The following is a 113,409-nucleotide window of genomic DNA, read 5'->3' as shown; positions in this document are numbered from 1 at the left end:
CTTCGAAGTGCGCTGCCTCATGACCGGGCTCGGCAAGGGCGAAGACCCCGTCACCGGCAGCGCGAACGCCGCCATCGCCATGCTGCTCGAACAGCAGAACCGGCGTCCGGGCACACGCTATACGGTGCGTCAAGGCACGGCGCTCGGCCGCGACGGGCGCGTGCGCGTCGACTATGACGATGCGGCGAAAAAGATCTGGATTGGCGGCCACTCGGTGACAGTCGTCGACGGGACCTGCCGGCTCGGCTAAGCGCCCGCAGCAGCACCGCCGCTTCATGCAAGGTGCATCGACCACGATGCACCGCCTCGCAGCTATGCACCGCACATGGGCATTGCACGCGCGTTGAGGCGACCCTCGCGTATACCCGGGGGACCACAGCTTCCTTAATCATTCCCCAACCAGTAATATCGAAATATCGGACGCACGACGCGTCCGGCGTGCATTGCGCGCGCGCAATGCACGTATTCCCCCAGCCATCCGCTATTCATGCCGCCGACTCAACCGAGCGCATCCTTGCCGTTCCGGCCGCCGCATCCGCGGTGTGAGCTCCCGCGCCTACGGCGGCCGCGATGAGCACCACGCGGGGTCCGTTCTCGCGCGATTCGAGCCTGCGCAACGCGCCTGGCCCGGCCTACACGCGTCCGCGCGCGCTGCTCGCCATTCCGCTGCTCGGCGTGCTGGTGCTCGTGCTGCTGTGGGCGGTCATCTTCACGCGTCTGTCGGTCGAGAAGGAAGCGACCATGCGCGAGGCCACGGCCTCGGCGGCGATCCTCTCGGCGGCGCTCGAACAGCACACCGTCAAGGCGATCCACCAGGTCGACCAGATCACGCGCTTCGTGAAGTACGAGTTCGAAAAGTCGCCGGGCCGCTTCGATCTCGGCAGCACGGTCGAGAAGGGTGTGGTGCAGAGCGACTCGCTCGTGCAGGTGTCGATCATCGACGAGCACGGCACGCTCGTCGCCAACACGGCCGACCCGAATCCCAAGCCCATCGACCTCTCGGACCGCGAGCACTTCAAGGTGCACGAGCACGAGAACGACGACCAGCTCTATATCAGCAAGCCGGTGCTCGGCCGCGTGTCCGGCCACTGGACCCTGCAGATGACGCGCCGCCTCAATCATCCGGACGGCTCGTTCGCGGGCGTCGTCGTGGTTTCTGAGGACCCGAGCTACTTCACGAGCGACTTCTACAACAACGCCGCGATCGGCCGCGACGGCGTGATCGCCGTGATCTCGGACAGCGGCGCCGTGCTCGCGCGCCGCACGGGCAGCGCCGAGCGCGCGAACGGCACGTTCTCCGCGAGCGGCGTGTATCCCATTTCCGAGCATGTGTCGGGCACCTACGCCGACCCGATCGATCACGTCACGCGCATCGTCTCGTACCGCCATATCGATGGCTATCCGCTCGCCGTGCTGGTCGGTCTCTCGCAGGCCGAGGAATTCGCCGACTACAACCACACGCGCGACGTCTACCTGATGATGGCGACGTTCATCTCGCTCGCCATGCTCTCGTTCTTCGCCGTCGCCACGGGACTGATCGGCAAGCTGCTCGGGCGCGAGCGCGAGATGTCGCAGCTCGTGCAGTACGACCTCCTCACGGGCCTGCCCAACCGCTACGCGACGCTGCAGCGTCTGCGCCATGAAGTCTCGCAGCCGGGCAACCTCGGGCGGCTCGCCATCCTCTTCATCGACCTCGACAACTTCAAGACGGTCAACGACACGCTCGGCCACAACGCCGGCGACATCGTGTTGCAGATGAGCGCCGCGCGCCTCGCCGACGCCGTGGGCGGCGCGGGCACGCTCGCGCGCATCGGCGGCGACGAGTTCGTCGTGATCGTGAAGGGCGACGACATCGAAAAGCGCGCCATCGCGCTCGCCGAAGCCACCAACGCCGCGTTCACACATCCGTTCGACGTGCGCGGCAGCGCCTTCGTACTGCACGCGAGCACGGGCATCGCGCTCTTCGCGGTCGCGCACGAAAGCGAAATCGATCTGCTCAAGAAGGCCGATCTCGCGATGTACGCCGCGAAGGAGGCCGGACGCAACTGCTTTCGCTTCTACTCGCCGCAGCTCGCCCACCGCGCCGACCACCTGATGAAGTGGGAGCAGCAGCTGCGCGTGGCGCTCGCCGAGGACCAGCTCTTTCTCGCCTATCAGCCGAAGATCGATCTGCGCCGGCGCTGCATCACGGGCTTCGAGGCGCTCGTGCGCTGGAACCATCCGCAATACGGGCTGATTCCCGCGGGCGAATTCATTCCCGTGGCCGAATCCACGGGCCTCATCGTGCCGGTAGGCGACTTCGTGATCCGCACCGCGTGCGCGCAGCTCGCGCAGTGGCAGCAGCAGGGCTACGAGTCGCTCACGCTCGCCATCAACATCTCGGCGGTGCAGTTCTGGCGCGGCGACCTGTACGAGACCGTGGCGCGCGCCATCGAGGAAACCGGCATTGCCGCGCACCGGCTCGAACTCGAGATCACCGAAACCGCGATGATGGAGTACCCGGAGCTGGTATCGGAGAAGATCTTCGCGCTCAAGCGCCTTGGCGTGCGCGTCGCGCTCGACGACTTCGGCACCGGTTATTCGTCGCTCTCCTACCTGAACCGCTTCGCCGTCGACACGCTCAAGGTCGACCGCTCGTTCGTGCAGGCCATCCCCGCGGACCGCAGCGTGTGCGTGATGGTCTCGGCGATCGTCAATCTCGCGCGCTCGCTCGGGCTCACGGTGGTCGTCGAGGGCACCGAAACCGAGGAGCAGATCGCGTGGCTCTCCGCGCTCGGCCCGATCGAGGCGCAGGGCTTCCTGTTCTCGCGCCCCGTGCCCGTGGAAGGCGTGGCCGCGCTGATCGAGCGCTTCGGCGTGTGCAGCGCGACGCAGCCGGCGGGCACGCAAGCCGCACGCGAAGATCGCCGCAACGAGCGCCTGAGCGACGCGCCGCAATCGCGCTGACGCCTCGCTATCGCGCGAGTTGCGCATTAGCCACGCGTTTTCCAGTGAGTTGCGCGAACCGCGTGCCTTCGCGCACAGACCCGCACGGACTTTCGCACGCATGATGCAGCCATGCAAATCCGCACCGACGAAGCGATCGCGGCGCCAATCCGCGACCACCACGAACCGCTTCTCACGCTCTTTCGCGTCGTGCTGACCGTCTCCGCGGTCTCATGGGGCGGCCTCGCGCTCATGGCGCAACTCGAGCAGCACTACGTCGAGCGCGAAGCGCGTCTCACGCAAACCGCGTTCTCGGATCTGGTCGCACTCGCCTGGATGGTGCCGGGGCCGGTGGGCTGCAACGTCGCGGTGCAACTCGGCCATGCGCTGCGCGGACGCGCGGGCGCCTGGGTCGCGGGCGTGGCGAGCGTGCTGCCCTTCTTCGCGCTGATGACGCTGTTCGCCATTTTCTACCGCACGCCGCTCGTGCATGCGGTCGCCTCGCGCACGCTGCTCGACCATTTCAGCGTGGTGCTCGCGATGCTGATCGGCGTGACCTGGTATCGGCAAACGCGTGCGCTCGTGCGCGGCCCGCTCGAATGGGGCGTGGCGCTCGCGGCCTGCGCCGCTCTCGCGCTCGCGGCGAGCGGCGCGGCCTACGTGGCGATTCTGCTCGTTGCGTTTGCCGCGGGCTGGCTCGCGAGCCCGGTGCGTTCGCAGCGACTCGAGTTGCGCGTGACGCGGCGCGACGTGCAGTTGCTCGCCGCGCTGGCCGCATTGATCGTCGTGTTCGCGCTGCCGCTGCCGCATGCGCTCGACTCTGCGCTGCTCTGGCCGCGTCTCGCGGGTGCGGGCATGACGCTGTTCGGCGGCGGCTTTTCGGCGCTGCCCGTGTTGAAAACGCTGTTCGTCACGCCCGCGGTCGGCATCACCAACGACGACTTCACGCTGGCGTTCACGCTCTCGCCGCTTTCGCCGGGGCCGCTCCTGAACGTGGTGCCCTTCTTCGGCTATCTCGTCGATGGCTGGGTGGGCGCGCTCGTCGCCACGCTCGCGCTGTTCGTGCCGTCGGGCTGCCTCGTCGTGCTCGCGCGGCGGCACCTTCACCGCATGAAGGCGAACCCGCGCTTCGAGCACGCCATGCGCGTGCTGCGCGCCGCGACCACCGCGTTCCTCGCGATCGCCGTCTGGCACATCGCGCGGCACGTGCCGCTGCACCTGTCTTATCTGCTGACGGCCGTCTTCTCGGCGATGTGCTTCGGCAAGCTCAAGCTCCCCGCCTACGCGGTCTACGCGACGGTAGGACTCGCGTGCGGGGCTTGGCTGCTGCTGGCCTGAAGCGCGCGTTCACGCACGGATCAGCGCGCTGACGTAAAACCGCCGAAGAACGCGCGCGCGTTGTCTTCGAGGCTGTCGAGGTGATAGCCGCCTTCCTGCACGATCACCGAAGGCAGACCGAGCCCACCGATCGCCGTGCCGAGCCGGCCGAAACCTTCGGTCGTTACGGCGACTTTCGACTGCGGATCGTCCTTGTAGATGTCGAAGCCGAGCGCCAGCACGAGCGCGTCCGGCTCGAAGCGCCTGAGCACGCGCAGCGCCGCTTCCACGCGCTCGAAGAAGTCGGCTTCCGATGCGCCATGCGGCATCGGCAGATTGACGTTGTAGCCCTCGCCCGCACCGTTGCCGCGCTCGTCCTCGTAGCCCGCCACCACGGGATAAAAGTTGGTCGGATCGCCGTGGATCGAGACGTAGAGCACGTCGCTGCGGCCGTAGAAAATCTCCTGGACGCCCTGGCCGTGGTGCATGTCGGTGTCGAGGATCGCCACGCGCGCGAAGCGGCTGCGCAGCGACTGCGCCGCGATGGCCGCGTTGTTGAGATAGCAGAAACCGCCTGCCGCGTCCGCGCGCGCATGATGGCCGGGCGGACGCGAGAGCGCGTACGACTCGCGCGCGCCTTCGTTCACGCACGCGGCGGCCGCCAGCGCGCTTTGCGCCGACCAGTAGGCCGCGCGCCAGGTGTTCGCACCGATGGGGCAACTGCCGTCCGCGAGATAGCGCGCCGCCTGCGCGAGCACGCCGCGCAGCGGATTCGGCTCGCGCACGTAGATGTTCGACATCACCTCTTCGCCCCAATCTTCGGGCACACGCTTCCATTCGGTGTGCGCTTCCTCGAGAAAGCGCAGATAGTTCATCTCGTGCACGGCGGCGATGGGCGCGGTGCCGAAGTCGGCGGGCGCCTGCACGTCGAAGCCGAGCGAGCGCGCCGCGGCAACCAGATGCCCGGCGCGCTGCGGCACTTCCTGCGCCTCACGCAACTGGCCGCGCGAGAAATAGGCGCGCGGATGGTGCAGCAGCTGATCGGGGTGAAACCAGGTCTTCATGTTCAGTTCTCCTTCTATTTCTTTTGCGCGTCGGCGGCAACAATCAAGCGCACGCCTGCGCGCGCCGCGACGGCATTGAGCAGCACGTTCGCGCCGGCGGTGACGTCTTCCGGCAAGGCGTCCTCGGCTTCGTTGTGCGAGAGGCCGTCCACGCAGGGAATGAACACCATCGCGGTCGGACAGTAGCGCGCGAGGTGGATCGCGTCGTGGCCCGCACCGCTCACGATACGCTCGTGTGGATAACCGAAGCGCGCCGTTGCCTGCGCGACCAGTTCGACACACTGCGCGTCGAACGGCGTGGCGGGGCTAGTCCAGCAATGCGCGATCTGCACGCCGAGGCCGCGCTGTGCGGCCACGTCCGCGCATAGCTTGCGCAAGTCGCGCTCCATCGCGTCGAGTTGCGCATCGTCGGGATGGCGCAGATCGACGGTGAACGTCAGGTTCGCCGCGATCGTGTTGCGCGACGCGTTCGCGATCTGCGCCTGGCCGATCGTCACCAGACCGAGCGGTGCGTAGCGCGCCATGGTGCGTTCGATCTCGAGCGACATCTGCGCCGCGCCGAACCACGCATCCTTGCGGTAGCGCATTGGCGTCGTGCCCGCGTGCGCAGCCACGCCCGTTACGTTCACGTCGAACCAGCGGATCGCCTGGCCGCCCGTCACGATGCCGATGGTCGTCTTGTTCGCCTCCAGAATCGGGCCCTGCTCGATATGGGCTTCGAAGTACGCGTCGACGGCCACGCCTTGCACGGCACGCGGGCCGCGCGCGCCACAGGCGTCGAGCGCGGCGCCGAGCGTCACGCCGTCGGCGTCCGTGCGCGCGAGTGCGTCCGCCAGCGTCATCGCGCCCGCGAACACCGCCGAGCCCAGCATCGCCGGCGTGAAGCGCGCGCCCTCCTCGTTGGTCCACGAGCAAATCTCGATGGGTTTCACGGTGCGTGCGCCCGCGTCGTTGAGCGCGCGCACGACTTCGAGCGCCGCGAGCACGCCGTAGACGCCGTCGAAGCGGCCGCCTTCGGGCTGCGTGTCGAGGTGGCTGCCCATCAGCACCGGCGCCGCCTGCGCATCGTCGCCTTCGCGGCGCGCGAACAGGTTGCCCACTTCGTCGGTCCACACCGTCATGCCCGCCTCGCGGCACCAGCGCGCGAACAGCTCGCGCCCGCGCCGGTCTTCTTCGGTGAGCGCAAGGCGGCGCACGCCGCCGCCCGCCGTCGCGCCGATGCGCGCCATCTCCATGAGGCTCGCCCACAGGCGCGGGCCGTCGATCTGCAAAAGGTCTTTCATCGGTCCATCCATTTCAGTCGAACTATTCGAACACCTGAACAACATCAGCGCGTGCTCAGCGCCTCGGCGGGCGCCTCGTCAAGCGCATGCTGGTGGCGGCGCGCGTCGAGCGCGACGATGCACAGCAGCGAGACGCCCGCGAGGCACGTATAGAACACGGCGAGCGGCCACCACTGCCCCACATAGCGGTGCGCGAGCCACGTGCCGACGAGCGGCGTGAGGCCGCCCGCGATCGCGCCGCACACCTGGTAGGAGAGCGAAATCGCGGAGTAGCGCACGCGCGTGGGGAACACGCCGGAAACGAAGCCTGCGATCACCGAATAGAAACTCGCCATGCAGACCACGGCGATCGCGATGCCGATCACCATCGGCACGACCTTGCCGGTTTGCACGAGCACGAACATCGGATACGGCGAGAGCATCGCCGCGAGCGCCGCGCACTTGAGGAAGCGCGCGCCGCCCATGCGTTCGGCGAGCCACGCGGCGAGCGGCTGCACGAGGAACTGGATGATCGCGACCGCGAACAGGCAGTCGAGAATCAGCGAGCGCGTGATGCCGACGTACTGCGTGGTGTAGGCGATCATGAACGTGTTGGTGAAGTACACGCCCGCAATGCCGATGGTATTCGCGCCGATGCACAGCAGCACGAGGCCCCACGCCGAGCGGAACACTTCGGCGACGGGCAGCTTGAGCGTGCGGCGCTGGTCCTTGAGCTTCTCGAACTCGGGCGACTCGTTCACGCCGAGCCGGATCATGATGCCGACCACGAGCAGCACCGCCGAAACGAGGAACGGCAGACGCCAGCCCCACGAGAGAAAATCGGCCTTGTCGAGCGACGTGACCGAGCGGAACGCGAGCAGCGAAAGAATCAGGCCGGCCGGCGAGCCCAGTTGCGCGAACGAGGCGAAGAACGTGCGGCGGCCTTCGGGCGCATGCTCGCCCGCCATCAGCACCGCGCCGCCCCACTCGCCGCCCACGGCGATGCCCTGCACCACGCGCAGCAGCACCAGCAGCACCGGCGCGAGCATTCCCACGCTCGCATACGAAGGCAACAAGCCGACGCAAACCGTCGCGACGCCCATCATCATCAGCGTGGTCATGAGCGCCTTCTTGCGGCCGATGCGGTCGCCGAGATGGCCGAAGATCAGGCCGCCAAGCGGACGCGCGAAGAACCCGACGGCGAAGGTCGCAAACGACGCCATCGTGCTCACGAAGCGGTCCTCAGAAGGGAAATACAGCTCGCCGAACACGAGCGCGGCGGCCGTGGCGTAGATGTAGAAGTCGTACCACTCGATCATCGTGCCGATGAACGCCGCGGCGGCGGCGCGCACCGGTTGCCGGGTGCTGGGTTGTGGGTTGGCCATGCGTTGGTCTCCTTCAGGCTTCAGGCGCGTTTGGGATGCGTTTGTGTTGCATGCACGCTTTATCGCCAGCCACAAATCATTAGTCAAATTTCGCGTTATTATTCCGTGCATAAATTTTACTAATACCCTTGGCGCACCCGTGCGCCGGAAGACCGTCCATGCGCGCCGACACCACCCGCTTTCTCAACGACCGTCTCGACTGGAACCTGCTGCGCACCTACCTCGCGATCATGCAGGAGCGCAGCGTGAGCCGCGCCGCCGCCCGGCTCTATGTCACGCAGCCGGCCGTGAGCCAGGCGCTCAAGCGCCTCGAAGACGCGCTCGGCCGCAAGCTCATCGAGCGCCGGGGCGCGCAGTTCGTGCCGACGGAGGCGGGCGAAGAGGTCTATCGCATCGCGAGCGACATCTACGGCACGATTTCCCAGCTCGAAACCGGCCTCGACGAGCGCACCGCCGACATCACCGGCTCGATCCGCCTGCTCACGGTGAGCCGCATCGAGTCGCGCGTGTACGACGAATTTCTTGCGGAATTCCACACGGCCTACCCGCGCATCGACTTGCAGATCGAAGTGATGCGCTCGTCGGACATCATCTCGTCGCTGCTGCAGAAAACAGCGACCGCGGGCCTGAGCCTGTGCCGCACCCCCATCGACAAGCTGGACATGCGCTGCTTCCTGCGCCAGCGCTACGCGATGTTCTGCGGCCGGCATCACCGGCTCTTCGGGCTTTCCCAGCTGACGATGGACGACCTGCTCGCGGAGAACTTCGTCTCCTTCACGAGCGATCAGATTGGCGACAGCCTGTCGCCGCTCACGGTGTTTCGCGACCAGCGCGGCTTCACGGGGCGGATCGTGGCGTCGTCACCGAGTCTGGACGAGGTGCGGCGGCTGATCTTTGCGGGCTACGGCATTGGCTGCCTGCCCGAGCATACGGTGCGGGACGATCTGGCGCGGCAGCGCCTGTGGCGGCTGCCGCCGGAGGAAGGGCTCGTGGACGTCGATATCCACTTGCTGTGGCATCGCGAACGCAAGCGCAATGCGGCCGAAGAAGCGTTCTTCGACGCGATGGAGCGCTGCATGCAGCGTCATGCGCTCGCGGAGCGCCTGTAGTGCGTCAAGCGCAGACCGCGAACGTTGCAGGAGAAACGATTAGAACCCGCGCGCGAGCACGGCAACGCCGATCGTCACGATACCGAGCACGAGATTGATGACGACGAGCCGGCGCACGGTGCCCACGGCGCGCGCGCCGTCGGGCCACTTCTGCGCCTGCACGGCGCGGCGGATGCGCGGAAACACGGCGAAGCGGATGTGGCCGAAGATCAGCATCATCAGCACACCCATGCCCGCCATCGCATGCAGTTGCCAGGTGGCGTGCTCGCCGCCGAACTGCATGAGCAGGAAGCCGCCGGTCAGCAGGATCACGATGACCGAGACGCCCACCCAGTTGAAGAAGCGGCCGAACACCGATTCGATGAGCGGCAGGCGCAGCTGCGGCGAGAGGTCCTCGAGCGCCGGGCGCAGACAGAAGTGCGCGAAGACCATGCCGCCCACCCAGACGGCGACGCCCAGCAGATGCAGAAAGAGCGCGACTGCGATCGCGTGGCCCATGCTTGATTTCCCTCGTAACGTGTCATTATCGGCGGCATGTCGACGGGAGTGAGTGCAACGCACTCCCGTCCCATGCCTTTGCGCGGCATTATTCCATGCCGCGCCGCAATTCGCGCCGGATATGTGTCGACCGGAGTTAGCGTTTTAGCGCTTACTCCGGTCCCACGCAGAGCGCTCCCGCCCCATGCAGAGCCCCGCTGTTTTACTGCGGCAACACCGGACGCATGCCCGTCACGACCTTGAGCTTCGAGTCAGGCGCGCGGCCCTTGCGTGCGCGCTTGCCGATCTGGGGCGACAGCACCGCGCCCGCCATCAGGTCCTCAGCCGCCTTGCCGCCGCGGCCCGTGCCCACGAGCACGACGCCCGCCGCGCTGATCGCCAGCGCCTGCACGAGCTTCTCGTTGTCGTCGAGCTGCATGAGCGTGACACCACGCCCGCCGCCCGAGAGCGTCTTCATCTCGTCGAGGCCGAACACCAGCAAACGGCCGCTCGACGACAGACACGCCACCTGCAGCGCATTGGGCAGCATCGGCATCGGCGCGAGCGGCACGCAGCCCTCGTCGATCGTCATGAACGCCTTGCCCGCCTTCACGCGGCTCACCATGTCGCCGATCTTCGCGATGAAGCCGAAGCCGTTGCTCGACGCCAGCAGCAATGGCTGTTCCGCGTTCGCCGCGAAGTAATGCAGCAGATGCGTGCCCGCTTCGAGTTCGATGAGCGACGTGACCGGCACGCCGTCACCGCGGCCGCCGGGCAGATTCGCAATCGACACCGAATAGACGCGGCCGTTGCTGCCCCACGCGATGAGCGTGTCGGGCGTGCGGCACTGGAACGCCGCGTAGAGGCCATCGCCGGCCTTGAACGTGAAGCCTTGCGTATCGAGCCCGTGGCCCTTGAGCGCACGCACCCAGCCCTTCTGCGAGACGACCACCGTGACCGGCTCGTCCACCACGCGCGCTTCGAAGCTCGCCCGCTTTTCCTGCTGAATGAGCGTGCGGCGATCGTCGCCGTACTGCTTCGCGTCGGATTCGATTTCCTTCACGATGAGGCGCTTCATCGACGCATCGTTCGCGAGCAGTTCTTCGAGCTTCGCCTTCTCTTCGCGCAGTTCCGCGAGTTCCTTCTCGATCTTGATCTTCTCGAGCCGCGCCAACTGACGCAGACGGATTTCGAGAATGTCCTCGGCCTGGCGCTCGGAAAGCCCGAATGCGCTCATCAGCGCGCTCTTGGGCTCGTCCGACTCGCGGATGATGCGGATCACCTCGTCGATATTGAGGAAGACGATCATCCGCCCTTCGAGGATATGGATGCGGTCGTCGACCTTCGTCAGGCGATGCTGCGTGCGGCGCGTGACCGTAGCGAAGCGGAAGCCAATCCACTCGCCGAGAATCTCGCTGATGCCCTTCTGGCGCGGACGGCCATCGGCGCCGATCATCACGAGATTCAGCGACGCGTTCGATTCGAGACTCGTGTTCGCGAGCAGCGAATTCACGAACTCTGCCTGGTCGATGCGGCTCGTCTTCGGCTCGAACACGAGGCGCACGGGCGCGTCCTTGCCCGACTCGTCGCGCACGGCGTCGAGCAGCGCGAGCATGGTCTGCTTGCTCTGCAACTGCTCGGGCGTGAGCGTCTTCTTGCCGAGCTTGAGCTTCGGGTTCGTCAGTTCCTCGATCTCTTCGAGCACCTTCTGGCCCGACGTGTTCGGCGGCAGCTCGGTCACCACGAGTTGCCACTGGCCGCGCGCGAGGTCCTCGATCTTCCAGCGCGCGCGCACCTTGAGGCTGCCGCGGCCCGACTCGTATGCCGCCGCAATTTCCGCGTCGCTCGAAATGATCTGGCCGCCGCCCGGGAAATCGGGCCCCGGCAGTTTCTCCATGATTTCCGCATGCGAAAGCTTCGGGTTGCGAATCATCGCCACCGCCGCCGACGCCACTTCGCGCAGGTTATGCGACGGAATTTCGGTGGCGAGACCCACCGCGATGCCCGACGCGCCGTTGAGCAGCAGCATGGGCAGACGCGCGGGCAGCGTCTTCGGCTCCTGGAACGAGCCGTCGTAGTTCGGCATGAAATCGACGGTGCCCATGTCGATTTCGTCGAGCAGCAGCTTGGCGATAGGCGTCAGGCGCGCTTCGGTGTAGCGCATGGCCGCCGCGCCGTCGCCGTCGCGCGAGCCGAAATTGCCCTGGCCGTCGATGAGCGGGTAGCGCATCGAGAAGTCCTGGGCGAGACGCACGAGCGCGTCGTAGGCCGACTGGTCGCCGTGCGGGTGGTACTTGCCGAGCACGTCGCCCACCACGCGCGCCGACTTCACGGGCTTGGCGTTGTCGCCCAGGCCCATTTCGTTCATCGCGAAGAGAATGCGCCGCTGCACCGGCTTCTGGCCGTCGCAGACATCGGGCAGCGCGCGGCCCTTCACCACGCTCACCGCGTAGTCGAGGTAGGCGCGTTCCGCGTAGTGGCCGAGCGTGAGCGTGTCGCCGTTCGGGGCGTCCGTCACTTCAGCAAAGAGATCGTCCATGTTTCAATCAGTCCGTAATCGTGTGTGCGCCTGCGCGTATCAGATATCCGCTTCGACTTCGTTGCCCTTCTCTTCGAGCCACGAACGGCGCGAGGCCGCTTCGCCCTTGCCCATGAGCATCGTCATGCGCGCGACCGTGGACTCGTAGTCGAGGTCGCCGAGCGCGATGGGCGAGAGGCGCCGCGTGTCGGGGTTCATCGTCGTGTCCCAGAGCTGCTCGGCGCTCATTTCGCCCAGACCCTTGAAGCGGCTGATGGTCCATTGCGTGTCGCGCACGCCGTCCTTGCGCAGCTTGTCGAGGATCGCCTCGAGTTCGCCTTCGTCGAGCGCATAGAGCTTCTGCGCGGGCTTCTTGCCGCGCGCGGGTGCATCGACGCGGAACAGCGGCGGGCGCGCCACGCACACGTGGCCACGCTCGATGAGCTGCGGGAAATGCTTGAAGAAGAGCGTGAGCAGCAGCACCTGGATGTGCGAGCCGTCGACGTCGGCGTCGGACAGAATGCAGATCTTGCCGTAGCGCAGATTCGACAGATCGACCGTCTCGTCGGGGCTGTGCGGATCGACGCCGATCGCCACCGAAATGTCGTGCACCTCGTTGTTCGCAAAGAGCCGGTCGCGCTCGGTCTCCCACGTGTTGAGCACCTTGCCGCGCAGCGGCAGGATGGCCTGGTACTCCTTGTCGCGCCCCATCTTGGCAGAGCCGCCGGCCGAGTCGCCCTCCACGAGGAAGAGTTCGTTGCGCGCGATATCGGTCGATTCGCAGTCGGTGAGCTTGCCAGGCAGCACGGCCACGCCCGAGCTCTTGCGCTTCTCGACCTTCTGGCCCGCGCGCGTGCGCGCCTGCGCCTGCTTGATGACGAGATCGGCGAGCTTCTTGCCGTGCTCGACGTGCTGGTTGAGCCACAGCTCCAATGCCGGACGCGAGAACGACGAAACGAGCTTGACGGCGTCGCGGCTGTTCAGGCGCTCCTTGATCTGCCCCTGGAACTGCGGGTCGAGCACCTTGGCCGAGAGCACGAACGAGACGCGCGCAAAGACGTCTTCGGGCAGCAGCTTCACGCCTTTCGGCTGAAGATTGTGCAGTTCGACGAAGCTCTTTACGGCCTGGAACAGACCGTCGCGCAGGCCGCTTTCGTGCGTGCCGCCCGCGGGCGTCGGGATCAGGTTCACGTACGACTCGCGCGTGAGCGAGCCTTCCTCGCTCCACGCCACGACCCAGGCGGCGCCCTCGCCTTCGGCGAAGGTGTCGTCGGTGGTGCGCGCGTCGGCGTAGCGCTCGCCTTCGAACAGCGGGATCAGCAGGTCGGCGCCGCCCATGCCTTCGAGCAGATAGCCGCGCAGGCCGTCTTCATACTTCCAGCTCTGGCGCTCGCCGGTCTTCTCGATGACGAGTTCGACCTCGACGCCCGGCAGCAGCACGGCCTTCGAGCGCAGCAGACGCTGCAGTTCGCCGAGCGGCAGATTGGGCGAGTCGAAATACTTCGGATCGGCCCACGCGGTCACGCGCGTGCCGCTCTTCTTGTCGTCGCGCGCGGCGTTGCGCGTGGTGAGCTGCCTCGTGACGTTGCCGTCCGAGAAGCCGATTTCGGCGACCTTGCCGTCGCGCCAGACGGTCACGTCGAGGCGCGTGGAAAGCGCATTGGTGACCGAAACGCCCACGCCGTGCAGGCCGCCCGAGAACGTATAGGCGCCGCCGGCGGCCTTGTCGAACTTGCCGCCCGCGTGCAGGCGGGTGAAGACGATCTCGACGACGGGCACCTTCTCGTCGGGGTGCAGGCCGAACGGAATGCCGCGGCCGTCGTCCTCGACGGAGACGGAATGGTCGGCGTGCAGCGTCACGGTGATGCGACGGCCGTAGCCGCCGAGCGCTTCGTCCGAGGCGTTGTCGATAACTTCCTGGATGATGTGCAGCGGATTCTCGGTGCGCGTATACATGCCCGGCCGCTGCCGGACGGGCTCGAGGCCCTTGAGCACCTTGATCGACGCTTCGCTATAGCCAGTGTTTCCAGCGTTGGACTTCTTCGTTGACATGGTGATCCACAGGGGGTTGTCCGCGCGCTTGTCCACAGGTCCTGTGGACATCTGCGGGGAAAACGCGTTGAGCGTTCAAAAAAACCGATACGAAACAACGGGGTGAACCGGCTGCGCGCCGCGGTGGCAGGTGCGCTCGCGGCGGCGCGGTGGTTCGCGCAGTTGTTCGAATTCGCGAGGTATTGTACTGATTTGGGCTCGCACGGCAATTTGCTTGGGGGTTGGCCGTTCGGCGAAGGGTCGAACGGATGCGGGAGTCGCGTAGAATGAGCCGCGGCGGCACGGGCAGTGCCGACGCGATTTCATCGGGCCTGTTGCTCTGTTTGGGAGTGTGGAACTGCCATGAGACCATCCGAAGCGCTGCGCGCGCACCGCGCCGAGATCCGCGCGATCGTCGCAAGCCATCACGCGACGAATGCGCGCGTGTTCGGCTCGTCGGCGCGCGAAGAGGACGACGAGGACAGCGATCTCGATCTGCTCGTCGATCCGACGCCGGAGACTTCGCTGTTCGATCTTGCGCAAATCCAGTTGCGGCTCGAAGCACTCCTGGGCGTACGAGTGGACGTACTCACGCCAAAAGCGCTGCCCGAGACGTTCCGCGCTCGCGTAGTCGCCGAATCGGTGCCGATATGAGAAAAAAAGATCTGCGGACGCCGGATTACCTGCAGCATATTCTTGACGCGATCGAACGGATTCGCAGCTACACCGCGCCACTTTCACGTGAAAGCTTCGAGGCGACACCGATGGCTGTCGATGCCGTCGTACGTAACATCACGATCATTGGCGAAGCCGCGCGTAATATCACGCGTCACGATCCAGACTTTGCTGCCGCGCATCCAGAAATACCGTGGGAGGCCATGTACGGCATGCGCAACCAGGTGATGCACGGGTACTTTGTCGTAGACATCGACATTGTCTGGAGCACCGTGCAATCGTATTTGCCCGAGCTGGAACGCGAGCTTTCGCGGCTGAAGCGCTCGTAAAAAAGCGGCCTTCATCAGGCCGCTTTCTCTCGCATCACTTGCGCTTGCTCTCGAGCTCTTCCCACCGCTCCAGCGCGACGAGCAACTCCTCGTCGATCGCCGCATAGCGCTCGGTGAGCCGCGTGCCTTCGGCCGCGTCCTTCGCGAAGATCGACCCGTCCTCGATCTTCGCGCCGATCGTCTTCTGCTCCGTCTCCAGCGCCTCGATGCGCTTGGGCAGTTCCTCCAGCTCGCGCTGCTCCTTGAACGAAAGCTTCACAGTGCGCTGCGCATTGCGGCCCGCCGCGCTCTCCTTGGGAGCGGCAGCCGCAGGCGCCGCTTCTTTCGGCGCGCGCGCCTCGGCAATCTCTTGCGCACGCGTACTCTGCGTCTGCCAGTCCGTGAAGCCGCCCACGTATTCGCGCCAGCGCCCTTCGCCCTCGGACGCGATCACCGAAGTCACCACGTTGTCGAGGAACGCGCGGTCGTGCGAGACGAGCAGCACGGTGCCGTCGTAGTCGGTGAGCAACTCTTCGAGCAGTTCGAGCGTCGGGATGTCGAGGTCGTTGGTCGGTTCGTCGAGCACCAGCACGTTCGCGGGCCGCGCGAACAGACGCGCGAGCAGCAGGCGGTTACGCTCGCCGCCCGAAAGCGATTTCACGGGCGAGCGCGCCCGCTCGGGTGCGAACAGGAAGTCGCCGAGATAGCTCATCACGTGCTTCTTCGCGCCGTTGATCTCGACCCAGTCGCTGCCGGGGCTGATGGTATCGGCGAGGCTCTTTTCCATGTCGAGCTGCGCGCGCATCTGGTCGAAGTACGCGACCTGCAGGTTGGTGCCCACGCGCACCGTGCCTTCGTCGGGCTTCAGCTCGCCGAGAATCAGCTTCAGCAGCGTGGTCTTGCCCGCGCCGTTCGGACCGACGAAACCGATCTTGTCGCCGCGCATGACCGTCGACGAGAAGTTGTCGACGATCGTGCGGCCGCCATAGCGCTTGGTCACGTCCGTGAGTTCGGCGACGATCTTGCCGGACTTCTCGCCCTGCGCGACGTCGAGCTTCACGTTGCCCTGGACGTTGCGGCGCTCGGCGCGGTCGTTGCGCATCTGCACGAGGCGCGCGATGCGCCCCACGCTGCGCGTGCGCCGCGCTTCCACGCCCTTGCGGATCCACACTTCTTCCTGCGCGAGCAGCTTGTCGAACTTCTCGTTCTCCACGCGCTCGACTTCGAGCTGCTGCGCCTTGCGCTCCTGATACTGCGAGAAGTTGCCCGGATACGAGAGCAGCTTGCCGCGATCGAGTTCGACGATGCGTGTGGCCACGCGGTCGAGAAACGCGCGGTCGTGGGTGATGAAGAGCAGGCTCGAACGCTGCGCCACGAGCAGTTCTTCCAGCCAGCGGATGCCGTCGAAGTCGAGGTGGTTGGTCGGTTCGTCGAGCAGCAGGATATCGGGCTGCACGACGAGCGCGCGCGCAAGCGCCACGCGCTTTTGCATGCCGCCCGAGAGCGCGCCCACGCGGGCGTCGCCTTCGAGGCCGATCTGCGCGAGCGTCGTGGAAACGCGCGTGCGCCAGCTCCATGCGTCGGCGTGATCGAGCGACGATTGCAGCGTGTTCATGCGCGCGAGCAGCGCGTCGTGTTCGGCACCTTCGGGCGTGTCCGCGAGCTGGTGCGCGACCGTGTCGTATTCGTCGAGCAGCGCGCGCACGTCGGCAAGTCCCGAGGCGACGGTGTCGAACACCGTGGCGTCGGCGTCGAAGTCGGGCTCCTGCGGCACGTAGACGGTCGAAAGCTCCTGCTGGCGCGTGACGAGGCCGTCGTCGGGCCTGGCGAGGTCGGCGACGATCGTGAGCAGCGACGACTTGCCCGCGCCGTTGCGGCCGATCAGCCCGACGCGCTCGCCGGCTTCGAGCGAAAAGTCCGCATGGTCGAGCAGCGCGACGTGGCCGAACGCCAGTTGCGCGCCTGTGATGGTGTAAAGCGACATGGATGGAAAGCGATGCGTGCGGTGGACCTGAAGGGGGCATTGTACCGGGCCGCGGAGGTCGGGCCGCGGAGGTCGGGCCGCGGAGGTCGGGCCGCGCAGGCCGGGCCTCCGCGTTTAGCTTCCCTTTAACGCGGCGGCACGCGAGCCGTTTTCCGGTAACATCGCGGGTCGCCCGCGCCGCCCGCCTTATAGATAAAGGGCCGCATGACGAGCCGCGCATCGAATCGACTAAACGAAGGACACGCTGTGAGCGAAGTAATCGAGTACAAGAGCTGGGTCTGCCTGATCTGCGGCTGGATCTACAACGAGGAAGAAGGCCTGCCCGACGAAGGCATCGCCGCCGGCACGCGCTTTGCGGAGATTCCCGACGACTGGCGCTGCCCGCTGTGCGACGTGGGCAAGGCGGAATTCGCCGTCGTCGAGTTCTGATTGCGACGACTCTGCCAAAGCCGCTGAGGCGTCATTTTCGCGCCCGAACGCGTTTGCTATACTCTTGGCCCTGCGCCGCGATATCGCTCGGACCCGCAAGGCCGAACTGCTTCGCACGCCGCTCCGCGCCATGACGGGTCACTTGGGAAACATGGCGATCGAACGGAGCCATGCTCGACCTCGCGCTCCCTGTAGTTCAATGGATAGAACAAGTGCCTCCTAAGCGCTAGATGCAGGTTCGATTCCTGCCAGGGGGACCAGCCGCCCGGCCACCACGCCGGGCCGCGCAGGCCGGGCCGCGAAGTCCGCAACCGGTTCGCAGATCCCCGTCCCGTCTCTATCGCGCACTCGCGCACCCTCTTTCCCGAGCAGGTTTTCCATGGACATCAACAAGCAAGTCGCCGCCCTCACCGCCTCCGAACTGCAGACGGCAGGAGCCAGCCAGGCCACCGCCATTGCCGTGAGCGTGCTGCTGCGCCACCTCAATTCGCCCGAACTCGCCCGCCAGCTGGGCGCGGCGTTCGAAAACCACCAGGCCGTGATGCTGCAGACGCCCTGGCCCGAGCAGATGCTGAACTCGTTCGAAGCGACGCGGCGTTTCTTCGAAAGCGCGGCGCAAGTGCAAGGCGCGACGCCGCCCGCGGCCGAATAAACGGAATCCGACCGGCTATTAGGGGTAAATACCGAGTTAAATACCCCTAAAGTAGGGAAAAATAGTGCCGTAAAGGCCTTTATGGACTCCACGCGTCCCCTCCCCGCCGGTCATATGATGTCGACCCTCATCGATCAGGATATCGCGCACATTCGTCGCGTGATGCCGCTGTCACTCGCCGGCGACTTCGGCGGGCCGATTCTCCCCGCGCTCTACTGGCGCCAGCGCCTGCACCGTCTGCTCGACACCGGTCACGTGAACAAGGGGCAGCTGTGTGAAATCGACAGCCTGCTGCTGATCCTCGACCTGCACGAGCTGAACGTCGCCTCGGCCTCCGCGCCTCTGGCGAAGCAGGCAAACGCCGGCCCGCAACACTCCTGACTCCCCTGAATTCGACGCTCGCGCGTGCAGGCATTCGCCCGCGCGGCGCTCGTCTGCGCACGCACCTCGGGAATTCCTGGTGCCGCGGGTCGACCATCGGTCATAATGTCCGCAAAAATACCCTAACGAGGACTCCGTGCTCACGGCCGAACCGAGAGACCTGCTCCAGCAGGCACGCAAGCGTTTCACGCAACAGCAGATCGCCACGCACGTCGGCCGCGACGTGAAGACCGTGCGGCGCTGGGAAAAGGGCGAGACGCCCTGCCCCGCGATGCTCGAAGCCGCACTGCGCGAGCTGCTGCAAGGCGGCGCTCACGCCCATGGCGCGACGGCGCGCTTTCGCTTCATCGACCTGTTCGCCGGCATCGGCGGCATCCGCAAGGGGTTCGAGGCACACGGCGGCGAATGCGTTTTCACGAGCGAGTGGAACCCGTTCTCGCGCAAAACCTATCTGGAAAACTACGGCGAAGATCATCCGTTCATCGGCGACATTACGGCCGTGGAGGCCGCCGACGTGCCCGATCACGACGTCCTGCTCGCGGGCTTTCCGTGCCAGCCATTCTCGATCGCGGGCGTGAGCAAGAAGAATGCGCTTGGCCGTCCGCACGGCTTTGCCTGCACCACGCAGGGCACGTTGTTCTTCGACGTCGCGCGCATCATCGCCGAGAAGCGGCCCGCCGCATTCCTGCTCGAGAACGTGAAGAACCTGGTCTCGCACGACCGCGGCCGCACGTTCGACGTGATCCTCCAGGTGCTGCGCGACGAACTCGGCTACGATGTGCACTACCGCGTGATAGACGGCAGCCATTTCACGCCGCAGCATCGCGAACGCATCATCATCGTCGGTTTTCGCGAGCCGGCGGCGTTCTCGTGGGACGCGCTCGCGCTGCCGGAAGAAGGCCCGCGGCTCGCCTCGATCCTGCACCGCACCGACGGCTGCGAGCCGCTGCTGCCGTGGGACGGCGAGCGCTTCTTCGATCACGGCGCGCGCCGCGTGCAGCCGAAGTACACGCTCACGCCGGGGCTCTGGGCCTATCTGCAGCAATACGCCGAAAAGCATCGCGCGGCCGGCAACGGCTTCGGCTACGGCCTCGCGTTTGCCGACAGCGTCACGCGCACGCTTTCTGCGCGCTACCACAAGGACGGCTCGGAGATCCTCGTCTATCAAGGCGAAGGATTGCGCCCGCGCCGCCTCACGCCACGCGAGTGCGCGCGGCTGATGGGCCTGCCCGACACCTTCCGCATTCCGGTGAGCGACACCCAGGCGTACCGCCAGTTCGGCAACAGCGTGGTGATGCCGGTGATGCGCGAAGTCGCGCGCACGATGATGCCGCACCTCGATGCGCTGCTGTCCAGACAGCACGCAGCACCGCGTGCAGACGCGCCGACGGTTCCCGAGGTTGCGCACACAACGCGCACCACGCGTACGGCACGCACGTCGCGCACCGCACGCAACGCGGCGACGGCCACGGCCACGGCGGGAGGCCGCTGACCCGCGCGCGCCGCGGCCAACCGAAGCGAGGCGACAGACGATGGTCGACGTCGTCGATACCGCGACCCGCAGCCGGATGATGTCCGGCATCCGCGGACGCAACACGAAGCCCGAGAAGCTGATCCGCAGTCTGCTGCACCGGCGCGGCTTCCGCTTTCGCCTGAACGTGCGCGAGCTTCCGGGCCGGCCCGACATCGTGCTGCCGCGCCGGCGCGCCGTCGTGTTCGTGCACGGCTGCTTCTGGCACGGCCACAACTGCGCCCTCTTCAAGTGGCCGCAAACGCGCCCCGAGTTCTGGCGCGAGAAGATCGCGCGCAACCGTCTGAACGACGCCAGGGCGCTCGCCGCGCTCGCCGCCCAGGGCTGGCGCGTGGCGGTGATCTGGGAATGCGCGTTGCGTGGCGCGCAGCACGATCCGCAGGCGGTCGTCGAGCGGCTGGCCGCGTGGCTCGAAGACGAGTCGTCGGCCTGGTTCGAGGCGCGCTCGTAACGCGCCCTCGCCAGGCATCACGCGAAGCGTGACCGCAAGCCGATGCGCCGCGCATCTCACGCTGCGAAGCTGGCGCTGCCTGCAGAGCCCGCAGTGATAAACTCGATCGAGCGGCTGCGCACCCACCTTCACGCGTCACACGTGTTGGCGCGACCGTCCCACGACCCCAAGCGAAGGAGACACCCGATGGCTGATTTCCGACTTTGGTCCGATGACTTTCCCAGCAACGGTTTCATGCCGAAGGCGCAGGAGTTCGACGACCGGGCCTTCGGTGTCGACGGCGACAACGTCTCGCCCGCGCTGCAGTGGGACGATCCACCCGCCGACACGCAAAGCTTCGCGCTCACCGTCTACGATCCGGATGCGCCCACGGGCAGCGGCTTCTGGCACTGGGTCGTGGTGAACATTTCGCCCGACGTGCGCTCGCTCGCCCGCAATGCAGGCAAGGCCGACGGCAGCCTGCTGCCGCAGGGCGCGGTGCAGGTGCGCAACGACTACGGCACGGTCGGCTTCGGCGGCGCAGCGCCCCCGCGCGGCGACAAACCCCATCGCTACATCTTCCGCGTGCATGCGCTCAAGGCGGCGCAACTGCCCGTCACGCCGGAAACGACGAACGCGGTGGCGCGCTTCATGACGCATCTGAACGAGGTGGATTCGACCACCTACGTCGGGCTCTATGAACTGAAATAAGCCGCCAGAGCACACCAGAAAACAACATCCAGCCGGCGGCGCACGTCCATCGCGCGCCGCCTCTCCCGTCGATGCCAACGCTTTCCGAACTCTCCGCCGCTTCCACCGCCGACATCGAAAACGGCCTGCCCTTTCCACAGCGTTACTACGCGATCCTCGTGGTCGCGCTCGGCATCACACTCGCCGTGCTCGACGGCGCGATCGCCAACGTCGCGTTGCCGACCATTGCGCGGCACCTCCATGCGAGCGCGGCAAGCTCGATCTGGATCGTCAACGCGTATCAGCTTTCGGTGACCATCTCGCTCTTGCCGCTCGCCTCGCTCGGCGACCGCATCGGCTACAAGCGCGTGTATCTGGCCGGCATGGTGCTGTTCACCGTCGCGTCGCTCGGCTGCGCGCTGGCGACCACGCTGCCCGAACTCGCGTTCGCACGCACGGTGCAGGGCTTCGGCGGCGCGGGGATCATGAGCGTGAACACCGCGCTCGTGCGCATGATCTATCCGCGCGCGCAGCTCGGTCGCGGCGTCGCCATCAACGCGATGGTCGTCGCGATCGCCTCCGCGGTCGGTCCGACGCTGGCCTCGGGCGTGCTCGCCATCGCGACGTGGCCCTGGCTCTTCGCGATCAACGTGCCGATCGGCATCGCCGCGCTCGTGCTGGGCCTGCGCGCGCTGCCCGTGAACGAGCGGCATCCCGCGCCCTACGACTACTTGAGCGCCGTGCTCAACGCCATCGTGTTCGGCCTCCTGATCTTTGCCGTCGACGGCCTCGGCCACGGCGAGAGCAATCGCCTCGTCGCGCTCGAATTCGTGCTCGCGATCGTGATCGGCTGGTTCTTCGTGCGCCGCCAGCTCACGCAGGCCGCGCCGCTGTTGCCCGTCGATCTGCTCGCCAACCCCGTGTTCGCGCTGTCGATCAGCACCTCGGTCTGCTCGTTCTGCGCGCAAATGCTCGCGTTCGTCGCGCTGCCCTTCATGCTGCAGGAGACCTTCGGTTTCTCGCAGGTCGACACGGGCCTCCTCATGACGCCCTGGCCGCTCGTCATCGTCGGCGCCGCGCCGCTCTCGGGCGCGCTCTCCGACCGCTATCCGGCGGGCATGCTCGGCGGCATCGGACTCGCGCTGTTCGCGCTCGGCCTGCTCTCGCTCGCCACGCTCGGCGCGCATCCGGCGGTGTTCGATATCTGCTGGCGCATGGCCTTGTGCGGCGCGGGCTTCGGCGTGTTCCAGTCGCCCAACAACCGGCAAATCCTCTCCTCCGCGCCGCGCGAGCGCAGCGGCGGCGCGAGCGGCATGCTCGGCACCGCGCGCCTCACCGGGCAGACGCTCGGCGCGGCGCTCGTGGCGCTGATCTTCGGCGTTGCGCCGCAGCACGGGCCGACCACGGCGCTGTACGTGGCGACGGCCTTCGCCGCCGTCGCGGCGGTGGTGAGCCTGCTGCGCCTGATGCCGGGCACCGCGGCGCGTACGCCGGGCTAACAGCGGCCTAACCCTGCGCGCGCACAGGCACTAACATGGATTCAGGGCGAGCCGCATTCGCGGCCGCGCCCGGCGAGTCAACCTGCCGGACCCGGCAAAGGGGGCTTCCCATGTCACTGATCGTCGCTGGTCGGTTCACGACCTTTCCCGCTGCCGAAGCCGCCGCCGAAAAGCTGTACGCGGGCGGCTTCCTCGAAGAAGACGTCAACCTGTTCTTCGTCAATCCGCGCGGCCAGCATGCGCGCCATAGCGTCCAGGGGACGGCCATGGGCGCGCCGCCCACGGTCGCCGCCGTGCACCCGCATCACACCCGCAATATCACCGCAGGCGCCGTGGCGGGCGCCGTGGTGGGCGTGGTGATTTTCAGCGCGTTCTCGGCTGCGCTGCCATCGGTCGTGATCGCGGCCGGCGTGGGCGCCTGGATCGGGGCGCGCATCGGCGCGAGTGTGGGCGCGAAAGCCGCTGCGCAGCAAATGTCGATGCACCACGAGCGGGTGCATCGCGAAACGCGCAGCGACGGCGTGCTGCTCTCGGTGCACGTCTGCTACGAGAACCAGGATCTCGCCGCGCAGTTGCTGCGCGACGGCGGCGCCGCCGAGATCGAATGCGCCTCGGGCCAATGGCACGACGGACACTGGGCCGATTTCGATCCGACCCGTGCGCCGATGCCGTTTGCCGCGCCGAGCGGCCAGCGGGTCTGAGCGCACGCCGCGACGCGTATCGCCGGGTAGCGATTACGCGGACGCAAAAAAACGCGGCGGGCCGAAGGCCGCCGCGCGAATCCGTTTGCGCCGAGAATGGTTAGTCGGCCAGGGGCGGCATGCATCCCGCTGCGCCCCTAACCGCCGATGCCTCGCTACGCGCGCGCCGCACGCTGCGCCTGTTCGGGCGCGCTCGCTTGCACGGGAGCTTTCCCCGCCGGCGCGGCATTGCGCGCCCTGGCCGTGACCGAAGCGGCCGTCGCGACGCTGCGCAGGTCGGCGAGGAACGTATCGCGCCACACCGAAAGATTGTTCTCGCGCAGCGACGCCATCATGTCGTTGTAGCGCGAGACACGCTCGGCGTGCGGCATCGAGAGCGCACGCTCGAGCGCCTCGGCCGTCTGGTTCAGGTCGTACGGATTCACGACCAGCGCGCCCGGCAGCTGTTCGGCCGCGCCCGCGAACTGCGAAAGCACCAGCACGCCGGGATCGTCGGGATTCTGCGACGCCACGTATTCCTTCGCCACGAGGTTCATGCCGTCGCGCAGCGGCGCGACATAGCCCACCTGCGCCTCGCGGAACAGCGCCATCAGCAGGTTGCGCTCGTACTTGCGGTTCAGGTACTGGATCGGCGTCCAGTCGAGCTGCGCGAAACGGCCGTTGATCCGGCCCGCCTCGCCTTCGAGATTGCGGCGGATCGTCTGGTAGGTCTGCACGTCGGAGCGCGTCGGCGGCGCGATCTGCAGGAGCGAGACGCGGCCATGCCAGCCCGGCCCGTTCTGCAGCAGGCGCTCGAACGCCTGGAAGCGCTCGGCGAGCCCCTTCGAATAGTCGAGCCGGTCCACGCTCATGATCAGCTTGCGTCCGCGCATGGCTTCGCGCAGGCTGCGCACGGCCTTGCGGTCGGCGAACTGCGACGAGGCCTTGGCAATGGCGTCCGGATAGATGCCGATCGGGTACGCGCCGACCTTCAGGAAGCGGTCCCACGCGTGGACCATGCCGTCGTCGCTTGCGGTGCCATGACCGCCGCGCTCGATGTAGTCGAGAAACGCCTGGCGGTCGGCGTCGGTCTGGAAGCCGACCACGTCGTAGTGGCACATGAACTTCATCAGTTCTTCGTGCGGCGGCACCGAGCGCATGACTTCGGGCACCGGCAGCGGAATGTGCAGGAAGAAGCCGATCGGGTTCTTCACCCCGAGATCGCGCAGGCAGCGCGCGAACGGAATCAGGTGATAGTCGTGCACCCAGATGATGTCGTCGGGCTCGATGAGCGGCTGCAACTGGCGCGCGAGCGACACGTTCACGCGCAGGTAGCCGCCGTACTCCTGGCGCTCGTAGCGCGCGAGGTCGTTGCGGTAGTGGAACGTCGGCCAGAGCGTCGTATTCGAGAAGCCCTTGTAGTACTGGTCATAGTCACGCCGGGTGAGACCCACCGTCGCGTAGGTGACGCTGCCCTGCTGCTCGATGACCGGTGCGGACGGCTCCGCGACGGTTTCGCCGCTCCACCCGAACCACACACCGCCGGTTTCCTTGAGCGCGTCCAATACGCCGACTGCGAGCCCGCCCGCTGCGGGACGGCCCTCCTGGGTCGGCGCAACGCGATTCGATACCACGATCAGTCTGCCCATTGCGGCTCTACCTCCTGTTTCGTTGGGTCCGAAGACGATGCTTCAGGTACGTATGCAAGACGCGTGCCGACTCGGCGGGGTCTGGAGCAAAAATCTTTTCTCACAAACGACAGCGCGAGCAAATTCCGCGCGGCAAGCACGCAAGAACGGAATACCCCGGTGATCTGTCAGGCCAGGAAACCGGCCTGCCAACAGCGCGCGGTGAGACGCGGTTCGAAGCGGATCAGGCGTCCTGTTCGGAGCCGAGATCGCGCTGGTACTCGATGCCCTCAGCCCGCGCCCCGCCTTGGTTGTGCTCGCCGTCGGGCGGCACGCCAGGCGCGGCGCGATTCTGGCCCGCGGGGTCCGGCGCGTCCGACGGTTGCGGACTGCTTTTCTCTTGCGAATCGCGCGGGCCACGCTTGCCCGTGTAACGTGCGGAGCGGCGCAAGGCAGGATGTCTCATGTCGATGCCTCCAGCGGGAAGGCGGCCACGCGGCCGTGGCGCTTTTTTATAGTCTAGGGTTCGCCGCGTGAATTCGCCGGTAAAAATGGTGGCGCCTTTGTAACTAGTACATAAAAGCATCACGATCAGCGGATCGCTTCTCGAGGCCGTGCGAGCAGATGCTCAGGTGGCGGGCAATGCGCCACGCGAGAGATGAAATCGAGAGGAGACCGAAGGGTCAAATCGGGGTCGCGCGTGCGGCACTTCACCCGGTGGCTCTGGTGGATCGCCGATGGGCGGCACGTCCGGCTCGCCGGGTTGATCCGGCGGCGGTTCGTCGGGCTGCGGGGTATGCGCGAGCCAGGGCTTCACGCGGACGGCATCACTGGTTTTGCAGCTCGGCATCTTTCGCTCCTCATCATGGACGCGAAACTCACACTGCAAGCGTCGTACCGCCCGCGCGAGCGCGCCACATGGGCACGCTCGCTCATGCTGCTCAGACGCCGGCTACACGCGCGGGCGCATCGCCCTTGCCGGCGCTTTCGTTGCCGTACTCCACAAGACGGTTATAGAGCGTCTTCAGGCTGATGCCGAGGATTTCCGCCGCACGCGTCTTGACGCCGCCGCACTGCTCGAGCGTCGCGAGGATGAGCTGGCGATCGGCATCGGCGAGCGAGGTGCCGAACGGGATCGTCACCGCCGTGCCGGCGATCGGCTTCGAGAGCGAAATCTGCAGCGGCACCGTGGCCGTGAAATCGCCGTCGTTGCCCGACATGATGTGCGCGCGCTGCACGTAGTTCTTCAGCTCGCGCACGTTGCCGGGCCACGGGTAGGCGGCCAGCATGTCGCGCACCGCCGCGGGAAACTGCTTTTTGGTGCCATGACGCTCGTTGAGCTCGTCGAGGAACGACTGGGCGAGCAGCTCGACGTCCTTGCCGCGCTCGCGCAGCGGCGGCAGGCTGATCGGAAACACGTTGAGGCGGTGGTACAGGTCCAGACGCAGCTTGCCTTCGGCGACGGCCTGCTCCGGGTCGCGGTTGGTCGCCGCGATCAGGCGCACGTCGGTCTCGATTTCCTTGGTCGTGCCCACGCGCATGAACATGCCGGTCTCGAGCACGCGCAGCAGCTTCACCTGCAGCTCGATCGGCATTTCGGTGATTTCGTCGAGGAACAGCGTGCCGCCGTTCGCGCGCTCGAAATAGCCCTTGTGCTGCCGGTCGGCGCCCGTGAACGAGCCGCGCTCGTGACCGAACATCTCGGACTCGATCAGGTTCGGCGAGATCGCGCCGCAGTTCACCGCAAGGAATTCGTGCTTGCGGCGCAGGCTCAACTGGTGGATGGTCTGCGCGGCCACTTCCTTGCCGGTGCCCGATTCGCCCACCAGCATGACCGAGGCGGGCGTCGGCGCGACGCGGCTGATCTGGTCGTAGACCTCCTGCATGGTCGGCGAATTGCCGAGCATCAGGCCGAAGCGCCCCATGCGGCGCAGCTCGCCACGCAGCGTGCCGATTTCGGCCTTGAGGTCGCCCGCGCGCGGCAGGCGGTTCAGGATCGCCTTGACGCGCTGGAGGTTGATCGGCTTGACCAGGTAATCGATCGCGCCGGATTTGAGCGCATCGACGGCCGTCTCGACCGTCGCGTGCCCGGTGATGACCACGAGTTCCACGCCGGAGCGCGGGTCGAGATCCTCGAACAGGTCGGTGCCACTGCCGTCGGGCAGCTTCAGGTCGGTGAAGACCACGTCCGGCGTCTGCCGCACGAGCTGGATGCGCGCCTCGCGCAGGTCGCCTGCCTGCGCGGTCGTGAGCCCGTCGTCGCTCACCACGGCCGCCAGCGCCTCGCGGGTTTCCGCATCGTCATCGACAATCAATACATGTGGCATCGCGTCTCGTCAGCCTTGATAGGTGAATGGCTCCAAAGCGCGAGCGCCGCGCCCTTCGCAGGCGTGCCGGACAACCTTGCCCGGCACCGCGGAAGTCGCGACGCACGTGATTGCGCTGCAGTGGAGTACGAAACGGTCGGACGCACGCCCAAGGCGGCAAAAGCCTCGATACGCGCGGTTTTGCTACAACTGAGCAACAATACCGTCAGCCGCGGGCCGTCCGAACCTCGATTGTTGTTGATATGACTATTATAGACTTATTCGAGACAAGCGGGCACGGCTCTCGCGTGGCCCCCGCCACGCCCGCCTGCTAGCTGTGCGGAAACGGCCATGGCATGCCGGCGGACCCATTTGCGCCGTTCACGCCACTCGTCATCCGGCTCTTCGCGCCATGTGCGGGCGCGTCCGAGGCGCCCCGGGCCATGGCCATTTCCGGGCCCAGTCCGTTGTTGCCCGTGGTGTCGGCAAGCGAGCCGCCTTCGCCCTCCCAGCGGCTCAGATCGCGATAAAAAGTTTGCCGTTGCATGCGATGACGCTGCGAGAAACGCCATGCCAGCATGCCCGCCATCGCGCCAAGCGCGCCGACGGTCACCAGGGTTCCTACCAAACCGCTGCGGTTCTTCGACATATCGCTTTCTCCCAGATACGCCTCGTCAAAGACGGAAGACGCGAGTTGACTCGAATGACATCGCCCGGGGCGTGGCCGATGCGCGGCCCCTATTCATGCAGACGGCGCGGGGCGCTTCAAGTTCCGCAGCAGGATGCGTGCCACACTCGCTCGCGGTGTGCCTGGACAGGTCCATTGCCCTGTCAGGCGCGGCAGTGGTTAAATGTTTACGCGAAAACGAGCTACCAAGCTCGAAGACGCAAACCTCGCGGCCGTCGGAGCGGCAAGTTCCGCACCTGTCCTGGACGGCCAGCCCCGGATCGCAGGGCCTGTTCGCCGATACGCGCAGAAGCATGCCGATGACATGCCGATGCGCGTTGAAGCAAACGCCCCGCACTACCTTTGCAGGACGAACATCCCTATGGCGTCAATCGAGCCGGGCTCGCCCGCCGCCACCAAACGCAACAGCGAAAACAACGGAAATACCGCAGCGGACGAGGATGCGCGTGTCGCGGGATTGCAGTCGTACGGTCTGCTGTACGGCTCGTCGGCGGTCATGCTGGATCTGTATGCGCAGATCGACCGCGTGGCCGTAACCGAGGCGACGGCGCTCATCGTCGGCGAATCGGGCACGGGCAAGGAACTGATCGCCCGCACGATCCACGCGCATAGCGAACGCCGCGACGGCCCGTTCATCGCGGTCAACTGCGGCGCGATTCCCGACGAGCTGATCGAGGCCGAGTTGTTCGGTCACGAAAAAGGCAGCTTCACGGGCGCCGTGCAGGCGCGCGACGGTCACTTCGAGCACGCGCGCGGCGGCACGCTGTTCCTCGACGAAATCACCGAGATGTCGCTGCTGCATCAGGTGAAGCTGCTGCGCGCGCTCGAAACCGGCGAGTACTTTCCGGTGGGCGGCAACGAAGCGATTCGCGGCGACGTGCGCATCATCGCCGCCACCAACCGCGACCCCGTGACGGCCGTGAAGGAAAACTGCCTGCGCGAGGACCTGATGTACCGGCTCGCGGTGTTTCCGCTGCGCGCGCCGCCGCTGCGCGAACGTGAACGCGACCGCGAACTGCTCGCGCAGCATTTCCTCACCGAACTGAACGACCAGGAAGGCACGCAAAAGGCGTTCAGCAAGCGCGCGCTCGAAACCGTGCGCAACTGGTCGTGGCCCGGCAACGTGCGCGAACTGAAGAACGCCGTGTACCGCGCATTCATCCTCGCCGAAAAGGTCGTGGAGATCGCGCATCCGCAGCTGGTGCCGCGCGTGAAGAAGCCGGTCACCCAGGGCGACGCCATGAGCGTCTGGATCGGCACGCCACTCGCCGATGCGCAGAAGCAGATCATTCTCGGCACGCTCAAGTATTGCGGCGGCGACAAGCGTCTCGCGGCGCGCACGCTCGGCGTGAGCCTCAAGACGCTCTACAACCGGCTCGGCAGCTACGGCGCCGACGATGGCGAAAGCGAAGCACCCGCCGACCCGGACACGAACGAAGCCTGATTCCCCTCCCCCGCCTCATCGCGGCACGCTCGTTGCGCGGCGAGGTGGGAGGCGCACGGCAAGCCGATCAAAGTTCGGCCTGCCGTGCACGCCCTTTTGCAATTTCTTGCACTTTACCTATCCCCGTAAGCAATCCCGTGCTGCACAATCCGCAGCACGTTAAGTAAGCAAAACATGCTGGATATCCGCGCAACGCGGCGCTATCCGGCTAGCGGCAGGGAATCATCATGCAACAACGAAGTGCTGGGGCGCGCGTTGCGCCAGCGGTGTCGGCCGCGGTCATGGAAACGATCGCCGGCGTGCCCCCGCTCCCTTCCGCGCATCCTCGCTGGCGACGCGTCATGTCGCTCACGCTGCTCGCCACAATCGCGAGCCTCGCGTGCTCGGCCTGCAGCTCGCTCTACTCCGAAGGCGCACAAACCGGCGCCGGTATCGCCGGCGCGGCGGTCGCCTCGAAAGTGACGAGCAACGCGGCTGTGGCGACCGGCATCGGCCTCGGCGCCGTGGCCGCGGCGAAGGCCGGCGTGCAGTACTCCGAGCGCGTCGTCCACACCAACACCCAGAACAGCATCGCCCACGCGGCGGGCCCGCTCGCAGTCGGCGCGGTCGCGCCATGGTCGATCACGCACTCGTTCCCCATCGAGGACGACGAGCACGGCCGCGTCACGGTGAGCCGCACGATCAGCAGCGGTGCGCTCGACTGCAAGGAGATCGTGTTCTCCGTCGATCACGAGGCCACGAAGGACAAGCCCGCCTCGAGCGCGTTCTTCGTCGCATCGGTGTGCCGCGACGGCGACAACTGGAAGTGGGCCTCGGCCGAACCCGCCACCGCCCGCTGGGGTGCGCTGCAATGAACGGCATGAACGCGCGCGCGAAGCGCGTACGGCACGGTGCAACGGAGTCGTCCACGGCGCGCCCCGTGAAGCTCATCGCGCTGGCCGCGCTCTGCGCGGGCGTCGCGCTCGCGGCGAGCGGCTGCTCGTCGATCGGCGCGGCGAGCGGCGCCGCGGCGGCGGCGGCCACCGGCATCGTCACGGCGAATCCTGCCGTGGGCATCGGCGTGGGCATTGCCGTGCAGGCGGCCACCGACGAAGCCGTCGGCCGTTTCATGAAGAGCATGCACGCGGACCAGCAGGCGCTGATCGCCGAGACGGCCGGCCGCCTGCCCGTGGGCGGCATGGACCTCTGGCGCATCAAGCACGATTTGCCCGTAGAGAACGGCCACGGCCAGGTGCGCGTGACGCGCGCGTTCGCCAACGCCCTCACGCTCTGCAAGGACTTCGTGTTCTCGGTGCAGGACGGCGAGAAAGCCGACGCGCCCGAGCAGTGGTTCACCGCGAGCGCCTGTCAGGACCAGTCGGGCTGGAAGTGGGCCACGGCCGAGCCCGCGGTGGAGCGCTGGGGCACGCTGCAATAGCGCGCCTTGTCCGCAAACGAAAAACGGTCGCCAGGTGAACGCAACCCGCGACCGCTTTTTATGCCTGGCGATGCGCGCGTCGCTCAGGACTCCACGTCTTCGAGGCTGAAGATTTCCGACTGGTCGTTGTACGAGAAGATCTCGCCATAACGGCCCCAGTCGATCACGGTGTCGAGCGTCTCTTCGGCGGCGCCGTCGGAGAGGAAGTCCTCCAGTTCCTGCTCGAAACGCACGCGCGGCGCGCGATGCCCCGGGCGCTCGTTGAGCACCTTCTTGATCCGCGCCGCGAGCGGCACGTGGCGCAGCAGATGCTCGGCGAACATCATCTTGCGCTCCTGCGTGCCGAACTCCGCGAACACGCGCGCGGGCGGCGTGAGCAGCACGTCGCCTTCGCGCACGTCGGCGAAACCGAGGTTCTGCAGCACTTCCGCGATCGGGAACAGGTCGTCCACTTCCAGATGCAGCGAGCGCGCAATTTCCGGCATGTCGGCGCGGCCGTGATACGGCGCCATCGCGAGCGTTTCGATCAGACCGGCCATCAGGTTGGTCGACACGCGCGGCAGCCAGCTGCCGAGTTCGAGGCCCTTCTTCGTCGTCTCGTCGGTCTGACGCGCGGTCATCTTCGCGTAGATGTCGTCGACGAGCTTGCGGAACACCGGGTCGAGCCGGTTGCGAGGATGCTTGAACGGCACCTTGATCTCGGCCACCACGCGACCCGGATTCGACGACAGCACCAGGATGCGGTCGCACATGAACACCGCTTCCTCGATGTTGTGCGTGACGATCAGCACCGACTTGATCGGCAAACGGCCTTGCGTCCACAGGTCGAGCAGGTCGGTACGCAGCGTTTCGGCGGTCAGCACGTCGAGCGCGGAAAACGGCTCGTCCATGAGCATCAGCATCGGGTCGACCACGAGCGCGCGCGCGAAGCCCACGCGCTGGCGCATGCCGCCCGAAAGCTCGCGCGGATAGGCGTTTTCGAAGCCGTCCAGACCGATCAGGTCGATGGCCGCAAGCGCGCGTTCGCGCCGCTCGCGCGCGCCCACGCCCTGCGCTTCGAGGCCCGCTTCCACGTTCTGCAGCACGGTGAGCCACGGGAACAGCGCGAAGGTCTGGAACACCATCGCCACGCCTTCGGCCGGCCCTTCGAGCGGCTTGCCGCGCCAGGTGACGTCGCCGGAGGTCGGCGAGATCAGGCCCGCGATGATGCGCAGCAACGTCGACTTGCCCGAGCCCGAGCGGCCCAGCAGCCCGACGATCTCGCCCTCGCGCAGCTGGAGGTTGGCGTCGTCGAGCACGAGCAGCTCGCCCTGGGTCTTGTTGAAGCCCCGGCACACGTCCTTCACGTTCAGAATTTCTTCGCCGAGGCGCGGCGGGTTCGGGGCCGTCTGCACATCACCGTGCGCGGCGCTCAGCGTCTTGGGGTTTTGCATCGCGTTACCTTCGATCATTCGTTGTTCGATCAGTCGTCGATCAGTCGAGCCGCAGACGGGACTCGGCGTACGTGTACAGCGGGCGCCACAAGAGGCGGTTGAACAGCGTGACGAAGAGCGACATCACGGCAATGCCGAGAATGATCTTCGGGTAATCGCCGGCCGCCGTCGTCTGCGCGATGTAGGCGCCCAGCCCGTGCGCGACGACCTTCGTATCGCCCCACTGCACGAACTCCGCGACGATACTCGCATTCCACGCGCCGCCCGAAGCCGTGATGGCGCCCGTCACGTAGTACGGGAAAATGCCAGGCAGCATAGCCTGACGCCACCACTGCCAGCCACGAATGCGGAAGTTCTTCGCCGCTTCCTTGTAGTCGTTCGGATAGGCGCTGGCCCCCGCGATCACGTTGAACAGGATATACCACTGGGTGCCGAGCACGATCAGCGGCGACAGCCAGATGTCAGGGTTGAGGTGAAAGCGCACGATCACGATCACGAACACCGGGAACAGCAGGTTCGCCGGGAACGCCGCGAGGAACTGCGCGAGCGGCTGGACCTTCTCGGCGATCGCCGGGCGCAGACCGATCAGCACACCGAGCGGCACCCAGATCACCGAAGCGATGGCGATCAGCAGCAGCACGCGAAAGAGCGTGATGAAGCCGAGACCGAGCACGTGCCACACTTCGTCGAGCGTCACGCCCGTGCGTACGAAGGCCACCACGCGCCACACGACGAACACGGTCAATGCGATCACGAGCACGGCCCACACGGCGTCGCCGATGCGTGCGCGCAAGCCGGGGCGGCCGCGCGTCACGGGCGCGGCGAACGTCACGTTCGGAAACGACGGCAGCTTGATCGGCATGCGCGCCGCCTTGGCGAAGAGCCAGCCGAGCGGCACGAGCAGTTGATGAATGAGATGGGTGCGGCGAATCAGGTCGAGCAGCCACGATTCCGGGGCATCACCCGAGCTCGTGTTCTCCATACGGAACTTGTCGGCCCAGGCCACGAGCGGGCGGAACAGGAACTGGTCGTAGGCAAGAATCACCACGATCATCGCGAGGATCACCCAGCCCACGGCGTGCAGGTTCTTTTCCGCGATCGCCTGCGCCAGATACGCACCGACACCCGGCAGCGTGATCGTGTTGTTGCCCACCGTGATCGCTTCGGAGGCCACCACGAAGAACCAGCCGCCCGACATCGACATCATCATGTTCCAGATGAGGCCCGGCATCGAGAACGGCACTTCGAGCTTCCAGAAGCGCTGCCATGCGGTCAGGTGGAACCCGCGCGAGACTTCATCCAGATCGCGCGGCACCGTGCGCAGTGACTGGTAGAAGCTGAACGTCATGTTCCAGGCCTGGCTCGTGAAGATCGCGAAGATCGCCGCGAGTTCGGCGCCCAGCACGCGCGAAGGAAACAGCGCGAGGAAGAACGTGACCGTGAACGAGATGTAGCCGAGCACCGGCACCGACTGCAGGATGTCGAGAATCGGCACGAGCACCTGGCCCGCGCGGCGGCTCTTCGCCGCGAGCGTGCCATACACGAGCGTGAAGATCAGCGAGGCCACCATCGCCGCGAGCATGCGCAGCGTGGTGCGCATGGCGTACTCGGGCAGGTTCGCGGGATCGAGCGAGATGGGCTGCGCCTTCAACGTCGCGATGGGCGCCATCGTTTCGTGAAAGCCCACGGCCGCCATCGCAATGAGGCCGATCATCAGCGGGAACGCCACGAAGTCCCAGCGGTTCGGCAGCACGCGCCACGCCGAGGCGTTGGCCGTGCGGTTCAGATTGAAGCTGAACTCCATTCAGACGCCCTCCGCGCCAGGTTTCAGAAAGGCGGACGACATGACGTCCGTGCCGCCGGACAGGCATTGCACAAGCTGCGAGGATGGCGGATCGACAAAGGCAAGGCGCATGGACTCAAAATTTCGTTGGCGTTGATGACACGGCGACGATGCCGCGGTGGTACGCACCGCCCGCACCGCAGTTGCGGCTGGCGACTGGCGGCGGGCGACTGGGCTTGCCTCGACTGAAACGGCACGACACTACTACAACCTCGATGACACTCACAACCGCGGCCGGTGCGCCGTGAAAGCCAGACTACACGGGCTTTCGCGGCGCTTTCGCCGGCCTTCTGGAGAGCTTCCAGAACGTGCCGCGCCCGGCTTCTGCACGTCATCGTGATGACGCATCGATGACGCCTTGATGACACAACGACGCCGCGCTCGCCTGCGTTCCTGCCTCATTCAGGCCGCCAACGCCAGTGGGCGTCGCTTGCGCGCCACACGCTGGCACGCGCGTGAACGGCGCTCGCGAAGCCGCGCCAACCGCGTCTGCGCTGCCTCGACTTCGCTCATCGCCGCGTATCGCCGTGCTGACGGCATGCACCTTGCATGTTAGCGATCCACGCTCGCGCCGCCGTCCGCTCGCGCCGCCTCGCAACGCCGCGCTGAGGCTTCGAGAGCGGGTTCACCGGCCCCGTTCGAGGGGTAAAATCGACACGCTCCGTCAGTGGCGCCCCGACGCCCAGGGGCGCCGATCCCCACGCCTCCATACCACTCACGAACCAGAAGGCCGATGAACAGGAGACTCTTGCGTCAGGCAGCCGGGCCCCTCGGGGTCGTGGTGGTCGCGCTCGTCTGCTGGGCGGCGGCCGACTGGCTCGCGGACCGCATGGTCCGCCAGGAGTTCGAGGCCGCGCTCGCCGCACAGCGCCAGATGATGCGCTCGGTCGTGGACAACATGGCCGAAGTGATCGCCAGCGACCTCGCCATGTCGCGCGCCATTCCGGCGACGATGGCCGAAACCCGTGTCGTCCAGCAGGCACTCACCGAGGCCGCGCATTATGCCGCGTCGAGCGAATCGACGGAACTGGCACGGCGCAAGGAGCTGCAAGGCGTGCCGGCGCTCGCCGGGGTCGACCGCTTTCTCCACGACGCCCAGGGCTTCTCCGGGCTCGATGCGATCTGGCTCGTCAACGCGAACGGCATCTGCATCGCGTCGAGCAATGCGCTCGAAAAAATCTCCTACGTCGGCGTGGACATGCGTCCGCGCGCATATCTGAACGACACGCTGCTCGGGGCGTTCTCCGAAGCCTACGGCGTGGGCACGGCAAGCGGCGAGCCCGGCATTTTCGTCGCAGCGCCCGCCTATGACGACGGCCTGCTGGTCGGCGCCGTGGTCGCGAAGGTCAGCATCGCCCGACTGCGCCACTGGGTGACCCACCCGGGCACCTTCGTCGCGGACAACAATGGCGTCATCATCATGGCCCATGACAGCGCGCTCGAAGGACGCGCCTTGCCCGGCTCGCACGTCGCCGAAATGAATGCGCTGGACCGCGTGAACACCTATCTGCGCGAGCACTTCGCGCCGCTCGAGTTGCGCCCGGCATCGAAAACCGCGTTGAGCAAGGCGCCGTGGATCCCGCGCGCCGACGCCGCGCAAATGATCGCCTTGCCGGGCCAACGCGCGCCAGCCCTCTACGAGCAGCGCGGCGGCCTGAACTCCGGGCTCTCGGCACACCTCGTGGATCCGGTCAACGCATGGTCCGAGCTGATCGCGAACCACCAGCGCGACCGGCTCCTCATTTTCCTCACGCTCGCGGGCACCGCGGCGCTCGCGGCGGTGATCTCGGTCTCGTGGGTGCGCGAGCGGCGCCTGCATCACGCGAGCCGCGATCTCGCCGGGCAGTTGCAGGCCGCGAACGCGCTGCTCGCCGCCGAGGCGCGCCACGACGCGCTGACCGGCGCGCTCTCGCGGCGCTACTTCCTCGACCTGCTGCGCCGCGAGATCGACACGGCCTATGCGGCAGGCCAACCGCTGTGCATGGCGATTGCCGACCTCGACTACTTCAAGCAGATCAACGACCGCTTCGGCCACCCGGCGGGCGACCGCGCGCTCCAGCATTTCGTGGAGACATGCCGCGCCGAACTGCGCGCCGACGACGCCGTCGGACGCCTGGGCGGCGAGGAGTTCGGCATCCTGCTGCCCGCGACCTCGCTGGCCACGGGGCTCATCGTGCTCGATCGCCTGCGCGAGCAGGTGAGCAAACGCATTTGCGTGGAATTGCCCGAGGAAGCGAGCGTGAGCGTGAGCATCGGCGTGACCGAACTTGCGGCCTCGCAGGATCAGCCCGAGCGTCTGATGAGCCGCGCCGACCTCGCGCTCTACATGGCGAAGGCGGCCGGGCGCGACCGTTGCGAGGCCATGACGGCCGAGGGCGTCGTGCCGCCGCGCGCCGCGGCGCCGACCTGGTGAGTGCGCAACGAGCTTGCGCAAACCATCACACGAGGGATGCCCGTACCAGGCTGCGGGGCTCGCCCGGCTCAACCGGCGAGGCGCGGTATCATGGGATGAACGGTGCGCACCAGTCCATCCGGTGCGCATGAGTCAAACCGCGCCACTTCGGTGTTCCGCACAAATCTGGAGGCATGCATGAAGGGAAATCTGGTCATTGTCTGCCGCGATCAGGATGCGCTCGCGTTCGACCAGTTGATGGTCGAGTACGGCGCGTTCCAGACGCGCCTGTCATCGACCGCGTGGTACCTGAAACTCGACGCCACGCCCGAGCTGATTCAGGAAGAGATTCTTGCCCGCCTCGGCAAGTACACCACGCACTACATCTTCGAGGCCGACACCGTGACCTACAACACGGTGGACAACGAGGCCGCCGCCGCGCTCGACACGCTCTTCACGGCCTGAGCGGCTGCGCCCGACCTGACGTGGCTTAGCCTGGCTTATGCTGGCGTCGCTCTGGCGGCGCCTTCGGGCGGAACGTCCGGTTCCTGCGTGGTCAATACCAGCTCAATACCACGTCGAGCGCATCCGGCCATGCCCCGCCTCTTCGGTGCGGGCTTCCGCCAAACCATTCCCACGCGATTTACCAGATCTGCGCCGCTTCGGTGACGGTGCGCTCCACCACGTCGAACGCAAACGTCATGCGCACCGCTAGCCCGCCGCTCTCGCCGTTGCCGATCGAGAGCTCGCCGCCTGCGCGGCGCACCAGCCGCTCGACGATCGCGAGGCCCAGGCCGCTGTGGCCGTTGCCGCCGCGCGCCGGGTCGAGGCGCACGAACGGCCGGCTCGCCTGCGTCAGTTCCTGGTCGGGGATGCCCTTGCCGTGGTCGTGCACGGTGAGCGAGAAACCCGTCGGGCCGCGCTCGCTCTCGATCACGACGGGCGGTGCGCCATACGCATGCGCGTTGTCGAGCAGGTTCGAGACCACGCGCTCGAGCGTGGCCGCGGGCAGACGAAACTCCGGACCCGCGCGCAGACGCGTTTCGATCGCAACCGTCTCGCCGCTCGCCGTGCGGTGGTTGCGCGCGATGCGCTCGCACTGGTCGTCGACCTCGACGGGCTCGCTGCGATCGGCGCCGTCGTGCGCAAACACGAGGAACTGGTCGACGATGTGCGCCATCGACTCGACGTCGCGCACCACGCCGTCGCGCACCTTTTGCTCGTCCATCATTTCGGCGCGCAGGCGCAGCCGGGCAAGCGGCGTCTTGAGATCGTGCGCGACGCCCGCGAGCATGACGGCGCGGTCTTTCTCCGTACGCTCGACTTCCTTGACCATCTGGTTAAAGCCCAGCGTGAGCTGACGCAGCTCGCGCGGCCCGCGTTCGGGCACGGGCGGGACGGGCTCGCCGCGGCCAAAGCGCCCCACCGCCTGGGCGAGCGCGCTCAGCGGCTGCTGCAGCATCCAGGCGGCCACGAGCGCGGCGATCACGGCGGTGGCGAAAATGGTGATGACCCAGGGCAGAAACTTGTCGAGCGGCCGCATGATGCGCAGCGGCTGGCCCGGCAGGACGATCCAGCGGGCGTCCTGCGGCCCGCGCACCCACAGCGTGGGCGGCCCGCCGGGCGGCCCGACGCGCACGTCGGTGCCGGGCGGCATGCGTTCGCGCACGTCGTCGATGAAACGGCGCAGCGGCTCGGGCATGCGTTCGGTGACGGGCGGCACGGCGGGACTCGCCGGATCGACGAGCTGCACGCGCGAAGGCAGCGGCTGGTCGGGCTCGCGCTCGACGTGCTGGCGCACCGCGTCGACGAGGAAGGTCGCTTCCTCGACGGCGTAGCGCGTTTGCATCTGATTGTGTTCGACGCGCATGAGCGTGAACCAGGCGACATGCGACACCAGCAGAACGCCGATGAAGATGACCGCGAGGCGCCCGAACAGCGAATCAACCGGCCGGCGCATGGTTGCCCTGCTCTCCGTCGGGAACGAACACGTAGCCGCGTCCGCGTACGGTCTGGATGAAGCGCGGCGTGGACGGGTCGCTTTCGAGAATGCGCCGCAGACGCCACACCTGCACGTCGATGCCGCGGTCGGTGCCGTCGTACTCGGGACCGTGCAGCAACTCCAGCAGGCGCTCGCGCGTGAGCGTACGCATGGGGTGGTTCACGAAAATCTTCAGGAGGGCGAACTCGCTGCCCGACAGCATGATCGGCTTGCCTTCCTGCTGCAGCGTGCGCGACTGGAAGTCGAGCGTGAAGCGGCCGAACGCGTACGGCTCGCGCTGCTCGGGCGCCGCGGCCGAAGGCACCGTGCGGCGCCGGCGCAGCACCGCCTGCACGCGCGCGAGCAGCTCGCGCGGGTTGAACGGCTTGCCGAGGTAGTCGTCCGCGCCGAGTTCGAGGCCGACGATGCGGTCCACGTCGTCCGCGCGCGCCGTCAGCATGATCACGGGGATGTCGTCGCCGGCCGCGCGCAGCTTGCGCAGCGCGGTCAGGCCGTCGACGCCCGGCATCATCAGGTCGAGCACGATCAGGTCCGGGCGCTCGCGCTCGAGCCGCCGCTCCAGCGAGCCGGCGTCGTGCAGCACCGAGACTTCCATGCCCTGGCGCGCTAGATAGTCGCGCAGGAGGTCGCGTAGTTCGAGGTCGTCGTCGACGACAAGGATTTGAGTAGCCATGGGATGAAGTGTAACGCGCGCGCACGGGCCGTTTGCTTACAGCTCTTCCAGCTGGGTTACGAGGTGTTACCGCGAAAGGCGCGTGTAATGTCGCGTAATCTCGGCGGCCCGCGGCGTAACACGCGCCGCCTGCCGGGTCGATACGCTAGGGACACCGGTTGCGAGCGCCACCACTTTCCGAAAGCGCCGCGCCAGACCGGATAAAACCCTCATGGATTTGTCAGGAGCATCACCATGTACAAGACGACTTCGCGCCTTCTCGCCATCGCCGCTGCCTCGCTCGCGCTCACCGTGGGCGCCACCGCCGCCAACGCCCAGACCCCGCCGCCGCCCCTGGGCGGTTCCGGCATGATGCACGGCGGTCCGGGCATGCATGGCGGCCCCGGCATGCACGGCGACTTCATGCTCGGCTTCAAGCAGCTGCACGACAAGCTGAACCTGAACGCCGCGCAGGAAAAGCAATGGCAGGCCGCGCTCGACACGATGAAGCAGAACGGTCAGGCCATGCGCAAGAATCATGAACAGATGAAGCAGCAGTTCGATTCGATGAAGAACCAGCCGATCCTCGACCTGAACGCCATGCACACGGCGCACGAGCAGGTCGAGCAGCAGAACCAGCAGCTGCGCGAGCAAACCACGCAAGCGTGGCTCGCCTTCTACAACGGCCTGAACGACCAGCAGAAGACGACCGTGAGCACGGCGATCAAGGAGCGCTTCGCGAAGATGGAGCAGCGCCACGAGCAGATGCGCGAGCGCTGGGAGCAGCACCACAAGGGCGGCGCTTCGGCACCGGCTGCGCAGCAGTAATCGGCACACACGCGCGCGCAAAAGCGCGACAAAGCGCCGCGGGATTCGCACCCCGCGGCGCTTTTTTCATGGCGCGGGCGCTTGCCGGCCGCTGCCGGTCAAAGGCTCAGGCGAGATCGAACAGCAGCACTTCGGCCGCTGCGCCCTTCGCGAGCGCGACGGCCGCCTCAGCCTCGATCATCGCGGCATCGCCGGCTTCGAGGCGCTGGCCGTTCACGTCCAGCGCGCCGCGCGCCACATGCAGATAGACGCGCCGCCCGGCCGGCACCGCATACTCGACGCGCTCCTCGCCGTCCACCAGAGCCGCGTAGATCGAGGCATCCGACTGCACGGTCACCGAGCCGTCGCGCCCGTCTGGCGAGGCGACGAGGCGCAGCCGGCCGCGCTTGTCGGCGTCGTCGAAGCGCTTTTCCTCGTAGCCGGGCGCGCCGCCGCGCTCGCGCGGCAGCAGCCAGATCTGCAGCAGGTGCGCTTCCTCTTCCTTCGAGCCGTTGAACTCGCTGTGCATCACGCCGGTGCCGGCGCTCATGCGCTGCACGTCGCCGGGGCGGATGGTCGAGCCGTTGCCCATGCTGTCACGGTGTGCGAGCGCGCCGGACAGCACATAGGTCACGATCTCCATGTCGCGATGGCCGTGCGCGCCGAAGCCCTGGCCGCCCGCGATACGGTCGTCGTTGAGCACCCGCAGCGCACCGTAGTGCATATGCGCTTCGTCGAAATAGTCGGCAAACGAAAAGCTGTGGTACGAGTCGAGCCAGCCGTGGTTGGCGTGGCCGCGTTCGTCGGCGCGTCGGATGGTCAGCATGGCAATCTCCGGTCAATCATGTCGATATCCAAAGGTAAGGGCGGCGGCCCGCTTGCACAATCCGCAGCAGCGCACCGCATCGTTTCGCCAGCAACATCAATGGGCTGCGTTGCCGGCGTCGCCCTGCGTCAGACCCGCACGCCCTCCGGCTTCGGGTAAAATACCGCGCTTTTCGGCCAGCGTGAGCCTGATGGCCCGGGGTGGACACCCCCGTGGCGGCTACCCCGCCCCGCCAGCGCGCGCTGCCGCCGGGGCCGGAGTGCGCCGCGCTTTCCGACCCGCATTTTTGATCGCCTAGAATGGCGGCCAACGGCCACGAGCCGGTCCGCCTTGCGTCGGCCGCGCGCCCCTTACCGCGCCGCGCCACCCGTATCAGTCGTGCATGGGACGGAGTCAGTGCTAAAAGGGCACGCGCTCCGGCTCGACAGGAGAATGATGAAGAAGTTTGCAGTGTGCGTGGCGCTCGCCCTGATCGCAGGCAGCGCCGCCGCCAAAGAGTGGAAAACCGTGCGCATCGGCGTGGACGCCAGCTATGCGCCGTTCGAATCCAAAGCGCCGAACGGACAGATCGTCGGCTTCGATGTCGACCTCACGAAAGCCCTGTGCGCGCGCATGAACGTGAAGTGTGTCTGGGTCGAAAACGACCTCGACGGCATCATCCCGGCGCTCAAGGCCCGCAAGTTCGATGCGATCGTGTCGTCGCTGACGATCACGCCGCAGCGCGCCCAGCAGATCGACTACTCCACGAAGATGTTCGATGCGCCCGCACGCATGCTCGCGCGCGCGGGCTCGCCGCTCCTGCCCACGCCGGCTTCGCTCAAGGGCAAGAACGTGGGCGTCGAGCAGGGCTCGACCCAGGAAGCGTACGCAAAGGCGCACTGGGCGCCGCGGGGCGTGAACGTGATCTCGTACCAGAATCAGGATCAGGTCTACCAGGATCTGATCGCCGGGCGCCTCGACGCCACGCTGCAAGACGAGGTCCAGGCGGATTTCGGCTTCCTGAAAACGCCGCGCGGCAAGGGCTTCGCGTGGGCGGGCCCGGAAGTGGAAGACCCGGCGACGATCGGCGACGGCACCGCCATCGGCCTGCGCAAGGACGACGCCGAACTCAAAGCGAAGTTCAACACGGCGCTGGCCGCGATTCATGCGGACGGCACGTTCGACAGGATCGCGAAGCAGTACTTCGACTTCGATATCTACAAAGGCAAGTGAACGGGAACGCACACGCAGGTAAATAAACAACGAGACACCCACCGCTCGCGCCTCGCGCCACGACACCAAAGCCCCGGGGGCTCCCCGATAGACCGCCACCGGGCTTCGTATACAGTCACAGGCGCGCTCACGAGCGCAATCGCATCGGCCCGCGCGCGACCAGGCTACAACCCGCGCGGCCATGACCGGATTTGAACCGCGGCAGACAGCCGCGCCTTTCGCGGTGTGAGAAACGCACCGTCAAGGACTCGCCCATGTTTCTTCAAGGCTACGGCCCGCTGATCCTCGCCGGCACCTGGCAGACCGTCAAGCTCGCCGTGCTGTCGCTCGCGCTCTCGTTCGTGCTCGGGCTGATCGGCGCGGCGGCCAAGCTCTCCAAAAACCGCGTCGCGCACGGCGCGGGCACGCTCTACACCACGCTCATTCGCGGCGTGCCCGATCTCGTGCTCATGCTGCTGCTCTTCTACAGCATCCAGATCTGGCTGAACAACCTCACCGACATGCTCGGCTGGGATCAGATCGACATCGATCCGTTCCTCGCGGGCGTGGTCGTGCTGGGCTTCATCTACGGCGCGTACTTCACGGAAACCTTCCGCGGCGCGTTCCTCGCGGTGCCGCGCGGCCAGCTCGAAGCGGGCCACGCCTACGGCATGACGGGCTGGCAGGTGTTCACGCGCATCATGTTCCCGCAGATGATGCGCTTCGCGCTGCCCGGCATCGGCAACAACTGGCAAGTGCTCGTGAAGTCCACGGCGCTCGTCTCGATCATCGGCCTCGCCGACGTCGTGAAGGCAAGCCAGGACGCCGGCAAGGGCACGCTGCGTTTCTTCTTCTTCACGCTGCTCGCCGGCGCGATCTATCTCGTCATCACCACGGTCTCCAACTTCGTGCTGATGTATCTCGACAAGCGCTACTCCACCGGTGTGCGCAAGGCGGATCTATAAATAGCGCGAGGCCAAGACCATGCAAGACTTCGTCCAACTGATCCAGCAATACTGGCGCAACTACCTCTTCTCCGACGGCTATCATTTCAGCGGCGTGGCCATCACGCTATGGCTGCTCGTGATCTCGATCGGACTCGGCTTCTGCCTCTCGGTGCCGCTCGCCGTGGCCCGCGTGTCGAAGAAGAAATGGCTCGCCGGGCTCGTGTGGCTCTACACCTACATCTTCCGCGGCACGCCGCTCTACGTGCAGCTGCTGCTGTGCTACACGGGCCTCTACAGCCTCGAGATCGTGCGCAACCACGAACTCACGAGCGCGTTCTTCAGGAGCGGCATGAACTGCACGCTGCTGGCGTTCACGCTCAACACCTGCGCGTACACCACCGAAATCTTCGCGGGCGCGATCAAGGCAACGCCCTACGGCGAGATCGAGGCCGCGCGCGCGTACGGCATGTCGCAATTCACGCTGTACCGCCGCGTGATCCTGCCTTCGGCGCTGCGCCGCGCCCTGCCCTACTACAGCAACGAAGTCATTCTGATGCTGCACGCAACGACCGTGGCCTTCACGGCGACCGTGCCGGACATCCTGAAGATCGCGCGCGACGTGAACTCGGCGACGTATCAGTCGTTCGGCGCGTTCGGCATCGCCGCACTCCTGTACCTGATCATTTCTTTCACGCTCGTGTGGCTGTTCCGCCGCGCGGAGCGCCGCTGGCTCGCGTACCTGCGACCGCAAGGCAAGTGAGCCCGCGAGGGCGTGTTTAAAGGTCAATTGATGAATTCCCAGAAGCAGAAGCTGTTCGTCGACTCCATCCACAAGAAGTACGGCGACAACGAAGTCCTCAAGGGCGTGTCCCTGAAAGCCAATGCCGGCGACGTGATCAGCGTGATCGGCTCGTCCGGATCGGGCAAGAGCACGATGCTGCGTTGCATCAACTTCCTTGAGCAGCCCAACGAAGGGCGCATCGTGGTGGACGGCGAGGAAGTCGCCACCCGCGCGGACAAGCGCACGGGCGCCCTGCACCCCGCCGACGCAAAGCAGCTCCAGCGCGTGCGCACCAAGCTCGCCATGGTGTTCCAGCACTTCAACCTGTGGTCGCACATGTCGGTGCTCGAGAACGTGATCGAGGCGCCTGTGCACGTGCTGGGCCTGCCGCGCAAGGAAGCCGAAGAGCGCGCGCGCACCTATCTGGAGAAGGTCGGTCTCGCGCCTCGCGTGGAGAAGCAATACCCCTCGCACCTCTCGGGTGGTCAGCAGCAGCGCGTGGCGATTGCCCGCGCGCTCGCCATGCACCCCGACGTCATGCTGTTCGACGAGCCGACCTCGGCGCTCGACCCCGAACTCGTGGGTGAAGTGCTCAAGGTCATGCAGAAGCTCGCCGAGGAAGGCCGCACGATGATCGTGGTCACCCACGAAATGGGTTTCGCGCGCAACGTTTCGAACCACGTCATGTTCCTGCACAAGGGACTCGTGGAAGAGGAAGGTAAGCCGGCCGAGGTCTTCGCCAATCCGAAGAGCGAGCGCCTGCGCCAGTTCCTTTCAGGCAGCCTCAAGTAAGACGACTCACAGGGTCGCCGCCTTTCGGCGATGTAGTAAAAGTAGTTTTACAAGGCGCTTACAGCGCCTTTTCTTTTTGGGACTTTCGTCCTCGAAAAGCCGCCCGTTTAGCCGCAAAAACGGCGTTTTTCGCATTACTCCTTGTGAAATCCCTCGTCAATAGTGGCAATCCTGAACTCAGCCATTCAATTGACGTGAGTCCCTTGTCCCACAAGGTTTTCGACATATTCGTAGTACCTCTCTGACCACCATCCAGGAAGACCATATTGCAATTTGACGACATCCCGGGGTGCGAGCACGAATTAGTTCGCCAGCGCGAACCTTTTTTGCTAAATTAGTAACCAAAGTAGCAAAACAAAGTTCATTAAAAGTAGTTTCACTTCAAAAAGAACGGGAGATGCCAGTCAACCAGGGGACCTGCAAGACGACCCAGCGCGGGTCATGCAGCGGCACCAGCCCGTACGCCGGTCCTCGGGGTAATTCTCCCTCACGCGACGATTTCTGTTCGCAGCGCCGCCAAGCGCACGGACGTCTTTCGCAGTACTAAGGTTGACTCTTTGACAGGGTATGGAGGAGAAGATGAAGAAAGCTTTGCTCGCCGCAGCATTGATGTCGGCTGGCGTGATCGCGCATGCACAAAGCAGCGTCACGCTCTACGGCCGCCTGGATATGGGTGTGGCGTATATGAACGGCATTGGCGCCGGCAGCGGCGCAAATGGTCAAGCCACCCACGGCTCCAGCCAGGTTCAGCTCGAAAGCGGCTACTGGGGTACCAGCCTCTGGGGCATGAAGGGCGTTGAAGACATCGGTGGCGGCAACAAGGTTCTGTTCCACCTGGAAGGCAGCTTCAGCACCGCGAACGGCACGCTCGGCTCGGCCGGCTCGCTCTGGAATCGCTGGGCAACTATCGGTGTAGCGAACGACCAGTTCGGTACGCTGCTGGCTGGCCGCATGCTGTTCATCTCCAACGGCATTTGGGACTTCGACCCGTTCGGTCAGTCGAACTGGTCGTCGGCCTCGATGGTTCGTGGCCGCAACTGGCCGCAATCGAGCAACAACATTTCGTACCAGTCGCCGAACTGGTTCGGCTTTGACGTGTACGGCCAGTACGCGTTCTCGAACGCGACGAACTGGAACGGCAACAACACGACGCCGTCGGGTCGCGAAGCTGGCCTGCAACTGACCTACACGAGCTCGTTGTTCCAGATCCGCGGCCTGTATGACGAAATCCGCAATCCGAACAATGGTCAGCTGGGCGGCCTGTACAACGCGCTGGACGGCAGCACGAAGACGCCGCTCTCGACCTCGCAAGGTAACGGCAACGGCGTATTCGCTTACTCGCGCGATTACATGGCCATGTTCAACCTGTTCCTCGGCGCGTTCAAGGTTCAGGGCGGCTACGAAGCCATCCGTTCGTCGGGCATGAATCCGGGCATCATCGGCCAGCCGACCACGCTCGACCACGAGTGGGGCGGTGTGACGTGGCAAATGACGCCGGCTGCAGCCCTGATCGCAGCGGTCTACCACGTCAATGCGAACAACGGCGGCGGCAACGCCACGCTGTACACGATCGGCGGCTCGTACAACCTGTCCAAGCGCACGCTGCTCGACATCCAGGCAGGCACGGTGCAGAACAGCAAGACGGCCAACTTCGGCCTGAACGCCAACAACTTCGGTACGGCCGCAAGCACGGGCAACCCGGTTCCGGGCCACAGCCAGGTTGGCGTGTACGCAGGTATCCAGCACTCGTTCTAATTCGAAGCGAGTGTAGAAAGAACAGCTACATCGACGTTTTCACGCTGCTGCGAGAGGCGCGTATCGGTGCGATGTCCGAAAGGGTATCGCACCGTTTTTTATTCTGGGGACGGGCCGCGCAGGCGGCGCCGTCCCTTTTTCTAAGGGTGCTTCCGGTGTTCGAAGGCCCGCGGCCTCAAACCGCCGCTTCGTTTTCCTCGCCCGTGCGGATGCGGATCACGCGCTCCACGTCGGTCACGAAGATCTTGCCGTCGCCGATCTTGCCGGTGCGCGCCGCGCCGATGATCGCGTCGATCACCTGGTCGGCCTGGTCGCTCGCGACCACCACCTCGATCTTCACCTTCGGCAGGAAGTCGACCACGTATTCGGCGCCGCGGTAAAGCTCCGTGTGGCCCTTCTGGCGGCCGAAGCCCTTGACCTCGGTGACGGTCAGGCCCGTGAGGCCCACTTCGGCGAGCGCCTCGCGCACTTCGTCGAGCTTGAACGGTTTGATCACGGCAGTAATGCGTTTCATGGCGAACCTCGTCTCGTTATCGGATTTGTCGGAAATTTCGGAACATATCGGGATTCTACGCTGTGCGGCCGGGGCTCACGCCGAGGGCTTGCCCGCAGGCGCCGCGCTCGCCCCGCCCGCTTCGTCGGGTACGCGCTCCAGATCGGCGAGCCAGACCACCGACTCCGAATCGCTGGGCGCGCGCCAGTCGCCGCGCGGCGAGAGCGAGCCGCCCGAGCCGACCTTCGGCGCATTCGGAATGCAGGTGCGCTTGAACTGGCTCTGGCGGAAGAAGCGGTCGAGGAAAATGCGCAGATTGCGCTTGATCGACGCGAGATCGTACTGATTGCGCGCGACCTTCGCGTTCTCGGGCCACGCGCCCGCTTCGCGGTCACCCCACGCGTGGCGCGCGAGGAACGCGACCTTCGAAGGCGCGAAGCCAAAGCGCAGCGTGTAGTAGAGGTTGAAGTCCTGCAACTCGTAGGGGCCGATCGTGCTTTCGGTTTTCTGCTCGGGCGCGCCATCGGACTTGCCGGGGATCAGCTCCGGGCTGATGTCGGTGGCGAGAATCGCTTCGAGCACGTCGCGGCCGCTCTCCCCGTTCTGGCCAATCTGGCCCGTTTCGGCCACCCAGCGCACGAGGTGCGTGATGAGCGTTTTCGGCACGCTCGCATTCACGTTGTAGTGCGACATGTGATCGCCCACCCCGTAGGTGCACCAGCCGAGCGCAAGCTCGGAGAGATCGCCCGTGCCGATCACGATCGCGTGGTTGAAGTTGGCGAGGCGGAACAGGTGATTCGTGCGCTCGCCGGCCTGCACGTTTTCAAAAGTGATGTCGTAGGTTTCGCGGCCTTCCGAGTACGGATGGCCGAGGTCCTCGAGCATCTGCATGCAGCTCTGGCGAATGTCGATTTCGCGCGCCGTGCAGCCGACCAGCGCCATCAGCTCGCGCGCCTGGCGCAGCGTGCGCTCGCTCGTGGCGAACCCGGGCATGGTGTACGCGAGGATGTTCGCGCGCGGCAGTCCAAGGCGATCCATCGCCTTCGCGCACACGAGCAGCGCATGCGTGGAGTCGAGCCCGCCCGAGACGCCGATCACCACCTTCTTGATGCCCGCCTGCGAAAGCCGCTGCACGAGCGCCTGCACCTGGATGTTGTAGACCTCGTTGCAGCGCTCGTCGCGCCGCTTCGGATCGGCTGGCACATAGGGGAAGCGCTCCACGCGGCGCGAGAGCGCGAGCGTGTCGCGCCGCCATGCGCCCTCGCCGGCCAGCTCGCATGAGATCACGCGGAACTTCGCGACTTCATCGGCGTGGCGGCGGATCGAATCGCCGAACGTGGTCTGGCGGATGCGCTCCTGCTGCAGCCGCGCGAGATCGACATCGGCGAAGATGAGGTGCGAGTCGTCGGAGAAGCGCTCCGACTGCGCGAGCAGCTCGCCGTTTTCGCACACGAGCGCGTGGCCGTCCCAGGCCATGTCGGTGGTCGATTCGCCCTTGCCCGCCGAGGTGTACAGATACGCGGCGAGACAACGCGCCGACTGTTGCGAGACCAGCTGCTGCCGGTAGCCCGCCTTGCCCACCACGACGTTCGACGCCGAAAGATTGACGAGCACCGAGGCGCCCGCGAGCGCCGCGAACGACGACGGCGGGATCGGCACCCAGACGTCCTCGCAGATTTCCACGTGAAAGCGCAGGCCCGCGACCTGCGGCACCTCGAACAGCAGCGACGCGCCGAACGGCACATCCGCGCCGGCGAGGCGCACGGTGTCGGTGCTCGCGCTATCGGCGGCGCTGAACTGGCGCGGCTCGTAGAATTCGCCGTAGTTCGGCAGGAAGCTCTTGGGCACGACGCCCGCCAGACGCCCGCCCGCCACGACGGCTGCACAGTTGAAGAGCGAATGCCCCGCGCGCACCGGCAGCCCCACGATCATCACGATCGGCAACGCCGCCGACGCTTCCACGATCTGCGCGAGTGCACGCTCGCAGGCGTCGAGCAACGCTTGCTGATGGAACAGGTCGTCGCAGGTATAGGCCGAAAGCCCAAGCTCGGGGAACGCGACGAGCGCCGCGCCCTGCGCGGCGGCCTCGCGCGCGAGCGCGAGCGTCTCGCTGGCGTTGAATGCGGGATCGGCCACACGGCAGCGCGGCACGCCCACGGCCACGCGCGCAAAGCCGTGCGTATAGAGATTGAAGAAGCGCTCTTTCATTTCGATAACCTTGAGGCGGGCGCGCTGCGCACGCAAGCGCGCGCTCTGACGTTCGGGCTGCTTGATACCGCTTGAAGCCGCTTTGAAACCGCTCGATGCTGCCTGGCTGACGCCGCTGCACGAAGCGCGGCGGTCCTCACCCGCTCGGGACGTTTGCTTTACCATGACCGTTTGCCGCTGCAGGCGCTGCTGAACGACCCAAGCCGCATCCCACGCCAACGGGCACGCATGAAACAGGAACATTTCGATTATCGCACGGGCATCCTCGGCTCACCGTCCGAGGTCGACGCCGCCGAATGGAACGCGCTGCTCGCGCGCCAGGCGCAGCCTACGCCTTTTTTGCGCCACGAATTCCTCGCGGCGCTCGACGCCACGCGCTGCACCACGCCCAACGAGGGCTGGGCCGCGCAATTCGTCACGCTCACCGACACGCGCACGGGCCGCCTCGCCGCCGCCGCGCCGGTGTATCTGAAGGGCCACTCGTACGGCGAGTACGTGTTCGACTGGGCCTGGGCCGACGCGTACAAGCGCAACGGCCTCGAGTACTACCCAAAGCTCCTGTGCGCCGTGCCGTTCACGCCGGTGCAGGGTACGCGTCTGATCGCCGCCGACACAACCGCGCGCCGCCATCTGGCGGCGACGCTGCTCGCGTTCGCCGAGCAGGCCGACGTCTCGTCGCTGCACGTGCTCTTTCCGACCACCGAAGACGCCGAGGCGCTGACCGATCTCGGCATGATGCAGCGCGAAGGCGTGCAGTTTCACTGGCTCAACGACGGCTATCGCGACTTCGAGGACTTCCTCTCGACGCTGGAGCAGAAGAAGCGCAAGAACATCCGCGCGGAACGCCGCAAGGTGCACGACGCGGGCGTGACGATGCGGCGCGTGCGCGGCGAGGACATCAGCGACACCGAGTGGCGCTTTTTCAGCCGCTGCTACCGGCAAACCTACCGCGAGCATTTCTCTTCGCCGTACCTGAATCTCGACTTCTTTCGCATGATCGGCGAGACGATGCCGGAGAATCTGCTGCTCGTGATCGCCGAGCGCGAAGGCAAGCCGATCGCGAGTTCGCTCGTGGTCTGGCAACGTGGCGAGAATGGCCAGGGCGGTACGCTCTATGGCCGCTACTGGGGCGCGCTCGAACACGTGCCCTGCCTGCACTTCGAGACCGCGTATTATCAGCCGCTCGAATTCTGCATCGAGGAAAAGCTCGACGTGTTCGAAGGCGGCGCGCAAGGCGAACACAAGATGGCGCGCGGTTTCCTGCCCACCGCCACGCGCTCGGCGCATTGGCTCGCCCATCCGGCGTTCTCCGATGCCGTCGCGCGCTTTCTCGAGAGCGAGACGAACCACATTCACGCCTACATGCACGAACTCAATGAGCGCAATCCTTTTCGAGCGTGATGCGCGCGTTGCCCGTAAGTAAAATTCACGCGCGGTGTGTCCTGAAACACGCTCGCCCATAACGATCATCGCTTCCAGAACTATGCCGTGGTTCCTCTACATGCTCGAATGCGCCGACGGCAGCGTCTACACGGGCATCGCCATCGACGTCGCCGCCCGCTTCGCCCAGCACGCGAGCGGCACGGGCGCGCGCTACACGCGCTCGCGCAAGCCGGTGCAGGTGCTCGCGCAATTCGAGTTCGCCGACCGTGCGCGCGCCTCGAGCGCCGAGTACTGGGTCAAGCGCCTCACCCCACGCGAAAAGCGCGCGCTCGCGGGCGGCGCGCGTACGCTCGAATCGGTCCTGCCCCCGCCGCCCCCGGAAGAAGCCCCGGAAACCGCAGCGCCCGAATGAGCAAACGCCTCGCGCCAAGAGCGTTTGCTCTTTTCATCGAACGCGCCGTCTAAAGCCTAAAGCCGCCGCAGCCCTCGCCGTTATTGCTCACAAGACGCCGGTCTTAGCCCCCGGCGTGCGCTCTCATTTCACCTCGCAAGCCGAAGGGACCGGTGAAGCATGAAGAGACCCATTAAAACGGAGACGAGCCAGCTTGCCCCCGGTTGGCACGGATTGCGGCGCACGACCGCGGTCCTGCTGCCGCTATGGCTGCTCGCTGCCGTCATGGCCGCGATCGCCGCGGTCAGCCTCTCGATCATGTCGATCCTGCTTGCCTATGTGGCGGGGGAAAGCAGTTGGTCGAAGGGTCAGAAGGACGCGGTTCACGCGCTGGAGCGCTATGCACGCACCGGCGACGAGGTGGACTACCGCGCGTTCCTCGCCGGCATTGCCGTGCCGCTCGGCGACCGTGCGGCGCGGCTAGAGATGAACCGCGCGCAGCCGGACACCGCGGCGATCCGGCACGGTTTCGAGCTGGGCCGCATCGCGCCCGCCGATATGGACGGCATGACCTGGGGCTACCGCACGCTCAAGAACACGCCGTGGATGCGCCCGGCCGTAGCCTTCTGGGAGATCGGCGACCGTTATATCCTGCGTCTTGCCGATACCGGCGAACACCTGCACGCGCTCGTGCAGGCGGGCAAACTGCACGCGCCCGAATCCACCGGCCTCGTGCAGGAACTGCGCGAGATCGACAGCCAGCTCGCGCCCATCGAAAGCGGCTTCTCCCGCTCGCTCGACGACGCCGCGCGCGCCACACGCTCGCTCCTCACGCTCGCGCTCGCCGCCTCCGCGATCGTGCTGCTCGGCGTGTTCTCGCAATTCATCCGCCGCGCGCTCGTACGCAGCGACCGCCTCGAAGCCGAAGTGCGCAAGAACGAGGAGCGCCTCACGCTCGGCTTTGAAGGCATCAACGCCGGACTCTGGGACTGGGAGGTCGGCAGCCGGCAATGCTACTTCTCGAACTGGCTCTACGAGCAGCTCGGCTACGACGTGGGCACGCGCTTCGAAAGCGACACGGGCCTTACCCAGCTCGTCCACCCGGACGACCTCACGCTCGTGCGCCACGTACTGCGCCAACACCTTGCGCGCGCCACGACTTTCGACGTGGAGTTTCGGCTGCGCACGCTCGCGGGCAGCTACTGCTGGTGCCGCGCGCGCGGCCAGGCGGTGCGCGACGCGCGCGGGCGCGCCGTGCGCATGGTCGGTTGCCTGTTCGACATTTCCGAACTGAGGACCGCCGAAGCGAAGGCCTATACCGAACGCGAACTGGCGGAGGTCACGCTGGCCTCGATCGGCGAAGCCGTGATTCGCACCGACGAGCACGCGCGCGTGACCTACTGCAACGCGGTGGCCGAGCGCATGCTCGGCCGCGCGGCCGCCGGGATGCTCGCGCAACCGTTCGACGCGATCTGCGATCTGCGCAACGACGCGCACGAACAGCAGCGCTTCGATCTCCTGATGAATTCTCAGGCGGCAGGCAACGCAGGCGGCGCCAGTCTGCATGTGCTGCGCCCGAACGGCTCGCGTCTCGCGGTCGACTACTCGGTGTCGAGGCTGCGCGACGCGCAACGCCGCGTGATCGGCACCGTCATCGTGCTCTACGACGTGAGCGCGCTGCGCGAGCATGCCGCCCGCCTCGCCTACCAGGCGACCCACGACGAGCTCACCGACATCTATAACCGCCGCGAATTCGAGCGGCGTCTGGCCGCGTTGCTCGACGAGAGCGCGAGCGCACCTGCCGGACAGCCTGGCCATGCGGTTATGTTCCTCGACCTCGACCAGTTCAAGGTCGTCAACGACACCTGCGGCCACTCGACCGGCGACGAATTGATCCGCCAGGTCTGCCGCGTGCTCAAGAGCGAGTTGCGCGGCGAGGACATCATTGCGCGCCTGGGCGGCGACGAATTCGGCGTCGTGCTGCCGCATTGCACGGCCGCGCACGCGTCGCTGCTTGCGGAGAACCTGCGCGCGGGCATTGCCGCGATCCGCTTCACGGGCGCCGGGCGCATCGTGCAGACGAGCGTGAGCATAGGACTCGTCGGCGACGCGGCGGGACTGGTTTCCGTGAAAGAGGTGATGAAGGCCGCGGACGTGGCGTGCTACATGGCGAAGAAGAAAGGCCGCAACCGCGTGCACCGCTTTCGCTATGACGACGAGGAACTCTCGCAAACGCACGCGCAGATGGCGTGGGTCTCCGACATCAAGGCGGCGCTCGAGAACGGCCAGTTCTGCCTGTTCGGCCAGAAGATTCTCTCGCTCGCGCAATCGTCCACATCGGCATCGGCGGCCGACGACACGCACGTCGAACTGCTGCTGCGCATGCAGTCCGCCTCAGGCGCGCTCGTCGAGCCTTCCGCGTTCATCGGCGCGGCCGAGCGCTTCGACCTCATGCCGGCCATCGACCGCTGGGTGATCGCGAGCGCGTTCGCGATGATCGCCGAAGGCACGCACGATTACGGCACCTGGTCGATCAACCTCTCGGGCGCCTCGCTCGGCGACGAGCAGCTCGCCGACTATATCGAGGAGCAGCAGCGCATCTGGTCGATCCCGTTCGAGCGCGTGTGTTTCGAGATCACCGAAACCGCCGCGATCACGAACCTGGACGAGGCGATCACGCTCATCGAACGCCTGCGCGCGCAGGGCTGCCGCTTCGCGCTCGACGACTTCGGCGCGGGCATGTCGTCGTTCAGCTACCTCAAGCATCTGCACGTCGATTATCTGAAGATCGACGGCAGCTTCATACGCGGCATCATCGACAGCCCGCTGGACCAGGCCATCGTGCGATCGATCAACCAGGTCGCCCACGCCGCGGGCAAGCTGACGATCGCCGAGTGCGTGGAGGACGCCGCCATCGTGGACTGGATGATCGCGATGGGCGTGGACTACGCGCAGGGCTACGCGGTGGGTAGGCCCGCGCGGCTCGACATCCTGCGCGGCCCCGAACTGCGCGACGTCGCCGAAGTGGATTGATCGCGCCCATGAAAAAACCGCACGGCCCTGACGGGCACGTGCGGTTTTCGATCAAACCTGCAGCGCGATTTACTTCTTGAAGTTCGCCACGCCTTCGGTGATTTCCTTGTGGGCGGCTTCGATGCCGACCCAGCCTTCGACCTTGACCCACTTGCCCTTTTCGAGCGCCTTGTAGTTCTCGAAGAAGTGCTTGATCTGGTCTTTCAGGTACTCGGGCACGTCGTCGAGCGACTTGAGGTTGGCCGTCATCGGGCAGACCTTGTCGTGCGGGACCGCGATCAGCTTCGCGTCGACGCCGGACTCGTCGGTCATCTGCAGCATGCCGAGCGCGCGCGAGCGCACCACCGAGCCTGCCAGCAGCGGGAACGGCGTGATCACGAGCACGTCGACCGGGTCGCCATCGCCGGAGAGCGTCTGCGGAATGAAGCCGTAGTTCACGGGATAGCGCATGCCCGTGCCGACGAAACGGTCGACGACGAGCAGGCCCAGGTCCTTGTCGGCTTCGTATTTCACCGGATCGCTTTGCGCGGGAATCTCGATGATCACGTTGAAGTCTTGCGGCAGATCCTTGCCGGCGGGGACATTTGCAAAGCTCATGAGCGCTCTCTGTTGAGAAGGGGAAAAATCGACGGCTCGCGCGGAAAAACGGCGCGGAACCGAACGTCGCGGACGTTGGAGGATGGACGCCATTATAGCCAATCGGCCAGGGCGGCCGGCAGTTCGGCCCAGGGCTTTCCCGCACGCAGATGAAGTGCCTGCTGAATTGCTGCGCGTGGCGCCCGCAATTGGCGCGATAATCGATCTGCCGGCGCGGCCCTCCATCGGGCGATCCGAGGCACGTTTCGGCGACGTTTCCCGTTTTGCGTTTCCCTTCCTCGTTTCACCCCCGCTTCACTCCCTATTTACGAGGCGCATGCATGGAAGAAGCGAAGCACTTCATCGGCGGCGAGTGGCAATCGCCCGTCAGCGGCGAGACGCTCGCCGCGATCGATCCCTCCACCGGCCAGCCCTTCGCGCAGCTCGCACGCGGCAATGCAGCCGACATCGACGCGGCCGTCTCGGCCGCACGCAACGCCTTCGAAGGCGCCTGGGGCGCACTGAGCGCCGCCGAGCGCGGGCGTCTGCTGTTCGCACTCTCGGGCCTCGTCGGCCAGAACAAGGAGGAACTCGCGCAACTCGAAGCGCGCGACACCGGCAAGCCGCTCAAGCAGGCGCGCGCCGACGCCGCCGCGCTCGCGCGCTATTTCGAGTTCTACGCCGGCGCCGCCGACAAGCTGCACGGCGAAACGCTGCCCTACCAGGCCGGCTACACGGTGCTCACGGTGCGCGAGCCGCACGGCGTGACGGGCCACATCGTGCCCTGGAATTACCCGATGCAGATCTTCGGGCGCAGCGTGGGCGCGGCGCTCGCCACCGGCAACGCGTGCGTGGTGAAGCCCGCCGAGGACGCCTGCGTGTCGCTGCTGCGCGTGGCCGAACTCGCGCGCGAAGCCGGCTTGCCCGCGGGCGCGCTCAACATCGTCACCGGGCTCGGGCATGAGGCGGGCGCGGCGCTCAGCGCGCATCCCGGCATCGACCACATCTCGTTCACGGGCTCGCCGCAAACGGGCAAGCTCGTCGCGCAGATGGCCGCCGAACACCACGTGCCCGTCACGCTCGAACTGGGCGGCAAGTCGCCGCAAATCGTCTTCGCCGATGCCGATTTCGACGCCGCGCTGCCCGTGCTCGTCGCCGCGATCGTGCAGAACGCGGGGCAGACCTGTTCGGCGGGCAGCCGCGTGCTGATCGAGCGCAGCGCCTACGAGCCGCTCATCGACCGCCTCGCCGCGTCGTTCGGCAAGTTGCGCGTGGGCCCGGCCAGTGCCGATCTCGACTGCGGCCCCCTCATCAACGAGAAGCAGCGCCAGCGCGTGCGCGGCTTTCTCGACGAAGCGGCCGCGAGCCGCATCGCCACGGCGGCAAGCGGCAGGCTCGAAGCCGATGCGCCCAGCGGCGGCTTCTACGAAGTCCCGACGCTCCTGCGCGACGTGCCGCCGCAAAGCCGCCTCGCCCAGGAGGAAGTGTTCGGCCCGGTGCTCGCGGCCATGCCCTTCGAGAGCGAGGAAGAAGCGCTCGCGCTCGCCAACGGCACGCCTTACGGCCTCGTCGCGGGCATCTGGACGCGCGACGGCGCGCGCCAGATGCGTCTTGCCCGGCGCGTGCGCGCGGGCCAGGTGTTCGTCAACAACTACGGCGCGGGCGGCGGCGTCGAATTACCGTTCGGCGGCACGCGCCACTCGGGACACGGGCGCGAAAAAGGCTTCGAAGCGCTCTATGGCTTCACGGTGCTCAAGACCATCGCGATCCGGCACGGCTGAATCATGTCGATAAACATAAACGGAGACATCATGCGACTCAAAGGCAAGACGGCCGTCGTGACGGGCGGCGGCTCGGGCTTCGGCGAAGGCATCGCCAGGACCTATGCGCGCGAAGGCGCGAACGTCGTCATCAACGATCTGAACGGTGAAGCCGCCGAGCGCGTGGCGAGCGAGATTGCGCTCGCAGGCGGCAAGGCCATCGCCGTGCAAGGCGACATCACGCGCGAAGCCGACTGGCACACGCTACGCGAAGCGGCAATCGAAGACTTCGGCAGCGTGCAGATCGTCGTCAACAACGCGGGAACCACGCATCGCAACAAGCCCGTGCTCGAAGTGAGCGAAGCGGAGTTCGACCGCGTGTACGCGGTCAACGTGAAGGGTCTCTACTGGAGCGTGCGCGCCTTCGTGCCGCACTTTCGCGAGCGCGGCGGCGGCGCGTTCGTCAATATCGCATCGACGGCCGGCATCCGGCCCCGGCCCGGGCTCGTCTGGTACAACGGCAGCAAGGGCGCGATGATCGTCGCCAGCAAGGCGCTCGCCGCCGAGCTGGGCCCCGACCAGATCCGCGTGAACTGCGTGAATCCCGTGATCGGCGATACGGGGCTCACGGCCGAGTTCATGGGCGTGCCCGACACGCCCGAGAACCGCCAGCGCTTCGTCGCGACCATTCCGCTCGGGCGTTTTTCCACGCCGCAAGACGTGGCCAACGCGTGCCTCTATCTCGCCTCGGATGAGGCGGCGTTCATCACCGGCACCTGCATCGAAGTGGATGGCGGGCGCTGCGTCTAGTTGCGCCCGCTAGCTGACCGATCGGTGTTTTCCCCGACAGATACGCGCCGTCGCGCCACGGCGGCGCGTATAGAATGATCGTGCTTTCGCGTCGAATACCCGCCATATCAAGGTGGCAATACAACAAACACGCCAACGAGCAAGATCGCTAAGGAGACACCATGGCCAGTCCAGCGAATCATCTGCCGCAAGCGGGAGCGGGCGCCCCGCCCTCCGCCTTCGAAGAAGCCACATACCGCAAAGTCGCGTGGCGCCTCATTCCGCTTCTCATGCTGTGTTACGTGGTCGCGTATCTGGACCGCGTCAACGTGGGCTTCGCCAAGCTGCAGATGAGTTCGGCGCTCAATCTCTCCGATGCGGTCTATGGCTTCGGCGCGGGCATTTTCTTCGTCGGCTACTTTCTGTTCGAAGTGCCAAGCAATATCATCCTGCATCGCGTGGGCGCACGCGTGTGGATCGCGCGCATCATGGTCACGTGGGGCCTCGTCTCCATCCTGACGATGTTCGTCACCACGCCCACCATGTTCTACGTGATGCGCTTTCTGCTCGGCCTGTGCGAGGCGGGCTTCTTCCCCGGCATCATCCTCTATCTCACCTACTGGTATCCGGCGCACCGCCGCGGGCGCATGACCACGTGGTTCATGACGGCCATCGCGCTGTCGGGCGTGATCGGCGGTCCGGTGTCGGGCTGGATTCTCAAGTCCTTCGACGGCGCGAACGGCTGGCAAGGCTGGCAGTGGCTGTTCCTGCTCGAAGGGCTGCCTTCGGTGATCGTCGGCGTGCTGGTGTTCTTCGTGCTCGACGACCGGATCGGCCGAGCGAAGTGGCTCACGGAAGAAGAGCGCGCACTGCTCGAGCGCAACATCGCCGCCGAAGACGCGACCAAGGAAGACCCGCCGATCATGACCGTGCTCACGAGCGCACGCGTGCTGGTGATGAGCCTCACCTACTTCTCGTTCGTGATGGGCCTCTACGGCGTGAGCTTCTGGCTGCCCACCATCATCAAGGCGACGGGCGTGAAAGACGCGCTCACGATCGGCCTGCTTTCGGCGATTCCGTTCGCAGCGGCCGTGGTCGGCATGGTGCTGGTGGCGAAGAGCGCCGACCGCACGCGCGAGCGCCGCTGGCACATCGCCGTGCCGGCCGCCATCGGCGCGCTCGGCCTCGTGCTGTCGGTCACGTGGGCGCACGACACGACGCTCGCCATGACGGCGCTCACCATCGCGACCATGGGCATTCTCACCACGCTGCCGCTGTTCTGGAGCCTGCCCACGGCCTGGCTCGCGGGCACGGGCGCGGCGGCCGGCATCGCGCTCATCAACTCGATCGGCAACCTCGCGGGCTTCCTGAGCCCGTATGCGGTGGGCTGGCTCAAAGAGGCCACCAAGGCCAACGACTCAGGCATGTACATGCTCGCGGCGTTCATGATCCTGGGCGGTTTGCTCGCGCTTTCGGCGCCGGCGAAGCTCGTGAACCGCTAAACGCATTACGGCTTCAGCCAAAACAAACGGCCGCCTGTTTTGCAGGCGGCCGTTTTCGTTACGGCTTCGGATGCGTGGCGGGCTGCTTTACACCACGTTCATCGACAGTGCGCTTTCGCGGTAGTGCGAAGCCGCCTTCTCGCCGTCGCCAAGTTGCTCGTGCAGGCGCGCGAGCGCGCGATGCGAGCGGATCTTGAGCGGCTCGTTCTGCGTGGCGTCGGCAGACTTCAGCGCGGCTTCGAGGAACGACTGCGCCTTGCCCCACAGTTGCTGCTTCAGGCACAGGCGGCCCAGCGCGAACAGCAGGTCGCCGTCCTCGGGACGTTCCTTGCGCCACGCCTCGGCCTTCTGGATGAGCGGCAGCGCGTCGCTGCCCGCCGTGTCCGGATAGCGGCGCAGCAAACGCGCGTCCCAGTTCTGCGAGAGCGCTTCCTCGACGATCTTGCGTGCGTCGGCCTGGCGATCGAGCGCGATCAGCAGTTCGGCGGCGCAGTCGGCGAGACGCGGCGAGTGACGCTCGACGTTCGAGAGCGACTGCCACAGCTCGAGCAGCGCATCGGCGTTGTGACGACGGTCGCGCAGCAGATTTTCCGCCGCGAGCTGGCGCAGGCGCACGGCCACGGCCGGGTGCAACGCCTCGCGCTTTTCCAGCGTCTTCACGAGCTTGAGCACTTCGCTCCAGTTCTTGAGCTGCTGCTGCGCGCGCAGTGCGATCTGTTGCGCGTGGATGCGGCGGCCGCCCTGCGTGCGCATTTCGGTGAGCGCGGCGAGCGCGCCATCGGCGTCGCGGCCGTCGGCGCGCATGTCGGCGGTCGCCATGAGGCGCGCTTCCTGGAGGTCGGGGTCGTCGACCTGGGTGAGCCATTCGTCGCGGCGCGCGTATTCATGCAGACGATGCGCGGCCGTCGCGGCGATCAGGCCGGCGGCGCTCGTGTTCTTCGCGTCGGCGAGCGAATCGCGCGCGGCTTTCTCGGCGCGCGAGAAGCGGCCCGCGTAGAGATTGCCCACGGCGTCGCGCAGTGCGGAGTGCGCCTTCTCGGCGCGCATGCGCGCGCGGTAGGCGGCCACGCGGCGCGGCATCGTCACGATGTTGCGCGCGAATCGCAGGATCGCGTACAGCAGCAGGAACGCCACCACGATGCCGACTACGAACAGGTTGAGCGAGACGTCCACGCGATACGGCGGATAGACGAGCAGCACCTGCCCGGTGTCGAAGCGCCCGACAGTCGCGAGCGCGACGGCGATCGCGAAGAGAAGCGCGAGCCAGAGGAGTCCACGGATCGCCATGTCTTACCCCCGGCTCCGGTATTGCTGGATCGCCTTCAGGCTCGTGTCGAGCGTGGGCAGCGCAACGGCGGCCGAGCCGTCGTTCACTTCCTTGAGCAGCCCGCGCACGGTTTGCGTATCTTTCGACGCGCCGTCGAAATAACGTGCGAGCGTGGCGTCGGCGGCCGCGAGGTCGGACTTGAGCGTGTCCTGGTTGCGCGAGAGCAGCGAGAGGCGGGCCGAAAGCAGACGCAGCTTCAGGTTCTCACGCACGAAGTAGCCTTGATCGGGCGACACCAGCATGGCGTCCGCGTTGTCGATGCGGCGCACCTGCACGAGGCTCGCGATCTGCTTGCCCACGCCGTCGACGAAGGTGTCGATCCACACCTTCCATTTCGGCTGGTTGGTCGCCACGGCGACCTGGGCGATATCGGCGGGCTGCGCAGCCTCGGGCTTCGTATGCGCGACGATCGCCTCGCCCGAAAGCGGCAGCGCGTCGATCTGGCCGAGCGCGGTGTCGAGCTTGATGGCGAGACCCGTGAGGTCCGTCGACGGCGCGGCCTTGAGCTTGTCGATGTCCTGCGCGATCGCCTTGCGCACGGCGATGGCCTGCGCGTTGTCCGAGGCGGCGAGGCGCGTGTCGGCGCTTTGCAGCGCGAACAGCGCGAGCTGCGTGTTGCCCGTGAGCTGGAGCTGTTCGCTAGCGCTCGACAGCATCTGGCCGACTTCGGCGAGCGTCCAGTCGTCGCGGCTCTTCGACAGATCGGCGTATTGCTGCGCGAGCGCCTGCTGCGAATTCTGCGCGTCGGCGATCTTGCCTTCGAGCTGGGCGATCTGCTTGTCGATCTGCTGTGCGCCCGCAACGGCCTGGTCGGCGCGCGCACGCAGCGCGGCGGTCTGCTGCTCGCTCGCCTGCTGGCGTTGAATGGCCTGCATGCCGAGGTTGTCGACCTTGCGATTGAGGAAATAGCCGCCTGCGCCCGAGCCCGCCGCGACCAGTACCAGGACGAGCCACAGCAGCGCCGAGCCTGCGCCGCGCCGCCCGTTGCCCGCGCCCGGCGGCGGCGTCAGCGGCGCGGAAGAGCCCGCGCCCGACGACGCATACGAAGGCCGCGCCGATGCGCTGCCCGATGCCGACGCGCCCGTCGCGACGGCGCCCTGGTTAGCTGTGCTGCTTGAGTTGTTCGAATCTGTCATGCGTGGGTTGGCCGGCGCCTGGGCCGGAGTGTTCTGAACCGGTTGAACAACGGAAGAAGCGAGGCCTAGCAGCGTCTCGACGATGCGTTCGTCGCCCGCGCCGGACACCGTAATCCTATCAAAACCCATTGAGCGCGCCGTCTCGGCGATCCGCGGGTGCGGCGCGACGAGCGGCGCATGACGCAGCTCGACGATCTCGCCCGCCGTGAGGTGCTCGCGCGCGAGTTCGTCGAGGTTGCGCACGCCCTCGGAGCTCGTGACGAGCCATGCGTGCGGCGCGCCTTCGAGCAGCGCGTGCACCTGGGTCCAGGCGGCGATGGGCGGCTCGGGCACGACGCGGCGGTAGGCCGCCACGGTCTCGACCTCGGCGCCCGCTTCGCGCAGACGCTCGGCGAGCCACTCGCGGCCGCCGTCGCCGCGCACGATCAGAACGCACTTGCCCGCGAAGGCGTCCACGCCGAAGCTCTTTTCGAGCGCCGCGTAGAGCGACTCCGAATCGAAACGCGCGGGCTCTTCGTCCCCCGCGCCCGCGGGGCTCACCACGCGATGGTCGGGTGCCGCCACGCCGTGCCGCTCGAGCGCGGCCACGCTCGCCGGGCCGACCACGGCCACGGGCAGCGCGGGCGGCCAGATCGACGAGACCGAGGCATAGCACGCGAACGCGCGATCGACGGCGTTCGGCGAAACGAACACGACGAGCGCATAGCGTTCGAGTGCGCCGAGCGCCGCGCGCAGCGGCGCTTCGTCGGTCACGGGCGCAATGGCGATGAGCGGGAAGTCGAGCGTGCGCATGCCGTGCTGCGCGAGTTGCCCCGCGAGACCATCCGACTGACCGGCCGGCCGGGTAATCACAACGGTGAATGGCTTACCGTCACCATTGCCACCGTTGCTGTTATCGCCGCTTGCCGTCGACGCGCGCTTCGCGCCGGCGGAGGCGTCGCCCGGACCGCCCCAGTCGTCGGGCTGGCTGGGGTTGCCGTACGGGTGCCTGGGGCCGGCCATCATCTGGAGGCCGGGCCTTCGCCCGTGCCGGTTGGGTTGTGGGTGGCGGCGCCACTGGCGGGCGCCACATTCGGACCATCGGCGGCCTGGGCCGCGTCCGCGAGCGCGCGCACGATCTCGAGCGCGCCCTGCGCGATGAGGTCGTCGGCAACGCGGCGGCCGAGCGCCATGGCCTCGTCGACCGTGGACGCGGCGCTGGCCTCCTGCGCGGCGAGCACGCGGCTCGCGTCGGGCGTGGCGATCGTGCCGCGCAGCGCAAGCTTGCCGTTGTGCCACTGCGCGTAGGCCGCGAGCGGCACCGTGCAGCTGCCGCCCAGCGCGCGCGAAACCATGCGCTCGGCTTCGACGGCCTTCGCGGTGGCGTCGTCGTGCAGCGGCGCGAGCCATGCGGCGATATCGGCGCGATCGGCGCGGATCTCGATGCCGAGCGCGCCCTGGCCCGCCGCCGGCAGGCTGTCTTCGGGCTCGATGAGCGCGCGGATACGCGCGCCGAGGCCAAGGCGCTTCAGGCCCGCAGCCGCGAGAATGATGGCTGCGTAATCGCCGCGGTCGAGCTTGGCGAGGCGCGTGTCGAGATTGCCGCGCAACGGCTTGACGTCGAGATGCGGATAGCGCGCGCGGATCATCGACTCGCGGCGCAGGCTCGACGTGCCCACCACGCTGCCCGCCGGCAACGCGGCGAGCGAGTCGTAGTCGTTGGAGACGAACGCGTCGCGCGGGTCCTCGCGCTCCATGATGGCCGCGAGCGTGAAGCCTTCGGGCAGCTCCATCGGCACGTCCTTGAGCGAGTGCACGGCGAGATCGGCGCGGCCTTCAGCCAGCGCCTGCTCCAGTTCCTTCACGAAAAGACCCTTGCCGCCCACCTTCGAGAGCGTGCGGTCGAGAATTTGATCGCCGCGTGTCGTCATTCCAACAATTTTCACGTCGCAGGCTGGATATAATTTGTGCAGCGCAGCTTGCACATGCTCGGCCTGCCACATCGCGAGGCGGCTCTCCCGCGAAGCGATCACCAGGGTGCGGGGCATGGGCGCGGATAACGTCTCGGAGTTCATGGCAAGTACATCGAATGACGGGATGAAAAGCAGGATCGGATAACAGGCAATGTTAGCACGCGCCCTTTTTACCGCCTCCCCGCAGGGACAGGCTGACAAGGCGCGGGCGGCGGCAAGGAAGAGACTCAGGCGTTGCAGCGGCGCTTACTGTACCCATCGTAGGCAAACTGGCGCGCGTCTGGCATGCGGCTGGCACATACGCGGCCCGCGCGGCGCCGGCCACAGCCGCGGCGCCGCTTCGGCTTGCGCTCGCCCTCGCAGCGGCGCACTCTCCAGCAAGGCCTGCACCCGGCGCACCGCCATTGGCGAGTCGCGCCGCCTCTGCCCTATCCGCACGGCTCGCACAGGGTGGCACCTTCCACCCCCTCCAGGTTGCACCCGCAGTACACGGCCCGGCACGCGCCGCGGCCATGCAGTTGGCAGTTCTCCGACTAACCTGCCCATATCCTGGCAAGCCTCAAGGAAAACATCGTGAAGTCTTCAGGCTCGGCGCGCGCAGAGCGCCGCAACACCGCATCGCAGAACGCAACTTCGAAGGCCGCATCGGCCACGCCGTCCACGAAACCGGCGAAAACGACGAAGACCACGAAGACCACGAAATCCACGACGACCCAACCGGCCGCCGAGGCTGTCAAGGCGGCGAAGACGCCGAAGGCCGAAAAAGCGACGAAGGCCGCGCAGGCGGCGAAGGCTCCGAAAGCGAGCGCCGGCGCTCCGCGCAATGGCCGCGCGCGCGACGACAAGGACCAGCCGCTCTTCGAAGACATCCGCTATCTGGGCCGCCTGCTCGGCGAAGTGCTGCGCGAGCAGGAAGGCGACGCCGTGTTCGACGTCGTGGAAACCATTCGTCAGACCGCCGTGCGCTTTCGCCGCGAGGACGACAACGCCGACGCGCTCGCGCTGGACAAGCAGCTGCGCGCGCTCTCGCCCGAGCAGACCGTGACGGTCGTGCGCGCGTTCAGCTACTTCTCGCATCTTGCGAACATTGCTGAAGATCGCCACCGCAACCGCCGCCGCCGTATTCACGACCTCGCGGGCTCGGCGCCGCAGGCGGGCACCATCGCGCATTCGCTCGAACGTCTCGCGCTGGCGGGCGCGGCCGCGACGCCGGTGCTCCAGCAGTTCTTCAACGACGCGCTGATCGTCCCCGTGCTCACCGCGCACCCCACGGAAGTGCAGCGCAAGAGCACGCTCGACTCGCAGCACGACATCGCGCGCCTGCTCGCCGAGCGCGACCAGCCGCTCACGCAGCGCGAACTCGAGCACAACGAGTCGCTCTTGCGCGCGCGTGTGACCTCGCTCTGGCAAACGCGCATGCTGCGCGACTCGCGCCTGACCGTGGGCGACGAAATCGAAAACGCGCTTTCGTATTACCACACGACCTTCCTCACCGAGATCCCGGCGCTCTACAGCGAGATCGAAACGCAGCTGAAGGAACACGGCCTTTCGGCGCGCCTGCCCGCTTTCTTCCAGATGGGCAGCTGGATCGGCGGCGACCGCGACGGCAACCCGAACGTCACCGCCGCCACGCTCGAAGAAGCGAGCGAGCGCCAGGCACAGTTGATCCTGCAACATTACCTCGACGAAGTGCACCGCCTGGGCGCCGAGCTTTCGGTGTCGAACCTGCTCGCGGGCGCAAGCGAGGAGCTGAAGGCGCTGGCCGAAGCCTCGCCCGATCAGTCGCCGCACCGCGTGGACGAGCCGTATCGCCGCGCGCTGATCGGCGTGTACACGCGCCTCGCCGCGAGTGCGCGCGTGCGTCTGGGCGAAGGCGTAGTGGCCGTGCGCAGCGCGGGCCGCAACGCCGCGCCCGTGCGCGCCAAGCCCTATGCCGATGCGGACGAGTTCTCGCGCGACCTGCATATCCTGATGGATTCGCTCGCCGAGCATCACGGCGCGTCGCTCGCCACCACGCGGCTTGCGCCGCTCATGCGCGCCGTCGACGTGTTCGGCTTCCATCTCGCCTCGATCGATCTGCGCCAGAGCTCGGACATCCACGAAGCCGTGATTACGGAGTTGCTCGCGCGCGCCGGCGTCGAAGCCGACTACGCGGCGCTTTCCGAAGAAGACAAGCAGATCGTGCTGCTCGCGCAGCTCGCCGATCCGCGCACGCTGCGCTCGCCGTACCTCGACTATTCCGAGCTCGTGAAGAGCGAGCTGGGCGTGCTGGAAATGGCGCGCGTGACGCGCGAGAAGTTCGGCGCGCGCGCGGTGCGCAACTACATCATCTCGCACACCGAAACGGTTTCCGACCTGCTCGAAGTGATGCTGCTGCAGAAGGAAACCGGCCTCATGAGCGGACGCCTCGGCCACGCGGAAGACCCCGCGAAGGCCGCGCTGATGGTGATCCCCCTGTTCGAGACGATTCCCGACTTGCGCCACGCGCCGGGCATCATGCGCGACCTGCTCGCGCTGCCGGGCCTCGACGGCATCGTCGAGCACCAGGGCAACGAGCAGGAAATCATGCTCGGCTATTCGGACAGCAACAAGGACGGCGGCTTCCTCACCTCGAACTGGGAGCTGTACCGCGCGGAGCTGGCGCTCGTCGCGCTGTACAAGCAGCGCGGCATCACGCTGCGTCTGTTCCACGGCCGCGGCGGCACGGTGGGCCGCGGCGGCGGCCCGACCTACAACGCGATCCTCTCGCAGCCGCCGGGCACGGTGGAAGGCCAGATCCGCCTGACCGAGCAGGGCGAAGTCATCGCGAGCAAGTTCGGCAATCCGGAGATCGGCCGCCGCAACCTCGAAACGGTGATCGCCGCGACGCTCGAAGCGACGCTGCTGCCGATGGGCGGGGCGGGCAACGCGCCCGACCAGCTGCCCGCGTTCGAGGAGACGATGCAATCGCTCTCCGACGCCGCGATGGCCGCATACCGCGCGCTCGTCTACGAGACGCCCGGCTTCACCGACTACTTCTTCGCCTCCACGCCGATCACGGAAATCGCCGAGCTGAACATCGGCAGCCGCCCGGCCTCGCGCAAGCTGCAGGACCCGAAGAACCGCAAGATCGACGATCTGCGCGCGATTCCGTGGGGCTTCTCGTGGGGCCAGTGCCGCCTGCTGCTCACGGGCTGGTACGGCTTCGGCAGCGCGGTGGCTTCGTATCTCGACGATGCGGGCAGCGACGCCGAGCGCGCGCGCCGTCTTGCGATGTTCAAGAAGATGTACAAGACCTGGCCGTTCTTCTCGAACCTGCTCTCGAACATGGACATGACGCTCGCGAAGACCGACCTCGCGGTGGCCTCGCGCTACGCGCAGCTCGTCGCGGACAAGAAGCTGCGTAAGCTCGTGTTCGAGCGCATCGTGGCCGAATGGGAGCGCACGACGAAGGTGCTCGGCGAGATCACGGGCGCGAGCGAGCGCCTGGCCGACAACCCGCTGCTCGCGCGCTCGATCAAGAACCGCTTCCCGTATCTCGATCCGTTGAATCACTTGCAGGTGGAGCTGATCAAGCGCTATCGCGCCGGCGACCCGAGCCCGCGCGTGCGGCGCGGTATTCATCTGACGATCAACGGGATTGCGGCGGGGCTGCGCAATACGGGTTGAGCGTTCAAACTGTGCTGATGTGCAAACGGCGTCGTGCCCTCGCGGTCACGACGCCGTTTTTTATTGCCTCAGGCGAGCGTCAATCGCGCCGCGTCGCCTCGATCATCAGGGCATCGAGCCTGAACGACGAATCGGTCTGCACATCGAAATATTGGCGCACTTCATCGGGCGCGCGCTCCCACATCGAGCGGATCGCCGTCACGCGCTCCGGGGGCGTGCGCATGCGCGCGACCCACGTATCGAAGTCGAGTGCGATGCGCCAGCGCTCGCTCACGTTCGCGTCGAAGCCGGCGGCGTCGAGCATCGCGAGCCACTCGTCGGCGCGGTAGTCACGAATGTGCGACGCATCGCGCAACAGTTCGATCGCCTGAATATGCGTGTCGTAAAGCGGATCGTCGATGCCCGCGATGTCGATGAACTTGAGCCGGCCGCCCGGCTTGAGTACGCGGTGCACTTCGGCCAGCGCCTGCGGCACGTCGCGCCAGTGGTGCGCGCTCATGCGGCTCACGGCCCAGTTGAAGCTCGCGTCGGCGAACGGCAGCGTTTCCGCCGCGCCCTGCTGCGTGCGCACGCTCGTCAAGCCACGCTCCTTCGCGGCGGCTTCGACCGTGGCGAGCATCTGCGGGGCGATGTCGTAGGCCACGACTTCGCGCACGTGCGGTGCGACGGCAAAGCTCGCGTGGCCCGCGCCGCAGCCCATGTCCAGCACCGTCGCACTGCCGCAGGTGGCCGCGAAGGTCGCGGCGAGGTTCTCCAGATCCGCGCCGCTCGCGTGGACCTGGCTCGTGAGATAGGCAGCGGCGGTCGAGCCGAATGCGTCGGCGACCTGATCGTGATGCTTCATCGCATGCTCCTTTTGCGGGTTCTTATGCGGTGCTTTATGTGGGGCGCGAAGCGGCAAGCGCCGCGCGCCGAGGGTTCTGCAATCTCCGGGCTGGCTGACGTGGCGGCCCGTCGCCGCGTCAGACGCTACAATAGAGGCCGTTTTGTACCAGTACAAGTTAAGCGATTATTCTGGTATCGCTGCCACTAGCCCCACGCCCAATGAGCCTCGACACGCCCTCCCCGGCTTCGCCCGCCGCCGGCAAAACCCTCGACGCGACGCCCGCCCGCGCGCTGGGCGAATTCATCCGCGCCCATCGCGAGCGTCTTTCGCCGGCGGAGGTCGGCCTGCCGCCGGGCCCGCGCCGCCGCACGCCGGGCCTGCGCCGCGAAGAAGTCGCGCAGTTGTGCGGCGTGAGCCCGACCTGGTACACGTGGATCGAGCAAGGCCGCCCCGTTTCGGCCTCGGCGGACGCGCTCGCGCGCATCGCCGTCGCGCTGCGGCTCTCGCGCGCCGAACGCGCCTATCTGTTCGAGCTGGCCGCGCAGCGCGACCCCGCCGAGCCCGATCCGGCCACCGCCGCGGACGCGCCCGCCACGCTGCTGCAAACGGTGAAACTCGTGGACGCCCCCGCCTACGTGCTCGACCGCCAGTGGACCGCGCTCGCCTGGAATGCGCATGCGGCGGACCTCTTCACGGGCTGGCTCGACGGCGAGCACGACCGCAACCTGCTGCGCTTCACGTTCACCGAGCCGCTCGGGCGCGAGCTGATCGTCGACTGGGAAACGCGCGCGCGGCGGCTGGCCGCCGAGTTCCGCGCCGACTCCATCCGCCACCTGAACGACGCGCCCACGCGCGCGCTGATCGACTCGCTGATCGCCGCGAGCGACGACTTCGCGCGCTTCTGGGCCTCGCAGGACGTGTTCGAGCGCGAGGGCGGCCGGCGCGAGTTCAACCATCCGCGCCACGGCCGCATCGCCTACGACCAGATCACCTTCAAGCCCGCGCACCGCGAAGATCTCAAGCTCGTGGTGCTGGTGCGGCTCTAAGTGGCGCGGGCCGCCTGGCGGCGTTGCGGCAGAGCGCCAATGTTAAAATCGTGATCTTTCCCGCCGTGCTTGACGCAATGCAGCGCAATGCGCCGCGCGGCACGCCTTCTCACCGCTTGCTCGTTCACGCCCCATCACCATGACGTCCCAACTGCACAAAAAAGGCGAAGCCTGGTCGGCTCGCTTCTCCGAACCCATGTCGGAGCTGGTCAAGCGCTACACGTCGTCGGTCTTCTTCGACAAGCGTCTCGCGCTCGTCGATATCGAGGGCTCGCTCGCGCACGCGTCGATGCTGGCCGCGCAGAAGATCATCTCGGCCGACGACCTGGCCGCCATCCAGGGCGGCATGGCGAAGATCAAGGACGAGATCGAGCGCGGCGAATTCGAATGGCTGCTCGACCTCGAAGACGTGCACCTGAACATCGAAGCGCGTCTGACTGCCCTGATCGGCGACGCGGGCAAGCGCCTGCACACGGGCCGCTCGCGCAACGACCAGGTCGCGACCGACATCCGCCTGTGGCTGCGCGGCGAGATCGACCGCATCGGCGGCCTGCTCGGCGACCTGCGCGGCGCGCTGCTCGACCTCGCTGAACAGCACTCGGGCACGATCATGCCGGGCTTCACGCACCTGCAAGTGGCGCAGCCGGTCACCTTCGGCCATCACCTGCTCGCCTACGTGGAAATGTTCACGCGCGACGCCGAGCGCATGGTGGACTGCCGCAAGCGCGTGAACCGTCTGCCGCTCGGCGCGGCGGCGCTCGCGGGCACGAGCTTTTCCGTAGACCGCTTCGCCGTGGCGAAGACGCTGGGCTTCGACGGCATCTGCGCCAACTCGCTCGATGCCGTGTCCGATCGCGACTTCGCCATCGAATTCACGGCCGCCGCCGCGCTCGTGATGACGCACGTTTCGCGCTTCTCGGAAGAACTGGTGCTGTGGATGAGCCCGCGCGTGGGCTTCATCGATCTGGCCGACCGCTTCTGCACGGGCTCGTCGATCATGCCGCAGAAGAAGAACCCGGACGTCCCGGAACTCGCGCGCGGCAAGACCGGCCGCGTGAACGGCCATCTCATGGCGCTCCTCACGCTCATGAAGGGCCAGCCGCTCGCCTACAACAAGGACAACCAGGAAGACAAGGAGCCGCTGTTCGACACCGTCGATACCGTGGCGGACACGCTGCGCATCTTCGCGGAAATGGTCGCGGGCATCACGGTCAAGGAGCAGGCGATGCGCGCGGCGGCGCTGCAAGGCTTCTCCACGGCCACGGATCTGGCCGACTACCTCGTCAAGAAGGGCCTGCCGTTCCGCGACGCGCACGAAGCCGTGGCGCACGCGGTGCGGATCTGCGTGGACCGCAACTGCGATCTCGCCGACCTCACGCTCGACGAGATGCGCCGCGAACTGCCGGCCGTCTCGCACCTGCTCTCCGAAGACGTGTTCGCAGTGCTGACGCTCGAAGGCTCGGTCTCGGCGCGCAACCATCCGGGCGGCACCGCGCCCGAGCAGGTGCGTGCGGCCATCGCGGCGGCGCGCGCGGCACTGAAGTAAGCGCAGCATGGCGGGCGGAAAACGCCCGCACTCAAAGCCTAACCGGGCGCGCGACGGACAACGTCGCGCGCCCGGTTTGTTTTTGGGCGGCGCACAAGGCGACCAGGCGCTCGAGGACACACATGACAGCGCGCTGTACCCGCAGCAAAATGGCGGAAGTGTGCGCCCGGCAGTCGCGCGCCATGGTCTACGATCCCGCGCCATACTGACGACTTGCTCCGTCAGGCTTCGTCTTCGCTCCCACCACCTGCCCCATGATCGTCCGCCCTCACCTCCACTGGTTCCGCATGCTGCTCGCGTGGCGCGGCTCCGTGCTGCCGCAACTTCTGCCGCGCCTGTTCATCGTGCTGGTCCTGTCGATCATCGCAGTGGCCGCGCACGATCACATCCTCAAGCTCACGGTCAACCTGAGCACGGTGCCGTTCTCGCTGATCGGCATTGCGCTCGCGGTGTTTCTCGGCTTTCGCAACAGCGCGAGCTACGACCGCTACTGGGAAGGCCGCAAGCTCTGGGGGCAAATGCTCAACGAAACGCGCTCGCTGGTGCGCCAGGCGCTCACGCTCCCGCGCAGCGACGACGAAGCCGCCACGCGCGAGCGCGCCCGCGAACTCATGAGTCTGCTCGCTGCGCTGCCGCATGCGCTGCGCCATCAACTGCGCAACACCGACCCGCGCGCCGATCTCGAACCCCGCCTGCCGCCCGCGCTGTTAGCGCGCGTGATGGCGTCGCGCTATCGCCCGGCTACGCTCATGCTGTGCGCCTCGGAATGGGTCCAGCGCGAGACGCGCGAAGGCCGCCTCGACGGCTACGCGGTGCTCGCGTTCGAGCACAATCTCAATGGCATTTCGGATGTGATCGGCGGGTGCGAGCGCATCGTCTCCACGCCGCTGCCGTTCGCCTATACGGTGATGATTCATCGCACGGTGTACTTCTTCTGCGCGATGCTGCCGTTCGGCCTCGTCGACAGCATCGGCGGTCTGACGCCGATCTTCGCCGTGTTCGTGGCCTACGCGTTCATGGCCCACGAGGCGATCGCCTCGCAGCTCGAAGACCCGTTCGGCACCGAAGACAACGACCTCGCGCTCAACCTGATGTCGGCCGGCATCGAGGTCGCGTTGCACGACCTGATGGGCGAGCCTACTGCGCTGCCGGCGCGCGCGCCGGAGCAGTTCATCCTCGACTGAAAGCGCAGCCTCAGTGGTTGTTCACCGTTTCGGCGAGGCGCTTCAGGGTCGCGAGGCGCCCGCCTAGCAGATCGAGCCGCGCATGCTCGTCGATGAGCGGCGTGGTCGCGTCGCGATACGCGCGCCAGTCGCTTTGCGCGCGCGAGACCGCAGGCCGCGCGTGCTTCGGCATGCGCGCATAGAGCTGACGGTAGTAGCGATTGAGGTCGTAGCTCACGTGCTCGCAACGCGCGTCGGCGCTGCAGGCGCGCACCTTCGGCGCGTCGCCGTCGTACGTCGCCGCCTGGTTGCGCAGCGCGAGCGCGCGCTCGCGCACCGGCTGCAGGCGCATGTCCGCCTCGTAGAGCTGGTAGGTGCTGCCGCTCGTGGTCGCGAACGCGGCGCCGAGCATGGTGTCTTCGGCGTCGCGCCAGGACGCCCACTTCTGCTGGCTCAGCTGCCAGCGCTTTTGCTGCGCGGCCGGCAGCTTCGCGAGCAGTTGCGTGAGCGCATTGTCGGCGGCCTTGCGCCATGCGGTGCGCGCGTCGTCCATGCACTGGATCTGCCCGGCCGTCGACGACCGGTCCGCGCGCGCGAGACAGGTGCGCATGGCCGTGTCGATCGGATCGGCGGCCGCGACCTCGGCGCGGGCCGCCGGCGCCACGGCGAACAGCGCCGTGGCGGCCGAAATCGCCGACAGCGCCGACACCATCGCCGCAAAGTAACGCGCTAGCCGCGCCGATGAAGCACCCAACATTCCCCTCCCTTGCGCGTTCAGTCGCGCACGCAATCCACGAAATACTCGATGCGGCCGTTGATGGTCTCGCCCACGAGCCCGTGGATGTCGGTATGGAAGCCCGGGAAGCGCTCGTTGAACTCGCGCGCGAACTTCAGATAATTCACGATCGTCCTGTTGAAACGCTCGCCCGGAATCAGCAGCGGAATGCCCGGCGGATACGGCGTGAGCAGGATCGACGTGACACGGCCTTCGAGTTCGTCGACAGGCACGCGGTCGATCTCGCGGTGCGCGAGCTTCGCGAAGGCGTCCGAAGGCTTCATCGCCGGCTCCATGCTCGAGAGGTACATCTCGGTCGTGAGGCGCGCGATGTCGTTGGCGCGGTAGACGCTGTGGATCTGCTGGCACAGGTCGCGCAGGCCCACGCGCTCGTACATCGGATGCTGCGCGACGAACTCGGGCAGCACGCGCCACAGCGGCTGGTTGTTGTCGTAGTCGTCCTTGAACTGCTGGAGCTCGGTCACCATCGAGTTCCAGCGGCCCTTCGTGATGCCGATCGTGAACATGATGAAGAACGAGTACAGACCCGTCTTCTCGACGATGATGCCGTGCTCGGCCAGGTACTTCGTCACGATCGCGGCCGGGATGCCGGTCTCGCCGAATTCGCCGTCCACGTCCAGACCCGGCGTGACGATGGTCGCCTTGATCGGGTCCAGCATGTTGAAGCCGTCCGCCAGCGCGCCGAAGCCGTGCCAGTGATCGTTCGGGCGCAGCATCCAGTCTTCGCGCGAACCGATGCCTTCTTCTGCCAGCTCGTCCGGCCCCCAGACCTGGAAGAACCAGTCGTCGCCGTATTCGGCGTCCACCTTGCGCATGGCGCGGCGGAAGTCGAGCGCTTCGGCGATCGACTCTTCCACCAGTGCCGGGCCGCCCGGCGCTTCCATCATCGCGGCGGCCACGTCGCACGACGCGATGATCGCGTACTGCGGCGAGGTCGACGTGTGCATCAGATACGCCTCGTTGAAGCGGTGGCGGTCGAATGCGCTGTCTTCCGAGTCCTGCACGACGATCTGCGAGGCCTGCGAGATGCCGGCGAGCAGCTTGTGCGTGGAGTGCGTCGCGAACACCAGCGCCTTGGTGCGCGGACGGCCTGCGCCGATCGCGTGCATGTCCTGGTAGAACTCGTGGAATTCGGCGTGCGGCAGCCAGGCTTCGTCGAAGTGCAGCGTGTCGAGCATGTCGCCGAGCAGATCCTTGATCATCTCGACGTTGTAGACCACGCCGTCGTACGTGCTCTGCGTGATCGTGAGAATACGCGGCTTCACGTTCGGATTCTTCGCGAGCGCCTCACGGGCGAACGGATTCGCCTCGATCTTCTTGCGGATGTTTTCCGGCTTGAACTCGTCGCGCGGAATCGGGCCGATGATGCCGAAGTTGTTGCGCGTGGGCGTGAGGAACACGGGAATCGCGCCCGTCATCGTGATCGCGTGCAGGATCGACTTGTGGCAGTTGCGGTCCACCAGCACGATGTCGCCGGGGGCGACCGTTGCGTGCCAGACGATCTTGTTCGACGTGGACGTGCCGTTGGTCACGAAGAACACGTGGTCCGCGCTGAAGATGCGCGCCGCGTTGCGCTCCGAGGCCGCGACCGGGCCGGTGTGGTCGAGCAGCTGGCCGAGTTCCTCGACCGCGTTGCAGACGTCGGCGCGCAGCATGTTCTCGCCGAAGAACTGGTGGAACATCTGGCCGAGCGGATTCTTCAGGAAGGCGACGCCGCCCGAGTGACCCGGGCAGTGCCACGAGTACGAACCTTCGTCGGCGTACTTGACGAGTTCCTTGAAGAACGGCGGCGCCAGTGCGTCGAGATACACGCGCGCTTCACGAATCACGTGGCGCGCGACGAACTCCGGCGTGTCCTCGAACATGTGGATGAAGCCGTGCAGCTCGCGCAGGATGTCGTTGGGCAGATGACGCGAGGTGCGCGTCTCGCCGTACAGGAAGATCGGGATGTCCGAGTTGCGCTTGCGCACCGCTTCCATGAACGCGCGCAGCGCGACGATCGCGGGGGCGTGCTCGGGCGCTTCCTCGTCCGAGCCTTCGACGTAGGGCAGCAGCTCGTCGTCGTCGATCGAGAGGATGAAGCACGCGGCGCGGCTCGACTGCTGCGCGAACGACGTGAGGTCGCCGTAGCTCGTCAGCCCGAGGACTTCCGCGCCCTCTTTCTCGATGGCTTCGGCCAGCGCGCGGATGCCGGAACCCGAGATGTTCTCGGAGCGAAAGTCTTCGTCGATGATGACGACGGGAAAACGGAACTTCATGGGCGATTCTCCAAAAGAAACGACCGCTGCATATGACGCGCAGCGGTCCCCGTATGTCGTTGTGTCCGGTGGCAGGGTCTGGTTCGTCAGGTCTTCGGCAGGGTCACGCCGTGCTGGCCTTGATACTTGCCGCCGCGATCCGCGTACGAGACCTCGCAGATCTCGTCGCTTTCGAAGAACAGCACTTGCGCCACCCCTTCGTTCGCGTAGATTTTCGCAGGCAAAGGTGTCGTATTTGAGAATTCCAGCGTGACGTACCCTTCCCACTCGGGCTCGAACGGCGTGACGTTCACGATGATCCCGCAGCGCGCATAGGTCGACTTGCCCAGACATACGGTCAGGACGTTGCGCGGAATGCGGAAATACTCGACCGTGCGCGCGAGCGCGAACGAATTGGGCGGGATGATGCAGACGTCGCCCTTGAAGTCCACGAACGACTTTTCGTCGAAGTTCTTCGGATCGACGATGGTCGAGTTGATGTTCGTGAAGATCTTGAATTCGTCGGCGCAGCGGATGTCGTAGCCGTAGCTCGAGGTACCGTAGCTCACGATCTTGCGGCCGTCTTCCGACATACGGACCTGATCGCGCACGAACGGCTCGATCATCTTCTGCTCTTCGGCCATGCGCCGGATCCACTTGTCGGACTTGATTGCCATGTTCGCTACTTGACGAGAAATTCGGGTCGGGAAAGCATGCGGACGGGCCCACCGGGCGCACGCCGCGTGCGAAAGGCGCCTATTTTACGCGATGTGGATCGCCATGCCTGGAACTGCGTTTCGCGCCGGCGCAAACGCCGCGCTCACTGGGCGCGGATCAGCCCGCAGGCGAGCGCCGGGCCGGTGCCGCGCTGCGGGTACGCGTACGGGTCGATGGCGTCCCGGTGCACGATCACCGCGCGTTGCAGCACGGAGCGCACGCCGTCGAGCGAGACGTCGGGTGCGACGATAAAGCCCGACGCCACGCCGTTCGAATCCGCATGGATATTGCCGAGATCGCCTTCCACCCGCACGCCGGGCTTCAGGCGCTCCGCGGCGGGCGCGAACACGGCGCCGGCGCTCGAGGCGTCGGTGGCGTTGCAGTCGCCGCGCTCGTGCACCTGCAATGCGTGATCGCTGTCGGGCTGCAGGCCCGCGAGGTTGTAGCTCACCTGCACGCCGTCCGAACGTTCGACGAACGAAACCGTGCCGCGCACCTGGCTGCCGACAGTGGGCAGCAACTGGGCGACCGCGCGCTTCTCCTGCTGCCCCATGAAGCTCGTGCAGCCCGCCAGCAGCGCGCAGCCGCAGAGCGTGACGAGGGCGATCATCCTGACGACCTGCGCATTCCCCGCTTGCCTGTCGTGTCCTTTATCCATGCGATCCTCTTGCCGGGCGGCGGCAGCCCCGTTGCTGCCGCCATACCGGACCCGATGAAGCCCACATGATACCGCGCACGCGGCGCGTCGCGCGCCTATCTGTCCCCATGCGCGAGGCGCCGCGCGAGCGCCGCGGCCCGCACCGGCGCTCAAGTGTTCTGCACGACGATGGTCGGGAACTTCGAGGTCATGTCGCGGGCGCGCTCGGCGATCTGGATCGCCACGCGGCGCGCGATTGCGCGATAGGTGGCCGCCACCGGCCCCTCGGGTGCGGCCACCACGGTCGGGTGGCCCGAATCGGCCTGCTCGCGGATCGCGATGTCGAGCGGCAGGCTGCCGAGCACTTCCACGCCGTACTCCTTCGCCATGCGCTCGCCGCCGCCCGCGCCGAAAATGTGCTCGGCGTGGCCGCAGTTCGAGCAGATGTGCACGGCCATGTTCTCGACGATGCCGAGAATCGGAATGCCCACCTTCTCGAACATCTTGAGGCCCTTCTTCGCGTCGAGCAGCGCGATGTCCTGCGGCGTCGTGACGATCACGGCGCCCGTGACGGGCACGCGCTGCGAGAGCGTGAGCTGGATGTCGCCGGTGCCCGGCGGCATGTCGACCACAAGATAGTCGAGCTCGCGCCAGTTGGTCTGACGCAGCAGCTGCTCGAGCGCGGAAGTGGCCATCGGGCCGCGCCAGACCATCGGGTTGTCCTGCTCGATCAGAAAGCCGATCGAGTTGGCCTGCACGCCGTGGCCTTCGAGCGGATTCATCGACTGGCCGTCGGGCGACTCGGGGCGGCCCTCGATGCCGAGCATCATCGGCAGCGAAGGGCCGTAGATGTCCGCGTCGAGCACGCCGACCGAAGCGCCTTCGGCGGCGAGCGCGAGCGCGAGATTCACGGCGGTCGTGCTCTTGCCCACGCCGCCCTTGCCCGAGGCCACGGCGACGATGTTCTTCACGTTGGGCAGCAGCTTCACGCCGCGTTGCACCGTATGCGCGGTAATTTCGCTTCTGACCGCGACGCGGCTCGCCTTCACGCCCGGCACGGCGGCAAGCGCCGCCTCGATCTGCGCGCGCACCGCGTCGAACTGGCTCTTCGCGGGATAGCCGAGCACGATCTCGACGCCGACCGTATCGCCATCGACGGTGACGTTGCGCACGCCCTTCGCCACCGTGTAGGGATGACCCGTGTTCGGATCCGTCAAGGCCGCGAGCGCGGCGTCGACTAAAGCCCGATCTATGCTCATTGAAACTCCGTGGGGAGAATGCCGGTCTGCGTTAGCGCCGATCCGAGTGAGGACTGATCGCCTACGCGCCGGAAATCGAAAGAAATTGTTAAGCTGCATTGCGCAAAATTGCCCGGCAGGGCACGCTTCGCGGCAGCATCGATTTTGTGTGCCGACCAGGGGGTCTCGAAGCCGCGACCCAGCGGCTTTTCGCCTGGCGGCGCCAACCTCAAGGCGTCATTGTAGTAGCTGCCGCCGCGCACCGTTCGAAGACCCTGTTCGCATGCGGGGCCGCGAACGCCGCGGGCAGCGTCTGTTCCACTCAAGAAAGGAAAGCAAATGAACACAAGAATTCTGACTCGCCTGTCCGTCTTCGCCGTGGCCGGCGCGCTCGTCGCCGGCTGCGCGACGCAGCAGGGCACCAACACGGCCGTCGGCACCGGTGTCGGCGCAGGCACGGGCGCGGCGATCGGCGCCATCTTCGGCGGCGGCAAGGGCGCGGCAATCGGCGCAGGCGCTGGCGCACTGGTCGGCGGCATCACCGGCTACAACTGGCAGAACATCCACAACAAGCTCACGGGCGCCACCAAGGGCACCGGCACGAAGATCACCGAGCAGCCGGACGGCTCGCTCAAGCTCGACATCCCGAGCAATGTGACGTTCGACACCAGCAGCTACGCGATCAAGCCGTCGTTCGCGCCGGTGCTCGACCAGGTCGCGCAGACGCTCCAGCAGAACCCGGAAGTCGTTGCGCAGGTGGTCGGCCATACGGATAACACGGGCTCCCCCGCCTACAACCAGACGCTGTCGGTCAACCGCGCCCAGAGCGTTGTGAACTACCTCGCTTCGCGCGGCATTCAGATGCAGCGCATGTCGGCCTCAGGCCTCGGCGATACGCAACCGATCGCCGACAACAACACCGAAGCGGGCCGCGCTGCTAACCGTCGCGTGGAAATGTACCTGCGCGCGACGTCGCAGCACCAGGGCGGCTAAGCTGGCCCGACGCAGTCGCCGGGAACGCGGTTGCCGGCGACTGCGCAGCAAAAACAGCGACGCATCAGCGGGACGGCAATCATGCCGTCCCGTTTGCATTTCGAGCGCCCCGAAGATGCGTCCGCAACCCTTGCTGGACGGCCATCCGACCCCCGCTTCAACGCATTGGAAGAGAATCGAAAAATTTTTCGAACTCTCGGGAAAGCGTGCTGTCTGTCTTTACGGTACGTGTGCGGCAGTGCCGCCGCGTCACCATTCTCCTCTTGTCGTTGTTGCTCCGGGGCCAATCTTGCCCCGGTTTTTTTTGGCTGCAATTTGTGCATCGCAGCATCACCGCGGCTTGCGCAGCCCGCGCGCCCTCCAGGCATTGCGCATACGAGCGTCCACCGGCTCGCCGAACGGCGCTGCGCCCGCCCTGCTAAAATCGCGCTTTCCCCCGCAATATCGGACTTCCCCTCACTTATGTCAGCACCCGCCACCGACCTCGCAGCAGCCGGCGCGCATGCCAATCCAAGCGGCCGCCGCCAGATTCTCGTTACGTCTGCTCTGCCGTACGCCAACGGCCAGATCCACATCGGCCACCTGGTCGAGTACATCCAGACGGACATCTGGGTTCGCGCGCTGCGAATGCATGGCCACGAGGTCTACTACGTCGGTGCCGACGACACGCACGGCACGCCCGTCATGCTGCGCGCGGAGAAGGAAGGCCTCACGCCGCAGCAGCTGATCGCGCGCGTGTGGCAGGAGCACAAGCGCGACTTCGACAGCTTCGGCGTGTCGTTCGACAACTACTACTCGACGGACTCCGAAGAGAACCGCGTGCTCTCCGAGTCGGTGTATCTGGCGCTCAAGGAAGCGGGTTTCATCGAGACGCGCGACATCGAGCAGGCCTACGACCCGGTCAAGAACATGTTCCTGCCGGACCGCTTCATCAAGGGCGAGTGCCCGAAGTGCGGCGCGAAGGACCAGTACGGCGACAGCTGCGAAGTGTGCGGCTCGACCTACGCGCCCACTGACCTGAAGAATCCGTACTCGGTGGTCTCGGGCGCGACGCCCATCCGCAAGACCTCGACGCACTACTTCTTCCGGCTCTCGGACCCGCGCTGCGAAGACTTCCTGCGCGGCTGGGTGAGCGGCCTCGCGCAACCGGAAGCGACCAACAAGATGCGCGAATGGCTGGGCGAATCGGGCGAATCGAAGCTCGCCGACTGGGACATCTCGCGCGACGCACCCTACTTCGGCTTCGAGATTCCGGGCGCGCCCGGCAAGTACTTCTACGTGTGGCTCGACGCGCCCGTGGGCTATTACGCGAGCTTCAAGAACCTGTGCGAGCAGCGCGGCCTCGATTTCGAGGCATGGGTGAAGGCCGGCTCGAAGACCGAGCAGTACCATTTCATCGGCAAGGACATCCTGTATTTCCATACGCTGTTCTGGCCGGCCATGCTGCAGTTCTCGGGCCACCGCACGCCGACCAACGTCTTCGCGCACGGCTTTCTGACCGTGGACGGCGCGAAGATGTCGAAGTCGCGCGGCACGTTCATCACGGCGGAAAGCTATGTGACCACGGGCCTGAACCCCGAGTGGCTGCGCTACTACTTCGCCGCGAAGCTCAACAGCACGATGGAAGATCTCGACCTGAACCTCGAAGACTTCCAGGCGCGCGTGAACAGCGACCTCGTCGGCAAATACATCAACATCGCAAGCCGCGCGGCGGGCTTCCTGATCAAGCGCTTCGACGGCCGCGTGCAAGATAGCGCGATGCAGCATCCGCTGCTCGAGCAACTGCGCGGCGCGATTGCGCAAATCGCTGCGCACTACGAAGCACGCGAATACAGCCGCGCGCTGCGCCAGACGATGGAACTCGCCGACGCCGTGAACGGTTACGTCGATACGGCCAAGCCGTGGGAGCAGGCCAAGGATCCGGCCAACCCGGTGGCGCTGCACGAAACCTGCAGCGTGAGCCTCGAAGCGTTCCGCCTGCTTTCGCTCGCTTTGAAGCCGGTGCTGCCGACGCTCGCGGAAGGTGTCGAACAGTTCCTGGCGATCGAGCCGCTGACCTGGGCCGATGCAGGCAAGGCGCTCTCGTCGCAACAGCCGATCAACGCTTACAAGCACCTGATGACGCGCGTCGATCCGAAGCAGATCGAAGCGCTGCTCGCCGCCAACCGCGATTCGCTGCAGGCGACCGATGCGCCCGCCGCCGCGGCCGCGGATGCGAACAAGAAGTCGAAGGCCGCCAGGGAAGCGAAGAAGCCGGCCGCCGATGAAACGCCGGAAGTCATCTCGATCGACGACTTCGCGAAGATCGACCTGCGCGTGGCGCTGATCGTCGACTGCAACATCGTCGAAGGCTCGGACAAGCTGCTGCAACTCACGCTCGACGTGGGCGAGGAAAAAACGCGCAACGTGTTCTCGGGCATCCGTTCGGCGTACAAGCCGGAAGACCTCAAGGGCAAGCTCACGGTGATGGTTGCGAACCTCGCGCCGCGCAAGATGAAGTTCGGCATGTCCGAAGGCATGGTGCTCGCGGCTTCTGCCGCCGACGAGAAGGCCGAACCGGGTCTGTACATTCTCGAACCGCATAGCGGCGCGAAGCCGGGCATGCGGGTCAAGTAAAACCCGCTCGCCGATGTCGTCAGAAACGCCCCTTGCGAGGGGCGTTTTTGTTTGCGCGCGGCTCTTCGAGGCGCTAGCGGCGCAGCCGGTCGAAACGCCGCGTATAGAGAATATCGGCGCCGTTGAAGGTGCCGCCGTACACCACCAGCGACCAGTAGCGCGAGAGGTTGATCGTGGCCTTCACCGCGTTCGACGCCGACTGCAGGCCCTGTTCGTAGCCGATCACGAGACGCTGGTTGATGGCCTTCGCGATCATGACGACCTCGGTGTCGGTCAGGCCCACCTCGCTGCGCCCGATCGAAAATTCGTCGAGGCCGATGCTCTGCGCAATGCGCTTGCCTTGCGCGCTGCCGAGCAGGGCGAGCGCCGTCGTCATCGCGCTCTGCTGGCCGAGGTTGTTGCCCTGGTCGGTGCCGTGCCCGAACAGCAGCCAGGAGAGCTTTTCGTTATCGGGCACGTTGGGCTCGGAAACGAGCCGCACCGCCGGCGCCTGCACGGTGCCGGTAACCTGCACGCCCGCCTCGACCTGCTGGTTGCGCCGCATCGCGAGAATGTTGATGCCCGGATTGCCCACCGGCCCGTTGAACGTGAAGAAGCCGTTCTCGATATTGAGCTTGGTGCCGAACGCCGTGTAGGTGGAGCCTTCGGTCACGCGCACGTTGCCGACCGCGCGCAGCGGGACATCCGGCGCGCTGTTGACCGTAATCGTGCCCGCCAGGCCCAGATCCGCGCCCTGCCCGCGGAAGCGGAAGTCGTGGCCGAGATCGATGTCGACGTTCGCGCGCGGGGCAAAGCGCGGCGCGGGCCTGGTCGACGCCGTTTCTTCGATGGGCGGCCTGCCGCCGACCGTCGTACCGTCGGGGCGCACGATCACGACGTCGTCGCCGAGCGACGGTGCGGGTAGCTCGGGCATGTCGAACAGCGCGCGGTCGACAGTGAACTTGCCGTCGATCTGCATGCCGCCCAGATGCCCGCCGTTGGCGATGCTCGCGCTGCCGGACAGCGACAGCTTGCGGTCGGGCGAAGCGAAAAGCTCGAGCTTGTCGGCGACGATGCTCGCGGTGAGATCGGGCTCGGCGTTGTCGAGCCGCACCTGGCCCTTCGCGCGCAGCGTGCCGCTCGTCGCGCCGTGGAACTCCACCTGCTGGAAGTCGACGAGGTTCTGCGAGAGCGCGATGCGGATCACGCCGTCCTTCAGCTCTACACCCTGGTCGACCATGGTGGCCGAGATGCCGTCGCCGACCAGCGAGCCCGTGAGGTTCGGCTTCGCGACCGTGCCGCCGAGTGCGAGCTGCAGCGCGAGATGGCCGTCGAGCAGGTAAGTCGGGCCGAGCATGCCGCCCGTGTTCCTGAGCGAAGGCACGTTCGCCTTGATGGTGCCGCCGATCGGCGCCTCGTCCGCGACGGTGAGGATGCCGTCGCGCGGCATGAGCGTCGTGTATGCGTCGATGTCGAGCATGCCCACGCGGCTCGCCAGCGCATGCGCCGTGAGCGTGAGGCGGTTGCCGCCGCTGAAGGCCGCGCGCACGTTGAGGTCGCCCACGCCGAGCGAGGCAAAGCCGCGGCCGACCTCGGTCGTGATGTCGCCCGAGCGGCGCTTGATCTGCACGTAGCCGGCGGCCGTCGGGCCCACGGAGAAGTCCCAGTCGCCGTCGAAGATCAGGTCGGTCCTGAGCGTGGACGGCACGCCCGTGAACTGCTGCCGGATCTGCATGATGCGCGCGAGCGACACATTGGTGAGCGTGCCTGCCGAACGGATGCGGCCATGGTCGAGATCGAACGATTTCAGCTCGAGCGAGGCGCCTTCCCCCGTGATGCGCGTCGCGCCGAGCGTGACCTTGCCGGGGCCCGCGCTCACCGTCAGCGGCGACTGCAGCTTCACGCCGGGCACGCCGCGGTTCTCGAGTTGCGTCACCGTGCCGTTCCAGCGCGTGCCTTCGCGCGTGTCCTGGAGGCCGCCGTTGACCGCCGCCACGAAGTCGATCGGCTGGCCCTGGACCTTGCCCTTCGCGCTCGCCGTGAGCGTGTGCTTCGCGCGCGTGCCGTCGAGGCGCGCGGTGAGCGTCGTGATGTCGACGCCCGCCGCGGCGATGTCGCTCGCGTCGGTGCTGAAGGCGAGCGCGCCGTTCGCGCCGTCGCGCGCGAGCGCCCGGCCTTCGGCATGGCCGATGCGGTTATCGCCGAACACCACGTGGTCGGCCTTGTAGTCGAGCGAGACGTCGGGATGGGCGAAGGTGCCGGTCACGTCGCCGTTCGCCGCGAGCTGGCCCGCGATACCAAAGCCGAGCCGGTCGAGCTGCGGCGCATCCACGCGAAAGCGCAGGCGGTCGCCCCGCGCGCCGAAGCTGCCTTGCAGATCCACGGTATTGCCCGCGACCGAGAGGTTCGCGCGGCTTGGCAGAATGCGCGAGCCTGCCAGCTGGATGAGGCCCTGACCCGTGAGCGGCAGGTCGTCGTAGACGCTCGGGCCAAGCTTGAACTCGGCCCGCGTCGTGAAGGTGGGCGCGAGCGTGCCGCTCGCGTTGAGCGTGCCGTTCACGCGCGCCTCGATGCGCCGGGCTGCGGGACGCGTGGCCGGTCGCGGCTTCGCGTGGGGCTCGGCCGCCCCGCCCGGGCTGCTCTCTTTCGCGTTTTCGACGCGCTTTTGCTCGGCGGCCTGCTCGCCCGATTGTGCGGGGTTGAGCGACGGGTTCAGCGCCGGATTGAGCGCGAGATTGCGCTGCGGGTTGAACGCATCGGCGGCGGGCTGGGGCGCGGGCCGCGGCCGGGCGGCCGGCGCAGGTGTTTTGGCGGCCGTGCGCGCCGGTGTTTGCGACGTGAGCGACAGCGGATCGAAATTGGTCAGCACTGCCTTGAGTTGATAGGTGGAGCTGGCGTCGTGCTTGAGCGCACCCGACAGGTCGATGCGCCCCGCCCCCGAAGTCAGCCGCACGTCGTTGAGCGACAGGCGCGCGGGGTCCTGCGTGATCTTGCCCTGCACGCGCAGCGCCGCCCTCGGATCGGCGAGATCGAGCGTGACGCTCTGCACGTCGCCGTTCAGCCGCACGCCGACTGGCCCCGCGAATTGCGTCGCGCGCACGCTCGACTGGATCGCGTTGAGGTCGAGCCCGGCCACCTTCAGGTCGAAACGGCCGTCGCGCCCGCTGATCGTGCCGCCGCCGGTGACCGTCGCGTTTTTCACGAGACGCACGGCGAGCTTGGGGATGCGCTGCGTCTTCGCATCGAGCACCACGTCGGCGTGGGCGTCGATGAGCGGCAGCAGCTTTTCGTCGATGGCGCCCGGCTTCGCGTTCACGATCGAGACCGCGCCCGCCACCGTGAAGCCCGCCGCGTTGCTGCGCGCGCGCGCCGAGTCGGCCGCGGCCGAGGCTGCAGCCGCCGCATCGGGCTTCGCCCCGCCCGCCGGCGCCGATACCGGCGCCGGCACGGAAGCCGGCGTCACGCCCGACACCGCCGCCGCGCCCGAAGCCACCGCTGCGAGCGCCGCCGGCACGCCCGCCGCGCCGCCCGGCACCGGCTGCAACTGCGCACGCACCGCGAGGTCGGCGAACGGCGCGCCCGGCGCAAACGCCTGCGGATTGACATGGTCGAACGCGAGCGTGACGCGCTGCAGCGGCACGGCAGCGAACGGCGTGGCCTCCACATGCGCGCGGCCGGTGAGCTTCATGCCGCTCGCCTCGACATCGGCCGTGAGCGCCTCGAGCGAGCCGGCGAGGTTTGCGCTCACCTGCACGTCTTCGCCGTTCACCTTGCCGGAGTAGCCCAGGTCGCCCGTGAGCGCGAACGGCCGCACGCCGTCGAGCTTCGCCTCGGCGCTCACCGCGCCAAAGGGCGTGTCGAGACGCTCGATGGCGGCCTCGTGATGGCGGCCGTCGCTGCGTCCGTGGAACTGGAAGTGCGAGAACTCGTTGGTCGAGGTGCCTTCGTGCACCGTAAGCTTGTCCACCTGCAGGTCGCGGATCTCGAGCCCGAGCGGCAACTGAAGGTTTTCCGGCAGCTTCATCGGTGAGGAAGGCTCGTGCGACGGCACGATGCGCATCTCGATGTCGCCGGCGTGCAGATAGTCCACCACGAAGCGCCACGGCTTCTGGCCGAAGCCCTGCAGCTCCCATTGGCCGCCGATGCGGTCGACCTTGAACGTGGTGCCGTCCGTGCCGCGCCAGCTCAGGTTGGAAAAGCGCACGCCGCTCGCGAGCGTGCCGCCTTCGAACCGGCCCGCGAGCTTGCCGTCGAGCAGCCTGACTGCTGCGCGCCACGCGTAGGCTGTGCCGCGCTCGGTGGTCAGCACGCCATAGAGCAAGCCGGCGACGAGCCCGACCAGCAGCACCGGCACGACGATCGCCCAGGCAAGCGCCTTCCAGAGCCGCGGGCCACGGCGCGGCGGCGGCGCACTTTTACCACCCGCGCCGCCGTCGCCGCCATTGCCTCCATGGCCGCCGGGTTCCCCGCGCGCTTCGTCGTCCGGGCTGCGCCCAGCCTCCCCCGGCGGCACCGCGAACGTGGCGGGCTGCCATGCCACCGCAGCAAAACGGCGCGCGCTCATGCGCCCCCCTCGCCGTGCGGCGCAAGAAGCGTTGCGAAGCGGAGCAGCATGCGCGTCATCATCAGAAGGCGATCCCGAGTGTCAGATAAGGCCGCACGCTGTGAGTGCGAAAACCATAGGCGAGATCGAGGTTGACCGGCCCGACGGGACTGCGCCAGCGCGCGCCGATACCCGCGCCCGGATCGAACTCCTTTTCGCCCCAGGTATCGGTGGCGGTGCCGACGTCGAAGAACGCCGCGCCGCCCCAGTCGTGGCTGAACCAGTGCTGGTACTCCACTGAGCCGGTGACGAGATACTTGGTCGGCAGGATCGAACCCGACTGGTCGTTACCGATGCTCTGGAACGAGTAGCCGCGCACCGAGTTCGAACCGCCCGCACGGAACAGCAGCGACGCGGGGATGCCGTTCGACGGGCCGCTCGTGAACACGCCGCCCAGCTCGGCGCGGAACACCATGATGTCGCTGTGGCCGATCGGCAGGTATTGCTGGCCGCGCATGTACGCGCGCAGGAAGCTCTGCTCGGCGCCCACGTTCTTGAGCGCGAGGCCCGCCTCCATGCGGATGATGTTGCCCGAGCGCGGAAAGAGCGGGTCGTCGACGTTGCGGCGGGTCCAGCCCCAGGTCGGCACGAGCGCATAGGCCCGCGAGGACGGCCCGACGTTCTGCGTGAGACGGTCGTCGTAGAACATCAGCGCGTACGCGTAGTCGATGTTCTGCGAGGTGCGCGTGCGCTGCACCCCGACACGCGCGCTATAGATGTTCGTATCCGAGACGTCGGTGGTCGTGTAGGAAGCGACGAGGCTATTGGTCCAGGCACGCGGACCCGGCGGCATCGAAAGCTGGACCTGACCGAACTTCTGGATCTGGTCGAGCCGCCCCTGCACCTGGAACGGCCACGCCGCCCCGAACGTGTTCAGGTAGGTGTAGGAGCCCTGGACGTGCGCGCCGGTGTCGGTCGAATAACCCACGCCGCCGCGGAAGTTGTTGTACGGGAACTCGCTCACCTTCACGTGCACGGGCGTCTCGAGCGGCTTTTGCGTGTTCGCGTCGACGTCGATCGCCACGCTCGCGTAGTACGGCGTGTTCTGCACCTGGCGCTGCAGTTCGGCCACGCGCTTCAGGTCGTAGATTTCGCCCGGCGAAAGCGGATTCACGTTGTCGATGATGTAGCCCGGATAGCGCCGCGGGCCCGAAACGTCGAGCTTGCCCAGCGTGAAGGTCGGCCCGCTGTCGAACGTTACGGAAAGTTGCGCGTCATGCCTGAGCGGATCGACGCGCGCCTCCGAAAACGTGATCTTGGCGCCGAGGTAGCGGCGCGCCTGCAGCGCCTTGAGCGAGGCGTTCTTGGCGTCGTCCCAGCCCGACTGCGTAAAGGCGTCGCCTTCGTGCAACGAGAATGCGAAGCGCGCAGTGTTCTCCTGCGCCGGGTCTTCCGTGAGGACCGGGCCGCGAAACACGAGCTTCACCGACGAAATCGTCGTGCGCGGCCCCGCGTCGACGCTCACCCGCACGTGCCGCCGGCCGTCGATCGTGCGCACGTCGGTGCGTACCACCGGCGTGAAATAGCCCGCCGTCGAGGCGAGGTCGCGCACCTGCTGCGGCGTCGCGGTCACGAGGAACTCGAACTGGTCCTCGTTCACGTCCGAGCGCGTGGCAAAGCGCGCAATGTCGAGGTGCGTCTCGAGCAGCTTGCGCAGGTCGCGCGGGGAGGCCTGGATCTCGACGTCGTAGTAGGTGCGCGGGCGCATCCACGGCAGCAGGGTGGTCAGGATGTCGGCCCGGGCGGGCGGCGCCACGGCGGAGCACACGGCGAGGCACACGATCAGGCACGCGGCGAGCCGTGGCCGCGCCGCCCGCGAGGGGCGCCGCCGTGCGCACAATGCTTCGATCACCCATCCCGCCAAACGCCACCTCCGGCCGTCGTAGAACTGGTTGCCACCGGTTGCGCCGCTCGCGCGCAGGGCACGGGAAGCGGCAACGGGCGCAAACGCGTTATTTCACCACATCGGCGCGTCAAAACCCCAGGAGGAGGTGCAAAGCGTGCCACAACGGCGGGCGCGGCCGGGCCGATGGCACGCGCGGGGCGGCCTCGGGGATGGCCAACGCATTCCGCCCGGGCGGATGTTCCGCGGCGTTGGCTTGCGGTAAAATTGCCGCCGACAGAATTAGCGGCGCGGCGCAATCACGCGCCCCGCCTTACTGGACGGACGTCAGCCATGTATCAGTCGGACATCACGCAGTTCATCAACCAGCTCAAGCAGCAAAAGCCGCAGCTCGAAGAACAGCAACGCAAGGGCCGCGCGCTCCTGTGGGACAAGCAGCCGATCGACCTCGACGAGCGCGAGCGCCAGCAGGCTTCGCGCGTGAAGCAGACGTCTTACGTCTACTACCAGAACTTCTGATGGCCGAGGCCGACGGGGCCGGCGCGCCGCCAGCCGGCGAGCACGCGGCCAGTCACGCGGGCCACGCCGCCGGGCAAACGCCCGGTGAGGCGCTGACCACGCCCGCGACCGACTCGACGCCCGACACGGTCGACGGCGTCGCGTTCGCACGCCTTTACGGCGAGCCGCTCTTCAAGCTCCCGCAGGACCTCTACATCCCGCCGGACGCGCTCGAAGTCTTCCTCGAGACCTTCGAAGGCCCGCTCGACCTGCTGCTGTACCTCATCCGCAAGCAGAACTTCAACGTCCTCGACATCCCGATGGCCGAGGTCACGACCCAGTACCTCGGCTATGTCGAGCAACTGCGCAAGACCAACCTCGAGCTCGCGGCCGAATATCTGCTGATGGCGGCCATGCTCATCGAGATCAAGTCGCGCATGCTGCTGCCGGTCAAGAAAGCCGACACGGGTGAGGAAGCCGAGGACCCGCGCGCCGAACTCGTGCGCCGCCTGCTCGAATACGAGCAGATGAAGCTCGCCGCCCAGCGCCTGGACCAGTTGCCGCAGCTCGGCCGCGACTTCCTGCGCGCCGAGGTCTATATCGAGCAGAGCATCACGCCGCGCTTTCCCGACGTGGACAGCAACGACCTGCGCGCCGCGTGGGCCGACGTCATCAAGCGCGCGAAGCTGGTCCAGCATCACAAGATCTCGCGCGAGGAGCTCTCGGTGCGCGAGCACATGAGCATCATCCTGCGCCGGCTCCAGGGCGAGCGCTTCATGGAGTTCTCCGAGCTGTTCGACACCACGCGCGGCGTGCCCGTCGTGGTCGTGAACTTCATCGCCATGCTGGAGCTGTCGCGCGAATCGCTCATCGAGATCACCCAGCCCGAGCCGTTCGCGCCGATCTACGTGCGGCTCGCGTATCTGCCTGCCTAATCCTCGGCCCGGTATTGCCCAGGTCCGCGCGCGGCGAACGAGTAAATAGGACCGCATCGCGCAGGCACCTGCGCCGGGCCGCACAGCGGAACGCCAGGACAACCCCCTACCCGAGGCGGGTGCGCCGCATTCACAAATCCACTACAATCGCCCGCGCCTGCCCGGTGTCGTCCCATATACGGGACACCGCGCCACTCGCGCGAACCGGGCGCGCGACGTCCGCTCGCGGCCCCTCGTCCGGGCCTCTGGCTTGCGGCCGTGCAACCCAAGTCTTGCCCCGCGCGAGGCACAAAGCATCCGATCATGAAAGTCATTAGCTCGATTCAGGAATTGCGCGACCAGTTGCGCGGCCAAAACCGCACGGCGTTCGTGCCGACCATGGGCAACCTGCACGAAGGCCATCTCTCGCTGATGCGCCTCGCGCGCCAGCACGGCGACCCGGTCGTGGCGAGTATCTTCGTCAACCGGCTGCAGTTCGGCCCGAACGAGGACTTCGACAAGTATCCGCGCACGCTTCAGGACGACATCGAGAAGCTGCAGAAGGAAAACGTCTACGTGCTGTTCGCGCCCACCGAGCGCGACATGTATCCGCAGCCGCAGGAGTACCGCGTGCGCCCGCCGCACGATCTGGGCGACATTCTGGAAGGCGAATTCCGCCCCGGCTTCTTCGAGGGCGTGTGCACGGTCGTCATGAAGCTGATGTCGTGCGTGCAGCCGCGGGTGGCCGTGTTCGGCAAGAAGGACTACCAGCAGCTCATGATCGTGCGCGCGATGTGCAACCAGTTCGCGCTGCCGACCGAAGTGATCGCCGCCGAAACGGTGCGCGACACCGACGGCCTCGCGCTCAGCTCGCGCAACCGCTACCTCACGGAAGCCGAGCGCGCCGAGGCGCCGCAACTGGCGGGCGTGCTGCGCGCGATCCGCGAGTCGGTGCTGTCGGGCCGCCGCGACTTCCAGCAGCTCGAACTCGACGCCATGGCGACGCTCGCCGCGCGCGGCTGGAAGCCCGACTACATCGCGATCCGCAAGCGCGCGAACCTGCTGCCGCCCGCGCCGGGCGTGGCCGGCGACGCCGAGTCGCCGCTCGTCGTACTGGCCGCTGCCAAGCTCGGCGCGACGCGCCTGATCGACAACCTCGAGATCTGAGGGCTGCGGGCGGCCGCGCCGTCCCGCTTTCACCCGATCCCCCCAGATTCCGCTTACCCGCGGCGGGCCGCGCGCCCGCTCGCCTGAGGAGACCCTCCATGCAACGCCATATGCTCAAGTCGAAGATCCACCGCGTCGCGGTCACGCACTGCGAGCTGCACTACGAAGGCTCGTGCGCCATCGACGAAAACCTGCTCGAAGCGGCGAACATCGTCGAAAACGAGCGCATCGACATCTGGAACATCAACAATGGCGAGCGCTTCACGACCTACGCGATCAAGGGCGAGCGCGGCAGCGGCATGATCTCGCTGAACGGCTCGGCCGCGCGCCGCGCGCAGCTGGGCGACCTCGTGATCATCGCGGCGTTCGCGAACGTGGAAGAGGAAGAGCTCAAGGCCGGCTGGAAGCCGGACCTCGTGTTCGTGGACGAGAACAACCGCATCAAGGGCAGCCGCGACCACGTGCCCACGCAAGCCTGGAGCTGACACGCGGGTCAGGCCGGCGCGGCTCACCGGGCCCGCGCCGCCGTACCGGCGCGCTTATTTGCCGTCGACCCAGCCGATAATCGACTGCCACTGGTCGAGGTCCTTCTCGACCCGGCTCTTCGCGACGTCCCACAGCGTGAGGCCGTGCGCGGCGAGCTGCACGTAGTTCTGCGTATCGCGCAGATACCCCAGCACCGGCAGTTCGAGGCCCTCGACGAAGCGCTGCAGCTGCTCGGCCGAGCGCGTGCGCGAATCCACCCGCATGCCCACCACGCCCACCTGGATCGCCCCCTTGCGCACGGACTTTTCCTTGGCGAGGCGGTTCAGGAAGTCCTGGGTGGCGAGAATGTCGAACATCGAGGGCTGCAGCGGCACGATCACCTTGTCCGCCAGCTCGATGATCGCCTGGAGCCGGTTGCCGTGCAGGCCGGCGGGCGTGTCGATGACTGCGTGCTCGAGTCCCTTGGGCGGCTTCGCCGGGTTGTCCAGATCGACCTGCCAGCTTTCGATGGCCGGCAGCGTCGCGGGCCGCAGATCGAGCCAGGCGTGCGAGGACTGCTGCCGGTCGAGGTCCGCGAGCGCCACCCACTCGCCTTGTGCGGCGAAATAGCCGGCCAGATTGGTGGACAGCGTGCTCTTTCCCACGCCGCCCTTGGGATTCGCCACCACGATTACCGTCATGAATGCTCCCGTCAGGATGGCTGGCGCAAGGCCAGCCGGATTGCCGTGATTTTTGCGTGATGCGTTGTTCGATACCTGGCGAGGCGCCTTGCAGACCAGCCGGCGCCCCGGATCAACCGTCCGATATTATCGGCAAATTGCGCGCCGCCGAAGCCCCCCGCGAGCGCGCACCTGCAATGTTCATATCAAATCAAGGAGACTGACCGACCATGAGCACGCTACGCCACGACATCACGATCGAATCCCTGCTCGAGCGGCAGCGCGGCCGCCTGCCCGATTTGCTGGGCTTTCGGCCGCTGGTCCTCGAGCAAGGCCTGCTGCGCGCCGAACTCGACGTGCGCAGCGACCTGCTCGCCCCCAATGGCTTCCTGCATGCCGCTACGGTGATCGGCCTCGCCGACACCGCCTGCGGCTACGCCTGCCTCGCGCACCTGCCGCCCAACGCGAAGAACTTCACGACCATCGAGATCAAGAGCAATCATCTCGGCACCGCGCGCGAAGGCACCATCTCGGCCGTGGCGAAGGGCGTGCACCTCGGGCGCAGCACCCAGGTCTGGGACGCCACCGTGAGCGGCCCGGACGGCAAGACCATCGCGCTGTTCCGCTGTACGCAGATGGTGCTTTACTGAGCCGACCAGCCGCGCTTTTAGCTGCGCAGTTAGCTGATTACGCCGAACACCTTCTCCAGATCGAGGCTCGCCGCGAGCGTGTCCGCGAGCCGCTCCAGCGACGCCTCGCGCAACGCCGGGTAGTCCACCGCGCGCGCCTGCGCGAGCCCGGCCCAGCGCAGGAGCGCGGCGCACGCCTGCGGCGTGTCGAAGAGGCCGTGCACGTAGGTCGCGAGAATCTGGCCGTCCGCCGAGCGCGCGCCATCCGGGCGCGTCGCCCCCGCGTCTGCCTCCGCGAGCCACAGCGCGGGCGATTCGAGCGAGCGCCCGCGCGTCTCGCCCATATGGATTTCGTAGCCCGCCACGCGCGCCGGGCCCTCGCCTGCATGCCCTTGCGCGCCCTCCAGCGCGAGCGCGCCCGTCACGTTCTTCAAGGTCTTTTCGCGCGTGAGCACGGTCTCGTAGTCGAGCCAGCCGAAGCCCTCGACTGCGCCCGGCTCACCCTCCACGCCATGCGGATCGGCAATCGCGCGGCCGAGCATCTGCATGCCGCCGCAAATGCCGATCACACGTCCGCCATAGCGCAGATGCCGCGCGAGCGCGGTCTGCCAGCCCTGGGCGCGCAGCCACGCGAGGTCGTCGCGCACGTTCTTCGAGCCCGGCAGGATCACGAGATCGGCGGCGGGCGGCACTTCGCCCGTGCGCACGTAGGTGAAATCGACCTGCGGATGGGCGCGCAGCGCGTCGAAGTCGGTGTGGTTGCTGATGTGCGGCAGCGCCGGCACCACCACGCGCAGCGTCTCGCCGCCGGCCGGGGCGCCGCTGTGGGCCGCACCGGGCAGCATGTCCTCGGCGTCGAGCGTGAGGCCGTGCAGATACGGCACGACGCCCAGCACCGGCTTGCCCGTCTGCTGCTCGAGCCAGGCGAGGCCGGGCTCCAGCAGCGTGCGGTCGCCGCGAAAGCGGTTGATGACGAAACCTTTGACGCGCGCGCGCTCGCTCTCCGAAAGACAGGCCAGCGTGCCGATCAGGTGCGCGAAAACGCCGCCGCGGTCGATGTCGGCCACGAGCACGACCGGGCAATCGACCGCCTCCGCGAAACCCATGTTGGCGATGTCGTTGGCGCGCAGGTTGACTTCGGCGGGGCTGCCCGCGCCTTCCACGAACACCGTGTCGTAGCGCGCGCGCAGACGCGCATAGGACGCCAGCACGGCCTCGCGCGCGAGCGGCTTGTAGTCCTGGTACGCGCGCGCCCCCAGGTTCATGCGCGCCTTGCCGTGGATGATGACCTGCGAACCGAGGTCGCTATTGGGTTTGAGCAGCACCGGATTGAGGTCGGTATGCGCCTCGATGCCGGCGGCGACGGCCTGCAGCGCCTGGGCGCGGCCGATCTCGCCGCCATCCACGGTCACGGCGCTGTTGAGCGCCATGTTCTGAGGCTTGAACGGTGCGACGCGCGCACCCGCGCGACGCGCGAGGCGGCACAGGCCAGCGACGAGCGTGCTCTTGCCGGCGTCGGAGGTCGTGCCCTGGATCATCAGCGTGCCGTTGGGTACGCGGGGCATGGCGGGTAGCGTGGCGGTCATGAAGCGCTTGGGTGGGCTGCGAAGGCGAACGCGCATTATCCCATCGCCCCGCCGCCCGATGCAGGACCACGGCGCGACGATGGCCAATGGGACAACGGCGAGCCTGGGCGCAGCCGTTACAATCACGCGATGAATTCGCGCGATCTCACCTTCATCGTCGGCGGCGCGCGCTCGGGCAAGAGCGCGCACGCCGAACGCCTCGCGGCCGCGAGCGGCCTGCCGGTCACCTATATCGCCACCGCGCGCGTGACGGACGACACCGAGTTCGCCGAGCGCATCGGCCACCATCGCGCGCGCCGGCCCGCGCACTGGGCGCTCGCCGAGGCGCCGCTCGATCTCGCGGACGCACTCGACGCCGCGGCGGCGCCCGGCCAGTGCGTGCTGATCGACTGTCTCACGCTGTGGCTCGCGAACCTGCTTTGCCCCGCCGACTCCGCAGCGCCGCTGCCCGACTGGCGCGAGCGCCTCGACGCCTTCGCCGCCGCCTGCGAGCGCGCACAAGGCACGGTGCTCGTGGTGAGCAACGAGATCGGCATGGGCGTCGTGCCGATGGGCGCGGCCACGCGCCTCTACTTGGACGAACTCGGCCGCCTCAATCAACGCATCGCGGCGCTCGCCGACCGCGCCACGCTCGTCGCCGCGGGCCTGCCTCTCGTGCTCAAAGCGCCGCGCGGGACCTCATGATGCTCTCGCTACCCGTCACCGCCGCGCTCGCCGTGGCCGGCGTCGCCGTGGACCGCTGGCTCGGCGAGCCGCGCCGAGCGCACCCGCTCGTCGCCTTCGGCAAATACGCGAACCGCATCGAGGCGCGCCTGAACACGGGCCGCCGCGGCCGTCCGCTCGGCCTCGTCGCATGGCTCGCCGCCGTCGCACCGCCCGTCGTCGTCGCCGCGCTGCTGTGTGCGCTGCTGCCCTGGCCGCTCGCCTGGGCGCTGCACGTCGCGCTGCTTTGGTTCGCACTCGGCGCGCGCAGTCTTACCGAGCACATCGCGCCGATCGGGGCCGCTTTGGCACGGCGCGACCTCGCTGCCGCGCGCGAGTTGACGGGCCGCATCGTCTCGCGCGACACAGCGGGGGCAGATGCCACCGCGCTTTCGAGCGCGGCCGTCGAATCGGCGCTCGAAAACGGCAACGACGCGATCTTCGGCGCGCTGTTCTGGTTCGCAATCGCGGGCGGCCCGGGCGCCCTCGCGTTCCGCCTCGCCAACACGCTCGACGCCATGTGGGGCTACCGCACGCCGCGCTTCCTGCGCTTTGGCTGGGCGGCCGCGCGCATCGACGACGTGCTCAACTGGGTTCCCGCGCGCCTCACGGCCGCGAGCTACGCGCTGCTCGGCGATACACGCATGGCGCTGCGCTGCTGGCGCGAACAGGCGCATCGCTGGGAGAGCCCGAACGCGGGCCCGGTGATGGCCTCGGGCGCGGGCAGCCTGAACGTGCTGCTGGGCGGCGCGGCCGTCTATCACGGCTTGCTGGAGGAGCGCCCGGCGCTCGGCGCGGGCTCGCCGCCGCGCGCGCAGCACGTGGATGCGGCCTTGCGGCTCGTCGAGCGCACCACCATTTTGTGGCTCGCGGCGCTGCTCGCACTGGCCTTCGTGAGCGTGGCGACGCATGTCTGAGCAGCCAGCCGCACTCGTCGCGCACGGCGGCAATCTGCACGAAGCCGCGCAGCGTTACGGCATCGTCTGGGACGCCTGGATCGACCTCTCAACCGGCATCAATCCGCATGGCTACCCGGTGCCGCCGGTGCCGCCCACGGCATGGCGGCGCCTGCCCGACGACGGCGACGGCTTCGCCGCCTGCGCGGCGCGCTACTACGGCGCACCCGACGCCCGCCACGTGTTGCCGGTGGCGGGCAGTCAGGCCGCGATCCGCGCGCTGCCGGCATTGCTGCCGCGCGCCCGTGTAGCCATCGCGCCGCTCACCTACGGCGAGTACGCACCGGCGTTCGCACGCGCGGGCCATGAGATCGTGCCGCTCGACGTCACGCAGGACACGCTGCCCGATACTGTCACACACGCCGTCGTGGTGAATCCGAACAATCCGACGGCCACGCATCTGGCTGCCGCCCACCTGCTGCATTGGCATGCGCAGCTCGCGGCGCGCGGCGGCACGCTGATCGTCGACGAAGCCTTTGCCGATGCCCTCGGCCACGAGCGATCCGAAACGCTTGCGCGCGCAACGAGCCGAGAAGGACTCGTCGTGCTGCGCTCGCCTGGCAAGTTCTTCGGGCTCGCGGGCGCGCGCTGCGGCTTCGCGCTCGGCGCCCCCGCCCTGCTGGCCGCGTTGCGCGCACAGCTGGGAGCGTGGACCGTGAGCGGGCCGGCGCGCCACGCCGTCACCCATGCGTTCGAAGACAGCGCGTGGCAGAACGAAATGCGCATTCGCCTCGCCGCCGACAGCGCGCGCCTCGTTGCGCTGCTGCGCGCTCACGGCTTAACGCCGCACGCCACGCCGCTGTTCGCCTGGATCACGGACCCGCGCGCGCCCGCGCTGCAGGGCGCGCTCGCATGCCACGCCGTGTGGACGCGCCGCTTCGACGCGCCGGCCAGCCTGCGCTTCGGTCTGCCCGCGTCCGAGGGCGAGTGGCAGCGCTTCGAAAGCGCACTCGGGCAAGCCATGCGGGCGATCGGTTGATGCGTGCGGCCACCACGGCGTTGGCGCTGCTGGCCGCGACGCTCCTGCCGTGCGCCGCGCATGCGAGCGTCACCGCCATCGACGACGCGGGCGACACCGTCACCCTCCCCGCGCCTGCGCAGCGCGTCGTAAGCCTCGCGCCCCACGTGACCGAGCTGCTCTACGCCGCAGGCGGCGGCGCGAAAGTGGTCGGCGCCGTGGCCTACAGCGACTACCCGCCCGAAGCGCAAAAGGTGCCGCGCGTGGGCGACAACCGCGCGCTCGACCTCGAGCGCATCGCCGCGTTCAAGCCCGACCTCATCGTGGTCTGGCGTCACGGCAACGCGCAGCAACAGCTCGATCGTCTGCGCGCGCTGCACCTCCCCCTCTTTTTCAGCGAGCCGCACAAGCTCGACGATGTCGCGACCTCGCTCACGCGCCTCGGCGTGCTGCTCGGCACCGAAGACACCGCGCAGGCCGCCGCGACTGCTTACCGCCGCGATATCGCGCAGCTGCGCGCGCGTTATGCGCAGCGCGCACCCGTGAGCGTGTTCTACGAAGTCTGGGATCAGCCGCTGATGACCCTCAACGGCTCGCACATGATCAGCGACGTGATCACGCTCTGCGGCGGCCGCAACGTGTTCGCGGCGCTCGAACCGCTCGTGCCGACGGTAACGACTGAAGCCGTCCTCGCCGCCAATCCCGATGCGATCGTCACCGCGTCGCAAGGCGCGACGTCGCCGGACCGCCCGCTGCCGAGCCTCGAGCGCTGGCGCGCCTGGCCGGCGCTGGCCGCCGTCGCCCACGGCAATCTCTTCGCCATCGACGGCGATCTGCTCACGCGCCCCGCGCCGCGCATCGCGCAGGGCGCGGCGCAGCTGTGCAAGGATCTCGACCTCGCCCGCTCGCGCAACGCCGCGGCGCATTGATTCGATCTCCGAAATGACTCGTTAGGCGTTCCAGCGCGCCAGCAGCCACAGGGCGCTTGACGCGTCGTAACGCAAATGCACGATCGCGCCCATCTCCAGCGGCCAGCGCACGCAGCGCGCGAGCGGCACGCCGAGCGCGCGCGCCGTGACGGTGCGCATCACGCCCGCATGCGTGACGGCCCAAACGGTGGACTTCTCGCGCGCGTCGAGCGTGTCGAACCAGCCGGCTACACGCGCATCGAACTGCGCGACGCTCTCGCCGCCGTGCTCGCGCGCATGCTCGAAATTCGCGGCCCATGCGTCGATCTGCGCGCGCTCGATCGCGTCCCAATGCTGCATCTCCCACGCGCCGAAATCCATCTCTGCGAGGCGTGCTTCGGCTTGCGGCGTGGGGCCGCGCAGATCGCCGAGCGCCGCCGCCACGCTCGCGCAGCGCGTGAGCGGACTCGTTTCGATACGCTGCGGTTCGCGTACGCCGAGCGCCGCAATCCGCCCGGCGAGCGACGCGGCCTGCTGCGTCGGGTCGCCCGCGAGCGGCACGTCGCTCGCGCCGTAGCACATGCCCGCATCCACCGCCACGGCGGGATGGCGGATCAGAACGAGATCCATGCGAGCCCCACGAGGTAGATGGCGATCTCGAACACCTGTTGGGCGAAGCCGAGACAATCGCCCGTATAGCCGCCGATGCGGCGCACGAAGTAACGTCCCAGTGCATAGCGCAACACGGCGAGCACGACGAGCATCGCGACGCCCGCGCGCCAGTCGGGCGCGCCGGACCACACCGGCCAGAACAGCCATGGCAAGCCGAACACGCACGCGCACAGCCACGCGGGCACGCTCATGCGCTGCGCGACGGGCTTGGCCTTGCCCTCGGGACGCACATACTCGAGCGAGACGAGATAGCTGATCGCGCACGCGCGGCTCGCGGCGTGGCCGGCGATCATCAGCAGTGCGGCGCGCGCCGGCGGCAGCGCCGCGAGCGTCTGCCACTTGAGCGCGAGCGCCATCACGAGACCGATCGCGCCGAACGCGCCGATGCGCGAATCGTGCATGATGCGCAGGACGTCCTCACGGGCGTACGCACCGCCGAATGCGTCGAGGCAGTCGGCGAGACCGTCTTCGTGGAAGGCGCCCGTCGCGAGGAGCGTGACGGCCATCGACAGCAGCACGGCCACGTTCGCCGGAAACACGCGCAACGCGGCGAGATAGACGAGCGCCCCAAGCGCCCCGATCAACGCGCCGACGAGCGGAAAGTAGCGCGCCGCCGCGTTGAGCCACGCGGGTTCGAAGCCCACCCAGCGCGGCACCGGCACGCGCGTGAAATAGCCCAGCGCTGTGAAGAAATAGCGCAGCTCTGCCAGTGGATTCATCGCGCGGCGCTCAGGCGTGGCGATCACTGCGATTGTCGACGCCGGCCGACTCGAAACTCGCCATGTCGTTGAGGAACGCCACCGCCGCACGCAGCAGCGGCACCGCGAGCGCCGCGCCCGTGCCCTCGCCCAGCCGCAGGTCGAGCGTGAGCAGTTCGCGCGCGCCGAAGTGATCGAGCATGCGGCGGTGCCCCGCTTCGTTCGATGCGTGCGCAAACACGCAGTAGTCGCGCACGTTCGGCGCGAGCGAGTCGGCCACGAGCAGCGCCGAGGTGGCGATGAAGCCGTCGACGAGAATCGCCATGCGCGAGCGCGCCGCTTCGAGGTACGCGCCCGCCATCATTGCGATCTCGAAGCCGCCGAACGCGGCAAGCACGTCGAGCGGCTCGCGCGCGTCGGCATGATGCGCGAGCGCCGCCGCGAGCACATTGCGCTTTTTCGCGAGGCCCGCATTGTCGAGGCCGGTGCCTCGCCCGACGCATTCGTCGATCGGCACGCCGCACAGCCGGCTCATCAGGCAAGCGGCCGACGACGTGTTCGCAATGCCCATTTCGCCAAAGCCGATCACGTTCGTGCCGAGCGCCGCGTGGTGGCGCACGCGCCCGGCGCCCGCCGCGAGCGCGGCGATGGCGTCGTCGCGCGTCATGGCGCGCTCGTGCGAGAAGTTGCGCGTGCCGGCCGCGATGGGCACGTCGACGAGGGTCGGCGACGGCGGCAGCGGCGTCGCCACGCCCGCGTTGACGACTTCGAGCGTGAGTCCCACCACGTCGCTGAACACGTTGATCGCCGCGCCCCCTGCCACGAAGTTCGCGACCATCTGCGCGGTGACGGCCTGCGGGTACGGGCTCACGCCTTCGGCAGCAATGCCGTGGTCGCCTGCGAAGACGATCATCACGGGACGCTCGACGCTCGGGCGCGTCGTGCCCTGGATCATGCCGAGCTGGCGCGCCAGCGTTTCGAGCCGGCCGAGACTACCGGGCGGTTTGGTCTTCGTGTCGATGAGGCGTTGCAGTTCGTCGCGCAACGAGAGGTCGAGCGGTTCGACGGCGAGCAGTTCGGTAAGCGATGACGTCATGGTGTATTTCGTTTCGAGGTGATGCGGGCGACAGCGGCGCACTAGCGCACGCCGTTCGATCCCGGCGAATGCGGTGATGAAGATGTCGAGCCGAGTGCGGGGACAAGCGCCTCGTGCGCGCCCTCGCGGATCAGCACGAGCGGATGACCGAATGCGGCGCTCGCGCGCTCCGGCGTGAGCACATCGCGCACGGGGCCCGCGTGAAAACCGCCGCGGCCGTCGAGCAGGAGCGCGTGCGTTGCGAAGCGCCGCGCAAGATTGAGATCGTGGCACGAAAACAGCACCGCTCGCGCTTCACTGCGCACCCAGCGCGAGAGCGCTTCGAGACAGGCAATCTGATGATGCAGGTCCAGATGCGCGAGCGGCTCGTCGAGCAGCAGGAGCGGCGCGCCCTGGCAGAGCGCGGCGGCGAGCGCGACACGCTGGCGCTCGCCGCCCGAAAGCGACAGCACATCGCGCGCGGCGAACGCTTCGAGGCCGAGCGTGGCGAGCGCGGCGTGCGCGGCGGCGCGATCGGCGTCGCCTTCCCAGCCCCAGCCCGAAAGATGCGGATAGCGATTGAGCAGCACGGTGTCGATCACGCTCGCGCTGAAGGCGTCACGCTGGTCCTGCGGCATCAGTGCGCGGCGCTGCGCGAGGCGCACCGGCGGCCACTGCGCGAGCGCGATGCCCTCGACTTCGATGCGTCCCGCCGAGGGCTCGCCCAGGCCCGCGAGCGCGCCGATCAGCGTGGTCTTGCCCGCGCCATTCGCGCCCGCCACGCACCAGATTTCGCCGGCGGCAAACCTTTGCGTGAGCGATTCCACGAGCGTGCGCGCGCCCGCACGCAACGAGAGCGCGTGGACCGCGAGCAGGGAAGGATGCGTATCGCTCATCGTCCGCGCCTCGCGAGCAGCATCCACAGGAATACGGGCACGCCCGCGAGCGCGGTTACGACGCCCACCGGCAACTGCGCAGGCGCCGCGACCGTACGCGCGACGAGGTCCGCGCCCATCACGGCCACGCCGCCCGCGAGCGCGGCAGCGGGCACGAGCATGCGCTGGTCGTTGCCGAACGCGAGACGCAGCATGTGGGGCACGACGAGCCCCACGAAGCCGATGGTGCCGCCCGTCGTCACCGCAGCGGCCGCCGCGAGCGACGCGGCAAGATAAATGCCCACGCGCAGACGCAGCACCGGCACACCGAGCGCCTGCGCGGCGGCGTCGCCGCGCAGCAGCACGTTGAGCATCGGCGCGGCGGGGACGATGCACGCAAGGACCACGCCAAGCGTCGCGAGCGCGGGCCATGGCGTGGCCGCGCCATTGAGGTCGCCCGTGAGCCAGAACAGCATGCCGCGCAGGCGCGTGTCGGGCGCGAGCGTGAGCAGCAGTGTGATCAATGCGCCCCAGCCTGCCGCCGTCACCGCGCCCGTCAGGAGCAGCCGCGGCGAGCTGTCTTGCGGCTCGCCGCGCCACAACTCGCGGCGCGCGAGGCCGAGCACGAGCAGGATCGAAACGAACGCACCCGCACACGCGCTCGCCTGCACGCCCCACCACGCCACGCCCGCGATCATCGCCACGAGTGCGAATGCGGCCGCGCCGCCAGAAACGCCGAGCACATAGGGCTCCGCGAGCGGATTGCGCAGCAGCACCTGCAGCAACGCGCCCGCCAGCGCGAGCAAGCCACCACATGCAAAACCCGCCAACGCGCGCGGCAAGCGCAGCGTACGCACGATCTGGATCGCCATGTCCGGCGCGCCGTGCACGTCATGCGCGGGAGCGAGCGCCGCCAGCGCCTGCGCAAACGTCACGCTCACACTGCCGGTTGCGAGCGATGCAGCGAACACCCCGAGCGCCACGGCTGCGAGCGCGCCCCAGATCATGCACGCACGGCGCGCGCTCATCGAGCGCCGCGGCAGCGCGTGGATCGGTGGCACAGCATGGGACTCATCGTGGCTCATGGAACGCATAGGGGAACTCGGCAGCGGATTTCAATCAAGCTCGCACAGAAAGACAGCAGGGGTATACGCAGGCCGCGACAGAGCGCAGTATTTTGGTCGCCAGGGATTCCGCATGACGCGTGGCATAAGCGATTCGCGAAAGCACTGGCAAAAGACCATGAATCCGTGATGTTATAACGCGCAGACCATGATCGAGACGATGCGCTTTGTGCGCGGCGCTGGCAAATTACGTTCCCGCCCGGCGTATGCCGCACACGTAGCGAGGGTTTTGTGCCTGATTCGGGTAAGAAGCCGGGTTGTTACGTCTGGAAACGACACAATTATCAAAATACGCGTTAATCCGCGCTAGAATGCCTGTCTTTAGAGGACGCAGCACATGCTCAACGAACTCGAAACACTCTCACAAAACATCGGGCGGCTGATCGAGATTAATCAGCGCCAACACGAAGCACGCCTCGCACTCGAAGAGCAACTCGCGCAGCTGCGTGCGCAATGCGACGAAACACGCACCGAACTCGAACAGGTCCGCGAGGAGCGCGCCGCGCTGCAGGCAGAGCGCGATGCCCTCTCGGCCAAGATCGACGATGCGCAGGTGCGTCTGAACGCGATCCTCGAAAAGCTGCCACGCGCACGCGCCGGTAACGAACGCGACAACCAGCTCGATCTGCTCGAGCCGTCGCAGAGCAACGACGACGACAGCAACGCGGCCCGCCACGGAGAAAATGCATGACCACCAAGCAGATCGAAGCGACGATCCTCGGCCAAACCTATCGCCTCGTCTGTTCGCCGGAAACGGAACAGGCACTGCTCGAAGCGGTGGCGCGCGTGGATGCCGAAATGTCGAAGATCCGCAATCACAGCAACGTGCGCGGCACCGATCGCATCGCCGTCATGGCGGCGCTCTCGCTCGCCTCGGAACTGCTGCGCCTGCAAACCAGCGTGCGTCACGGGGAAGCATTCCCAGCCGAAGAAATCCGTCGTACAATGCGCCAAATGAACGAACAACTCGGCGCCGTGATTCACCAGTACGGTGTGCAATAAGCGCTGATGTATGCCGCGGTTGTAAGCCGCAGTGTTACGCAGCAACGTGCGGTATGATGTTGTTCAAAGGTAGCGTTGATTTGTTTAGAAACGCGCGTTTCTAAACACGCTGCCAAACAGTTTAGTCAGCTTCCCTGCCTGGTTCGCCAAGGTCATATATTCCTTGAACCAATGCCATGTGCACGGTTGCGGAAATTTGTAGCACGGGCGTGCGCGTCACACAGTCTGATGTACCCGAAGTGCTGCTAACTGCGACCAATTCTGAACCCTCGGTTCAGGATGCCGGCCTAGCGGCTATGGCGGGGACCTATTCAAACGGCATCGGACCACAGTCCGATGCCGTTTTCCTTTGTGCGGCGTGCATTGGCGTTTTTCGCGGCATGCACACTCGCCCCTCTCCCCTTTCGACGTGAATTTCGACTCATGCGCTACTGGCTGATGAAGTCCGAACCCGACGAAGCAAGCATCGACGACCTCGCAAACGCGCCGCAGCGCACGCTGCCCTGGACCGGCGTACGAAACTACCAGGCGCGCAATTTCATGCGCGACACCATGCAGCAAGGCGACGGCGTGCTGTTCTATCACTCGAGCTGCCCCGAGCCCGGCATCGCGGGCATCGCGCAGGTGTCGTCCACGGCCTACCCCGATCCCACGCAGTTCGATCCGAAAAGCCCTTACTACGACGCGAAATCGACGCACGAGAATCCGCGCTGGATCCTCGTCGACGTCGTGTTCAAGAAGAAGTGCCCGCTAATTGCTCTTGCCGCCTTGCGCGAACACGAGGAACTCGCGGACATGCGCGTGCTCGCCAGGGGCAATCGCCTCTCGATCACGCCGGTCACGACGGCCGAGTGGAACTTCATCACAAAACATCTGATGTGAGGCGGTTCGGTTCTGCGTCGACGCAGGCGGCCGCGCACGCACACAGCATCCGTGCGCGACTTCAAGCACAATCGCGCACAGTCGCGCGTCGCCACGTATGCCTCGCGCGCGACACCAGTTCTGCAAGGAGCCTCAATGAACCGAAAAACTGCCGTCACGCTCGCCGCCGCATTGGCTGCCGCCCTCCCCCTCGCCATGACGCTCGCGCCGGGCGCCGCGTTCGCACAGAGCGACGCGCGCCTCCAGCAGCCCTCAGGCGTGCTTTCGCTGTCTGCGCAGGCGAGCGCCGAAGTCCCGCAGGACGTCGTCAACATTACGCTGTTCTACGAACAGGAAGCGAACGATCCCGCCTCGCTCACCGCGACGCTCAATCAGCGCGCCGACTCCGCGCTTCAACGCGCGAGAGGCGTCGCGGGTGTAACCGCGCACTCGGGCCAGTTCTCGATCTTCCCTTCGACGGATCGCGACGGGCGCATCTCCGCCTGGCGCGGCCGCACGGAAGTCGTGCTCGAGTCGCATGATTTCGCGGCGGCGTCGAAGCTCGCCGGCGATCTCTCATCGATCATGCAGGTGGGCAACGTGCAGTTCTCGCTGTCGCCCGAGGCGCAACGCGCCGCCGAGCAAAAGCTGTCGGGCCAGGCCATCGCCTCGTTCCGCGACCAGGCGCTTTCGGCCACGCGCGCGTTCGGCTACAGCAGCTACACGATTCGCGACGTGAACGTGGGGCACTCGGGCGTGATGCCGCGCCCCATGATGATGATGAGCGCGCGCGCCGCTTCGGCTGACGCGAAGATGTCAGCACCGGTGCCGCTCGAAGGCGGCACGTCCACGGTGACGGTCAACGTCTCCGGCTCGGTGCAGATGAAGTAAAGCGCGCGATACAAGCCACGCAAGCAAAAAGGCCACGGTGAAAACCGTGGCCTTTTTCATGGGCTAAAACGCGTGGCGCGTTCGCGTTCGCGTGCGCGTCAGCTCTTCGCGCCCGCTACCTGTGCGCCGTCGTTGCCGCGTTTGGCGCGGCGATACGCCCACGCCATCAGGCCAATGCCCACGATGATCATCGGCAGCGAGAGCCACTGGCCCATCGAGAGGCCGAGCGCCAGCAGGCCGAGGAAGTCATCGGGTTCGCGTGCGAACTCGACCGTGAAGCGCGCGAGACCATAGCCGATCAGGAACATGGCCGAAATCGCGCCGACGGGGCGCGGCTTGCGCGCGAACAGAATCAGCACGATGAAGAGCGCGATGCCTTCCAGCGCGATTTCGTACAGCTCCGAAGGATGGCGCGGCAGCAGATGGTACTGCGCGAACACTTCGTTCAGATGCCACTGCGCGGCCAGTTGCGGATGCGCGGCGAGCCACGCGGCGTCGTCGTTCGCGGCGCCCGGAAACAGCATGGCCCACGGCGAATCGGGCGAGGTCACGCGGCCCCACAGTTCGCCGTTGATGAAGTTGCCGAGACGGCCGAAGGCGAGCCCCGTGGGCACCATCGGCGCAACGAAGTCCGTGACCTGCAGCCAGGTGCGGCCGCGTTGCCACGCGAACAGCACCATCGCGAACGTCACGCCGAGGAAGCCGCCGTGAAACGACATGCCGCCTTCCCAGACCTTGAAGATGTCGAGCGGATGCGCGAAGTACCAGCTCGCCTTGTAGAACAGCACGTAGCCCAGGCGCCCGCCCAGGATCGTGCCGAGCACGCCGTAGAACAGCATGTCGTCGATGTCTTTCGCGGTCCAGCCCTGCGCGGCCACGTAAGGCAGACGCAGGCGCAGACGGCCGATCACGATCGCCAGAATGAAGCCGACGAGATACATGAGGCCGTACCAGCGCACGGCGAGCGGCCCCAGATGAATGGCGACGGGGTCGAAGTTCGGGTGGATGAGCATCGTGGATGAAGTCTTGTCGGCGATATCGATTGAAATCGGGTTGTAAGCAGTTCCGCGCCGCTCACACAAGCGGGCCAGGCACGTTGGACGTTTGCAAAGCGGCGAGGTTCGCAGCCGGCGCGTCACGGCGTGACATTATCGCCGACGCGAGGGGGCGCGAACCAAAATGCACGTTTGGCGCTGCGCCGCGAGTGTAACGGCGACAGATGACGGACGCGGTCGGCCCGGCTTCCGGCTAGCCCTCGCGCGCAGGCCAGCCCGCCGTCGCCGCGTGCGCGCGCACGATCTCGATGAACGCCGCGAGCACCGGGCTCACCTCGGCCGAGCGCCAGACGAGGCCCGTTTCGATGGCCGGCACCGCCCCGGCGAGCGGCCGGTACACGACGCCCGTGCGCCGCAGATGGCGCAGCGACTGCGGCACGAGCGCCACGCCCATGCCGGCCGAGACGAGGCTCACGATCGTCTGCATCTGGATCGCTTCCTGGCCGATCAGGGGCGCGAGGCCGGCCGCGCCGTAGCAGTCCATGATGGTGTCGTAGAAACCCGGGGCCAGATGGCGCGGAAAGACGACGAGCGGCGCATCGGCGAGATCGCGCAGGCTCACGGGCGCGTCGTGCCAGTCGTCGGCTGAAGGCCCGCCAAGGCGCACCGACAGCGCCGAGGGCATGGCGACCACGAGCGGCTCGCGCGCGACCGGCTGGTAAGCAAGCTGGGCCGCGTGGCGCGGCGGCACGGGGGCGATCACGAGACCCGCGTCGATGCGGCCCGCCACCAGCTCTTCCACCTGCACGTCGCTCGTGGCTTCGGCGAGCTGCAGGCGCACGCGCGGATAGCGCGCGCCGAAGTCGCGCAGCAAGAGCGGCAGCAAGCCGTAGTCGGCGGTCGAAACGAAGGCCAGCGCGAGCACGCCCGCCTCGCCGCGCGCGAGGCTCTGCGCGAGCGGCCGCAGCGCTTCGGCGCTTGCCAGCAGGCGCCTCACCTCCGGCAGCAGATCGGCGCCCACGGCCGTCAATTCGACCGAACGGCGCGTGCGCGCGAACAGCTCCACGCCCAGCGTCTCCTCCAGCGCGCGAATGGCCTGCGAGAGCGGCGGCTGCGTCATCGACAGGCGCGCCGCCGCGCGGCCGAAATGCTGCTCCTCGGCCACGGCGACGAAATAGCGAAGCTGGCGCAGATCGGGGATCGTCGGATTCATCGGCGGCGTTCTCGCGTTGGGGTCATGTTGATATGTTTTACGACTCAATAGACCACGAATAATATATTGGACAGCGTTCTCGCGAAATCGCATGCTTCGATAGACGTGCCGGCGCCCCCCGAACCAGAACCCACACCCGGCGTCCGAGACAAAATTCACCGGAGGTCCCCATGCCCTATAACCGTCGTTCGAGGCACATCACGCAAGGCGTCGCCCGCTCGCCCAATCGTTCGATGTATTACGCGCTCGGCTACGAGAAAGCCGATTTCGACAAGCCGATGATCGGCGTCGCCAATGGCCATTCGACCATCACGCCGTGCAACGCCGGCCTGCAGCGGCTGGCCGACGCGGCCGTCGACGCCATCAAGCGCGCCGACGCGAACCCGCAGACCTTCGGCACGCCCACGATCTCGGACGGCATGTCGATGGGCACCGAAGGCATGAAGTACTCGCTCGTCTCGCGCGAAGTCATCGCGGACTGCATCGAGACCTGCGTGCAAGGCCAGTGGATGGACGGTGTGGTCGTGATCGGCGGCTGCGACAAGAACATGCCCGGCGGCATGATCGCGCTCGCACGCATCAACGTGCCCGGCATCTACGTGTATGGCGGCACGATCCGCCCGGGCAACTGGAAGGGTAAGGCCCTCACCATCGTCTCGGCGTTCGAGGCCGTGGGCGAATTCACCGCGGGGCGCATGAGCGAAGAAGATTTCGAGGGCGTCGAGAAAAACGCCTGCCCTTCCACGGGCTCGTGCGGCGGCATGTACACCGCGAATACGATGAGCTCGTCGTTCGAAGCGCTCGGCATGTCGCTCATGTATTCGTCGACGATGGCCAACCCCGACGAGGAGAAAGTCGACTCGGCGGCGGAATCGGCGCGCGTGCTGGTCGAGGCCGTCAAGCAGGACCTCAAGCCGCGCGACATCATCACGAAGAAGTCGATCGAGAACGCCGTGGCGCTCATCATGGCGACGGGCGGTTCGACCAATGCCGTGCTGCACTATCTCGCCATCGCGCATGCCGCGGAAATCGAATGGACCATCGACGACTTCGAGCGCATGCGCAAGAAAGTGCCGGTGATCTGCGACCTGAAGCCGTCCGGCCAGTACGTCGCGACCGACCTGCACGAGGCCGGCGGCATTCCGCAGGTGCTCAAGATCCTGCTCGACGCGGGCCTCCTGCATGGCGACTGCATCACCATCACGGGCAAGACCATCGCGGAAGAACTCAAGGACGTGCCGTCCACGCCGCGCGCGGACCAGAAGGTGATCTTCCCCATCAGCCAGGCGCTGTACAAGGAAGGCCATCTGGCGATCCTCAAGGGCAATCTCGCGACGCACGGCGCGGTCGCCAAGATCACGGGCCTGAAGAATCCGGTCATCACGGGCCCCGCGCGCGTGTTCGACGACGAGCAGAGCGCGATGGAAGCCATCCTCGCGGACAAGATCAAGGCCGGCGACGTCGTCGTGCTGCGCTACCTCGGCCCGAAGGGCGGGCCCGGCATGCCGGAAATGCTCGCGCCGACTTCGGCGATCATCGGCAAGGGGCTGGGGGAGTCGGTGGGGCTCATCACCGATGGGCGCTTCTCGGGCGGCACCTGGGGCATGGTGGTGGGCCACGTCGCGCCGGAAGCGTTTGAAGGCGGCACGATCGCTCTCGTGCAGGAAGGCGACTCGATCACCATCGACGCTCACACGCTCCTGCTGCAACTGAACGTGGACGACGCCGAACTCGCACGCCGGCGCGCGGCCTGGAAGCAGCCCGCGCCGCGTTACACGCGCGGCGTCATGGCGAAGTACGCGGCGCTCGCGCGCCCGGCGAACCAGGGCGCGGTGACGGGCTAGGCGGGGCCAAGCCGGGCCTGGCGCCGCTCGAATCCCGACCTGCAGTAAAGCAAAGGGCGCACGTCCGGGACGTGCGCCCTTTGCTTTTATAATGCGACGACACAGCCGGCGCATACGCGGGCGGAGACCAGTATGAAACGGAAGTCGCAAGCGAAGAACAAGACAGCGACGCTCGCCGCCGCGCTCGCCATCGGCCTTGCCGGCGCGCTCGGGGCAGCCCCGGTCCGCGCGCAGCATGGACCCACCGGTCTCGCGCTCGCCCAGCAGCAGAACTGCATGAGCTGCCACTCGGTGACCCGCAATTTCATGGGGCCCGCCCTGCGCGATGTCGCCGCGAAGTACGCGGGCAAGCCCGACGCGCAGGCCTATCTCACCCACAAGATTCTGGAAGGCGGCAGCGGCGTGTGGGGCACCGTGCCGATGCCGGCCAACACGCAGCTGAACCCCGCACAGGCGGCGCAGCTCGCGAGCTGGATCCTCACGCTCAAGTGAGGCGAACGGTGCGATGGCGCGGGCGCCGAGCGACTGCCCACCGCCGCACGCTCAAGTGAATCAGGCCGAAGGCGGACGCCCCGCGCGCGCCGCCAGTTCTTCGCGCACGGCGGCCTTCACCCAGTTCGTGAGTTCCGTTTCGAGCGCAAGACCGATTTCGCGCGACACCTGGCCCACGAGCCAGTTCGTATGCTCCTGCATCGCGGCGCTGCAGCGCGCCTCGATCACGGCGCGGCCTTCGCCGGTGAGCCAGGTCAGGCAACGGCCGCGCAGGCGCTCGACGAGCGCGTCGGCGTCGTGCGCGAACAGGCCCTCCTCGCGCTCGGCCACGGCGGCCTGGACGGCAGCGGCCGTCGCGCTCTTCGCCTCTTCGACGTTGTGCGCGCGCAGCGGATTGCCGCTCACCATCACCTCGTTCAAGAGCGGAATCGCACTATCTTCCGAGTCGTGCATGCCGGACATGTTTACCTCCATCGATCGGGGCAGTCGGCCTTGCGCCGGTACGCCTCGCGCGTCCGGCCTCAGCCGCCCTGCTTGTAGTTGTTGAGCGCGTAACCGCGGTCGCGGTAGAAACGATAGCGCTCACGGCCCGACGCGAGTTCGTCGGGCGCATCGCCAATCACTTCGAGCAGGCGCTCGAAGCGTGCGAACTGTGGCGGGACCTCGGCGCCGAGATTGAGCAGCACACGATGATGCGGCGCACGCTCGAGATCCGTTGCCAGCACGATGGGCGATTCGCCCGCTTGAGGGCTCTCGGCCATGCAGTGCGGCACGAAATCGAGCGGCGAAAAGGTCCACAACATCTCGTCGAACGCGCGCAGGCGCGCGGGCTCGGCCAGCACGACCGCCTGCTGGCCCGCCTGATACGCCTTGCGCACGAGGCGGCACGCATACAGCAGCGAGTCGCCGACGTTCGTGTGGAAATCGATGCGCGTCATGCCCGCACCACTTTACACACCGTCAGGTGGGCAGCAATCTCCATTCCTGCCCTCATTGCCCGGCACGATCGATCAGGAACTGGGCGAGCAGCGGCACCGGACGGCCCGTCGCGCCCTTGGCCGCGCCGCTCTTCCACGCCGTGCCGGCGATGTCGAGGTGCGCCCACGGGTAGTTTTCGGTGAAACGCGAGAGGAAGCACGCCGCCGTCACGCTGCCCGCCGGACGCCCGCCGATGTTGGCGAGGTCGGCAAAGTTCGACTTGAGCTGGTCCTGATACTCGTCGTCGAGCGGCAGGCGCCAGGCCGGATCGTTCGCTTCGCGCGAGGCGTCGAGCAGTTCGCCCGCGAGCGCGTCGTCCTTCGAGAAGAGGCCGCTGTTGTGATGGCCGAGCGCGATGATGCAGGCGCCCGTGAGCGTGGCGATGTCGACCACGGCGGCCGGCTTGAAGCGCTCGGCATAGGTGAGCGCATCGCACAGGATCAGGCGGCCTTCGGCGTCGGTGTTGAGCACTTCGACCGTGAGGCCCGCCATCGTCGTGACGATGTCGCCCGGCTTCGTGGCGTTGCCCGCGGGCATGTTCTCGCAGGTCGGGATGATGCCGATCACGTTGAGCTTGAGCCCCATTTCGGCGACCGCGCGGATCGTGCCGAGCACGGAGCCCGCGCCGCACATGTCGTACTTCATCTCGTCCATGCCCTCGCCCGGCTTGAGCGAAATGCCGCCCGTGTCGAACGTGATGCCCTTGCCGACCAGCACGATGGGCGCGGCCTTGGCGCTGGCGCCCTGATAGTGCAGCACGATGAACTGCGGCGGCTCGACCGAGCCCTTTGTTACCGAAAGAAACGAACCCATCTTGAGCGTCTCGATCTGGCGCTGGCCGAGCACCTCGACCTTGAGCTTCCAGTCGCGCGCGAGCTTCTTGGCCGTGGCCGCGAGATAGGTCGGCGTGCAGACGTTGCCCGGCAGATTGCCGAGGTCGCGCGTGAGGTCCATGCCGTTGGCGAGCGCGACGGACTGCTTCGCCGCCAGCTTCGCGGCCTTCTCTTCGGCGGCGTCGATGCTGAAGACCACGCGCTTGAGGGCCCGCTGCGAGACGTCGGGCTTGCTCTTCATCTGCGTGAAGCGATAGGTCTCGTTGCGCAGCGCGAGAATGGCGGTGCGCACGCCCCAGTCGCCCGTGCGCTCCTTCACCGGCAATTGCGCGAGCGTGAAGGTGACCTGCGCGATCTTCGTGCCGAGGATCGCGCGCCAGGCGGCCTTGACCGCGTCGCCGTAAGCCTTCTGGCCGAACGCGTCCTGCTTGCCGAGACCCACGAGCAGCACGCGCGAGGCGCCGATGCCGCTCACTTCCGGCAGGAACAGCGTGGAGCCGGCCTTGCCGTCGATGTCGCCGGCCTTGACGACGCGCGCGATTGCGCCGCCAATGGCGCTGTCGATGGCGAACGCCGCGCCCGACAGGGTTTGCGCCTCGAACACGCCGACCACGACACAATCCGACTTGCCGGTCAGGAAGGGGCCGTCCCCGCCTTTGCTCCAGTCACAGGCTTTTATGCTAAAGTCCATCGCGCTTGTCCTCGGATAAAATCAGGGCTTAGGATGAAAGCCGCAATTATCCGCTATTTTTCCCGCGGCGGCTCCTGGACGGTTGCGCGAGCTGCGCGCCTCCCGGCACGGTCCGCCCGCCCTGCCCATCAAGAATGATCTTCGAACGTTCCCTGCAGCGCGAACTCGCGTACACGGCCGGCGCCGTGTTCATGGTTCTGCTCACGATCATGCTGACGACGATGATGATCCGCATCGTCGGCTTCGCCGCGTCCGGTCAGATCGACCCGCGCGACGTGCTGGTGCTGATCGGACTCACCGTGATCGGCTACATGGCCGTCATGCTCATCGTCACGCTGTTCGTGTCGATCCTGTTCGTCCTCACGCGCTGGTACAAGGATTCCGAAATGGTCGTGTGGCTCTCCTCCGGGGTGAGCCTCACGCGCCTGATCAAGCCGGTCGCCACCTTTGCCGCGCCGATCATCCTGCTGATCGTGTTCTTCGCGTTCATCGGCTGGCCGTGGTCGAATGCGCAGAGCAAGCTGATTCGCGCGCGCTTCCAGCAGCGCGATGAAGTGTCGCTGCTCGCGCCCGGCCAGTTCCGCGAATCGCCCACCACGCACCGCGTGTTCTTCATCGAGAGCATGAGCCCCGACCAGGGCCGCGTGGAGAACGTGTTCGTCACGAGCACGGAAAACGGCAAGGTGAGCGTGATCGTCTCGAAGACGGGCCACACCGAAACCATGAAGGGCGGCGACCGCTTCGTCGTGCTCGAAAACGGCCGCCGCTACGACGGCGAGCCCGGCCACCCGGACTTTCGCATCAGCGAGTTCCAGCGTTATGGCGTGAAGATCACGAGCCAGCCGCTCGTGAACACGCCTTCGGCGAGCACCACGTCCACGCCGGGCCTGCTGCGCCACCCGACCAACGACAACCTGGGCGAACTCGCCTGGCGCGCCGGCCTGCCGCTCATCGCGATCAACCTGATGCTGCTCGGCATTCCGCTCGCCTACCAGAACCCGCGCCGCAGCCGCACGATCAATCTCGTGATGGCGGTGCTGATCTACCTCACCTATTCGAACCTGCTCAACGTCGTGCAGTCGCAGATCGAGCAAGGCAAGATGCCCTTCGGCGTCGGTCTCGTCCTGCTGCACGCCGTGGTGCTCGCGCTCGTCGTGTTCATCTTCTGGATACGCGTGCGCAACCGGCCGCTCTTTACACGTGCGATGTTCCGGCGCGCCTCTCCTTGCAACTGAGAGGGAAACTGACCGATGCGCATTTACGAAAAATACTTCGCTCGCCAGGTCTACCTGACGTTCATCTTCATCCTGTTCGCCTTCTCCGGCCTGTTCTTCTTCTTCGACCTCATCAACGAGCTGAACTCGGTCGGCCACGGCAACTACAAATTCCAGTACGCGGTGCTGCGCGTGGCGCTCCAGGCGCCCTCGCGGCTCTACGAGATCATCCCGGTCGCGGCGCTCATCGCCGCGATCTACGTGTTCGCGCAAATGGCCGCGAATTCCGAGTACACGATCTTTCGCGTGTCGGGTCTCGCCACCAACCAGGCGCTGCGCTCGTTGCTCAAGATCGGCGTGCCGCTCGTGCTGCTCACCTACCTGATCGGCGAAGTCGTCGGCCCTTACACCGACCAGCTCTCCGAGCGCGTGCGCCTCGAGGCGTTGGGCTCGGCCGTGTCGAGCAACTTCCAGTCGGGCGTGTGGGTGAAGGACACACTCACCGCACGCGCCGACGGCGAGCAGGTCACGCGCTTCGTGAACGTCGGGGAGCTGCTGCCCGATGCGACCATCACGAACGTGCGCATCTACGAATTCGATTCGCAGTTCCGGCTCTCCAACGTGCGCCTCGCGAAGAGCGGCACGTTCCAGCCGCCGGGTCACTGGCTGCTCAAGGACGTGACCGATACGCAACTGATCGGCGTGGCGCCACCGCAGAACCAGCCGGTCGATGCGCTCAATCCGGTCTATCGCGCCCAGCAGACCTCGGCGCCCGAATACTCGCTGCGCTCGGAGCTCACGCCGAACATTCTCTCGGTGCTGCTCGTATCGCCCGACCGGATGTCGATGTTCAACCTGTTCCGCTACATCCAGCATCTGACCGAGAACCATCAGGACGCGCAGCGCTACCAGATCGCGTTCTGGCGCAAGCTGCTCTACCCGTTCGCGGTGTTCGTGATGCTCGTGCTCTCGCTGCCGTTCGCGTATCTGCATACGCGCGCCGGCGTGGTGGGCATGAAGGTATTCGGCGGGATCATGCTCGGCATGAGCTTCCAGCTCGTCAACACGCTGTTCTCGCACGTGGGTACACTGAACACCTGGCCCGCGCCGCTCACGGCGGCGACACCGGGGCTCATCTATCTAGCGGTCGGGCTGATCGGGCTCAAATGGGTCGACCGGCATTGATGCCGGTAGCGTTCAGCCGATAGTTCGGCCGCTAATTCGCACAGGCTCGCAAGCATGGGCACGCACGGCATGATTCTCTTCGGCCACGGCGCGCGCGACGCGCGCTGGCAGGAGCCGTTCCAGCGGCTCGCCGCGAAGCTTTCCGCCACGCGCGGCGATGCGGGGCCGGTCGGCCTCGCCTTTCTCGAACTGATGACGCCGAGCCTGCCCGATGCGATCGCCGGCCAGGCCGCGGCAGGCTGCGACACGATCACGGTCGTGCCGGTGTTCTTCGGCCAGGGCGGCCACGTGCGCCGCGATCTGCCCGCGCTGATCGCGCAATGCCAGAGCGAGCATCCGGATGTGCGCCTGCGTTGTGCGGGCGCCGTCGGCGAGGACGATGCGGTGCTCGAAGCGATCGTGCGGTACTGCATCGAAAACGACCGCGACTAGAACCGCTCACGCATAAAAAAGGTTCTTCGTAGGAAACCGTGGAGCTTCTGAGGATGATTGCGTAACCTGAGTCCTGACTTTTATGGAATTCAGGAGGCGGAGTTGCTCGATCGCAAGGCACTTCAGGCGCTGGGCTGCTGGACAGGATATCGGCTGGAACGGGTTGAATGGCCACAAGGTGA

At 66.9% G+C, this 113,409-nt stretch carries 97 protein-coding genes, 1 tRNA gene and 1 other RNA gene (1 of these 99 only partly in view); 57 read left to right on the top strand and 42 right to left on the bottom strand.

From position 1 onward, the window contains the following. The 3 genes from AB4Y42_RS27940 to AB4Y42_RS27930 form a co-directional block, all read left to right on the top strand. On the top strand, positions 1–250 hold the 3' end of the coding sequence (locus AB4Y42_RS27940) for a PhzF family phenazine biosynthesis protein (protein ID WP_368695957.1). 629 nt of this gene lie to the left of the window's left edge; the window shows 250 of its 879 coding nt (coding positions 630–879); its start codon lies beyond the left edge, outside the window; it ends in the stop codon at positions 248–250. 320 nt (positions 251–570) lie between these two features. Further along, the gene (locus AB4Y42_RS27935; protein WP_368695956.1) at positions 571–2,946 is read left to right on the top strand and encodes an EAL domain-containing protein; all 2,376 of its coding nucleotides are present in this window, start codon (positions 571–573) and stop codon (positions 2,944–2,946) included. 111 nt (positions 2,947–3,057) lie between these two features. Beyond that, positions 3,058–4,263: a chromate transporter gene (locus AB4Y42_RS27930; RefSeq protein WP_368695955.1), complete on the top strand. Its 1,206-nt coding sequence runs from the start codon at positions 3,058–3,060 to the stop codon at positions 4,261–4,263. Between the two features lie 20 nt (positions 4,264–4,283). Here AB4Y42_RS27930 and AB4Y42_RS27925 read toward each other — a convergent pair whose 3' ends face one another. From AB4Y42_RS27925 to AB4Y42_RS27915, 3 genes are read right to left on the bottom strand one after another with little or no spacing between them, the layout of a single operon-like run. Continuing rightward, positions 4,284–5,306 (bottom strand): histone deacetylase family protein, encoded by a 1,023-nt coding sequence (locus AB4Y42_RS27925; protein WP_368695954.1) that lies wholly within the window; start codon positions 5,304–5,306, stop codon positions 4,284–4,286. A 14-nt stretch (positions 5,307–5,320) separates the two neighbouring features. Further along, positions 5,321–6,589 (bottom strand): Zn-dependent hydrolase, encoded by a 1,269-nt coding sequence (locus AB4Y42_RS27920; protein WP_368695953.1) that lies wholly within the window; start codon positions 6,587–6,589, stop codon positions 5,321–5,323. A gap of 44 nt (positions 6,590–6,633) precedes the next feature. After that, positions 6,634–7,953 carry an MFS transporter gene (locus tag AB4Y42_RS27915; RefSeq protein ID WP_368690903.1) on the bottom strand — a complete coding sequence of 440 codons (1,320 nt, stop codon included), beginning with the start codon at positions 7,951–7,953 and terminating at the stop codon, positions 6,634–6,636. A 158-nt stretch (positions 7,954–8,111) separates the two neighbouring features. Between AB4Y42_RS27915 and AB4Y42_RS27910 the strand changes: the two genes are divergently transcribed. Continuing rightward, entirely contained in the window at positions 8,112–9,062 is a 951-nt protein-coding gene (locus AB4Y42_RS27910; protein WP_368695952.1) for a LysR family transcriptional regulator, read from the top strand. A 39-nt stretch (positions 9,063–9,101) separates the two neighbouring features. Here AB4Y42_RS27910 and AB4Y42_RS27905 read toward each other — a convergent pair whose 3' ends face one another. From AB4Y42_RS27905 to AB4Y42_RS27895, 3 genes are all read right to left on the bottom strand, one after another. Next, the gene (locus tag AB4Y42_RS27905; RefSeq protein WP_368695951.1) at positions 9,102–9,560 is read right to left on the bottom strand and encodes a CopD family protein; all 459 of its coding nucleotides are present in this window, start codon (positions 9,558–9,560) and stop codon (positions 9,102–9,104) included. A 202-nt stretch (positions 9,561–9,762) separates the two neighbouring features. Next, complete coding sequence (parC, locus tag AB4Y42_RS27900; protein WP_368690906.1) at positions 9,763–12,078, bottom strand: DNA topoisomerase IV subunit A; 2,316 nt, start codon at positions 12,076–12,078, stop codon at positions 9,763–9,765. A gap of 39 nt (positions 12,079–12,117) precedes the next feature. Continuing rightward, positions 12,118–14,109 (bottom strand): DNA topoisomerase IV subunit B, encoded by a 1,992-nt coding sequence (locus tag AB4Y42_RS27895; RefSeq protein WP_368690907.1) that lies wholly within the window; start codon positions 14,107–14,109, stop codon positions 12,118–12,120. A 342-nt stretch (positions 14,110–14,451) separates the two neighbouring features. On the opposite strand from AB4Y42_RS27895, the gene AB4Y42_RS27890 reads away from it, so the two are divergent. Together AB4Y42_RS27890 and AB4Y42_RS27885 are read left to right on the top strand one after the other, a co-directional pair. Further along, positions 14,452–14,742 (top strand): nucleotidyltransferase family protein, encoded by a 291-nt coding sequence (locus AB4Y42_RS27890; protein WP_368695950.1) that lies wholly within the window; start codon positions 14,452–14,454, stop codon positions 14,740–14,742. After that, a complete protein-coding gene (locus AB4Y42_RS27885) occupies positions 14,739–15,092 on the top strand; it encodes a DUF86 domain-containing protein (RefSeq protein ID WP_368695949.1) in 354 nt (117 codons plus the stop codon). The genes AB4Y42_RS27890 and AB4Y42_RS27885 overlap by 4 nt, the downstream gene beginning before the upstream one ends. A gap of 34 nt (positions 15,093–15,126) precedes the next feature. Here the strand turns inward: AB4Y42_RS27885 and AB4Y42_RS27880 are convergent, their stop codons facing one another. Then, positions 15,127–17,055: an ATP-binding cassette domain-containing protein gene (locus AB4Y42_RS27880; RefSeq protein ID WP_368690908.1), complete on the bottom strand. Its 1,929-nt coding sequence runs from the start codon at positions 17,053–17,055 to the stop codon at positions 15,127–15,129. Between the two features lie 246 nt (positions 17,056–17,301). Here AB4Y42_RS27880 and AB4Y42_RS27875 point away from each other — a divergent pair, with 246 nt between their 5' ends. The 9 genes from AB4Y42_RS27875 to AB4Y42_RS27835 all read left to right on the top strand — a co-directional run bounded on the left by AB4Y42_RS27875 (position 17,302) and on the right by AB4Y42_RS27835 (position 23,368). Beyond that, a complete protein-coding gene (locus AB4Y42_RS27875) occupies positions 17,302–17,484 on the top strand; it encodes a rubredoxin (RefSeq protein ID WP_069265388.1) in 183 nt (60 codons plus the stop codon). 185 nt (positions 17,485–17,669) lie between these two features. After that, a tRNA-Arg gene (locus AB4Y42_RS27870) sits at positions 17,670–17,744 on the top strand. A gap of 119 nt (positions 17,745–17,863) precedes the next feature. Continuing rightward, positions 17,864–18,136 (top strand): hypothetical protein, encoded by a 273-nt coding sequence (locus tag AB4Y42_RS27865; RefSeq protein ID WP_069265389.1) that lies wholly within the window; start codon positions 17,864–17,866, stop codon positions 18,134–18,136. Between the two features lie 117 nt (positions 18,137–18,253). Beyond that, on the top strand, positions 18,254–18,517 hold the full coding sequence (locus AB4Y42_RS27860; protein ID WP_368690992.1) for a hypothetical protein: 264 nt from the start codon (positions 18,254–18,256) through the stop codon (positions 18,515–18,517). 136 nt (positions 18,518–18,653) lie between these two features. Further along, entirely contained in the window at positions 18,654–20,009 is a 1,356-nt protein-coding gene (dcm, locus tag AB4Y42_RS27855) for a DNA (cytosine-5-)-methyltransferase (RefSeq protein ID WP_368695948.1), read from the top strand. A 40-nt stretch (positions 20,010–20,049) separates the two neighbouring features. Continuing rightward, positions 20,050–20,499: a very short patch repair endonuclease gene (locus tag AB4Y42_RS27850; protein WP_028205780.1), complete on the top strand. Its 450-nt coding sequence runs from the start codon at positions 20,050–20,052 to the stop codon at positions 20,497–20,499. A 186-nt stretch (positions 20,500–20,685) separates the two neighbouring features. Further along, entirely contained in the window at positions 20,686–21,189 is a 504-nt protein-coding gene (locus AB4Y42_RS27845) for a YbhB/YbcL family Raf kinase inhibitor-like protein (RefSeq protein ID WP_368690962.1), read from the top strand. Positions 21,190–21,260: 71 nt separating this feature from the next. After that, positions 21,261–22,667 carry an MFS transporter gene (locus AB4Y42_RS27840; RefSeq protein WP_368690963.1) on the top strand — a complete coding sequence of 469 codons (1,407 nt, stop codon included), beginning with the start codon at positions 21,261–21,263 and terminating at the stop codon, positions 22,665–22,667. A gap of 110 nt (positions 22,668–22,777) precedes the next feature. Next, the gene (locus tag AB4Y42_RS27835) at positions 22,778–23,368 is read left to right on the top strand and encodes a hypothetical protein (protein WP_368690964.1); all 591 of its coding nucleotides are present in this window, start codon (positions 22,778–22,780) and stop codon (positions 23,366–23,368) included. A 155-nt stretch (positions 23,369–23,523) separates the two neighbouring features. Here AB4Y42_RS27835 and otsA read toward each other — a convergent pair whose 3' ends face one another. The 4 genes from otsA to AB4Y42_RS27815 form a co-directional block, all read right to left on the bottom strand. Beyond that, positions 23,524–24,996 carry an alpha,alpha-trehalose-phosphate synthase (UDP-forming) gene (gene otsA, locus AB4Y42_RS27830; protein WP_368690965.1) on the bottom strand — a complete coding sequence of 491 codons (1,473 nt, stop codon included), beginning with the start codon at positions 24,994–24,996 and terminating at the stop codon, positions 23,524–23,526. A 223-nt stretch (positions 24,997–25,219) separates the two neighbouring features. Further along, the gene (locus AB4Y42_RS27825; protein ID WP_368690966.1) at positions 25,220–25,441 is read right to left on the bottom strand and encodes a hypothetical protein; all 222 of its coding nucleotides are present in this window, start codon (positions 25,439–25,441) and stop codon (positions 25,220–25,222) included. Positions 25,442–25,916: 475 nt separating this feature from the next. Continuing rightward, positions 25,917–27,302, bottom strand: a complete 1,386-nt coding sequence (locus AB4Y42_RS27820) for a sigma-54-dependent transcriptional regulator (protein ID WP_368690968.1) — start codon at positions 27,300–27,302, stop codon at positions 25,917–25,919. 310 nt (positions 27,303–27,612) lie between these two features. Continuing rightward, positions 27,613–27,930: a hypothetical protein gene (locus tag AB4Y42_RS27815; RefSeq protein WP_368690969.1), complete on the bottom strand. Its 318-nt coding sequence runs from the start codon at positions 27,928–27,930 to the stop codon at positions 27,613–27,615. A 400-nt stretch (positions 27,931–28,330) separates the two neighbouring features. Between AB4Y42_RS27815 and AB4Y42_RS27810 the strand changes: the two genes are divergently transcribed. The 3 genes from AB4Y42_RS27810 to AB4Y42_RS27800 all read left to right on the top strand — a co-directional run bounded on the left by AB4Y42_RS27810 (position 28,331) and on the right by AB4Y42_RS27800 (position 30,830). Further along, positions 28,331–29,413, top strand: coding sequence for a sigma-54 interaction domain-containing protein (locus tag AB4Y42_RS27810; RefSeq protein ID WP_368690970.1), 1,083 nt, complete (start codon positions 28,331–28,333; stop codon positions 29,411–29,413). Positions 29,414–29,754: 341 nt separating this feature from the next. Then, positions 29,755–30,267 (top strand): hypothetical protein, encoded by a 513-nt coding sequence (locus AB4Y42_RS27805; RefSeq protein WP_368690971.1) that lies wholly within the window; start codon positions 29,755–29,757, stop codon positions 30,265–30,267. 5 nt (positions 30,268–30,272) lie between these two features. Further along, positions 30,273–30,830 carry a hypothetical protein gene (locus AB4Y42_RS27800; protein ID WP_368690993.1) on the top strand — a complete coding sequence of 186 codons (558 nt, stop codon included), beginning with the start codon at positions 30,273–30,275 and terminating at the stop codon, positions 30,828–30,830. Positions 30,831–30,913: 83 nt separating this feature from the next. Here the strand turns inward: AB4Y42_RS27800 and AB4Y42_RS27795 are convergent, their stop codons facing one another. After that, entirely contained in the window at positions 30,914–32,263 is a 1,350-nt protein-coding gene (locus tag AB4Y42_RS27795; protein ID WP_368690972.1) for an AAA-associated domain-containing protein, read from the bottom strand. A 40-nt stretch (positions 32,264–32,303) separates the two neighbouring features. After that, on the bottom strand, positions 32,304–34,067 hold the full coding sequence (locus AB4Y42_RS27790; RefSeq protein WP_368690973.1) for an ABC transporter permease: 1,764 nt from the start codon (positions 34,065–34,067) through the stop codon (positions 32,304–32,306). Positions 34,068–34,839: 772 nt separating this feature from the next. Here AB4Y42_RS27790 and AB4Y42_RS27785 point away from each other — a divergent pair. Both AB4Y42_RS27785 and AB4Y42_RS27780 read left to right on the top strand, forming a co-directional pair. After that, positions 34,840–36,519: a diguanylate cyclase gene (locus tag AB4Y42_RS27785; protein WP_368695947.1), complete on the top strand. Its 1,680-nt coding sequence runs from the start codon at positions 34,840–34,842 to the stop codon at positions 36,517–36,519. A 177-nt stretch (positions 36,520–36,696) separates the two neighbouring features. Next, positions 36,697–36,963 carry a hypothetical protein gene (locus AB4Y42_RS27780; RefSeq protein WP_028207711.1) on the top strand — a complete coding sequence of 89 codons (267 nt, stop codon included), beginning with the start codon at positions 36,697–36,699 and terminating at the stop codon, positions 36,961–36,963. 178 nt (positions 36,964–37,141) lie between these two features. Here the strand turns inward: AB4Y42_RS27780 and AB4Y42_RS27775 are convergent, their stop codons facing one another. After that, positions 37,142–38,458, bottom strand: a complete 1,317-nt coding sequence (locus tag AB4Y42_RS27775) for an ATP-binding protein (protein WP_368695946.1) — start codon at positions 38,456–38,458, stop codon at positions 37,142–37,144. Continuing rightward, positions 38,442–39,173, bottom strand: coding sequence for a response regulator (locus AB4Y42_RS27770; RefSeq protein ID WP_028207713.1), 732 nt, complete (start codon positions 39,171–39,173; stop codon positions 38,442–38,444). Before AB4Y42_RS27770 ends, AB4Y42_RS27775 begins: the two co-directional genes overlap by 17 nt. Before the next feature lie 234 nt (positions 39,174–39,407). Between AB4Y42_RS27770 and AB4Y42_RS27765 the strand changes: the two genes are divergently transcribed. Beyond that, positions 39,408–39,980, top strand: coding sequence for a periplasmic heavy metal sensor (locus AB4Y42_RS27765; protein ID WP_368695945.1), 573 nt, complete (start codon positions 39,408–39,410; stop codon positions 39,978–39,980). Positions 39,981–40,086: 106 nt separating this feature from the next. Here the strand turns inward: AB4Y42_RS27765 and AB4Y42_RS27760 are convergent, their stop codons facing one another. Next, positions 40,087–40,785 carry a pirin family protein gene (locus AB4Y42_RS27760; protein ID WP_368695944.1) on the bottom strand — a complete coding sequence of 233 codons (699 nt, stop codon included), beginning with the start codon at positions 40,783–40,785 and terminating at the stop codon, positions 40,087–40,089. A 435-nt stretch (positions 40,786–41,220) separates the two neighbouring features. Between AB4Y42_RS27760 and AB4Y42_RS27755 the strand changes: the two genes are divergently transcribed. The 5 genes from AB4Y42_RS27755 (at position 41,221) to AB4Y42_RS27735 (ending at position 46,251) form a co-directional block, all read left to right on the top strand. After that, a complete protein-coding gene (locus AB4Y42_RS27755) occupies positions 41,221–41,997 on the top strand; it encodes an ABC transporter substrate-binding protein (protein WP_368696000.1) in 777 nt (258 codons plus the stop codon). Positions 41,998–42,251: 254 nt separating this feature from the next. Next, a complete protein-coding gene (locus tag AB4Y42_RS27750) occupies positions 42,252–42,941 on the top strand; it encodes an ABC transporter permease (protein ID WP_028207717.1) in 690 nt (229 codons plus the stop codon). 19 nt (positions 42,942–42,960) lie between these two features. Beyond that, positions 42,961–43,683, top strand: a complete 723-nt coding sequence (locus AB4Y42_RS27745; protein ID WP_028210520.1) for an ABC transporter permease — start codon at positions 42,961–42,963, stop codon at positions 43,681–43,683. Between the two features lie 30 nt (positions 43,684–43,713). Beyond that, positions 43,714–44,496, top strand: coding sequence for an ABC transporter ATP-binding protein (locus tag AB4Y42_RS27740; protein ID WP_324159922.1), 783 nt, complete (start codon positions 43,714–43,716; stop codon positions 44,494–44,496). Positions 44,497–45,075: 579 nt separating this feature from the next. Continuing rightward, positions 45,076–46,251, top strand: coding sequence for a porin (locus AB4Y42_RS27735; RefSeq protein ID WP_069265406.1), 1,176 nt, complete (start codon positions 45,076–45,078; stop codon positions 46,249–46,251). 175 nt (positions 46,252–46,426) lie between these two features. Here AB4Y42_RS27735 and AB4Y42_RS27730 read toward each other — a convergent pair whose 3' ends face one another. Both AB4Y42_RS27730 and AB4Y42_RS27725 read right to left on the bottom strand, forming a co-directional pair. After that, positions 46,427–46,765, bottom strand: a complete 339-nt coding sequence (locus tag AB4Y42_RS27730; protein WP_028207721.1) for a P-II family nitrogen regulator — start codon at positions 46,763–46,765, stop codon at positions 46,427–46,429. Between the two features lie 75 nt (positions 46,766–46,840). Continuing rightward, a complete protein-coding gene (locus AB4Y42_RS27725; protein ID WP_368695943.1) occupies positions 46,841–48,952 on the bottom strand; it encodes an NAD(+) synthase in 2,112 nt (703 codons plus the stop codon). 228 nt (positions 48,953–49,180) lie between these two features. Here AB4Y42_RS27725 and AB4Y42_RS27720 point away from each other — a divergent pair, with 228 nt between their 5' ends. From AB4Y42_RS27720 to AB4Y42_RS27710, 3 genes are all read left to right on the top strand, one after another. Then, entirely contained in the window at positions 49,181–50,353 is a 1,173-nt protein-coding gene (locus AB4Y42_RS27720) for a GNAT family N-acetyltransferase (protein WP_368695942.1), read from the top strand. 82 nt (positions 50,354–50,435) lie between these two features. After that, the gene (locus AB4Y42_RS27715; protein ID WP_368690981.1) at positions 50,436–50,747 is read left to right on the top strand and encodes a GIY-YIG nuclease family protein; all 312 of its coding nucleotides are present in this window, start codon (positions 50,436–50,438) and stop codon (positions 50,745–50,747) included. A gap of 159 nt (positions 50,748–50,906) precedes the next feature. Beyond that, complete coding sequence (locus AB4Y42_RS27710) at positions 50,907–53,759, top strand: EAL domain-containing protein (protein ID WP_368695941.1); 2,853 nt, start codon at positions 50,907–50,909, stop codon at positions 53,757–53,759. A gap of 69 nt (positions 53,760–53,828) precedes the next feature. On the opposite strand, the gene ppa is transcribed toward AB4Y42_RS27710, so the two are convergent. Further along, positions 53,829–54,356, bottom strand: a complete 528-nt coding sequence (gene ppa, locus AB4Y42_RS27705) for an inorganic diphosphatase (protein WP_028207725.1) — start codon at positions 54,354–54,356, stop codon at positions 53,829–53,831. Positions 54,357–54,676: 320 nt separating this feature from the next. On the opposite strand from ppa, the gene AB4Y42_RS27700 reads away from it, so the two are divergent. The 3 genes from AB4Y42_RS27700 (at position 54,677) to AB4Y42_RS27690 (ending at position 58,386) form a co-directional block, all read left to right on the top strand. Next, positions 54,677–56,116, top strand: a complete 1,440-nt coding sequence (locus tag AB4Y42_RS27700; RefSeq protein ID WP_368695940.1) for an aldehyde dehydrogenase family protein — start codon at positions 54,677–54,679, stop codon at positions 56,114–56,116. Positions 56,117–56,146: 30 nt separating this feature from the next. Then, positions 56,147–56,905 (top strand): SDR family oxidoreductase, encoded by a 759-nt coding sequence (locus AB4Y42_RS27695; RefSeq protein ID WP_368695939.1) that lies wholly within the window; start codon positions 56,147–56,149, stop codon positions 56,903–56,905. A 161-nt stretch (positions 56,906–57,066) separates the two neighbouring features. Beyond that, entirely contained in the window at positions 57,067–58,386 is a 1,320-nt protein-coding gene (locus tag AB4Y42_RS27690; RefSeq protein WP_342920937.1) for an MFS transporter, read from the top strand. 87 nt (positions 58,387–58,473) lie between these two features. Here the strand turns inward: AB4Y42_RS27690 and AB4Y42_RS27685 are convergent, their stop codons facing one another. Genes AB4Y42_RS27685 through hemC form a run of 3 tightly spaced genes read right to left on the bottom strand, consistent with a single transcriptional unit; the run spans position 58,474 to position 62,903 of the window. Beyond that, a complete protein-coding gene (locus AB4Y42_RS27685) occupies positions 58,474–59,673 on the bottom strand; it encodes a heme biosynthesis protein HemY (protein ID WP_368691918.1) in 1,200 nt (399 codons plus the stop codon). Positions 59,674–59,676: 3 nt separating this feature from the next. Beyond that, entirely contained in the window at positions 59,677–61,854 is a 2,178-nt protein-coding gene (hemDX, locus tag AB4Y42_RS27680; RefSeq protein WP_368695938.1) for a fused uroporphyrinogen-III synthase HemD/membrane protein HemX, read from the bottom strand. Next, entirely contained in the window at positions 61,851–62,903 is a 1,053-nt protein-coding gene (gene hemC / locus AB4Y42_RS27675) for a hydroxymethylbilane synthase (protein ID WP_368695937.1), read from the bottom strand. Before hemC ends, hemDX begins: the two co-directional genes overlap by 4 nt. A 471-nt stretch (positions 62,904–63,374) precedes the next feature. On the opposite strand from hemC, the gene ppc reads away from it, so the two are divergent. After that, complete coding sequence (ppc, locus tag AB4Y42_RS27670; RefSeq protein ID WP_368695936.1) at positions 63,375–66,449, top strand: phosphoenolpyruvate carboxylase; 3,075 nt, start codon at positions 63,375–63,377, stop codon at positions 66,447–66,449. Between the two features lie 79 nt (positions 66,450–66,528). Here the strand turns inward: ppc and AB4Y42_RS27665 are convergent, their stop codons facing one another. Then, the gene (locus AB4Y42_RS27665) at positions 66,529–67,293 is read right to left on the bottom strand and encodes a methyltransferase domain-containing protein (protein WP_368695935.1); all 765 of its coding nucleotides are present in this window, start codon (positions 67,291–67,293) and stop codon (positions 66,529–66,531) included. Positions 67,294–67,493: 200 nt separating this feature from the next. On the opposite strand from AB4Y42_RS27665, the gene AB4Y42_RS27660 reads away from it, so the two are divergent. From AB4Y42_RS27660 to AB4Y42_RS27650, 3 genes are all read left to right on the top strand, one after another. Next, the gene (locus AB4Y42_RS27660; protein WP_368691923.1) at positions 67,494–68,321 is read left to right on the top strand and encodes a helix-turn-helix transcriptional regulator; all 828 of its coding nucleotides are present in this window, start codon (positions 67,494–67,496) and stop codon (positions 68,319–68,321) included. Positions 68,322–68,460: 139 nt separating this feature from the next. After that, complete coding sequence (argH, locus tag AB4Y42_RS27655; RefSeq protein WP_368691924.1) at positions 68,461–69,867, top strand: argininosuccinate lyase; 1,407 nt, start codon at positions 68,461–68,463, stop codon at positions 69,865–69,867. Between the two features lie 254 nt (positions 69,868–70,121). Further along, a complete protein-coding gene (locus AB4Y42_RS27650; RefSeq protein WP_368695934.1) occupies positions 70,122–71,051 on the top strand; it encodes a bestrophin family protein in 930 nt (309 codons plus the stop codon). Positions 71,052–71,061: 10 nt separating this feature from the next. On the opposite strand, the gene AB4Y42_RS27645 is transcribed toward AB4Y42_RS27650, so the two are convergent. The 5 genes from AB4Y42_RS27645 to apbC all read right to left on the bottom strand — a co-directional run bounded on the left by AB4Y42_RS27645 (position 71,062) and on the right by apbC (position 76,676). Then, on the bottom strand, positions 71,062–71,742 hold the full coding sequence (locus tag AB4Y42_RS27645) for a lysozyme inhibitor LprI family protein (RefSeq protein ID WP_368691984.1): 681 nt from the start codon (positions 71,740–71,742) through the stop codon (positions 71,062–71,064). Between the two features lie 62 nt (positions 71,743–71,804). Further along, positions 71,805–74,084 carry an Orn/Lys/Arg decarboxylase N-terminal domain-containing protein gene (locus tag AB4Y42_RS27640; protein WP_368691926.1) on the bottom strand — a complete coding sequence of 760 codons (2,280 nt, stop codon included), beginning with the start codon at positions 74,082–74,084 and terminating at the stop codon, positions 71,805–71,807. Positions 74,085–74,170: 86 nt separating this feature from the next. Beyond that, on the bottom strand, positions 74,171–74,740 hold the full coding sequence (gene dcd, locus AB4Y42_RS27635; RefSeq protein WP_028207739.1) for a dCTP deaminase: 570 nt from the start codon (positions 74,738–74,740) through the stop codon (positions 74,171–74,173). Positions 74,741–74,883: 143 nt separating this feature from the next. Continuing rightward, positions 74,884–75,438 (bottom strand): superoxide dismutase family protein, encoded by a 555-nt coding sequence (locus AB4Y42_RS27630; protein ID WP_368691927.1) that lies wholly within the window; start codon positions 75,436–75,438, stop codon positions 74,884–74,886. A 149-nt stretch (positions 75,439–75,587) separates the two neighbouring features. Next, complete coding sequence (apbC, locus tag AB4Y42_RS27625) at positions 75,588–76,676, bottom strand: iron-sulfur cluster carrier protein ApbC (RefSeq protein WP_342920926.1); 1,089 nt, start codon at positions 76,674–76,676, stop codon at positions 75,588–75,590. Positions 76,677–76,994: 318 nt separating this feature from the next. Between apbC and AB4Y42_RS27620 the strand changes: the two genes are divergently transcribed. Both AB4Y42_RS27620 and metG read left to right on the top strand, forming a co-directional pair. Beyond that, positions 76,995–77,648, top strand: a complete 654-nt coding sequence (locus AB4Y42_RS27620; RefSeq protein WP_368691928.1) for an OmpA family protein — start codon at positions 76,995–76,997, stop codon at positions 77,646–77,648. A gap of 462 nt (positions 77,649–78,110) precedes the next feature. Continuing rightward, a complete protein-coding gene (gene metG / locus AB4Y42_RS27615; protein WP_368695933.1) occupies positions 78,111–80,264 on the top strand; it encodes a methionine--tRNA ligase in 2,154 nt (717 codons plus the stop codon). Positions 80,265–80,337: 73 nt separating this feature from the next. Here the strand turns inward: metG and AB4Y42_RS27610 are convergent, their stop codons facing one another. After that, positions 80,338–84,807 carry a translocation/assembly module TamB domain-containing protein gene (locus tag AB4Y42_RS27610; protein ID WP_368695932.1) on the bottom strand — a complete coding sequence of 1,490 codons (4,470 nt, stop codon included), beginning with the start codon at positions 84,805–84,807 and terminating at the stop codon, positions 80,338–80,340. Positions 84,808–84,868: 61 nt separating this feature from the next. Further along, positions 84,869–86,554 (bottom strand): autotransporter assembly complex family protein, encoded by a 1,686-nt coding sequence (locus tag AB4Y42_RS27605; RefSeq protein WP_342921076.1) that lies wholly within the window; start codon positions 86,552–86,554, stop codon positions 84,869–84,871. A gap of 468 nt (positions 86,555–87,022) precedes the next feature. On the opposite strand from AB4Y42_RS27605, the gene AB4Y42_RS27600 reads away from it, so the two are divergent. From AB4Y42_RS27600 to panD, 4 genes are all read left to right on the top strand, one after another. After that, on the top strand, positions 87,023–87,208 hold the full coding sequence (locus AB4Y42_RS27600) for a DUF3460 family protein (RefSeq protein ID WP_069265440.1): 186 nt from the start codon (positions 87,023–87,025) through the stop codon (positions 87,206–87,208). Next, positions 87,208–88,122 (top strand): ScpA family protein, encoded by a 915-nt coding sequence (locus AB4Y42_RS27595; protein ID WP_256094748.1) that lies wholly within the window; start codon positions 87,208–87,210, stop codon positions 88,120–88,122. Before AB4Y42_RS27600 ends, AB4Y42_RS27595 begins: the two co-directional genes overlap by 1 nt. A gap of 303 nt (positions 88,123–88,425) precedes the next feature. Next, positions 88,426–89,268, top strand: a complete 843-nt coding sequence (panC, locus tag AB4Y42_RS27590; RefSeq protein ID WP_069265441.1) for a pantoate--beta-alanine ligase — start codon at positions 88,426–88,428, stop codon at positions 89,266–89,268. Between the two features lie 98 nt (positions 89,269–89,366). Then, entirely contained in the window at positions 89,367–89,753 is a 387-nt protein-coding gene (panD, locus tag AB4Y42_RS27585) for an aspartate 1-decarboxylase (protein ID WP_069265442.1), read from the top strand. Between the two features lie 54 nt (positions 89,754–89,807). On the opposite strand, the gene AB4Y42_RS27580 is transcribed toward panD, so the two are convergent. Continuing rightward, positions 89,808–90,434 carry a ParA family protein gene (locus AB4Y42_RS27580; protein ID WP_324141147.1) on the bottom strand — a complete coding sequence of 209 codons (627 nt, stop codon included), beginning with the start codon at positions 90,432–90,434 and terminating at the stop codon, positions 89,808–89,810. Positions 90,435–90,643: 209 nt separating this feature from the next. Between AB4Y42_RS27580 and AB4Y42_RS27575 the strand changes: the two genes are divergently transcribed. Continuing rightward, complete coding sequence (locus AB4Y42_RS27575; RefSeq protein ID WP_069265444.1) at positions 90,644–91,063, top strand: PaaI family thioesterase; 420 nt, start codon at positions 90,644–90,646, stop codon at positions 91,061–91,063. 29 nt (positions 91,064–91,092) lie between these two features. On the opposite strand, the gene AB4Y42_RS27570 is transcribed toward AB4Y42_RS27575, so the two are convergent. After that, complete coding sequence (locus tag AB4Y42_RS27570; RefSeq protein WP_368695931.1) at positions 91,093–92,628, bottom strand: cobyric acid synthase; 1,536 nt, start codon at positions 92,626–92,628, stop codon at positions 91,093–91,095. Between the two features lie 129 nt (positions 92,629–92,757). Between AB4Y42_RS27570 and cobU the strand changes: the two genes are divergently transcribed. Genes cobU through AB4Y42_RS27550 form a run of 4 tightly spaced genes read left to right on the top strand, consistent with a single transcriptional unit; the run spans position 92,758 to position 96,173 of the window. Further along, entirely contained in the window at positions 92,758–93,312 is a 555-nt protein-coding gene (cobU, locus tag AB4Y42_RS27565) for a bifunctional adenosylcobinamide kinase/adenosylcobinamide-phosphate guanylyltransferase (RefSeq protein ID WP_368691932.1), read from the top strand. Then, complete coding sequence (gene cbiB / locus AB4Y42_RS27560; protein ID WP_368695999.1) at positions 93,312–94,247, top strand: adenosylcobinamide-phosphate synthase CbiB; 936 nt, start codon at positions 93,312–93,314, stop codon at positions 94,245–94,247. Before cobU ends, cbiB begins: the two co-directional genes overlap by 1 nt. Continuing rightward, complete coding sequence (gene cobD / locus AB4Y42_RS27555; RefSeq protein WP_368695930.1) at positions 94,240–95,265, top strand: threonine-phosphate decarboxylase CobD; 1,026 nt, start codon at positions 94,240–94,242, stop codon at positions 95,263–95,265. Before cbiB ends, cobD begins: the two co-directional genes overlap by 8 nt. Continuing rightward, positions 95,265–96,173 (top strand): cobalamin-binding protein, encoded by a 909-nt coding sequence (locus AB4Y42_RS27550; protein ID WP_368695929.1) that lies wholly within the window; start codon positions 95,265–95,267, stop codon positions 96,171–96,173. Before cobD ends, AB4Y42_RS27550 begins: the two co-directional genes overlap by 1 nt. A 21-nt stretch (positions 96,174–96,194) precedes the next feature. On the opposite strand, the gene cobC is transcribed toward AB4Y42_RS27550, so the two are convergent. From cobC to AB4Y42_RS27525, 5 genes are read right to left on the bottom strand one after another with little or no spacing between them, the layout of a single operon-like run. After that, positions 96,195–96,782 carry an alpha-ribazole phosphatase gene (gene cobC / locus AB4Y42_RS27545; RefSeq protein ID WP_368695928.1) on the bottom strand — a complete coding sequence of 196 codons (588 nt, stop codon included), beginning with the start codon at positions 96,780–96,782 and terminating at the stop codon, positions 96,195–96,197. Beyond that, positions 96,767–97,543: an adenosylcobinamide-GDP ribazoletransferase gene (locus tag AB4Y42_RS27540; RefSeq protein ID WP_368691936.1), complete on the bottom strand. Its 777-nt coding sequence runs from the start codon at positions 97,541–97,543 to the stop codon at positions 96,767–96,769. The genes cobC and AB4Y42_RS27540 overlap by 16 nt, the downstream gene beginning before the upstream one ends. A 10-nt stretch (positions 97,544–97,553) precedes the next feature. Then, the gene (gene cobT / locus AB4Y42_RS27535) at positions 97,554–98,618 is read right to left on the bottom strand and encodes a nicotinate-nucleotide--dimethylbenzimidazole phosphoribosyltransferase (RefSeq protein WP_368691937.1); all 1,065 of its coding nucleotides are present in this window, start codon (positions 98,616–98,618) and stop codon (positions 97,554–97,556) included. Positions 98,619–98,659: 41 nt separating this feature from the next. After that, positions 98,660–99,493 carry an ABC transporter ATP-binding protein gene (locus AB4Y42_RS27530; RefSeq protein WP_368691938.1) on the bottom strand — a complete coding sequence of 278 codons (834 nt, stop codon included), beginning with the start codon at positions 99,491–99,493 and terminating at the stop codon, positions 98,660–98,662. Continuing rightward, on the bottom strand, positions 99,490–100,500 hold the full coding sequence (locus tag AB4Y42_RS27525) for a FecCD family ABC transporter permease (protein ID WP_368695998.1): 1,011 nt from the start codon (positions 100,498–100,500) through the stop codon (positions 99,490–99,492). The genes AB4Y42_RS27530 and AB4Y42_RS27525 overlap by 4 nt, the downstream gene beginning before the upstream one ends. A gap of 433 nt (positions 100,501–100,933) precedes the next feature. Between AB4Y42_RS27525 and AB4Y42_RS27520 the strand changes: the two genes are divergently transcribed. The 5 genes from AB4Y42_RS27520 (at position 100,934) to AB4Y42_RS27500 (ending at position 103,350) form a co-directional block, all read left to right on the top strand. Beyond that, positions 100,934–101,287, top strand: a complete 354-nt coding sequence (locus AB4Y42_RS27520) for a hypothetical protein (RefSeq protein ID WP_028207759.1) — start codon at positions 100,934–100,936, stop codon at positions 101,285–101,287. Further along, a complete protein-coding gene (locus AB4Y42_RS27515; RefSeq protein ID WP_042268772.1) occupies positions 101,284–101,598 on the top strand; it encodes a cell division protein ZapA in 315 nt (104 codons plus the stop codon). Before AB4Y42_RS27520 ends, AB4Y42_RS27515 begins: the two co-directional genes overlap by 4 nt. Positions 101,599–101,726: 128 nt before the next feature. Beyond that, a non-coding RNA gene (ssrS, locus tag AB4Y42_RS27510) (6S RNA) lies at positions 101,727–101,908 on the top strand. 113 nt (positions 101,909–102,021) lie between these two features. Next, on the top strand, positions 102,022–102,480 hold the full coding sequence (locus AB4Y42_RS27505; RefSeq protein ID WP_368691939.1) for an EVE domain-containing protein: 459 nt from the start codon (positions 102,022–102,024) through the stop codon (positions 102,478–102,480). A 135-nt stretch (positions 102,481–102,615) separates the two neighbouring features. After that, on the top strand, positions 102,616–103,350 hold the full coding sequence (locus AB4Y42_RS27500) for an SIMPL domain-containing protein (RefSeq protein WP_368695927.1): 735 nt from the start codon (positions 102,616–102,618) through the stop codon (positions 103,348–103,350). 98 nt (positions 103,351–103,448) lie between these two features. Here the strand turns inward: AB4Y42_RS27500 and lgt are convergent, their stop codons facing one another. Beyond that, positions 103,449–104,363 (bottom strand): prolipoprotein diacylglyceryl transferase, encoded by a 915-nt coding sequence (gene lgt, locus AB4Y42_RS27495; RefSeq protein ID WP_368695926.1) that lies wholly within the window; start codon positions 104,361–104,363, stop codon positions 103,449–103,451. A gap of 235 nt (positions 104,364–104,598) precedes the next feature. After that, positions 104,599–105,558: a LysR family transcriptional regulator gene (locus AB4Y42_RS27490; RefSeq protein WP_368695925.1), complete on the bottom strand. Its 960-nt coding sequence runs from the start codon at positions 105,556–105,558 to the stop codon at positions 104,599–104,601. A 170-nt stretch (positions 105,559–105,728) separates the two neighbouring features. Between AB4Y42_RS27490 and ilvD the strand changes: the two genes are divergently transcribed. Both ilvD and AB4Y42_RS27480 read left to right on the top strand, forming a co-directional pair. Beyond that, positions 105,729–107,402: a dihydroxy-acid dehydratase gene (gene ilvD, locus AB4Y42_RS27485; protein ID WP_368691942.1), complete on the top strand. Its 1,674-nt coding sequence runs from the start codon at positions 105,729–105,731 to the stop codon at positions 107,400–107,402. A gap of 132 nt (positions 107,403–107,534) precedes the next feature. Then, a complete protein-coding gene (locus AB4Y42_RS27480) occupies positions 107,535–107,894 on the top strand; it encodes a c-type cytochrome (protein ID WP_368691943.1) in 360 nt (119 codons plus the stop codon). 60 nt (positions 107,895–107,954) lie between these two features. Here AB4Y42_RS27480 and AB4Y42_RS27475 read toward each other — a convergent pair whose 3' ends face one another. The 3 genes from AB4Y42_RS27475 to AB4Y42_RS27465 are packed head-to-tail and all read right to left on the bottom strand — an operon-like array spanning position 107,955 to position 110,396. Next, positions 107,955–108,356 carry a DUF2486 family protein gene (locus AB4Y42_RS27475; protein ID WP_069265458.1) on the bottom strand — a complete coding sequence of 134 codons (402 nt, stop codon included), beginning with the start codon at positions 108,354–108,356 and terminating at the stop codon, positions 107,955–107,957. Between the two features lie 59 nt (positions 108,357–108,415). Beyond that, entirely contained in the window at positions 108,416–108,832 is a 417-nt protein-coding gene (locus AB4Y42_RS27470) for a DNA polymerase III subunit chi (RefSeq protein WP_368691944.1), read from the bottom strand. A gap of 52 nt (positions 108,833–108,884) precedes the next feature. Continuing rightward, entirely contained in the window at positions 108,885–110,396 is a 1,512-nt protein-coding gene (locus tag AB4Y42_RS27465) for a leucyl aminopeptidase (protein ID WP_069265459.1), read from the bottom strand. 134 nt (positions 110,397–110,530) lie between these two features. On the opposite strand from AB4Y42_RS27465, the gene lptF reads away from it, so the two are divergent. The 3 genes from lptF to AB4Y42_RS27450 are packed head-to-tail and all read left to right on the top strand — an operon-like array spanning position 110,531 to position 113,227. Next, a complete protein-coding gene (lptF, locus tag AB4Y42_RS27460; RefSeq protein ID WP_368695924.1) occupies positions 110,531–111,631 on the top strand; it encodes an LPS export ABC transporter permease LptF in 1,101 nt (366 codons plus the stop codon). Between the two features lie 15 nt (positions 111,632–111,646). After that, entirely contained in the window at positions 111,647–112,795 is a 1,149-nt protein-coding gene (lptG, locus tag AB4Y42_RS27455; protein WP_368691945.1) for an LPS export ABC transporter permease LptG, read from the top strand. 54 nt (positions 112,796–112,849) lie between these two features. Further along, on the top strand, positions 112,850–113,227 hold the full coding sequence (locus AB4Y42_RS27450) for a sirohydrochlorin chelatase (protein ID WP_368691946.1): 378 nt from the start codon (positions 112,850–112,852) through the stop codon (positions 113,225–113,227). The last annotated feature ends 182 nt before the right edge of the window (positions 113,228–113,409 follow it).

The organism is Paraburkholderia sp. EG286B (genome assembly GCF_040965655.1).
Lineage (GTDB): Bacteria > Pseudomonadota > Gammaproteobacteria > Burkholderiales > Burkholderiaceae > Paraburkholderia.
Note: the sequence above shows the minus strand (reverse complement) of the source record. Positions and strands in the feature narration are given on the sequence as shown.

Excerpts from the sequence above, each read along its gene's own strand:
- AB4Y42_RS27715 (WP_368690981.1), top strand. The coding sequence starts at position 50,436 with ATGCCGTGGTTCCTCTACATGCTCGAATGCGCCGACGGCAGCGTCTAC.
- AB4Y42_RS27865 (WP_069265389.1), top strand. The coding sequence starts at position 17,864 with ATGGACATCAACAAGCAAGTCGCCGCCCTCACCGCCTCCGAACTGCAG.
- AB4Y42_RS27895 (WP_368690907.1), bottom strand. The coding sequence starts at position 14,109 with ATGTCAACGAAGAAGTCCAACGCTGGAAACACTGGCTATAGCGAAGCG.
- AB4Y42_RS27740 (WP_324159922.1), top strand. The coding sequence starts at position 43,714 with ATGAATTCCCAGAAGCAGAAGCTGTTCGTCGACTCCATCCACAAGAAG.
- lptF (WP_368695924.1), top strand. The coding sequence starts at position 110,531 with ATGATCTTCGAACGTTCCCTGCAGCGCGAACTCGCGTACACGGCCGGC.
- lgt (WP_368695926.1), bottom strand. The coding sequence starts at position 104,363 with ATGCTCATCCACCCGAACTTCGACCCCGTCGCCATTCATCTGGGGCCG.
- AB4Y42_RS27610 (WP_368695932.1), bottom strand. The coding sequence starts at position 84,807 with ATGAGCGCGCGCCGTTTTGCTGCGGTGGCATGGCAGCCCGCCACGTTC.
- AB4Y42_RS27775 (WP_368695946.1), bottom strand. The coding sequence starts at position 38,458 with ATGCGCCGGCCGGTTGATTCGCTGTTCGGGCGCCTCGCGGTCATCTTC.
- AB4Y42_RS27605 (WP_342921076.1), bottom strand. The coding sequence starts at position 86,554 with ATGCGCCCGCGCACCTACTACGACGTCGAGATCCAGGCCTCCCCGCGC.
- AB4Y42_RS27825 (WP_368690966.1), bottom strand. The coding sequence starts at position 25,441 with ATGAGACATCCTGCCTTGCGCCGCTCCGCACGTTACACGGGCAAGCGT.
- AB4Y42_RS27520 (WP_028207759.1), top strand. The coding sequence starts at position 100,934 with ATGCTCAACGAACTCGAAACACTCTCACAAAACATCGGGCGGCTGATC.
- AB4Y42_RS27840 (WP_368690963.1), top strand. The coding sequence starts at position 21,261 with ATGCCAACGCTTTCCGAACTCTCCGCCGCTTCCACCGCCGACATCGAA.
- AB4Y42_RS27885 (WP_368695949.1), top strand. The coding sequence starts at position 14,739 with ATGAGAAAAAAAGATCTGCGGACGCCGGATTACCTGCAGCATATTCTT.
- AB4Y42_RS27550 (WP_368695929.1), top strand. The coding sequence starts at position 95,265 with ATGCGTGCGGCCACCACGGCGTTGGCGCTGCTGGCCGCGACGCTCCTG.
- AB4Y42_RS27795 (WP_368690972.1), bottom strand. The coding sequence starts at position 32,263 with ATGCAAAACCCCAAGACGCTGAGCGCCGCGCACGGTGATGTGCAGACG.
- AB4Y42_RS27835 (WP_368690964.1), top strand. The coding sequence starts at position 22,778 with ATGTCACTGATCGTCGCTGGTCGGTTCACGACCTTTCCCGCTGCCGAA.
- AB4Y42_RS27695 (WP_368695939.1), top strand. The coding sequence starts at position 56,147 with ATGCGACTCAAAGGCAAGACGGCCGTCGTGACGGGCGGCGGCTCGGGC.
- AB4Y42_RS27760 (WP_368695944.1), bottom strand. The coding sequence starts at position 40,785 with ATGCTGACCATCCGACGCGCCGACGAACGCGGCCACGCCAACCACGGC.
- ilvD (WP_368691942.1), top strand. The coding sequence starts at position 105,729 with ATGCCCTATAACCGTCGTTCGAGGCACATCACGCAAGGCGTCGCCCGC.
- AB4Y42_RS27930 (WP_368695955.1), top strand. The coding sequence starts at position 3,058 with ATGCAAATCCGCACCGACGAAGCGATCGCGGCGCCAATCCGCGACCAC.
- AB4Y42_RS27575 (WP_069265444.1), top strand. The coding sequence starts at position 90,644 with ATGAGCACGCTACGCCACGACATCACGATCGAATCCCTGCTCGAGCGG.
- cobC (WP_368695928.1), bottom strand. The coding sequence starts at position 96,782 with ATGGATCTCGTTCTGATCCGCCATCCCGCCGTGGCGGTGGATGCGGGC.
- AB4Y42_RS27540 (WP_368691936.1), bottom strand. The coding sequence starts at position 97,543 with ATGAATCCACTGGCAGAGCTGCGCTATTTCTTCACAGCGCTGGGCTAT.
- ppa (WP_028207725.1), bottom strand. The coding sequence starts at position 54,356 with ATGAGCTTTGCAAATGTCCCCGCCGGCAAGGATCTGCCGCAAGACTTC.
- AB4Y42_RS27910 (WP_368695952.1), top strand. The coding sequence starts at position 8,112 with ATGCGCGCCGACACCACCCGCTTTCTCAACGACCGTCTCGACTGGAAC.
- dcd (WP_028207739.1), bottom strand. The coding sequence starts at position 74,740 with ATGGCAATCAAGTCCGACAAGTGGATCCGGCGCATGGCCGAAGAGCAG.
- AB4Y42_RS27750 (WP_028207717.1), top strand. The coding sequence starts at position 42,252 with ATGTTTCTTCAAGGCTACGGCCCGCTGATCCTCGCCGGCACCTGGCAG.
- AB4Y42_RS27810 (WP_368690970.1), top strand. The coding sequence starts at position 28,331 with ATGGCGTCAATCGAGCCGGGCTCGCCCGCCGCCACCAAACGCAACAGC.
- AB4Y42_RS27915 (WP_368690903.1), bottom strand. The coding sequence starts at position 7,953 with ATGGCCAACCCACAACCCAGCACCCGGCAACCGGTGCGCGCCGCCGCC.
- AB4Y42_RS27600 (WP_069265440.1), top strand. The coding sequence starts at position 87,023 with ATGTATCAGTCGGACATCACGCAGTTCATCAACCAGCTCAAGCAGCAA.
- AB4Y42_RS27790 (WP_368690973.1), bottom strand. The coding sequence starts at position 34,067 with ATGGAGTTCAGCTTCAATCTGAACCGCACGGCCAACGCCTCGGCGTGG.
- argH (WP_368691924.1), top strand. The coding sequence starts at position 68,461 with ATGACGTCCCAACTGCACAAAAAAGGCGAAGCCTGGTCGGCTCGCTTC.
- AB4Y42_RS27690 (WP_342920937.1), top strand. The coding sequence starts at position 57,067 with ATGGCCAGTCCAGCGAATCATCTGCCGCAAGCGGGAGCGGGCGCCCCG.
- AB4Y42_RS27860 (WP_368690992.1), top strand. The coding sequence starts at position 18,254 with ATGTCGACCCTCATCGATCAGGATATCGCGCACATTCGTCGCGTGATG.
- AB4Y42_RS27765 (WP_368695945.1), top strand. The coding sequence starts at position 39,408 with ATGTACAAGACGACTTCGCGCCTTCTCGCCATCGCCGCTGCCTCGCTC.
- AB4Y42_RS27465 (WP_069265459.1), bottom strand. The coding sequence starts at position 110,396 with ATGGACTTTAGCATAAAAGCCTGTGACTGGAGCAAAGGCGGGGACGGC.
- AB4Y42_RS27620 (WP_368691928.1), top strand. The coding sequence starts at position 76,995 with ATGAACACAAGAATTCTGACTCGCCTGTCCGTCTTCGCCGTGGCCGGC.
- AB4Y42_RS27935 (WP_368695956.1), top strand. The coding sequence starts at position 571 with ATGAGCACCACGCGGGGTCCGTTCTCGCGCGATTCGAGCCTGCGCAAC.
- AB4Y42_RS27660 (WP_368691923.1), top strand. The coding sequence starts at position 67,494 with ATGAGCCTCGACACGCCCTCCCCGGCTTCGCCCGCCGCCGGCAAAACC.
- apbC (WP_342920926.1), bottom strand. The coding sequence starts at position 76,676 with ATGAGCATAGATCGGGCTTTAGTCGACGCCGCGCTCGCGGCCTTGACG.
- AB4Y42_RS27645 (WP_368691984.1), bottom strand. The coding sequence starts at position 71,742 with ATGGTGTCGGCGCTGTCGGCGATTTCGGCCGCCACGGCGCTGTTCGCC.
- AB4Y42_RS27845 (WP_368690962.1), top strand. The coding sequence starts at position 20,686 with ATGGCTGATTTCCGACTTTGGTCCGATGACTTTCCCAGCAACGGTTTC.
- AB4Y42_RS27580 (WP_324141147.1), bottom strand. The coding sequence starts at position 90,434 with ATGACGGTAATCGTGGTGGCGAATCCCAAGGGCGGCGTGGGAAAGAGC.
- panC (WP_069265441.1), top strand. The coding sequence starts at position 88,426 with ATGAAAGTCATTAGCTCGATTCAGGAATTGCGCGACCAGTTGCGCGGC.
- AB4Y42_RS27780 (WP_028207711.1), top strand. The coding sequence starts at position 36,697 with ATGAAGGGAAATCTGGTCATTGTCTGCCGCGATCAGGATGCGCTCGCG.
- AB4Y42_RS27805 (WP_368690971.1), top strand. The coding sequence starts at position 29,755 with ATGTCGCTCACGCTGCTCGCCACAATCGCGAGCCTCGCGTGCTCGGCC.
- AB4Y42_RS27925 (WP_368695954.1), bottom strand. The coding sequence starts at position 5,306 with ATGAAGACCTGGTTTCACCCCGATCAGCTGCTGCACCATCCGCGCGCC.
- AB4Y42_RS27755 (WP_368696000.1), top strand. The coding sequence starts at position 41,221 with ATGAAGAAGTTTGCAGTGTGCGTGGCGCTCGCCCTGATCGCAGGCAGC.
- AB4Y42_RS27515 (WP_042268772.1), top strand. The coding sequence starts at position 101,284 with ATGACCACCAAGCAGATCGAAGCGACGATCCTCGGCCAAACCTATCGC.
- AB4Y42_RS27710 (WP_368695941.1), top strand. The coding sequence starts at position 50,907 with ATGAAGAGACCCATTAAAACGGAGACGAGCCAGCTTGCCCCCGGTTGG.
- parC (WP_368690906.1), bottom strand. The coding sequence starts at position 12,078 with ATGGACGATCTCTTTGCTGAAGTGACGGACGCCCCGAACGGCGACACG.
- panD (WP_069265442.1), top strand. The coding sequence starts at position 89,367 with ATGCAACGCCATATGCTCAAGTCGAAGATCCACCGCGTCGCGGTCACG.
- AB4Y42_RS27685 (WP_368691918.1), bottom strand. The coding sequence starts at position 59,673 with ATGGCGATCCGTGGACTCCTCTGGCTCGCGCTTCTCTTCGCGATCGCC.
- cobT (WP_368691937.1), bottom strand. The coding sequence starts at position 98,618 with ATGACGTCATCGCTTACCGAACTGCTCGCCGTCGAACCGCTCGACCTC.
- AB4Y42_RS27730 (WP_028207721.1), bottom strand. The coding sequence starts at position 46,765 with ATGAAACGCATTACTGCCGTGATCAAACCGTTCAAGCTCGACGAAGTG.
- AB4Y42_RS27850 (WP_028205780.1), top strand. The coding sequence starts at position 20,050 with ATGGTCGACGTCGTCGATACCGCGACCCGCAGCCGGATGATGTCCGGC.
- AB4Y42_RS27525 (WP_368695998.1), bottom strand. The coding sequence starts at position 100,500 with ATGAGCGCGCGCCGTGCGTGCATGATCTGGGGCGCGCTCGCAGCCGTG.
- AB4Y42_RS27450 (WP_368691946.1), top strand. The coding sequence starts at position 112,850 with ATGGGCACGCACGGCATGATTCTCTTCGGCCACGGCGCGCGCGACGCG.
- AB4Y42_RS27815 (WP_368690969.1), bottom strand. The coding sequence starts at position 27,930 with ATGTCGAAGAACCGCAGCGGTTTGGTAGGAACCCTGGTGACCGTCGGC.
- lptG (WP_368691945.1), top strand. The coding sequence starts at position 111,647 with ATGCGCATTTACGAAAAATACTTCGCTCGCCAGGTCTACCTGACGTTC.
- AB4Y42_RS27640 (WP_368691926.1), bottom strand. The coding sequence starts at position 74,084 with ATGAAGTTCCGTTTTCCCGTCGTCATCATCGACGAAGACTTTCGCTCC.
- AB4Y42_RS27665 (WP_368695935.1), bottom strand. The coding sequence starts at position 67,293 with ATGAAGCATCACGATCAGGTCGCCGACGCATTCGGCTCGACCGCCGCT.
- AB4Y42_RS27570 (WP_368695931.1), bottom strand. The coding sequence starts at position 92,628 with ATGACCGCCACGCTACCCGCCATGCCCCGCGTACCCAACGGCACGCTG.
- AB4Y42_RS27735 (WP_069265406.1), top strand. The coding sequence starts at position 45,076 with ATGAAGAAAGCTTTGCTCGCCGCAGCATTGATGTCGGCTGGCGTGATC.
- AB4Y42_RS27595 (WP_256094748.1), top strand. The coding sequence starts at position 87,208 with ATGGCCGAGGCCGACGGGGCCGGCGCGCCGCCAGCCGGCGAGCACGCG.
- AB4Y42_RS27480 (WP_368691943.1), top strand. The coding sequence starts at position 107,535 with ATGAAACGGAAGTCGCAAGCGAAGAACAAGACAGCGACGCTCGCCGCC.
- AB4Y42_RS27700 (WP_368695940.1), top strand. The coding sequence starts at position 54,677 with ATGGAAGAAGCGAAGCACTTCATCGGCGGCGAGTGGCAATCGCCCGTC.
- metG (WP_368695933.1), top strand. The coding sequence starts at position 78,111 with ATGTCAGCACCCGCCACCGACCTCGCAGCAGCCGGCGCGCATGCCAAT.
- AB4Y42_RS27920 (WP_368695953.1), bottom strand. The coding sequence starts at position 6,589 with ATGAAAGACCTTTTGCAGATCGACGGCCCGCGCCTGTGGGCGAGCCTC.
- AB4Y42_RS27500 (WP_368695927.1), top strand. The coding sequence starts at position 102,616 with ATGAACCGAAAAACTGCCGTCACGCTCGCCGCCGCATTGGCTGCCGCC.
- AB4Y42_RS27505 (WP_368691939.1), top strand. The coding sequence starts at position 102,022 with ATGCGCTACTGGCTGATGAAGTCCGAACCCGACGAAGCAAGCATCGAC.
- AB4Y42_RS27890 (WP_368695950.1), top strand. The coding sequence starts at position 14,452 with ATGAGACCATCCGAAGCGCTGCGCGCGCACCGCGCCGAGATCCGCGCG.
- cobU (WP_368691932.1), top strand. The coding sequence starts at position 92,758 with ATGAATTCGCGCGATCTCACCTTCATCGTCGGCGGCGCGCGCTCGGGC.
- AB4Y42_RS27800 (WP_368690993.1), top strand. The coding sequence starts at position 30,273 with ATGAACGCGCGCGCGAAGCGCGTACGGCACGGTGCAACGGAGTCGTCC.
- AB4Y42_RS27725 (WP_368695943.1), bottom strand. The coding sequence starts at position 48,952 with ATGAAAGAGCGCTTCTTCAATCTCTATACGCACGGCTTTGCGCGCGTG.
- AB4Y42_RS27530 (WP_368691938.1), bottom strand. The coding sequence starts at position 99,493 with ATGAGCGATACGCATCCTTCCCTGCTCGCGGTCCACGCGCTCTCGTTG.
- AB4Y42_RS27880 (WP_368690908.1), bottom strand. The coding sequence starts at position 17,055 with ATGTCGCTTTACACCATCACAGGCGCGCAACTGGCGTTCGGCCACGTC.
- AB4Y42_RS27785 (WP_368695947.1), top strand. The coding sequence starts at position 34,840 with ATGAACAGGAGACTCTTGCGTCAGGCAGCCGGGCCCCTCGGGGTCGTG.
- AB4Y42_RS27470 (WP_368691944.1), bottom strand. The coding sequence starts at position 108,832 with ATGACGCGCATCGATTTCCACACGAACGTCGGCGACTCGCTGCTGTAT.
- AB4Y42_RS27905 (WP_368695951.1), bottom strand. The coding sequence starts at position 9,560 with ATGGGCCACGCGATCGCAGTCGCGCTCTTTCTGCATCTGCTGGGCGTC.
- AB4Y42_RS27490 (WP_368695925.1), bottom strand. The coding sequence starts at position 105,558 with ATGAATCCGACGATCCCCGATCTGCGCCAGCTTCGCTATTTCGTCGCC.
- AB4Y42_RS27630 (WP_368691927.1), bottom strand. The coding sequence starts at position 75,438 with ATGGATAAAGGACACGACAGGCAAGCGGGGAATGCGCAGGTCGTCAGG.
- hemC (WP_368695937.1), bottom strand. The coding sequence starts at position 62,903 with ATGAACTCCGAGACGTTATCCGCGCCCATGCCCCGCACCCTGGTGATC.
- AB4Y42_RS27820 (WP_368690968.1), bottom strand. The coding sequence starts at position 27,302 with ATGCCACATGTATTGATTGTCGATGACGATGCGGAAACCCGCGAGGCG.
- AB4Y42_RS27770 (WP_028207713.1), bottom strand. The coding sequence starts at position 39,173 with ATGGCTACTCAAATCCTTGTCGTCGACGACGACCTCGAACTACGCGAC.
- AB4Y42_RS27650 (WP_368695934.1), top strand. The coding sequence starts at position 70,122 with ATGATCGTCCGCCCTCACCTCCACTGGTTCCGCATGCTGCTCGCGTGG.
- cbiB (WP_368695999.1), top strand. The coding sequence starts at position 93,312 with ATGCTCTCGCTACCCGTCACCGCCGCGCTCGCCGTGGCCGGCGTCGCC.
- otsA (WP_368690965.1), bottom strand. The coding sequence starts at position 24,996 with ATGGGCAGACTGATCGTGGTATCGAATCGCGTTGCGCCGACCCAGGAG.
- AB4Y42_RS27720 (WP_368695942.1), top strand. The coding sequence starts at position 49,181 with ATGAAACAGGAACATTTCGATTATCGCACGGGCATCCTCGGCTCACCG.
- cobD (WP_368695930.1), top strand. The coding sequence starts at position 94,240 with ATGTCTGAGCAGCCAGCCGCACTCGTCGCGCACGGCGGCAATCTGCAC.
- hemDX (WP_368695938.1), bottom strand. The coding sequence starts at position 61,854 with ATGATGGCCGGCCCCAGGCACCCGTACGGCAACCCCAGCCAGCCCGAC.
- AB4Y42_RS27745 (WP_028210520.1), top strand. The coding sequence starts at position 42,961 with ATGCAAGACTTCGTCCAACTGATCCAGCAATACTGGCGCAACTACCTC.
- AB4Y42_RS27475 (WP_069265458.1), bottom strand. The coding sequence starts at position 108,356 with ATGTCCGGCATGCACGACTCGGAAGATAGTGCGATTCCGCTCTTGAAC.